This is a genomic window from Methylobacterium sp. WL9 (assembly GCF_008040035.1).
In the GTDB taxonomy this organism is placed as follows: domain Bacteria; phylum Pseudomonadota; class Alphaproteobacteria; order Rhizobiales; family Beijerinckiaceae; genus Methylobacterium; species Methylobacterium thuringiense.
Genome location: NZ_VRVE01000008.1, coordinates 1 through 103,517, shown reverse-complemented (window position 1 = coordinate 103,517; position 103,517 = coordinate 1). Strand labels below are relative to the sequence as shown.

General features: G+C 67.5%; 103 protein-coding genes, 1 tRNA gene, 1 pseudogene and 1 riboswitch. Of the genes and pseudogenes, 58 read left to right on the top strand and 47 right to left on the bottom strand.

Annotation, left to right across the window (positions count from 1 at the left end; translation table 11 throughout):
• The 7 genes from FV217_RS23325 to gatB all read left to right on the top strand — a co-directional run.
• Nucleotides 1-175 (top strand): iron chelate uptake ABC transporter family permease subunit (locus FV217_RS23325; protein ID WP_147815114.1); only part of this gene is annotated, 175 nt, incomplete at its 5' end.
• Nucleotides 175-975: an ABC transporter ATP-binding protein gene (locus FV217_RS05605; protein ID WP_147815112.1), complete on the top strand. Its 801-nt coding sequence runs from the start codon at nt 175-177 to the stop codon at nt 973-975. The genes FV217_RS23325 and FV217_RS05605, both read left to right, overlap by 1 nt.
• Complete coding sequence (locus tag FV217_RS05600) at nt 972-1,946, top strand: hypothetical protein (protein WP_238230659.1); 975 nt, start codon at nt 972-974, stop codon at nt 1,944-1,946. Before FV217_RS05605 ends, FV217_RS05600 begins: the two co-directional genes overlap by 4 nt.
• A gap of 262 nt (nt 1,947-2,208) precedes the next feature.
• Nucleotides 2,209-2,709, top strand: a complete 501-nt coding sequence (locus tag FV217_RS05595) for a GNAT family N-acetyltransferase (protein ID WP_147815110.1) — start codon at nt 2,209-2,211, stop codon at nt 2,707-2,709.
• Nucleotides 2,710-2,788: 79 nt separating this feature from the next.
• Nucleotides 2,789-4,186, top strand: coding sequence for a GntP family permease (locus FV217_RS05590; protein WP_147815108.1), 1,398 nt, complete (start codon nt 2,789-2,791; stop codon nt 4,184-4,186).
• A gap of 63 nt (nt 4,187-4,249) precedes the next feature.
• Nucleotides 4,250-5,038: a class I SAM-dependent methyltransferase gene (locus FV217_RS05585; protein ID WP_147815154.1), complete on the top strand. Its 789-nt coding sequence runs from the start codon at nt 4,250-4,252 to the stop codon at nt 5,036-5,038.
• A gap of 73 nt (nt 5,039-5,111) precedes the next feature.
• On the top strand, nt 5,112-6,584 hold the full coding sequence (gene gatB, locus FV217_RS05580; RefSeq protein WP_147815106.1) for an Asp-tRNA(Asn)/Glu-tRNA(Gln) amidotransferase subunit GatB: 1,473 nt from the start codon (nt 5,112-5,114) through the stop codon (nt 6,582-6,584).
• A 522-nt stretch (nt 6,585-7,106) separates the two neighbouring features.
• On the opposite strand, the gene FV217_RS05575 is transcribed toward gatB, so the two are convergent.
• Nucleotides 7,107-7,595 (bottom strand): DUF3280 domain-containing protein, encoded by a 489-nt coding sequence (locus tag FV217_RS05575; protein WP_246682720.1) that lies wholly within the window; start codon nt 7,593-7,595, stop codon nt 7,107-7,109.
• Between the two features lie 193 nt (nt 7,596-7,788).
• Between FV217_RS05575 and FV217_RS05570 the strand changes: the two genes are divergently transcribed.
• On the top strand, nt 7,789-9,099 hold the full coding sequence (locus FV217_RS05570) for an NAD(P)/FAD-dependent oxidoreductase (RefSeq protein WP_147815150.1): 1,311 nt from the start codon (nt 7,789-7,791) through the stop codon (nt 9,097-9,099).
• Nucleotides 9,100-9,174: 75 nt separating this feature from the next.
• Nucleotides 9,175-9,816, top strand: a complete 642-nt coding sequence (locus tag FV217_RS05565) for a cyclic nucleotide-binding domain-containing protein (protein ID WP_147815104.1) — start codon at nt 9,175-9,177, stop codon at nt 9,814-9,816.
• A gap of 15 nt (nt 9,817-9,831) precedes the next feature.
• Here the strand turns inward: FV217_RS05565 and FV217_RS05560 are convergent, their stop codons facing one another.
• From FV217_RS05560 to FV217_RS05550, 3 genes are all read right to left on the bottom strand, one after another.
• On the bottom strand, nt 9,832-10,254 hold the full coding sequence (locus FV217_RS05560) for a cupin domain-containing protein (protein ID WP_147815103.1): 423 nt from the start codon (nt 10,252-10,254) through the stop codon (nt 9,832-9,834).
• Between the two features lie 55 nt (nt 10,255-10,309).
• On the bottom strand, nt 10,310-11,485 hold the full coding sequence (locus FV217_RS05555) for a complex I NDUFA9 subunit family protein (protein WP_238230654.1): 1,176 nt from the start codon (nt 11,483-11,485) through the stop codon (nt 10,310-10,312).
• Between the two features lie 165 nt (nt 11,486-11,650).
• Complete coding sequence (locus FV217_RS05550; protein ID WP_147815101.1) at nt 11,651-12,355, bottom strand: alpha/beta fold hydrolase; 705 nt, start codon at nt 12,353-12,355, stop codon at nt 11,651-11,653.
• 72 nt (nt 12,356-12,427) lie between these two features.
• Here FV217_RS05550 and FV217_RS05545 point away from each other — a divergent pair, with 72 nt between their 5' ends.
• From FV217_RS05545 to FV217_RS05535, 3 genes are all read left to right on the top strand, one after another.
• The gene (locus FV217_RS05545; RefSeq protein ID WP_147815146.1) at nt 12,428-13,720 is read left to right on the top strand and encodes an MFS transporter; all 1,293 of its coding nucleotides are present in this window, start codon (nt 12,428-12,430) and stop codon (nt 13,718-13,720) included.
• 106 nt (nt 13,721-13,826) lie between these two features.
• Complete coding sequence (locus FV217_RS05540) at nt 13,827-16,196, top strand: primosomal protein N' (protein WP_147815099.1); 2,370 nt, start codon at nt 13,827-13,829, stop codon at nt 16,194-16,196.
• A gap of 58 nt (nt 16,197-16,254) precedes the next feature.
• On the top strand, nt 16,255-16,614 hold the full coding sequence (locus tag FV217_RS05535) for an STAS/SEC14 domain-containing protein (protein WP_147815097.1): 360 nt from the start codon (nt 16,255-16,257) through the stop codon (nt 16,612-16,614).
• 45 nt (nt 16,615-16,659) lie between these two features.
• Here the strand turns inward: FV217_RS05535 and FV217_RS05530 are convergent, their stop codons facing one another.
• From FV217_RS05530 to lptF, 6 genes are all read right to left on the bottom strand, one after another.
• Nucleotides 16,660-17,061, bottom strand: coding sequence for a hypothetical protein (locus FV217_RS05530; RefSeq protein WP_147815095.1), 402 nt, complete (start codon nt 17,059-17,061; stop codon nt 16,660-16,662).
• A 434-nt stretch (nt 17,062-17,495) separates the two neighbouring features.
• Nucleotides 17,496-18,356 carry a 16S rRNA (adenine(1518)-N(6)/adenine(1519)-N(6))-dimethyltransferase RsmA gene (gene rsmA, locus FV217_RS05525; RefSeq protein ID WP_147815093.1) on the bottom strand — a complete coding sequence of 287 codons (861 nt, stop codon included), beginning with the start codon at nt 18,354-18,356 and terminating at the stop codon, nt 17,496-17,498.
• Nucleotides 18,353-19,369: a 4-hydroxythreonine-4-phosphate dehydrogenase PdxA gene (pdxA, locus tag FV217_RS05520; protein ID WP_147815091.1), complete on the bottom strand. Its 1,017-nt coding sequence runs from the start codon at nt 19,367-19,369 to the stop codon at nt 18,353-18,355. Before pdxA ends, rsmA begins: the two co-directional genes overlap by 4 nt.
• Before the next feature lie 27 nt (nt 19,370-19,396).
• A complete protein-coding gene (locus FV217_RS05515) occupies nt 19,397-21,991 on the bottom strand; it encodes an LPS-assembly protein LptD (RefSeq protein ID WP_147815089.1) in 2,595 nt (864 codons plus the stop codon).
• Between the two features lie 57 nt (nt 21,992-22,048).
• On the bottom strand, nt 22,049-23,137 hold the full coding sequence (gene lptG, locus FV217_RS05510; RefSeq protein ID WP_147815087.1) for an LPS export ABC transporter permease LptG: 1,089 nt from the start codon (nt 23,135-23,137) through the stop codon (nt 22,049-22,051).
• A gap of 7 nt (nt 23,138-23,144) precedes the next feature.
• On the bottom strand, nt 23,145-24,314 hold the full coding sequence (gene lptF, locus FV217_RS05505) for an LPS export ABC transporter permease LptF (RefSeq protein ID WP_147815085.1): 1,170 nt from the start codon (nt 24,312-24,314) through the stop codon (nt 23,145-23,147).
• A gap of 225 nt (nt 24,315-24,539) precedes the next feature.
• On the opposite strand from lptF, the gene FV217_RS05500 reads away from it, so the two are divergent.
• From FV217_RS05500 to FV217_RS05490, 3 genes are all read left to right on the top strand, one after another.
• Nucleotides 24,540-26,036, top strand: coding sequence for a leucyl aminopeptidase (locus FV217_RS05500; RefSeq protein ID WP_147815083.1), 1,497 nt, complete (start codon nt 24,540-24,542; stop codon nt 26,034-26,036).
• On the top strand, nt 26,033-26,734 hold the full coding sequence (locus FV217_RS05495; protein ID WP_238230646.1) for a hypothetical protein: 702 nt from the start codon (nt 26,033-26,035) through the stop codon (nt 26,732-26,734). The genes FV217_RS05500 and FV217_RS05495 overlap by 4 nt, the downstream gene beginning before the upstream one ends.
• A 74-nt stretch (nt 26,735-26,808) precedes the next feature.
• A complete protein-coding gene (locus FV217_RS05490; RefSeq protein WP_238230644.1) occupies nt 26,809-28,512 on the top strand; it encodes an AMP-binding protein in 1,704 nt (567 codons plus the stop codon).
• A gap of 105 nt (nt 28,513-28,617) precedes the next feature.
• Here FV217_RS05490 and FV217_RS05485 read toward each other — a convergent pair whose 3' ends face one another.
• The 7 genes from FV217_RS05485 to carB all read right to left on the bottom strand — a co-directional run bounded on the left by FV217_RS05485 (nt 28,618) and on the right by carB (nt 36,924).
• The gene (locus tag FV217_RS05485) at nt 28,618-28,896 is read right to left on the bottom strand and encodes a YARHG domain-containing protein (protein ID WP_147815081.1); all 279 of its coding nucleotides are present in this window, start codon (nt 28,894-28,896) and stop codon (nt 28,618-28,620) included.
• A 65-nt stretch (nt 28,897-28,961) separates the two neighbouring features.
• Entirely contained in the window at nt 28,962-29,852 is an 891-nt protein-coding gene (locus FV217_RS05480; RefSeq protein ID WP_147815079.1) for a LysR family transcriptional regulator, read from the bottom strand.
• Nucleotides 29,853-30,112: 260 nt separating this feature from the next.
• Nucleotides 30,113-31,090, bottom strand: coding sequence for a thioredoxin-disulfide reductase (gene trxB, locus FV217_RS05475; protein WP_147815077.1), 978 nt, complete (start codon nt 31,088-31,090; stop codon nt 30,113-30,115).
• A gap of 62 nt (nt 31,091-31,152) precedes the next feature.
• Nucleotides 31,153-32,178, bottom strand: coding sequence for a mitochondrial fission ELM1 family protein (locus FV217_RS05470; RefSeq protein ID WP_187272444.1), 1,026 nt, complete (start codon nt 32,176-32,178; stop codon nt 31,153-31,155).
• 139 nt (nt 32,179-32,317) lie between these two features.
• Complete coding sequence (locus FV217_RS05465) at nt 32,318-32,848, bottom strand: hypothetical protein (RefSeq protein ID WP_246682719.1); 531 nt, start codon at nt 32,846-32,848, stop codon at nt 32,318-32,320.
• Nucleotide 32,849: 1 nt separating this feature from the next.
• Entirely contained in the window at nt 32,850-33,326 is a 477-nt protein-coding gene (gene greA, locus FV217_RS05460) for a transcription elongation factor GreA (RefSeq protein ID WP_187272443.1), read from the bottom strand.
• A gap of 124 nt (nt 33,327-33,450) precedes the next feature.
• Nucleotides 33,451-36,924: a carbamoyl-phosphate synthase large subunit gene (carB, locus tag FV217_RS05455; RefSeq protein WP_147815072.1), complete on the bottom strand. Its 3,474-nt coding sequence runs from the start codon at nt 36,922-36,924 to the stop codon at nt 33,451-33,453.
• Nucleotides 36,925-37,231: 307 nt separating this feature from the next.
• Between carB and FV217_RS05450 the strand changes: the two genes are divergently transcribed.
• Nucleotides 37,232-37,675, top strand: a complete 444-nt coding sequence (locus tag FV217_RS05450; RefSeq protein WP_147815070.1) for a pseudoazurin — start codon at nt 37,232-37,234, stop codon at nt 37,673-37,675.
• Between the two features lie 64 nt (nt 37,676-37,739).
• On the opposite strand, the gene FV217_RS05445 is transcribed toward FV217_RS05450, so the two are convergent.
• Entirely contained in the window at nt 37,740-38,117 is a 378-nt protein-coding gene (locus FV217_RS05445; protein WP_147815068.1) for a hypothetical protein, read from the bottom strand.
• Between the two features lie 177 nt (nt 38,118-38,294).
• Nucleotides 38,295-39,524 (bottom strand): glutamine-hydrolyzing carbamoyl-phosphate synthase small subunit, encoded by a 1,230-nt coding sequence (gene carA / locus FV217_RS05440; protein WP_147815066.1) that lies wholly within the window; start codon nt 39,522-39,524, stop codon nt 38,295-38,297.
• Between the two features lie 188 nt (nt 39,525-39,712).
• Between carA and FV217_RS05435 the strand changes: the two genes are divergently transcribed.
• The 3 genes from FV217_RS05435 (at nt 39,713) to FV217_RS05425 (ending at nt 40,824) form a co-directional block, all read left to right on the top strand.
• The gene (locus FV217_RS05435) at nt 39,713-39,988 is read left to right on the top strand and encodes a BrnT family toxin (protein WP_147815064.1); all 276 of its coding nucleotides are present in this window, start codon (nt 39,713-39,715) and stop codon (nt 39,986-39,988) included.
• On the top strand, nt 39,975-40,289 hold the full coding sequence (locus FV217_RS05430) for a BrnA antitoxin family protein (protein ID WP_147815062.1): 315 nt from the start codon (nt 39,975-39,977) through the stop codon (nt 40,287-40,289). The genes FV217_RS05435 and FV217_RS05430 overlap by 14 nt, the downstream gene beginning before the upstream one ends.
• Before the next feature lie 70 nt (nt 40,290-40,359).
• The gene (locus FV217_RS05425; protein WP_147815060.1) at nt 40,360-40,824 is read left to right on the top strand and encodes a GatB/YqeY domain-containing protein; all 465 of its coding nucleotides are present in this window, start codon (nt 40,360-40,362) and stop codon (nt 40,822-40,824) included.
• Nucleotides 40,825-40,902: 78 nt separating this feature from the next.
• Here the strand turns inward: FV217_RS05425 and FV217_RS05420 are convergent, their stop codons facing one another.
• Together FV217_RS05420 and FV217_RS05415 are read right to left on the bottom strand one after the other, a co-directional pair.
• Entirely contained in the window at nt 40,903-41,151 is a 249-nt protein-coding gene (locus FV217_RS05420) for a pilus assembly protein PilZ (protein ID WP_147815058.1), read from the bottom strand.
• Between the two features lie 162 nt (nt 41,152-41,313).
• On the bottom strand, nt 41,314-42,297 hold the full coding sequence (locus FV217_RS05415; protein WP_147815056.1) for an SMP-30/gluconolactonase/LRE family protein: 984 nt from the start codon (nt 42,295-42,297) through the stop codon (nt 41,314-41,316).
• 124 nt (nt 42,298-42,421) lie between these two features.
• Between FV217_RS05415 and dnaG the strand changes: the two genes are divergently transcribed.
• Nucleotides 42,422-44,359: a DNA primase gene (gene dnaG / locus FV217_RS05410; RefSeq protein WP_147815136.1), complete on the top strand. Its 1,938-nt coding sequence runs from the start codon at nt 42,422-42,424 to the stop codon at nt 44,357-44,359.
• A 159-nt stretch (nt 44,360-44,518) separates the two neighbouring features.
• The gene (gene rpoD, locus FV217_RS05405) at nt 44,519-46,525 is read left to right on the top strand and encodes an RNA polymerase sigma factor RpoD (RefSeq protein ID WP_147815054.1); all 2,007 of its coding nucleotides are present in this window, start codon (nt 44,519-44,521) and stop codon (nt 46,523-46,525) included.
• Nucleotides 46,526-46,581: 56 nt separating this feature from the next.
• On the opposite strand, the gene FV217_RS05400 is transcribed toward rpoD, so the two are convergent.
• Nucleotides 46,582-47,862, bottom strand: coding sequence for an MFS transporter (locus tag FV217_RS05400; protein ID WP_246682718.1), 1,281 nt, complete (start codon nt 47,860-47,862; stop codon nt 46,582-46,584).
• On the bottom strand, nt 47,859-48,863 hold the full coding sequence (locus FV217_RS05395; protein ID WP_147815050.1) for a helix-turn-helix domain-containing protein: 1,005 nt from the start codon (nt 48,861-48,863) through the stop codon (nt 47,859-47,861). Before FV217_RS05395 ends, FV217_RS05400 begins: the two co-directional genes overlap by 4 nt.
• Before the next feature lie 209 nt (nt 48,864-49,072).
• Between FV217_RS05395 and FV217_RS05390 the strand changes: the two genes are divergently transcribed.
• Nucleotides 49,073-50,089: an AraC family transcriptional regulator gene (locus FV217_RS05390; protein ID WP_147815048.1), complete on the top strand. Its 1,017-nt coding sequence runs from the start codon at nt 49,073-49,075 to the stop codon at nt 50,087-50,089.
• 155 nt (nt 50,090-50,244) lie between these two features.
• On the opposite strand, the gene FV217_RS05385 is transcribed toward FV217_RS05390, so the two are convergent.
• Complete coding sequence (locus FV217_RS05385) at nt 50,245-50,571, bottom strand: hypothetical protein (RefSeq protein WP_246682717.1); 327 nt, start codon at nt 50,569-50,571, stop codon at nt 50,245-50,247.
• A 400-nt stretch (nt 50,572-50,971) separates the two neighbouring features.
• Between FV217_RS05385 and FV217_RS05380 the strand changes: the two genes are divergently transcribed.
• From FV217_RS05380 to FV217_RS05355, 5 genes are all read left to right on the top strand, one after another.
• A complete protein-coding gene (locus FV217_RS05380) occupies nt 50,972-52,318 on the top strand; it encodes an adenylate/guanylate cyclase domain-containing protein (protein ID WP_147815044.1) in 1,347 nt (448 codons plus the stop codon).
• Between the two features lie 469 nt (nt 52,319-52,787).
• Nucleotides 52,788-52,909: riboswitch (TPP riboswitch) on the top strand.
• Between the two features lie 68 nt (nt 52,910-52,977).
• Entirely contained in the window at nt 52,978-54,201 is a 1,224-nt protein-coding gene (gene thiO, locus FV217_RS05370; protein ID WP_147815042.1) for a glycine oxidase ThiO, read from the top strand.
• Entirely contained in the window at nt 54,198-54,407 is a 210-nt protein-coding gene (thiS, locus tag FV217_RS05365) for a sulfur carrier protein ThiS (RefSeq protein ID WP_147815040.1), read from the top strand. The genes thiO and thiS overlap by 4 nt, the downstream gene beginning before the upstream one ends.
• 23 nt (nt 54,408-54,430) lie before the next feature.
• Nucleotides 54,431-55,234 carry a thiazole synthase gene (locus FV217_RS05360; protein WP_147815038.1) on the top strand — a complete coding sequence of 268 codons (804 nt, stop codon included), beginning with the start codon at nt 54,431-54,433 and terminating at the stop codon, nt 55,232-55,234.
• Nucleotides 55,228-56,001, top strand: coding sequence for a thiamine phosphate synthase (locus tag FV217_RS05355; protein WP_147815134.1), 774 nt, complete (start codon nt 55,228-55,230; stop codon nt 55,999-56,001). The genes FV217_RS05360 and FV217_RS05355 overlap by 7 nt, the downstream gene beginning before the upstream one ends.
• Here the strand turns inward: FV217_RS05355 and FV217_RS05350 are convergent.
• Nucleotides 55,977-56,516: a heme-binding protein gene (locus tag FV217_RS05350; RefSeq protein WP_187272442.1), complete on the bottom strand. Its 540-nt coding sequence runs from the start codon at nt 56,514-56,516 to the stop codon at nt 55,977-55,979. The two genes, FV217_RS05355 and FV217_RS05350, sit on opposite strands and share 25 nt — an antisense overlap.
• A 180-nt stretch (nt 56,517-56,696) precedes the next feature.
• On the opposite strand from FV217_RS05350, the gene FV217_RS05345 reads away from it, so the two are divergent.
• From FV217_RS05345 to FV217_RS05335, 3 genes are all read left to right on the top strand, one after another.
• Nucleotides 56,697-57,503, top strand: a complete 807-nt coding sequence (locus FV217_RS05345) for an inositol monophosphatase family protein (RefSeq protein ID WP_147815034.1) — start codon at nt 56,697-56,699, stop codon at nt 57,501-57,503.
• A gap of 59 nt (nt 57,504-57,562) precedes the next feature.
• Nucleotides 57,563-57,799: a hypothetical protein gene (locus FV217_RS23320; protein WP_147815132.1), complete on the top strand. Its 237-nt coding sequence runs from the start codon at nt 57,563-57,565 to the stop codon at nt 57,797-57,799.
• A 71-nt stretch (nt 57,800-57,870) separates the two neighbouring features.
• Nucleotides 57,871-58,416, top strand: coding sequence for an adenine phosphoribosyltransferase (locus FV217_RS05335; protein ID WP_147815032.1), 546 nt, complete (start codon nt 57,871-57,873; stop codon nt 58,414-58,416).
• Nucleotides 58,417-58,475: 59 nt separating this feature from the next.
• Here the strand turns inward: FV217_RS05335 and purQ are convergent, their stop codons facing one another.
• The 5 genes from purQ to FV217_RS05310 form a co-directional block, all read right to left on the bottom strand.
• On the bottom strand, nt 58,476-59,156 hold the full coding sequence (gene purQ / locus FV217_RS05330; RefSeq protein WP_147815030.1) for a phosphoribosylformylglycinamidine synthase subunit PurQ: 681 nt from the start codon (nt 59,154-59,156) through the stop codon (nt 58,476-58,478).
• The gene (gene purS, locus FV217_RS05325) at nt 59,156-59,398 is read right to left on the bottom strand and encodes a phosphoribosylformylglycinamidine synthase subunit PurS (RefSeq protein ID WP_147815028.1); all 243 of its coding nucleotides are present in this window, start codon (nt 59,396-59,398) and stop codon (nt 59,156-59,158) included. Before purS ends, purQ begins: the two co-directional genes overlap by 1 nt.
• A gap of 135 nt (nt 59,399-59,533) precedes the next feature.
• A complete protein-coding gene (guaA, locus tag FV217_RS05320; RefSeq protein ID WP_147815026.1) occupies nt 59,534-61,105 on the bottom strand; it encodes a glutamine-hydrolyzing GMP synthase in 1,572 nt (523 codons plus the stop codon).
• A 103-nt stretch (nt 61,106-61,208) separates the two neighbouring features.
• Complete coding sequence (pncB, locus tag FV217_RS05315; protein WP_147815024.1) at nt 61,209-62,501, bottom strand: nicotinate phosphoribosyltransferase; 1,293 nt, start codon at nt 62,499-62,501, stop codon at nt 61,209-61,211.
• A 145-nt stretch (nt 62,502-62,646) separates the two neighbouring features.
• Complete coding sequence (locus FV217_RS05310) at nt 62,647-63,150, bottom strand: pyridoxamine 5'-phosphate oxidase family protein (protein ID WP_147815022.1); 504 nt, start codon at nt 63,148-63,150, stop codon at nt 62,647-62,649.
• 120 nt (nt 63,151-63,270) lie between these two features.
• On the opposite strand from FV217_RS05310, the gene FV217_RS23315 reads away from it, so the two are divergent.
• From FV217_RS23315 to mobA, 3 genes are all read left to right on the top strand, one after another.
• The gene (locus tag FV217_RS23315) at nt 63,271-63,549 is read left to right on the top strand and encodes a hypothetical protein (RefSeq protein WP_147815130.1); all 279 of its coding nucleotides are present in this window, start codon (nt 63,271-63,273) and stop codon (nt 63,547-63,549) included.
• Between the two features lie 103 nt (nt 63,550-63,652).
• Nucleotides 63,653-64,786, top strand: a complete 1,134-nt coding sequence (locus FV217_RS05300; protein WP_147815020.1) for an Mrp/NBP35 family ATP-binding protein — start codon at nt 63,653-63,655, stop codon at nt 64,784-64,786.
• 10 nt (nt 64,787-64,796) lie between these two features.
• Complete coding sequence (gene mobA / locus FV217_RS05295) at nt 64,797-65,429, top strand: molybdenum cofactor guanylyltransferase MobA (RefSeq protein WP_147815018.1); 633 nt, start codon at nt 64,797-64,799, stop codon at nt 65,427-65,429.
• Between the two features lie 14 nt (nt 65,430-65,443).
• Here mobA and FV217_RS05290 read toward each other — a convergent pair whose 3' ends face one another.
• The 6 genes from FV217_RS05290 to gyrA form a co-directional block, all read right to left on the bottom strand.
• Complete coding sequence (locus tag FV217_RS05290) at nt 65,444-66,190, bottom strand: hypothetical protein (RefSeq protein ID WP_147815016.1); 747 nt, start codon at nt 66,188-66,190, stop codon at nt 65,444-65,446.
• A gap of 132 nt (nt 66,191-66,322) precedes the next feature.
• Nucleotides 66,323-66,784: a peptidylprolyl isomerase gene (locus FV217_RS05285; RefSeq protein ID WP_147815014.1), complete on the bottom strand. Its 462-nt coding sequence runs from the start codon at nt 66,782-66,784 to the stop codon at nt 66,323-66,325.
• Nucleotides 66,785-67,147: 363 nt separating this feature from the next.
• Nucleotides 67,148-67,633, bottom strand: a complete 486-nt coding sequence (locus FV217_RS05280; protein WP_238230633.1) for a hypothetical protein — start codon at nt 67,631-67,633, stop codon at nt 67,148-67,150.
• A 7-nt stretch (nt 67,634-67,640) separates the two neighbouring features.
• Nucleotides 67,641-68,183, bottom strand: a complete 543-nt coding sequence (locus tag FV217_RS05275; protein ID WP_147815012.1) for a peptidylprolyl isomerase — start codon at nt 68,181-68,183, stop codon at nt 67,641-67,643.
• Between the two features lie 15 nt (nt 68,184-68,198).
• On the bottom strand, nt 68,199-68,708 hold the full coding sequence (coaD, locus tag FV217_RS05270) for a pantetheine-phosphate adenylyltransferase (RefSeq protein ID WP_147815010.1): 510 nt from the start codon (nt 68,706-68,708) through the stop codon (nt 68,199-68,201).
• Between the two features lie 105 nt (nt 68,709-68,813).
• Nucleotides 68,814-71,579, bottom strand: coding sequence for a DNA gyrase subunit A (gene gyrA, locus FV217_RS05265; protein ID WP_147815008.1), 2,766 nt, complete (start codon nt 71,577-71,579; stop codon nt 68,814-68,816).
• A gap of 393 nt (nt 71,580-71,972) precedes the next feature.
• Here gyrA and ssb point away from each other — a divergent pair, with 393 nt between their 5' ends.
• From ssb to hemW, 4 genes are all read left to right on the top strand, one after another.
• Entirely contained in the window at nt 71,973-72,557 is a 585-nt protein-coding gene (ssb, locus tag FV217_RS05260; RefSeq protein WP_147815006.1) for a single-stranded DNA-binding protein, read from the top strand.
• A gap of 91 nt (nt 72,558-72,648) precedes the next feature.
• Nucleotides 72,649-73,362, top strand: coding sequence for a ribonuclease PH (gene rph / locus FV217_RS05255; protein ID WP_147815004.1), 714 nt, complete (start codon nt 72,649-72,651; stop codon nt 73,360-73,362).
• Nucleotides 73,359-73,994 carry an RdgB/HAM1 family non-canonical purine NTP pyrophosphatase gene (gene rdgB / locus FV217_RS05250; RefSeq protein ID WP_147815002.1) on the top strand — a complete coding sequence of 212 codons (636 nt, stop codon included), beginning with the start codon at nt 73,359-73,361 and terminating at the stop codon, nt 73,992-73,994. The genes rph and rdgB overlap by 4 nt, the downstream gene beginning before the upstream one ends.
• Nucleotides 73,995-74,029: 35 nt before the next feature.
• Nucleotides 74,030-75,208 (top strand): radical SAM family heme chaperone HemW, encoded by a 1,179-nt coding sequence (gene hemW, locus FV217_RS05245; RefSeq protein WP_147815000.1) that lies wholly within the window; start codon nt 74,030-74,032, stop codon nt 75,206-75,208.
• 6 nt (nt 75,209-75,214) lie between these two features.
• On the opposite strand, the gene FV217_RS05240 is transcribed toward hemW, so the two are convergent.
• Nucleotides 75,215-76,435, bottom strand: coding sequence for a penicillin-binding protein activator (locus FV217_RS05240; RefSeq protein ID WP_147814998.1), 1,221 nt, complete (start codon nt 76,433-76,435; stop codon nt 75,215-75,217).
• Nucleotides 76,436-76,567: 132 nt separating this feature from the next.
• Between FV217_RS05240 and rsmI the strand changes: the two genes are divergently transcribed.
• Both rsmI and FV217_RS05230 read left to right on the top strand, forming a co-directional pair.
• Nucleotides 76,568-77,554: a 16S rRNA (cytidine(1402)-2'-O)-methyltransferase gene (gene rsmI / locus FV217_RS05235; protein ID WP_147814996.1), complete on the top strand. Its 987-nt coding sequence runs from the start codon at nt 76,568-76,570 to the stop codon at nt 77,552-77,554.
• Nucleotides 77,541-77,918, top strand: coding sequence for a YraN family protein (locus tag FV217_RS05230; RefSeq protein ID WP_238230628.1), 378 nt, complete (start codon nt 77,541-77,543; stop codon nt 77,916-77,918). The genes rsmI and FV217_RS05230 overlap by 14 nt, the downstream gene beginning before the upstream one ends.
• A 116-nt stretch (nt 77,919-78,034) precedes the next feature.
• Here FV217_RS05230 and FV217_RS05225 read toward each other — a convergent pair whose 3' ends face one another.
• Nucleotides 78,035-78,427, bottom strand: coding sequence for a response regulator (locus tag FV217_RS05225; protein ID WP_147814992.1), 393 nt, complete (start codon nt 78,425-78,427; stop codon nt 78,035-78,037).
• A 323-nt stretch (nt 78,428-78,750) separates the two neighbouring features.
• Between FV217_RS05225 and FV217_RS05220 the strand changes: the two genes are divergently transcribed.
• The 3 genes from FV217_RS05220 to FV217_RS05210 are packed head-to-tail and all read left to right on the top strand — an operon-like array spanning nt 78,751 to nt 81,544.
• Nucleotides 78,751-79,635 (top strand): ABC transporter substrate-binding protein, encoded by an 885-nt coding sequence (locus tag FV217_RS05220; protein ID WP_238230682.1) that lies wholly within the window; start codon nt 78,751-78,753, stop codon nt 79,633-79,635.
• Nucleotides 79,632-80,816 carry an ABC transporter permease subunit gene (locus FV217_RS05215; RefSeq protein ID WP_147814988.1) on the top strand — a complete coding sequence of 395 codons (1,185 nt, stop codon included), beginning with the start codon at nt 79,632-79,634 and terminating at the stop codon, nt 80,814-80,816. Before FV217_RS05220 ends, FV217_RS05215 begins: the two co-directional genes overlap by 4 nt.
• The gene (locus tag FV217_RS05210; protein ID WP_147814986.1) at nt 80,813-81,544 is read left to right on the top strand and encodes an ABC transporter permease subunit; all 732 of its coding nucleotides are present in this window, start codon (nt 80,813-80,815) and stop codon (nt 81,542-81,544) included. Before FV217_RS05215 ends, FV217_RS05210 begins: the two co-directional genes overlap by 4 nt.
• A gap of 48 nt (nt 81,545-81,592) precedes the next feature.
• Here FV217_RS05210 and FV217_RS05205 read toward each other — a convergent pair whose 3' ends face one another.
• A complete protein-coding gene (locus FV217_RS05205) occupies nt 81,593-82,789 on the bottom strand; it encodes a L,D-transpeptidase (protein WP_238230626.1) in 1,197 nt (398 codons plus the stop codon).
• Between the two features lie 3 nt (nt 82,790-82,792).
• Nucleotides 82,793-83,569 (bottom strand): extensin family protein, encoded by a 777-nt coding sequence (locus FV217_RS05200; protein ID WP_246682716.1) that lies wholly within the window; start codon nt 83,567-83,569, stop codon nt 82,793-82,795.
• A gap of 524 nt (nt 83,570-84,093) precedes the next feature.
• Here FV217_RS05200 and FV217_RS05195 point away from each other — a divergent pair.
• Both FV217_RS05195 and FV217_RS05190 read left to right on the top strand, forming a co-directional pair.
• Complete coding sequence (locus FV217_RS05195) at nt 84,094-86,196, top strand: M3 family metallopeptidase (protein WP_147814984.1); 2,103 nt, start codon at nt 84,094-84,096, stop codon at nt 86,194-86,196.
• A 68-nt stretch (nt 86,197-86,264) separates the two neighbouring features.
• Nucleotides 86,265-87,068, top strand: coding sequence for a hypothetical protein (locus FV217_RS05190; RefSeq protein ID WP_147814982.1), 804 nt, complete (start codon nt 86,265-86,267; stop codon nt 87,066-87,068).
• A gap of 5 nt (nt 87,069-87,073) precedes the next feature.
• Here the strand turns inward: FV217_RS05190 and FV217_RS05185 are convergent, their stop codons facing one another.
• A complete protein-coding gene (locus FV217_RS05185) occupies nt 87,074-87,289 on the bottom strand; it encodes a hypothetical protein (RefSeq protein WP_187272441.1) in 216 nt (71 codons plus the stop codon).
• A 182-nt stretch (nt 87,290-87,471) separates the two neighbouring features.
• On the bottom strand, nt 87,472-88,488 hold the full coding sequence (locus FV217_RS05180; RefSeq protein ID WP_238230621.1) for an SMP-30/gluconolactonase/LRE family protein: 1,017 nt from the start codon (nt 88,486-88,488) through the stop codon (nt 87,472-87,474).
• Nucleotides 88,489-88,677: 189 nt separating this feature from the next.
• Between FV217_RS05180 and FV217_RS05175 the strand changes: the two genes are divergently transcribed.
• Complete coding sequence (locus FV217_RS05175) at nt 88,678-89,058, top strand: pilus assembly protein N-terminal domain-containing protein (RefSeq protein ID WP_238230680.1); 381 nt, start codon at nt 88,678-88,680, stop codon at nt 89,056-89,058.
• A 19-nt stretch (nt 89,059-89,077) separates the two neighbouring features.
• Here the strand turns inward: FV217_RS05175 and FV217_RS05170 are convergent, their stop codons facing one another.
• Both FV217_RS05170 and FV217_RS05165 read right to left on the bottom strand, forming a co-directional pair.
• Nucleotides 89,078-90,580 (bottom strand): phosphomannomutase/phosphoglucomutase, encoded by a 1,503-nt coding sequence (locus FV217_RS05170; protein WP_147814978.1) that lies wholly within the window; start codon nt 90,578-90,580, stop codon nt 89,078-89,080.
• A 168-nt stretch (nt 90,581-90,748) separates the two neighbouring features.
• A complete protein-coding gene (locus tag FV217_RS05165; RefSeq protein ID WP_147814976.1) occupies nt 90,749-90,997 on the bottom strand; it encodes a hypothetical protein in 249 nt (82 codons plus the stop codon).
• A gap of 372 nt (nt 90,998-91,369) precedes the next feature.
• On the opposite strand from FV217_RS05165, the gene FV217_RS05160 reads away from it, so the two are divergent.
• The 8 genes from FV217_RS05160 to FV217_RS05125 all read left to right on the top strand — a co-directional run bounded on the left by FV217_RS05160 (nt 91,370) and on the right by FV217_RS05125 (nt 96,290).
• Nucleotides 91,370-92,071 carry a 50S ribosomal protein L25/general stress protein Ctc gene (locus tag FV217_RS05160; RefSeq protein WP_147814974.1) on the top strand — a complete coding sequence of 234 codons (702 nt, stop codon included), beginning with the start codon at nt 91,370-91,372 and terminating at the stop codon, nt 92,069-92,071.
• 90 nt (nt 92,072-92,161) lie between these two features.
• Nucleotides 92,162-92,782, top strand: coding sequence for an aminoacyl-tRNA hydrolase (pth, locus tag FV217_RS05155; protein ID WP_147814972.1), 621 nt, complete (start codon nt 92,162-92,164; stop codon nt 92,780-92,782).
• Nucleotides 92,783-92,825: 43 nt separating this feature from the next.
• The gene (locus tag FV217_RS05150; protein WP_147814970.1) at nt 92,826-93,059 is read left to right on the top strand and encodes a hypothetical protein; all 234 of its coding nucleotides are present in this window, start codon (nt 92,826-92,828) and stop codon (nt 93,057-93,059) included.
• Nucleotides 93,049-93,498, top strand: coding sequence for a PIN domain-containing protein (locus FV217_RS05145; RefSeq protein ID WP_187272440.1), 450 nt, complete (start codon nt 93,049-93,051; stop codon nt 93,496-93,498). Before FV217_RS05150 ends, FV217_RS05145 begins: the two co-directional genes overlap by 11 nt.
• A gap of 4 nt (nt 93,499-93,502) precedes the next feature.
• A complete protein-coding gene (gene ychF / locus FV217_RS05140; protein WP_147814967.1) occupies nt 93,503-94,600 on the top strand; it encodes a redox-regulated ATPase YchF in 1,098 nt (365 codons plus the stop codon).
• Nucleotides 94,601-94,610: 10 nt separating this feature from the next.
• On the top strand, nt 94,611-95,600 hold the full coding sequence (locus FV217_RS05135) for a MaoC family dehydratase (protein WP_147814965.1): 990 nt from the start codon (nt 94,611-94,613) through the stop codon (nt 95,598-95,600).
• A 25-nt stretch (nt 95,601-95,625) separates the two neighbouring features.
• Nucleotides 95,626-96,006, top strand: coding sequence for a tautomerase family protein (locus FV217_RS05130; protein ID WP_147814963.1), 381 nt, complete (start codon nt 95,626-95,628; stop codon nt 96,004-96,006).
• Entirely contained in the window at nt 96,003-96,290 is a 288-nt protein-coding gene (locus tag FV217_RS05125) for an antitoxin MazE family protein (RefSeq protein WP_306424620.1), read from the top strand. Before FV217_RS05130 ends, FV217_RS05125 begins: the two co-directional genes overlap by 4 nt.
• A gap of 297 nt (nt 96,291-96,587) precedes the next feature.
• Here FV217_RS05125 and FV217_RS05120 read toward each other — a convergent pair.
• A tRNA-Arg gene (locus tag FV217_RS05120) sits at nt 96,588-96,664 on the bottom strand.
• 308 nt (nt 96,665-96,972) lie between these two features.
• Here FV217_RS05120 and mnmA point away from each other — a divergent pair.
• The 4 genes from mnmA (at nt 96,973) to FV217_RS05100 (ending at nt 101,381) form a co-directional block, all read left to right on the top strand.
• Nucleotides 96,973-98,142 (top strand): tRNA 2-thiouridine(34) synthase MnmA, encoded by a 1,170-nt coding sequence (gene mnmA, locus FV217_RS05115; RefSeq protein WP_147815116.1) that lies wholly within the window; start codon nt 96,973-96,975, stop codon nt 98,140-98,142.
• A gap of 31 nt (nt 98,143-98,173) precedes the next feature.
• Nucleotides 98,174-98,839, top strand: a complete 666-nt coding sequence (locus tag FV217_RS05110) for a class I SAM-dependent methyltransferase (RefSeq protein WP_147814961.1) — start codon at nt 98,174-98,176, stop codon at nt 98,837-98,839.
• Between the two features lie 11 nt (nt 98,840-98,850).
• Nucleotides 98,851-99,651 carry a TVP38/TMEM64 family protein gene (locus tag FV217_RS05105; protein WP_147814959.1) on the top strand — a complete coding sequence of 267 codons (801 nt, stop codon included), beginning with the start codon at nt 98,851-98,853 and terminating at the stop codon, nt 99,649-99,651.
• Between the two features lie 290 nt (nt 99,652-99,941).
• Nucleotides 99,942-101,381 (top strand): HAMP domain-containing sensor histidine kinase, encoded by a 1,440-nt coding sequence (locus tag FV217_RS05100; RefSeq protein ID WP_246682721.1) that lies wholly within the window; start codon nt 99,942-99,944, stop codon nt 101,379-101,381.
• Nucleotides 101,382-101,481: 100 nt separating this feature from the next.
• Here the strand turns inward: FV217_RS05100 and bioB are convergent, their stop codons facing one another.
• Nucleotides 101,482-102,489, bottom strand: coding sequence for a biotin synthase BioB (gene bioB / locus FV217_RS05095; protein ID WP_147814955.1), 1,008 nt, complete (start codon nt 102,487-102,489; stop codon nt 101,482-101,484).
• Between the two features lie 429 nt (nt 102,490-102,918).
• Between bioB and FV217_RS05090 the strand changes: the two genes are divergently transcribed.
• Complete coding sequence (locus FV217_RS05090; protein ID WP_147814953.1) at nt 102,919-103,215, top strand: hypothetical protein; 297 nt, start codon at nt 102,919-102,921, stop codon at nt 103,213-103,215.
• Nucleotides 103,216-103,222: 7 nt separating this feature from the next.
• On the opposite strand, the pseudogene FV217_RS22725 reads toward FV217_RS05090, so the two are convergent.
• Nucleotides 103,223-103,517 (bottom strand): annotated as a pseudogene (locus FV217_RS22725) (hypothetical protein); the annotation flags it as partial.

Genomic DNA, 103,517 nt, shown 5'->3' with positions numbered 1-103,517 from the left:
GCCCTCGGCGAGCCTGTGGCCGAGCGGGCTCGCTGGCGCGGCGCTGGTGCTTGCCGCCGATATCGCCGTGCGCCTGCTGCCGACGCGGCCCGAACTGAAGCTCGGCGTTGTCACGGCACTGGTCGGCGCGCCGTTCCTGATCGGCCTCCTCTTCCATCATCGGGGGAGGGGCTGATGCGCCTCGGCGTGCAGGGGGGCGTGGTCCGCATCGGCGCGCGCACGATTCTCGACAACGTGACGTTGAGCGTCGGCGCGGGCGAGTTCGTCGGCCTCGTCGGTCCGAACGGGGCCGGTAAGACGACGCTGCTGCGCCTGCTCGCCGGCCTGATTGTGCCCAGTGCCGGCCGGGTCGTCCTCGACGGGCGTCCGCTCGGCACCGTCAGCCGTGACGAGCGCGCTCGCCGGGTCGCAGCCTTCTTCCACGGGGCCGGCATCGGCTGGCCGATGCGGGTGCGCGAGATCGTGGCGCTCGGCCGCCTGCCGCATCGCCGCGCTTTCGCCGGCGAGGATGCCGCTGATCAGGCTGCGATCGCGCGAGCGATGGCGCTGACGCAGATCGGCCACCTCGCCGACCGGGTCGAGCCGACGCTCTCGTCCGGCGAGCGCATGCGGGTGCTGCTCGCTCGTGCGCTCGCGGTCGAGGCGGAGATGCTGCTCGCCGACGAGCCGATCACCGCCCTCGACCCGGCTCACCAGCTCGACGCGATGGCGATGCTACGAACGGTCAGCCATGCCGGAGCTGGGGTGATCGCCGTGTTGCACGACCTGACCCTCGCCGCGCGGTTCTGCGACCGGCTCGTCGTCATGAGCGAAGGCCGTATCGTCGCCGACGCTCCGCCCGCCGCAGCGCTCGACGACGGTCTGCTGCATCGCGTGTTCGGCGTCGCCGCCCAGCGCGGAACCCATGCCGACGGTGGCGCATACATCCTACCCTGGGCCCGCTCGCAACAATCAACGGGAGAGACACGCCCATGACGATCGCCACCGCCAAGGAGATGGACGAGGTTCGCGCCGTCGAGGCGTTGCTAAGGCAGAGCCTTGCCGATCCCGACACCGCCTGGAGCGTCGGCAGCTTCGGCGCCATCGCCGAGTTCATGCGCGACCCGGACGAGCAGACGACCGAACTCGCTGATGGCCGGCTTGGCGCCTATACCTCCCGCGGCGCGGTGGCCTTCACACCGATACCGGGCCTGCGTCCGGTCGCCTACGAGACCGCGATCAACTCGGGCTGGAACCACGCCATCGCCCTCTGCCTGCCGGAGGCGGCGTGCGCCATGACGCGCCGCACGGTGGTCACGGAACTCGGCCCCGACAAGGACGCGGCGCGCGACGAGGACCGCGACGCGATCCTGTTCGATCTCGGCCTCGGCCTGCTCGCGGTCGACGCCTGCGTGCGCTCGGCCGACCCGGAGGTGATTGCCTGCCTGCGCGCCGGCACCGGCAAGCCGGTCTTCGACCACGCTAACCCGATCGGCCCGCGCCTCGTCGAATTCAGTCCCAACCGCGTCTTCGTCGGCCGTGCCGGCCGCGTCGAGGTATTTCAGCCGATCCCGCCCGCCGACGGCAAGAGTCCGGAGGGGCCGCATACCCACGTGATGCCGAAGCTGCTCAAGGGCGGCCGAACCCACGCCGCCACCACGCCGATCCCGGAAGGCTTCGTGCCCTTCGCCGCGATCCACCCGGCCCATCCCTACAAGGACGCGCTGGGCCAGCGCATCCCGTTCCTGCAGGAACGCGTCGACGCGTTCCAGGCCCTGCTCGACCGCTGGGGCGACCCGGAACTCGTCGCCGTGAAGCGCCGTGTCACCGAGGGGGGCGACCCGGACGCGATCGGTCCAGGCCGCCATATCCAGGCCGCCCGGCGCGTGGCCGAGAACCAGGCGCGCTATCGACGCGGCGAGGTGATGGAGATCGCAGCGGACGAAGAGGAGCCGGATGCGGGTTGAGAGACGGTTCCGAGTACGACGGCCCTGCCATCCCCCACGCCCCTCATGCTGAGGCGCTCGCGGAGCGAGCCTTCGAAGCACGGCTGACGGTCCTGCAGGCCCGTGCGACGTCGTCGGAAGTTCAGGCGGCGACCGGGACAGGCGGCCGCCGTGTTTCGAGGCCTGCTGCGCGTACACCTCAGCATGAGGATCGTGGTTTATGCCAGGTCCGTTGGATCCGAGATCGATGGTCATTGAAGGCAAAAATGGAGGCTCGGGTGCCATGACAGAGACCGGTTCCATCACCATCCGCCCGGCCAAGTCCTCCGATCGCGATGCCATTCCCGCCATACTCCATCCGATCGTCCGCGCCGGCGACACCTACGCGCTGCCGAGCACCTGGAGCGGCGAGGCGATCCTCGCCTACTGGATGGCACCGGCCCATCGCGTCCTGGTGGCGGAGATGGACGGCCATGCGCTCGGCACCTGCTACATCCGCCCGAACCAGCTCGGCGGGGGCGGCCATGTCGCCAATGCCGGCTACGCGACGCATCGGGATGCCGCCGGCCGGGGCATCGCCCGTGCGTTGGCGGAACGCTCGTTCGCCGTGGCGCGGGAGGCCGGCTTCACGGCGATGCAGTTCAACTTCGTGGTGGCGAGCAACACCCGCGCCGTCGTCCTGTGGCGCTCCCTCGACTTCGCCGAGGTCGGCCGGCTGCCGGAGGCGTTCCGTCATCCGAGCCTTGGACTCGTCGATGCCCTGGTGATGCACCGCAGGCTGTGAGCAGCAGACGTTTCGATAGGCTTGACTTCCGCGGGGCCGCGCGATGACAGCACAGGCGGAATAGCCAGCAGGGGTGCCGATGAGCTTCGTGGTCTGCCTCGCGGCTTTGTTCTTCCTGATGGCCGTCGCCTATCGCGGGTTTTCCGTCATCCTGTTCGCGCCGGTCGCGGCGATGGGCGCGGTGCTGGTCACGGACCCGTCGGCGGTGCCGACGATCTTCACCGGCCTGTTCATGGAGAAGATGGTCGGCTTCCTGAAGCTGTATTTCCCGCTGTTCCTGCTGGGCGCGGTCTTCGGAAAGCTGATCGAGATTTCCGGCTTCGCCCGCTCCATCGTCGGCGCGGTGACGGGCATGCTCGGGCAGGGCAGGGCGGTCGCGGCCATCGTGATCGTCGGCGCGATCCTGACCTATGGCGGCGTCTCGCTCTTCGTGGCGGTGTTCGCGGTCTATCCCTTCGCGGCCGAGCTGTTTCGCCGGAGCGACATCCCGAAGCGCCTGATCCCCGGCACCATCGCGCTCGGCGCCTTCACCTTCACGATGGACACGCTGCCGGGCACGCCGCAGATCCAGAACATCATCCCAACGAGCTTCTTCAAGACGGATTCGTACGCCGCGCCCTGGCTCGGGATCATCGGATCGATTTTCGTTTTCGCCCTCGGGGTGAGCTGGCTCGAGTTTCGCCGACGCCGGGCAGCGGCGGCTGGCGAAGGCTATGGCTCCGACCATGCCGAGGAGCCGGCGGCGAGCGCGGACACAGTCACCATCCACCCTGCGGTGGCGCTGCTGCCGCTGCTGATCGTCGGGGTCGGCAACAAGCTGCTGCTCGGATGGATCACCGCCGCCTACGGCGCCGAGGCCTCGGCCGCGCTCAATCCGGAGATGGCGACGCATCCGGTCACGGTGCAGGTGAAGACGGTGGCGGCGATCTGGGCCGTCGAAGGCGCGCTGATCCTCGGCATCCTGGCCACCGTGCTCCTCGGCTTCCGCAATCTCTCCGATCGCTTCGCGGCCGGTTCGAAAGCGGCGGTGGCCGGCTCGCTGCTCGCCGGCATGAACACGGCGACCGAGTACGGTTTCGGAGCGGTCATCGCCGCCCTGCCGGGCTTCAAGGTGATCTCGGACGCGCTCTCCGCGATCCCGAACCCGCTCGTCAACGAGGCCGTGACCGTCAACGTCCTCGCCGCTGTCACCGGTTCGGCATCCGGTGGTCTCTCGATCGCGCTGGGGGCGCTCGGCGACAGGTTCGTGCAGGCGGCGCAGGCCTCGGGGATCCCGCTGGAGGTAATGCACCGTGTCGCCTCCATGGCGAGCGGCGGCATGGACACACTGCCGCATAACGGCGCGGTGATCACCCTGCTCGCCGTGACCGGCCTGACCCACCGGCAATCCTACGGCGACATCTTCGCCATCACCGTCATCAAGACGTTGGCGGTGTTCTTCGTGATCGGGGTGTACTACGCGACAGGCCTCGTGTGAGGACGGGCCGGCGGCTCCTGAAGGGGCCGGACCCATCGCGAAGAACAAGGGTTGCCGCGCAGCGTGACGACGAAACGGCGCTTCCTGACCAACGAACCGAGCCATCGCAACGCCTACGACCTCTTCGAAGGACGCTGGGCGAGCGACTTGAGCGAGATCGATCCGAGCCTTCCGGCGACGGGTTTCCCCGGCTTCCGGCACGATTCCCGGCTGCGGCAGGCCGCCGAGCATCTCGGCCGGGACGGGCGGCTCGATGGCTACGACGTGCTCGAACTCGGCCCCCTGGAAGGTGCACACACCTATCAGTTGGAGGCGCTCGGGGCTCGCAGCATCACGGCGGTCGAATCGAACTCGGATGCGTTTCTCAAGTCGCTGATCGTGAAGAACATGGCGGGCTTGAACCGCTCGACCTTCCTCCTCGGCGACGTCAGCCGCTACCTCGATACGCCCGGCCCCCGCTACGACCTGATCGTCTGCTGCGGCATCCTCTACCACATGCTCGATCCGGTGGAGCTGATACGGCTGGCCGCCGCCCGCTCCGACCGGCTGTTCATCTGGACGCATTACTTTCTCGATCAGCCGAGACTGCCCGCCATGACGGTTCGCACCGTCACGCATGACGGCCTGACGGTGCGGCTGCACGAGCTGACCTATCGGCATCGCGCGCTCGGGAAATTCCTCGGCGGCAACCAGCCGAAAACGCGCTGGATGGAGCTGCCCGAAATTCTCGCGGCGCTGGCCCATTTCGGGCTCAGCGAGACCACGGTGATCCTCGACGACCCGAACGGGCCGAACGGTCCCGCCGTCACCCTCGCTGCGAGCCGCCCGGGCGCGGCGCCGCCTTCGGCTTGACCGCTCCGGCGCGGGCTCCCTACACACAGGGAGAGGGTCGGGCCCCGTCCCGGCAACAACGACGACGGACACGATGAACGCGCCGGTAAACCCGAAGAAACTCATCAAGGGCGGCCTGCACGACTGGGAGGTCGTGATCGGCATGGAGATCCATGCCCAGGTCACCAGCCGCTCGAAGCTCTTCTCCGGCGCCTCGACGGAATTCGGCGGCGAGCCCAACGACCACGTCTCGCTGGTCGACGCGGCCATGCCCGGCATGCTGCCGGTCATCAACGAGGAATGCGTCGCACAGGCCGTACGCACCGGCCTCGGCCTCAAGGCCAAAATCAACAACCGCTCGGTCTTCGACCGGAAGAACTATTTTTATCCGGATCTGCCGCAGGGCTACCAGATCTCGCAGTTCAAGGATCCGATCGTCGGCGAGGGCGAGGTGCTGGTGGACCTCGCCGACGGCTCGACGATCACGGTCGGCGTCGAGCGGCTGCACCTGGAGCAGGATGCCGGCAAGTCGCTGCACGACCAGAACCCGACCCAGAGCTTCGTTGACCTCAACCGCTCTGGCGTCGCCCTGATGGAGATCGTCTCGCGTCCCGATCTGCGCTCGTCGGAGGAGGCCCGCGCCTACGTGACCAAGCTGCGGACCATCCTGCGCTATCTCGGCACCTGCGACGGCGACATGGAGAAAGGCTCGCTCCGCGCCGACGTGAACGTCTCGGTGCGCAAGCCCGGCGACCCGCTCGGCACGCGCTGCGAGATCAAGAACGTCAACTCAATCCGTTTCATCGGCCAAGCCATCGAAGTCGAGGCCCGCCGCCAGATCGCGATCATCGAGGACGGCGGCACCATCGACCAGGAGACCCGCCTCTACGATCCGGGCAAGGGCGAGACCCGCTCGATGCGCTCGAAGGAAGAGGCACACGACTACCGCTATTTCCCCGATCCCGACCTGCTGCCGCTCGAATTCGACCAGGCCTATGTCGACGCCCTGGCCGAGGGCTTGCCGGAACTGCCGGACGCGAAGAAGGCGCGCTTCATCGCCGATTTCGGCCTGAGCGCCTACGATGCCGGCGTGCTCGTGGCCGAGCGCTCCTCGGCCGATTACTTCGAGGCCGTGGCCCGCGCTCGCGACGGCAAAGCGGCTGCCAATTGGGTGATCAACGAGCTGTTCGGCCGCCTCAACAAGGAAGGTCTCGGTATCGAGCAGACGCCGGTCTCTGCCGAGCAGCTTGGGCAGATCGTGGACCTGATCGGCGAAGGCGTGATCTCCGGCAAGATCGCCAAGGACCTGTTCGAGGTGATCTGGACCGAGGGCGGCAACCCGCGCGAGGTCGTCGAAGCTCGCGGCATGAAGCAGGTGACGGATACCGGCGCCATCGAGGCGGCGGTCGACGACATCATCGCCAAGAACCCCGACAAGGTTCAGCAGGCCAAGGAAAAGCCGACCCTGCTCGGCTGGTTCGTCGGCCAGACCATGAAGGCCACCGGCGGCAAAGCCAACCCGGCCTCGGTGAACGCGCTGCTGAAGGCGAAGCTGGGGATCGAGTAGGCGAGCGCACAGCAAAATACGCCCGCGCAGCCAAGCTGCCGGGACGTCAGACTTAACAAGCTTCGAAATACCCGCCGCGGACGAACCGCGGCGGAAACGGCTTGAGTTGGGGCTGATGCGTGTTCGAAGTCGTACCTGATTCAGGTCGCTTCTGCGCCCCTGGAGCCGCCTCCGTCCGGTGATCCGTCGTAACGAGCCGCTCGATCTCAGGCCGAACCGGTCCCGAGATTTTCTAGGCGGCGTTCCGCTGGGGTGGAGTCATGCCCGTCTCCTTCAGCCAGATCTCGCAACGACGACGACCATCATACCGTCGTCACTCCGAGATCTTGTGCCTCGATTGCGAAGCACCTGACGAGACTGCGGCTGTAACCGAAGTCCGTCAAGCCGAAAACGCACCCAAGCTTTTGCCTATTCGGATGAAACACTGCTTTCAAAAGCCACCTGCGTTTACCGACAGAGACTTACCGCGCTGCAGCGTCGGTGAAAAACATCATGAGCCACGAAGCGAGGCCGATGAGGGCATCAGCGTTCGAGGAGCTGGTTCTTCACGAGATATTTGATCCCACGGTCGAAGGACTCGTCGGTGTCGCCGCGCAGATCGACGCTGTAGGCCTTCTCCGGTCCGCCCGCCTTCAGGGGCTTGTAGTAGACGTTCATGTTCAGGATCAGGCTGGAGACCTTCTGCACTTCACCGACGAAGATCCCCTCGGCCCCGAGCGTCTTGCCGAAAGTGTCGGCACAGCCGCCGCAGGCCCGCAGATCCGCGGTCTTGGCGACGTCCTGCTTGACTGGGTCGGTGGAGACGAGGGTATAGCGCCCCGGATCCTTCAGGAGGGTCCGGAATTCTTCCGTGGTCCTCTGCAGCCGTACTTTGTCGTCCTCGGTGGGCGGCGTCGGCGCGCCCCTGGCGAACTGGAAATCGAAGACTGCGACCTTCTCGGGCTCGGCCTGCGCAGCTGTGGAGAGCGGCAGCATCGCTGCGATCACGGCGATGCGTTTCATCGGCGTCATGAGGATCCTCCATGCTTTTCGATGACGGACGTCTACGGTCCGTTCACGGGGCCAACGCGAGAGCCTCCCGTTCGATCATCCGAGACTCGTGAGATTGGCTCAAGGCCGGGAATGAGCGGTGCAGCGCGGCATTCCCGGTGACGAAACCGCCCGGATCTGCCAGCAGGCAGCCATGAACGCCGCTCGCGCCGCCATGGTCACGCCCGCCCACGCCCATTTCGCGTCGACCATTCCGCCGCGCTTCGCGCCGTTGCCGAGCGTCCCCGATGTCATCGTGATCGGCGCGGGCGCCGCCGGCATCGCGGCCGCACGATCCCTGGTCGAGGCCGGGTCGTCCGTCGCCGTCCTAGAGGCGCGCGACCGCGTCGGAGGTCGCGCCGTGACCACAAGCCTGCGCGGCCATCCGATCGATCTCGGCGCGCATTGGCTGCATGCCGGCCCGGTCAATCCGCTGGTCGCCCTCGGCCATGCGCGCGGCGAGCCACTTCGTAAGGCGGCGCAGGACAGTCATCTCATGGTCGGCAGGCGCCGGGCGCGGCCGGCCGAGAAGGCCGCCTTCTCCCGCGCCTTCGACATCGCCGACCGCGCGATGACGCTCGGCGCGTCGCGGTCGAACGAGGACCGGCCGGTCGGCTCGCTCGTTCCGGTGGGGCTCGGGCCTTGGCGGGACCGGATCGCGCTGGTCCACGCCCTCGTCTCCGGGCGCCCCCTCGACGAGGTCTCGCTGCACGATTGGCCGAGCCTCGAATACGGCGACAACTTTTTCGTGGGTGGCGGCTACGGCGCCTACCTCGCGCGGCTGGCTCAGGGATTGCCGATCGCGCTCGGCACGCCTGTCGGCCGCATCGACCGGTCGGGCACCGGCGTGAGCGTCGAGACCGAGGCCGGGGCGGTGCTGCGCGCCAAGGCCGTCGTCGTCACCCTTCCGATCATGGTGCTGCAGGAAAGCGTGCGCTTCACGCCGGCCCTCCCAGCCGAGATCCGCGCGTCGATCGACGGCTTCCGGTCCGGCACCTACGAACACGCCGTGCTGCACTGGCCCTCGATGCCGTTCCGGGGCCGCGACCGGCTCGCCAGCATCGTCGGCGGGCGGCATAAGCCACCGGGCTTGCTCACCCGGATCGACGGGACGCCGTTCCACTACTTCGAGATGGATGCCGGCACGGCGGAGGTGCTCGACGCCAAGGCGGAGTCCGCAGACGCCGCACGGCGCTTCGTGCGCACGGTCTTCGCCGAACATTTCGGCCACCGTGCGCTGCGAGACCTGCGCATACCGGCCGTCACCGAATGGCGGCACGATCCCTGGTCGCGCGGCTCCTGGGCCGTGGTGCCACCGGGCCACGCCGAGGCGCGAAACACGCTCAAGGCTTCGGTCGACGACAGGCTGTGGTTCGCGGGCGAGGCGCTGTCGCGCGAGCAATGGGGCACCGTCGGGGGCGCCTATGCCGAGGGCCTTCGTGCGGCCGGCGAGATCGTCGAACGGCTTGGGCTCAGTCGTGGTTGAGCCGCGCCGTATTGCCTCACCAGTGTCGCATGTCGGATCTAACCGGCCGGTCGGAATCGTGGCACGGGAGGGCGCATGAACTGGGTCGAGGCGATCGGCTATGCTGGCACCGTGCTCACCGTCGCCGCCTCGGCGATGAGCACGATGATCCCGTTGCGCATCGTGGCGCTCGTCGCGAGCTGTTTCGTGATCACCTACGGCGTGCTGATCGGCAGCATGCCGGTGGTGCTCACCGAGGCGATCCAGATCCCGTTCAACGCCTGGCGGCTCTACCAGATGGTCCGCCTCGTGCGCGACGTGGAGACGGCGGCCTCCGGCGATCTCTCCCTCGATTGGCTCAAGCCCTTCGGCACCACGCGTCGCTTCAAGGCGGGCGAGACGATTTTCCGCAAGGACGACGCGGCCGACGAGATGTTCACCATCGAGAGCGGCCGCTTCCACATCCCGGAACACGGTATCGAGCTCGGGGCCGGCAACGTGGTCGGCGAACTCGGCATGCTCTCGCCCGGCAACAGGCGCACCGGCTCGCTCGTCTGCGTCGAGGCCGGCCGTGCACTCTGCCTGCCGTATTCCGAGGTTAAGCAGCTCTACTATCAGAACCCGGAATTCGGGTTCTATTTCCTGAAGCTGACCAGCGAGCGGCTGTTCCAGCGCGCCGAAAACCCGCCTGCGGACTCGGCGGTGAAACCGCTGCCGGTCACGGCCGGTGTGCTTTGACGGCGCGGGTGCCGCTCAATCCGTCTGCCGCATGAAGCTGTCGGGCGTGCCGGTGCCGTCTGCGACGAAGCGGATGTCGCGCGGTGCCCGCCGGGGCGTGTCGACGGAGAGGAACACCATCGGCTCCTCGAGAATCTTCGGCACCGAGTGCACGACGCCGCGCTTGAACACCACGAGCTTGCCCGGCCCGACTTCCACCGGCTCATCGTCGCCGAACTTCATCAGGCAGCGGCCGGAAAGCGAGTAGAGATACTCGTCGCAGGTGGCGTGAGTGTGCGGCGGCGTCGGCTTGTAGACGCGGAAGACCCGGGCGCTGGCGGCCGCGTCGTCGGTGAAGCGGTGGTCGGCGACCATGGTGTCCGAGGTTTCGGGCAGCCGGCTGGCATATTCCGCCACGTCGAAGACGGCGTGGTCCACGCTCGACGCTTCACCCGACATCGTTTCGCTCCGCAAAAACTCGGTTTCCGATCGAACGCGCGACGGCAGCGCGCGTTCAGCGGCGCGTGCCCCAGCGCTTGCCCATGCCGCTCGCCGGCGCGGAACCCTGCCCGATGGCGGGACCGCTGGCCGTGCGCGGATGATGCGCCGAACCCTTTCCGGCGGGCTGCGGTGCGATCGAGTCCGGGATCGCCGCCTCGCTCTCGCTGCCGCGGCCGACGGCGAACTGGCCGGCCTTGCGGAAGCGCCAGAGATAGCCGGGCACCACGGCCTCGACTGCAGTCGGCACGATGCCGAACGCCGCGATGCTGCGGCCCTCGGCCTCGGCGGCATCCGAGACCACGTTGTCCGTCGCCAGCAGGATGACCTGGTCGCGGGTCAACTTGAGGAAATCGGGCATCAGGCCGAACGTCGCCGTGTTGACCAGCTCGAGCACCCGCGCCTGCAGGCGCGCCACCGGCCAGGGCATGTCGGCGACGATACGACGGCGCATGATCACTTCGAGCATATAATGGACGAAGTGCTCCAGGGTGCCGACCTCGGGGCCGCCGAGTTCGTAGACCCGGCCGCCCGCGACCTTGCCGTCGACCGCCTGGGCGATCGCCTCGGCGACATCGCCGACGAAGACCGGCTGGAACTTGGTCTGGCCGCCGGCGAGCGGCAGCACCGGCAGCATCGTGGCGAGCGTCGCGAAGCGGTTGAAGAAGCTGTCGCCGGGGCCGAAGAGCAGCGAGGGCCGGAAGATCACCGCGTCGGGCCGTGCCTTCAGCACCTCGGCCTCGCCGAGCGCCTTCGAGGCGGCATAGAGTGACTCGGAGGCCGGGTCGGCCCCGAGCGCGGACATGTGGACGACCCTGGCGCCGACCTCGGCTGCGGCGCGTGCGATCTCGCCCGCGCCCTCGGTCTGCAAATTCGAAAAGCTCTGGCTGCCGCTTTCCTGCAGGATGCCGACGAGGTTGATCACCACGTCCGCGTTCTCGACCGCCCGGCGGATCGAGGCCGGATAGCGAAGGTTCGCCTGCACGGCAACGATCTGGCCGACCCAGCCCAGCGGCTGCAGGAAGAGCGCGAGATCCGGCCGGCGCACCGCGACGCGGATGCGGTAGCCGCGCTTGGCGAGCGCCCGCACCACGTGGCGCCCGACGAAGCCGGAACCGCCGAACACGGTCACGAGCTGATCTTGCGGGCGGGTCGGAGGATCGATGCTCATCGCCGAACGAACCTGTCTCATGAAAGCGCGCTCCGCCGAGTTGGATAAAGGTTCGGCATGAGAGCGCGCGACAGAACAAAGACCTGTAGCCATGCCCGATGCAAGACGATCGGGTACGGCTTCGGCCGGCGTGACGTGACCCGAGGGCCATCATCCCGGCAGGTCGCTTCTTAGAACAGTTTCGGTTCAGCGGGGAGCGGGTTCCGCACGCGAAATCGCAGCCGGATCGCCGAAGCGCCCTTCGCGGACGAAGTGCAGCGCCTCGCGGATGACCCGGCGGTTCCACATCATCATCGGGTGCGTGGTGTGGAGAGTGATGTGGCCGCTCATGCCGGGCACGCGCGTTCGCGCCACCGTGACGCGCCCGTCATTCGGGCCCGGCAGCAGGAACAGGGACTCCAGCGGATAGAGGCTGCGGTCCGCGGCGATGATTCCGAGGGGATAATCGACCGTGCCGAGCAGCCGCGCCAAGCCCTCGCTGCGCCGCGTGACGAGTTGGGCGCCGGACGGTCCGAAGAAGCGGCGATAGGGGCGCAGGCGATGCAGGGCGTCGGCAACCTCGCTGCCGCCGTTCGGCGGCGCCAGCATCACCACGCGGCCGAGATTGCGCGGCCGATGCCGGGTGATCAGAGCGCGCGCCACAAGGCCGCCCATCGAGTGCGTCACCACGTGCAGCCGCGAGATCCGCGTCGTGAAAGTCTCGATTTCGGGGGACAGCATCCCGGCGATGACGCCGAGTGAGGCCTGCCGCGCCGGATAGTCGAGGTTGAGCGTGGCATAGCCCGCCGCGCGAAACGCCTGCTCGATCCGGCCCATCGACGCGGCGCGCCGTACCGTACCGTGCAGCAGGACGACGCCTTCCGGCGCAATCGTTTCGGATTCGGCGATCATTCACCCCTCGTTTCGGGGCAGGATACCGCGATGGCGCGCATCCGCCCATCGTTGCAGGCGAATGGACACGCGATGACGAAGGCCGAGGGGTTCGAGAAGGGCAGGGGCCTCGCCGGCTTCCTGATGCTCTTCGCGGCGCTCTACGGTGCCTACGGCGCGCTCTCGCCCTTCCTCCCGGCGTTCCTTTCCGAGCGCGGGCTCGCCCCGCAGGAGATCGCGGGTTTCTTGGCTGCCGCTACGGTCACGCGGCTGATCACCGGGCCGCTCGCCGGACGGCTCGCCGACCGGAGCGGCCGCACGCGGGGCCTGCTTGCGCTCGCCCTCGGCTGCGCCGCCGTCTGCAATCTCGCCCTGCTCGCCGGCCATGGATTTTGGCCGCTGATCGCCATCGGACTTGCCCAGGCCGTTGCCACCGCGCCCGTCGCACCACTCGCCGACGTGCTGGCGCTTGCGGCGGCACGCGGGGGCAGGGCGTTCGAATACGGCTGGGTCCGCGCCGCCGGCTCCGCCGCCTTCATCGCGGCCACGATTCTCGCGGGATTTTTGGTCGAGGCGTGGGGTAACGGGGCGGGATTGTGGGCCTGCGGTGCGGCTTTCGGGATCGCGGCATTCGCTGCAACGCGGGTCGGCGCACCATCCCACCCACACGCTCGTCCTGAAGCGTTGCAGACGAGCGGAAGCGTTGAAGGAGGGCTTCAGGGATCGCAGCGGCACCAGGAGCCCTCCGAGACTTGGCTGCGTTTCTCGGCTCAGGACACTTGCGCGGACGGGATTTTACAGGTGGACCCCGGGCCGCGCGGCTTCCTGGCGCTGGCGGCAACTCCCCGTTTCCGGCGCGTCGTAATCGTTGCCGCCCTGGTGATCGGTGCGCATGCCATGCACGACGCCTTCGGCGTCATCGTCTGGCGCGAAGCGGGAATATCCCCAGCGACGGCAGGCCTGCTCTGGTCGGAATCGGTCGCCGCCGAGATTCTGGTGTTTCTCTGGGCCGGGCCGCGGCTGCTCGCCCGGTTCGGTCCGCCTGGGACGCTTGCGCTTGCCGCGCTTGCGGGGGGCCTGCGCTGGGCCGTCCAGGGCACGACGTCATGGCTGCCGGCACTCGTCGGAATCCAGTGCCTGCATGGCCTGACCTTCGCGGCCCTTCACCTCGCCAGCCTCGCCCTGATCGAGGAGAGCGTGCCCGAACGGCTGCGTGCGACGGCGCTCACCGTCTATGGCACCTTCGGTCTCGGACTTGCCTCCGCGTTGTTGACACTCATCGCGGGCCAACTCTTCGTCACGGTCGGCATCCGGGCTTTCTGGGTGATGAGCGCGCTCAGCCTCGCCGCCGTGCCTCTGGCCTTATCGCTGCGCGTGAAGAATTGACGGCGCCGCACTGGCGGGGGAGAGCGGTGCCGGCTCTGGATCGACGGAGGTCCGGTACAAATATAGAACGATCTTGCGAGCCTGTGGTCCCGCAGCCCCCGATCCCATGCCCCAGACCGCCGACGTTCTGATCCCCTTGGCGCTCGACACCGCCTACAGCTACGCGGTGCCGGCCGGCCTCGTGCTGGCCGAAGGCGACGTCGTGCAGATTCCCCTCGGGCCGCGCGAGATCGCTGGCGTGGTCTGGGGTGTCGAGGAGCGGGCGTCGGGCGGCAGCAACCTGCGGCCGGTCACCGGCTTGATCGAGGCTCCGCCGCTGTCCGAACCGCTCCGGCGGCTCGTCGATTGGCTTGCGCGCTACACGCTGGCACCGAAGGGCTCGGCGCTCGCCATGGCGTTGCGCCTGCCCGACGAATCCGCCCGCACCGAGACCATGCGGGTCGGCGTCCGCTCCTCCGGCAAGCCGCCAGCCCGGCCGACGGCCGCGCGCGCGAAGGCGCTCGCCGTGGCCGCAGATGGGGTGGTCCGCGGCAAGAGCACGCTCGCGAAGGAAGCCGGAGTCTCGCTGAGCGTCGTCGACGGGCTGATCGACGACGGGGCGCTCGAAGCCGTGGCGCTGGTGCCGGAGCCGGTGGCGTTGCCGCCCGATCCGGATTTCTTGAGCACGGCGCATTTGTCGGAGGCGCAGGCCGAGGCGGCAAAGCAGTTGAACGCCGCGTTCGACGCTGGTCCCCCCTCTCCCCGCACGCAGGGAGAGAGCCGCGACGACATCGTTGTCGGCGCGCTAAGCCCGAAGGGCGAAGGTGAGGGGTCTTCCTCGGAGAAAACTCTTCCGGTCGCGCCTCCTCACCATCGCTCCGCTCGCCTCGCCCTCGACAAGGAGGGCTCGGCCCTCTCCCCGCGTGCGGGGAGAGGGGATGCTCACGATGCGTCGCGCACCATCCTCCTCGAAGGCGTCACCGGCTCCGGCAAGACGGAAGTCTATTTCGAGGCCGTCGCCGAATGCGTGCGCCGCGGCCGGCAGGCGCTGGTGCTGATGCCGGAGATCGCGCTGACGGCGCAGTTCCTCGATCGCTTTGCCGCGCGGTTCGGCGTGCGGCCAGCGACCTGGCATTCGGGCATCGGCGGCCGGCGCCGGGAGCGGTTGCGGGCCGGCGTTGCTGCGGGCGACGTTTCGGTGGTGGTCGGCGCGCGCTCGGCGCTGTTCCTGCCGTTCCGGCAGCTCGGCCTCATCGTCGTCGATGAGGAGCATGAGAGCGCCTACAAGCAGGAGGACGGCGTCCACTATCACGCCCGCGACATGGCGGTGGTGCGGGGCAAGCTCGAAGGCTGCCCCGTGGTGCTGGCCTCGGCGACCCCCTCGATCGAGACCCGGGTGAACGCCCAGCGCGGGCGCTACGGCCGCATCGTGCTGCCCGAGCGCTTCGGCGGCCGGCGGCTGCCCGACATCACCGCCATCGACATGCGCCTCGACAAGCCGGAACGGGGGCGCTTCCTCGCGCCGCCGATGGTGGCGGCGGTGAAGAAAGCCGTGGCCGACGGCGAGCAGGCGCTGCTGTTCCTCAACCGTCGCGGCTACGCGCCACTGACGCTCTGCAGCGCCTGCGGACATCGCTACCAGTGCCGCAACTGCTCGACCTGGCTCGTGGAGCACCGCTTCCGCAAGGCGCTGGTCTGTCACCATTGCGGCTACACCGAGCGCAAGCCCGAGGCCTGCGTCGAATGCGGCGCCTTCGACCACCTGACCCCCTGCGGCCCCGGCGTGGAGCGCATCGCCGAGGAGGCGGCTGAACTGTTTCCTGACAAGCGCATCATCGTGCTGTCGAGCGACTTTCCGGGCGGCACCGAGCGGTTGAGGCAGGAGCTGGAGGCGGTCGCTGCCGGCGAATGCGACATCGTCATCGGCACGCAGCTCGTCGCCAAGGGCCACAACTTCCCGCACCTGACGCTGGTCGGCGTGCTCGATGCCGATATCGGCCTGACTTCGGGCGATCCGCGCGCGGCCGAGCGAACGTTTCAGCTCCTGCAGCAGGTGACGGGTCGGGCCGGGCGCGGCGAGCGGCCGGGCCGGGCGCTGGTCCAGACCTTCCAGCCCGACCATCCGGTCATCGCGGCCCTGCTCTCGGGTGACGCCGAACGCTTCTACGAGGAGGAAATCGCGCAACGTGAGAATGCCGGGCTGCCGCCGTTCGGCCGGCTCGCTGCGCTGATCGTGTCCGCTGCCGAGCGCGAGGTCGCAGAGGCGCACGGGCAGGCCATGGCGCGGGTGGCCGACCCGCCGGCCGGGATCATGGTGCTCGGTCCGGCCGAGGCGCCGTTGGCCCTGATCCGCGGGCGCTACCGATTCCGGCTGCTCGTAAAAACCGATCGGGCCATCGACATCCAGAGCTATCTGCGCGATTGGCTTGGGCGGAGCCCGAAGCCCCGCGGCAACGTCAAGGTTGCAATCGACGTGGATCCGCAGAGCTTCCTGTAGCGGATGGCAGCGTTTCTGCGTGCAGAGGCCGCCTCACATCGCAAGGAGCGCTAAGACCGTGCTGACCTACGAAAGAAAGCCCAAATCCGACTACGGCGAGATCGTCGTCGACGGGAAGATCAGTGACGAGGAGATGAACTCCGCCATCGAGAAGATGAAGGCCGACCTGGAAAAGGGCGGCAAGCTCAAGCTTCTCGAAGACATCCGCGCCTTCGAAGGCATGGAGCCGGCGGCATTCTTCAAGGATCCGCGCTTCGGCATCTCGATGATGAAGGGCGTCAGCCATGTCGCGCTCGTCACCGACGCGCAGTGGTTGAAGGTGGTGGCCGAGACCTTCAGCTTCGTCTCGCCGACGCAGATCAAGGTCTTCGATCGCGCCAGGATCGACGAGGCGCGCACCTGGCTCTCGGCGTCCTGATCCATCACTTCGACGAGCCGGGTCCCGGCTCGTCAACCCGAAGGATCAATCGGCCAGCGCGGTGCGCGTGGTCTGGCGGCGCGCCGTCCAGCGGCCGGAGCAGAGCGAGGACACCTTCCAGGTGCCGGAGCCGCTCTGGATCTGCAACCGGCCCGAGGCTGAGCCGTTCGCCGCGCTCGTTGCGACGTTGAGGCCGACGGCGCCGTCCCGGCCGACACGCCCGGTCACCGTGGTGCTGCCGCTCGCGGCCCGCGCCATCGGGCGAACCTGCCCGTCCTGCACGGAGAGCGAGTAGCTGTAGCGCGCATCGCAGAGCGCGCCGCTTTCCGTCACCAGCTCCACCGACCAGTTGCCGTCGTAATTCGCCCCGTCGCGTGCTCCCGCCGGGATGGCCATGTGCGAGGTCAGGCCGGCAGCGAGGGCGAACGTGAGGGCGAGCTTCGACATGCGTCATCCATCCGAGAGGTCGGGGGACCCGAAGCAGCGGCCTGCTTCGAACCGGGGAGTATTGAGATGGGCCGAGTATGCGCAGTGAAGCGGCGAGAATGTGACCTGAAGAAGCTCTACCATAGGATCGCGGTCAATAACGGCCAAGTTTCATCCGCTCGTCTTCACAGCCAAAAACGTTTTCCCTAAGCTCCTGTCTCTGTTCTGAATTGCGTTTAAAAATTCGAATCATTCGTATTTGAACGATCTAAGTTTTCAATCCCGCCAAATACTCCAAAATTTACAAACGCTCGGGCGTCACGTTCGAGCGCGCCTTCTCGGACCCACTCGGCCATCGGCAAAAAAAACCCGCGCCAACCGAGGTTGGGCGGGTGAGACAAGGTCTCGCGTTCCTCGGAGGAGGACGCATGATGTGAACGGCTCGGCTCGCGATATTAATCCGGGCTTCGGCTTGCCAGCGCGCGGGCGAGGGCCACGAAGCCCTCGACGGAGATTTCCTCCGCACGCGCCGTCTCCGGCAGACCCGTCGACGCGAGGAGCCGGCCCGAGTCGGGCGTGGCGGCCTTCAGGCTCTGGCGCAGCATCTTGCGGCGCTGGCCGAAGGCGGCGCGGGTGATCGTTTCCAGCGACTTGATCGAACAGGACAGGGGCTCGGGCCGCGGCACGATCGAGACCACGCTCGACGTCACCTTCGGCGGCGGCACGAAGGCCGAGGCCGCAACGTCGAACAGGATCTCGGCCTCGGCGCGCCAGCCGCAGAGCACGCCGAGGCGCCCGTAATTGGCACGGTCGCCGGTGTCGGCGACGATGCGTTCGGCGACCTCCCGCTGGAACATTAGCACGGCGCGGTCCCACCAGGGCGGCCATACCGCGTCCGTGAGCCAGCCGGTGAGGAGCGTCGTGCCGACGTTGTAGGGCAGGTTCGCGACGATCCGCGCCGGTCCGTCCCCGATCCACGGACGCGGGTCGAAGCCGACGGCATCGGCGTCGATCACCTCCAACCGCCCCGGATAATGGGCGGCGATCTCGGCGAGCGCCGGCAGGGCGCGCGGATCGCGCTCGATCGCGACGACCTTCCCGGCGCCCTCCGCCAGCAACGCCCGGGTCAGGCCGCCGGGGCCGGGCCCGACCTCGACAACGGTGACGCCGTCGAGCGGTCCGGCGGCCCGCGCGATGCGGCCGGTCAGGTTGAGGTCGAACAGGAAGTTCTGGCCGAGCGATTTCTTGGGCTCGAGCCCGTGTCGCTTCACAACCTCGCGAAGCGGCGGAAGGCCGTCCGATGCAAGCTCGCTCATGACCGGTTCGCCAGGCGGTGGGCGAGGCGGAGCGCCGCGATCAAGCTGTCGGGCCGGGCGATGCCCTGGCCGGCGATGTCGAACGCGGTGCCGTGGTCCGGCGAGGTCCGGATGAAGGGCAGGCCGAGGGTAACGTTGACGCCGTCGTCGAAGGCGATCGTCTTGATCGGGATCAGGGCTTGATCGTGGGTCGGCGTCAGCGCGACGTCGTAGGTGGCTCGCGCGCGCTCGTGGAACAGCGTGTCGGCCGGCAACGGCCCGCGGATATCGATGCCCTCGGAGCGCAGCCTCGCGACCGCGGGAGCGAGCACGTCGCGATCCTCGCTGCCCATGGTGCCGGCCTCACCCGCATGCGGGTTCAGGCCGGCCAGGACGAGGCGCGGATTCGCGAGGCCGAAGCGCTCCCTCAGGCCGGCGGCGACGATCCGCGCGGTGCGCTCGACGAGATCCTGGGTGAGCAGGTCCGGCACGCGGCGCAAAGCCACGTGGATCGTGATCGGCACCACGGCGAGGCTCTCGCTCCAGAGCATCATCACCGGAAGCGGCGCCACGCCTCCGGGGCCGGCGGCCAGCGCCGCCAGGAATTCGGTGTGGCCGGGATGGGCGAAGCCGACCTGCGTCAGGACGAACTTGGCGATCGGGTTGGTGACGACGGCCGAGGCGCGGCCGGACCGCACCAGATCGACCGCCGCCGTGATCGATTCGATGATCGCGCCCGCATTGGCCGGGCTTGGCGCGCCGGGCGTCGCGGCGACCCGTGCGCCGCTCGGCAGCGGCCAGACCGGCAAGGCTTTCGGAAAGACCTCGACGGCCGATTCCGGTTCGACCTCGGCGACCGGCACGAACAGTCCGAGCCGGTTCGCCGTGGCCTCCAGGAATTCCGGGTCGCCGATCATCAGGAAGGGCGGCACGCCCCGCGCGATGCGCGCGCGCCATGCGGCGAGGGCGATTTCGGGGCCGATCCCGGCCGGATCGCCGAGGGTGAGCGCCAGCGGTGTGTCGTCGGTCATGATCCGGCGACGCCTACAGCAATCCTCGGCTCAACGCACGGAGGCGATGCCGTCCGACGTGGTCGAGGTGCTGACGTTCTGGCGCAGGTCCGCTTCGCCGAGGGTCTTCAGCTCGATGCGCAGAAGCACGGTCTGGTTGCGCTCGCGTACGCCGATGGCCGTGGCGATGGGTGAGTTGATGTAGTTCAGCGAGACCGTGGTGCATTCGTCCTGATAGCCGCCGCCGAGGGTCATGCCGGTCAGGTAGAAGCGGCCGGGGTTCTCGTAGACCGGCACCGCGCCGACGGGGTTGGCGATGTAGGAGGTCAAGGCGTCGGAGAAGAGGTCGCGGTTGTCGAGATAGCGGGTCATGTCGAACAGCGCGGATCCCGACACGAACCAGTTCGGCGTGATGTGATAGGTCGCCGATGCGGTCAGGCCCTCGCGGCGATGGCTGAAGCCGAGTGCCGGCTGAGCCGTGTAGTAGGAATAGAAGACCGAGGTATCGAGCGGCAGGAACGGTGCGAAGCGGGCCGTGACGCCGGCCTCGAAGCGGTTCAGGCCGAGGTCGCCCTGGCCGAGCCGGGTGCGGGCGATGAAGCTGATGTTCTGGTTCGGCGAGAGCTGGGCGCGGCCGACGAAGTCGGAGCGCTGGTTCTCGAGACCCGAATCGAGGCCGACATTGGCGATGTCGCCGCGGCGGAACGAGTTCACGCCTGCGATCTGTACGGATTCACCGGCCATCAGGTTGGCGTACCAGCCCGACGGCGTGACCACGGAATACTGACCGCCGAGGTTGGCACGCACGCCGCCCTCGACCCTGTCGTAGCCCGAGAACTTGTCCCATTCGAACAGCGAGGTGTCGTCGAAGACGAGGCTCTGCGCATCCTCGTTCGGCAGGCGCCCGATCCGCGTCTCGCTCGGCCGCGCGATCACCTGGACGATCGGCTCGATCGTGTGGACGCCGAGCGCTCCGAATTCGGAGATGAAGGGATAGCGCCAGTCGATGCCGATCGCCGGCATCACCCGTCCGGCGACCTCGTCGTTGATCGACGTGATGTTGCTGGCCAGCGCGTTCTGGTAGCCGGACAGGCTCGGGCTGTTGAAGAACGTGTCGGCGCGCAGATACGCGAACGGCGTCCACACCATGCCGTTGTCGTCGATGAAGGTGCGGCGCCAGGAGGCCTGCGCGGACAGGCGCGTGTTCGTGCCGCCGAGCCCGCGGATCAGGCAGGTGTCGCGCGTGAAGGTCGTGCAGGTCTCGTAGAGCGGGTAGCTCAGCCCGTTGACGCTCGGCGACAGCAGGTAGGCGCCGGTGCGCGGGATGCCCTGGAAGTCGGTGGTCTCTCTGGTCAGGCTGGTGACGTTCGCCTCGAAGCGCACTTCGCCGCCGAGGGCGCCGGGACCGTCGATGCGCTTGTCGTAGTCGATGACGGGCGCGACGATCGGCTGCTCTTTCTGCCAGTCGAAGCTCGACAGGGACTTGAAGTAGTAGCCCCGCGCCTCGAACCACGAGCGGTCCCCCTGACCGATCAGGTAGGCCGTCGAGACCGCCTCGCGGAAGAAGTCCGTGGAGACGCTCTGGTTGCGGATTCGGTAATTGTCGAGGAACCACTTGTCGGTCACGCCGACGAGGTCCCAGCCCGTGCGCCAGCGGTCGTTGATGTAGAAGCGGCCCTTCGACTCGATGGAGCCGCGGAAGTCACGGTCGGCCGCACCGAGCGGGCCGGGCAGGAAGGCGCTCGGCGTCGACTGGAAGATGCCCGACAGCCGGACGTTGAAGGTGCCGTTGTCGAGGCGCTGGCGATACTCGCCCTGGCCGAGCACGCCCTGCCGGCTGACGAAGGTCGGCGTCAGCGTGAGGTCGTAGCTCGGGTCGAGGTTGATGAAGAACGGCGTGCCGACGCCGGTGCCGAGCGCCGTCGAGGTGATGAAGCGCGGCGTCAGGAAGCCGGTCTTGCGCTTCACGGTCGGGTCGGCGGACTCGAAATACGGCAGGTAGGCCACCGGGATGCCGCCGAGCTCGAGCGTCGAGTCCTCGTAGTAGATCGTGTGCGTCTCGCTGTTCTGGATGATCTTGGCGGCTTTGATCTGCCAGAGCGGCGGCTTCTCCGGGTGGTCCTTACAGGGCTCGCAAGCCGTGTAGGTCGCGTAGTCGAAGCTCGTCTGCTCACCGCTGATCCGCTCGGCGCGCGGCGCCGCGATCCGGGTCCGGATGGGCTGGCCCTTCTGCTCGATCGTGGTCTGGATGCGCAGGCTGTCGATGAAGCCGCTCTTGAAGTCGTCCGTGAGCTCCATGCGCTCGCCGGTGACGACCGAGCCGGTGTCGTCGGTCAGGCGAACGTTGCCCTCGGCGAAGACCCGGCTGGTGCCGCGGTCGTAGCGCACGCGGTCGGCCTGGAGCGTGCGGACACCATAGTGCAGCTCCGCGTTGCCGCGGGCGACGACGGTGTTCTTGTCGTTGTCGTAAATGAGCTCGTCCGCCTCCACGAGGAGACGTTCGTTGCCCTTGGGCTTCGCTGCCGAAGAGAGCTTCGACTCGATTCCACTCTGGGCGCGCGCCTGCGGCGCCCCGGCGGTGATCCCGACCGAGAGCAGAAGCAGGGCCAGGCCGGCCTGGACCGTGATGTCGGTGACCTTACGCAACGGGTCTCCAAAACCTTTTCCCGGGTCGCCTCATCGCCTCTTTCCGGAGGACGGGTCTTAGCCGTCTTCCTGGTAGAGAAGCGTGAGCGTACCGAGCAAACTCCCTACCACGGCCGGGAACCACGCCGCCACTGGCGCGGCGATCAAACCCGAGGCTCCCAACCCCTCCATCACCTGTCGCACGACGTACAGGAGGAAGCCCGCGGCCACCCCGCCGAGGACGAGTTTTCCAACCCCACCAAAGCGGAAGAACCTTAAGGAAACCGTTGCCGCAACTAGCACCATGGCCAGAAACAGGAGCGGCCGGGCGGTCAGCACATCGTATTGCAGACGGTACCGCGTGGCGTCCAAACCAGCCCGTTCGGTGCGTGCGATGGTTTCCTGCAGTTGCCAGAAGGGCACAGATTCCGGGGGGGTGAAGCGCTGCCGGACCTGCCCCGGGTCGAGATTCGAGGCGATCAGGTAGGTGTCGAAGCTCTCGGGCGGCTCGTCCTTCACGTGAATCCGGGTGTCCTGCAGCTCCCAGTAGCCATCGTGCAGAATCGCTCGCGCCGCGACGATCTGGGATTGGAAGTCGCCGGAATGGCTGAAGGTGAAGACGGTGACGCCGGCCAGCGTCGTCGTGCCCTCGATCGCCGTCTCGGCCCGGATGATGGCCTCGCCGTCCAGCCCGCGCTGGCGCAGCCAGAGGTCCTTGCCCGATCCCGCCTTGGTCGACTTGGCGAAGATCTTCGCCTCGATCTCGGTGGAGCGCTGCTTCATCATCGCTGAGAGCGGATTGTAGATCCCGATCGAGACGGCACCGATGCCGAGTGCCACGAACAGGCCCGGCTGCAGGAACTGCCAGGCGGAGATCCCGGCGGCGCGCGCCACCACGAGTTCGAGCTTGCGCGAGAGCTGCAGCAGCGAGGCCATCGAGCCGAACAGGATGGCGAAGGGCAGCACGCCCTCGGCCACCGCCGGAGTGCGGTAGAGCGAGAGCTGCGCCATCAGCCCGGGGGAGGCGCCCTCGGTATCGCCGGCGCGTCGCAGCAGCTCGACGAAGTCGAGAGTGTAGACCAGCGCGAACACGGTGACGAACACACCGAGGATCGTGCGCAGGAAGCGCATCGCGAAGTAGCGTCCGAGGGTCGGTCCGATCAGCACGGTCGCATCAGCCCGTCCCGAGGCGCTGCCGGCGCAGGAGACCGGCGAGCCGGGCCTTCACGAACCGGCCGAGGCCTGCATTGAAGCCCCGCACCTGCGCACCGTAGAAGATCAGCAGGCTGGACAGGCCGATGGCGATCAGCGGCACGGCGTAGATCGCCACCACGGCCCCCTGGCTGCGCACCGCCGCGCTCGACGCCGCGAAGCCCGCGATCCGCAGCGCGACGACGCCGACCACCGCACCGGCCACGGCAAGCCCACGGCCCTGACGCGTGGTGCGCGGATCACCGAGTGCGGCGAAGGCGATGAAGGCGAGCGCCATCGGGTAGAGCCAGGCCGATAGCCGGTCGTGCAGCTCGGCCCGGAAGCGGCCCTTCTGGAGCTTGAAATAGCCCTCGTTGCGGTCGGGGAAGAGCAGCTGCGTCGTTGAGCGCTCGCGCGGCTTGTAGATCGTGTCGCTGTCCGGCGGCGTGAAGGCGGCGAGGTCGACCGCATAGCGCTCGAAGGTCACGATCGAGGAATCGCGCGAATCCTTCTGCTGGCGGTGGACGCTGCCCTTCTCCAGGGTGAGGTAGGTCGCGCCATCGTAGTCCGTCACCACGCCCTTCTCGGCGAGATACACCACCGTCTTTCCGGCTTCGCGCTTGTCCTGGATGAACAGGCCGTTGAGCGAGCCGTCCCGCCCACGCTCGCGGAAATGGAAGGTGATGCCGCTGTCAAGCTGGGTGAACTGGCCCTCCTTGACGACGTTGGCGACGAAATCGCCGCGCACGCGGGTGAGCACGTCGCGCAATTCCTGGAAGGAGGACGGCATCACCTGGATGGTGAGGAAGGCCACCATCAGGCTGATCGCCAGCGCCAGGGTGAAGAACGGCTTGAGGATGCGGCGCGGCGCCATGCCGGCGGCCGACATCACGATGAGCTCGGAATCGCCGTTCAGCTTGTTCAGGGCGTAGATCACGGCGATGAACAGGGCTACCGGGGCGATCACCGTGATCAGCGTCGGCAGCGACAATCCGGTGATGAACAGGAAGACGAGGAGCGTCTGGCCTTTGGCCGTGACGAGGTCGAGCTCGCGCAACGCCTGCGTCACCCAGATCGTGCCGGTCAGCCCGATCAGGCAGGCGAGGAACGCCCCCAGCGCGATCCTGAATATGTAACGCTCGATCTGCGTCATCGCCCGTCGCGCCCAGCCGCTCCCGTCATGGGTATCCCGCGTGCCGAGCCGACCCGGAACCCTCGGCTCAGACACCCCGAGTTGGGCCGTTTCACGGCGCCTGTCCATCGCGTTGCGTTCTGCGCCTCAGAGGGTACACAGGGCCGTGGGCGCCGCCCCGAGATCGGGCGCAGGACGTCGCGGTCGTATGACGCCGCGGTTGCAAGAGGGTTGGAAAGCTTCAGCATGGCGGATGGTATCGGAATCGACTTTCAGCCGCTGTCCTCGACGGGCACCGGCGATCTCGTCGTGTTCGTCGGGGACGACCTCGCGCTCTCGTCGGCCGCATCCGAGGCCATCGGCAAGGCGGGCGCTGACCTCGTGGCGCGGGCCGCCGCCAGCGAACGCTTCAAGGGCAAATCGCAGAGCGCCCTGACGCTACCGGCGCCCGCGGGCGTCGAGGCCGACCGCCTCGTCGTCATCGGGCTCGGCTCCGAGAAGGACCGCGCCAAGATCGACTACGTCACGCTCGGCGGCTTCACCGCCGGCAAGGTTTCAGGCCGCACCGCCCGCGTCGCCATCGACTGGCCGGGCAGCGAGGCCTCGGCCCAGGACATCGCCGACTTCACCCTCGGCGCACGCCTGCGCAGCTACAGCTTCGACCGCTACAAGACTAAGAAGAAGCCCGAGGCAGAGGACGACCGCACCACGCAGCTCACCGTGCTCAGCGCCGATCCGGCCGCCGCCGAGAAAGCCGCCGAGGGCGCGCGTTCGGTCGCCGAGGGCGTGATCCTCGCCCGCAACCTCATCAACGAGCCGCCGAACGTCCTCTTCCCGGAGGAGTACGCCCGCCGGGCCTCCGAGCTGACCAAGCTCGGCGTCGAGGTCGAGATCCTCGACGTGGCGAAGATGCGCGAGCTCGGCATGGGCGCGCTGCTGGCCGTGGCGCAAGGTTCGGGCCGCGAGCCGCGCATCGCCGTGATGCGCTGGAACGGCGCCGACGATAAGTCGGAGCCGCCGCTGGCGCTGGTCGGCAAGGGCGTGGTGTTCGATTCCGGCGGCGTGTCGATCAAGTCGGCCGGCGGCATGGAGGACATGAAGGGCGACATGGGCGGCTCGGCCGCCGTCGTCGGCACCATGCACGCGCTCGCCTCGCGCGGCGCCAAGGCCAACGTCATCGGCGCCATCGGCATCGTCGAGAACATGCCCGACGGCAATTCCTACCGCCCTTCCGACATCGTCACCTCGATGTCGGGCCAGACCATCGAGATCATCAACACCGACGCCGAAGGCCGCCTCGTGCTGGCCGACGTGATCTATCACGTGAACCAGGCCTACAAGCCGAAGGCGATCATTGACCTCGCCACGCTCACCGGCGCGATCATCGTGGCGCTCGGCCAGGAGATCGCCGGGCTGTTCTCGAACGACGACGACCTCGCCACCGCAATCACGGCAGCCGGCGAGACAGCCGGCGAGAAGGTGTGGCGGATGCCGCTGATCCCGGCCTTCGATAAGGCGATCGACTCGAAGTTCGCCGACATGAAGAACACCGGCGGACGCCATGGCGGCGCAGCCACCGCGGCGGCCTTCATCAAGCGCTATGTCGGCGAGACGCCGTGGGCGCATCTCGACATCGCCGGCGTCGGCATGAGTTCGACCGCCAGCGAGATCAACCGCAGCTGGGGTGCCGGCTGGGGCGTGCGTTTGCTCGACCGGCTCGTGCGCGACAAATACGAGGCGTGAGCACCTCGGCGATCCTCGTCGCGGCGGCGCCCCTCGCCGCCGCACTCGCCGCGCTGATCGCCGCCTTCATCACCGGATTCGATCAGAGCACCCATGTTCCGGCCGAGGTCGGGACCCGCTTCTACGGGTTCTTCCTCGACCACTACCCGCTCTTCGCCTTCGCCATCGTCTACGCGCTGGTGCGGGTGGTCGCCGTTGCGATCGCACCGGGTCCGTCGGCAACCCTGCGCCGTGCCGTCGGCGCCCTGGTCGGCCTCGGCCTCGTGCTGGCCTTGAGCCTGCACCCGACCTTCGGCGGGCTTGTCCTGCGCGGCGGCTTCATGACCGGAGGCATGGCCTTCCTGAATCAGGTGCCGATGACGGCGGCCTACGGGCTCGGCGCGGCGGTTGCAGCCTCCGCGCTCGGGTCCGCCATGGGTCTCGGCGTGGTCATCGCCGGGCAGCCCGCGCGCGAACGGTCATCCCGGATGCGCCGTTTCGGGCGAAGCCTCGGTAGCCTGTTTTTTCGGTTTCTCGCGCTCTGGTACGCGCTCGCCGTGCTCGGCTTCGCGCGCACCATCGGGCTCGGCCCCTGGCCGCGCCGACCGCTCGACACTGCCGACACGGTGCTCGTCGCGGCCTGCCTCGTCGTCGCCTTCCTGCCCCATGTGCTGATCTCCGCCCTGCGAGCGGACCGGTCCGCAACGGCCGCGGGTTGATCGGCCCCGGTCGATCCCGCTAAGCCAAGTAGCCGTACGAGCCGCAGCAGAAGGCTCGACGCAGGGAGAACACCATGGCCGATCCAGTGGCCGGCGATCGCAGCGGTGCGCGCCCATGGCTGGCCGCCTATCCGCCCGGCGTACCAGCCGAGATCGACGTCGACCGCCTCGGCACCCTCGTCGATCTGATCGAGCACGGCATCGTCGCCTATGCGGACCGTCCGGCCCTAATCAGCTTCGGCAAGAGCGTCAGCTATCGCGAACTCGGTGCGGCCTCGGACTGCGTCTCCGCCTGGCTCGGCGCGCAGGGCATGGCGAAGGGCGACCGCGTGGCGCTGATGATGCCGAACGTCGCCGCCTATCCGGCGGCCCTCCTCGGCGTGCTCACGGCAGGATGCACGGCCGTCAACGTCAACCCGCTCTACACGCCGCGCGAACTGATCGGGCAACTCGAGGATTCTGGCGCGCGTATCCTGTTCGTGCTCGAGAATTTCGCCCACACCGTCGCCGAGGCACTGCCGAAACTGCCGAAGCTGGAGCGGGTGGTACTGGTCGGGCCGGGCGATTGCCTCGGCCTCAAGGGCAAGGTCATCGACATCGCCTCGCGCTACATCAAGCGCGCCGTGCCGCCCTTCCAGCTTCCGCCGCAGATCGTGATGCGCTTCGACACCGTCCTGCGCGCCGGCCGCAAGCTGCCGCGCCACCGGGTGCCGGTGGAGCCCGGCGATCTCGCTTTCCTGCAATATACGGGTGGCACGACGGGGATCGCCAAGGCGGCGATGCTGACCCATCGCAACATCGTCGCCAACGTCGCGCAGTGCCGGACTTGGTTTGAGATCTCGGGCGAGGACGGGCAGGAGCGCGTGATGGTCACTGCACTGCCACTTTACCATATCTTCGCGCTGACGGCCTGTTTCTTCTTCTTCCTCGACATCGGCGGGTGCTGTCTGCTGATCGCGAACCCGCGCGACGTCGATGGCTTCGTGAAGACGCTTGCCTCCAGCCGGTTCACCCATCTCTCAGGGGTGAACACGCTCTACAACCTGCTCGTGAACCACCCGAAACTGAACACGGTCGATTTTTCGACGGGCGGCGGCTACCACATCGCTGGCGGCATGGCGGTGCAGGCGGCCGTCGCCGCCAAGTGGAAGGCCGCGACCGGGCGCGTCCTGATCGAGGGCTACGGCCTTTCGGAGACCTCGCCCGTCGCCACGATCAATCGGGTCGACCTCGACGAATGGTCGGGGACGATCGGCTACCCTGTCTCATCCACCGACATCACGATCCGGAACGTCGACGGCGCGGACGTGCCTTATGGCGAGCCCGGCGAACTCTGCGTGCGCGGGCCGCAAGTGATGGCGGGCTACTGGAACCGGCCCGAGGAAACCCAGGCCGCCATGACTGAGGACGGCTTCTTCCGCACCGGCGACATCGCGACGATGGCCGAGAGCGGAGCGATCCGCATCGTCGACCGGATGAAAGACATGATCCTCGTCTCGGGCTTCAACGTCTATCCGAACGAGGTCGAGGACGTGCTCGCCAAGCACCCGTCGGTGCTCGAATGCGCGGTGGTCGGCGGACGCTGCGATGACGGCGAGGTCGTCGTGGCCCATGTGGTGACGAGAGGTGAGGGCATCGCGCCGGAAGCGCTGAAGGCCCATGCCCGCTCGGAACTCACCGGCTACAAGGTGCCCCGCCGCATCGTGTTCCACGAGAGCCTGCCGAAGACGAACGTCGGCAAGGTGCTACGGCGGGCACTGCGGGATCTGGATTCCTGAGGGGCCGCGGCGGTAGTCTGCCCGTCGAAGCGCCCCCTTTCCGGGACGCCTGGAGCGCATTGGGAGGGTGAGCCGGGGAAGGGGCCCGTCGGCAGGTCGCAGGGCTTATTGCGGACAGCCGTTCGACCGTTCGTAGCTCTTCAATTCCGCTACCGTCTGACGTTGGCGAGCCGAGAGTGGCACGTCCTCCACGGCGTCGTAGGAACAGCCGGCATTGCCGAAGGCGCGGATGCCGCGGGGCGTGCGGAAGCAGTAGCCAGACTGCTTGTAGATCAGATTGCGCTGGTACCAGGCTTCCTCGCAGCCATCCGCCCGAGCCGAAGCGGCCGCCAAGCCCGACATCAGAACCGCGGACCCAACGGCAAGCACGAACGAGAATCGCATCGAAGGTCTCCCAAAAGCGCGATCAAACGATCACGCGGAGGCCGGCCTGTCGATGATCCGGCGTCTCAATATGCCCAGCGCTGCGCCTTGGTGACGAGGAAATCGCGAAATGCTTGGACGCGGGCGACGGAGCGCATCTCCTCGGCATAGACGAGATAGCTTTCCATGCTCGGCATCTCGCTCTCGCGTAGGATCTGGACCAGGCTCTGGTTCCCGTCGATGGCGTAGTCCGGCAGGATGCCGATGCCGGCACCCGCTCGCATGGCCTCGTGCAGAGCCGCGACGTTGTTGACGGTGAAGCTGATCGGCCGCCGCTCGCGGCCGTCGCGCCCGATGCTCGCGAGGTAGTGCGTCGCGAGCAGGTAGGACGGTTCGTTGCCGCCGAACGAGATCAGCCGGTGCTCATCGAGGTCGTCGAGGGATTTCGGCTCGCCGAAGCGCTTGATGTAATCCTCGCTGGCGAAGGCGTGGTAATGCACCGTGAACAGGCGGCGCTGGATCAGGTCCGGTTGGGCGGGCCGCCGCATCCGGATCGCGATATCGGCCTCGCGCATGGCGAGATCGAGCTCCTCGTTGGTCAGGATCAGCTCGATGCGGACTTCCGGATAGAGGTCGAGAAATTCCGAGACCCGCTGGGCCAGCCACGAGGTGCCGAGCCCGACCGTCGTGGTGACGCGGAGATCGCCCGATGGACGTTCGCTGGTCTCGACGAGGCGGGCCTGGGTGTTTTCCAGGCGCAGCTTCATGTCGCGCGCGGCGCGGAACAGCAGGTCGCCCTGCTCGGTGAGGATCAGGCCGCGGGCGTGGCGATGGAACAGCGGAGCTTTCAGCTCCCGCTCCAGCGCACTGATCTGGCGGCTCACCGCCGACTGGCTCAGACCGATGTCGTCGCCGGCCCGCGTGAAGCTCCCGGCCTCCGCGACGTTGAGGAATATCCGGATCTTGTCCCAGTCCACGGCCGTGCCTCCCGTACGCATACCGGGGTGTGCCCACCCGGCTCGTTGGCCGGGCGAATTTTCACCCCAGGCGTCTTCCGCCTAGCCCTCGATCCCTCGCGACCGGAGCACAACCGAATGGATCGATCGCACCGTCGCCAGACGGAATCCCGCGCTACCGGTTTCTACCGACATCGCACAGGTTAAGCTGACAGGCTTGCGAATTGGTTGCGAAAGGCCGCGTGTCAACATCTTAACAATCGATGACCTGCAACCAGGGATTATTCGGCTGCGGCCTGGGTTGGATTCTCCCCGACTTCGAGGGCCGCGAGATACTTTTCGGCCTCCAGCGCGGCCATGCAGCCCATGCCCGCCGCGGTGACCGCCTGACGATAGACGTCGTCCGTCACGTCGCCCGCCGCGAAGACGCCGGGGATCTCGGTCGCGGTCGATCCGGACTTCACGTTGAGGTAGCCGCCGTGGCGCATCGGCAGCTGTCCCTCGAAAATCCTGGTCGCCGGCTGATGGCCGATGGCGACGAAGATGCCCTCGGTGACATGCTCGCGGATCGCACCCGTGCGGGCGTCCTTCAGGCGCAGATGCGTGACGGAGGGCGCAGGCTCGGTCTTGCCGCAGATCTCTTCGACGGCGTGATGCCAGATCACCTCGACGTTCGGATGCTTGAACAGGCGCTCCTGCAGGATGCGCTCGGCCCGGAACTCGCCGCGGCGGTGCACGACGGTGACCTTGCTTGCGACGTTGGCGAGATACAGCGCCTCCTCGACTGCGGTGTTGCCGCCGCCGACCACCGTGACCTCCTTGCCCCGGAAGAAGAAGCCGTCGCAGGTCGCGCAAGCGGAGACGCCGAAGCCCTGGAACTTCGCCTCCGACGGGATGCCGAGCCATTTCGCCTGGGCGCCGGTTGAGATGATTAGCGCGTCGCAGGAATAGGTCTCGCCGGAATCGGCCACCAGGCGGAACGGCCGCGTCTTCAGGTCGACCTCGGTGATGTATTCCGAGACGACCTTGGTTCCGACATGCTCGGCCTGGAGGCGCATCTGCTCCATCAGCCAGGGGCCCTGGATCACGTCGGCGAAGCCCGGATAGTTTTCGACATCCGTCGTGATCATGAGCTGCCCGCCGGGCTGGAAGCCCGAGATCAGCAGCGGCTCGACCAGCGCGCGCGCCGCATAGATCGCAGCCGTGTAGCCGGCCGGACCTGAGCCGATGATCACGAGCTTCGCGTGCGTATGGGCCATCTCATCCGTCTCCTTGTCCGCTCGCCCGGGCCTTCAGGCCGGTCAGACGCGGGGTGTCGTCTCTAGTTCGGGTTCGGCGCGGCCGCGATTCGCTTGCCGTGTTCGACGAAAGCCCTGGCCATCGCCTGAGCGATCTCGGGCGTCGCGTCGATGGGCGCGTATTGCAGGCCCTCCAGGCGGCCGACGAAGGGCTTGAGCGCGCCCGCCATGGCGAGCCCGGCGAACATCCGTCTGTGCCTGATGTAGGTCTTCGGCAGGTCGAACAGAAGAAGTGGGACGCCGGTGCTCGCCGCCTCGCCGACCATGTTCGCGGAATCCGACGTGACGACGACCTGATCGGCGATGGCCAGCATGCCGACATAGGGGTTGTCGCCGCCGCCGTCCCAGAAGAAGCCGCCCTTGTCGGCGACCAGCCTCTCGAGGGCTTTGCGGAGCGCTTCCGGTGTACGCCGCGAGACGGTGAGCATGAGCGAGGAGCCGCCATCGGCGATGGTGGCGAGATGGCCTACCAGCCGCTTCATGTCGGCGGGGCGATAGCTCAGGTGCCGGCTGTCGCCGCCGATCAGGACCGCGATCCGGGGCCACGGCAGGACCGAGAGGCGCGGATCGGGGGACGCTCGGGCCGCCTGTAGCCGGGCCTGCGAGACCTGATGCGGGGCGGTCAGGGTGGTGAAGACGTTCGGTCCGCGCAGGTCGTCGTAATCCGGCACCCAGATGAAGTCCGCCGAATCGTGGCCGGTTCGAGGGTCCTTGAGGAAGGCCGTGAAACTGCGGTTGCGCGAGGCCTGCCGCAGGGCGCGCAGGTAGGGCACGGCGCGGCGGCCGGATGAGATCACGATCTCCGGCAGCGGCCCGGCCAGCGCGCCGCCCTGCCGACCCGGCGCATCGCGCGGATCGATTGGTCCCCAGGGGGCGGTCCAGCCGAACGGCCGGGAGGTGATGCGCCTGAGCTCGTAGGGCAGGCTCAGGCATTCGGCGATGCCGATGCACTGGTTCTCGTCGCCGGCCTTGCCGTCCGTGACGATCCAGGTCGGCACGCGCGACAGATCGGGCAACGGGGGCTCACCGTCGGCTTCGGCAGTCCACAGGCTCACCGGATACGCCCTCGAACCCTTTGGCCGGTCATGCGAAATCCGGTCGATTGCTCCGCAATGCGGATTTCGGCTTCGCTCATGCGCCGCGCGGGCCGCACGATGCGGTTTCCGAAAGTAGCATCCGAGGACCGTATCACTCGACCGGCAGCATGCGTACGAGCCACTGGGCGTATTGCTCGGCGATGGCGGCGATGCGGCGGCGCTCGGAGGCCGGATCGTACCAGGCCCCGCCGGAGCTCGACGGCAGCACGGACAATTGCGGATGCCGGGCCAGGACCTGACCGTCCGCGCCGACGAGCAGCGCCTCGCCGTCGAGATAATCGTTCGATCCGCCGCCGCCGAGGCCGCCACGGCCGCCGTCCCCCTGGCCGCCCGCATACGCGTTCAGCGATAGGCTGCGCACGACGACCACGAGGCTCGGGCCGCGGCCGCCGATGCGGTCGGCGAAGGTCTGCCTGAGCGAGGCCGTCAGGTCCGCACGCAGCGCCTCCGCCTGCGCTCCGCCGCCGAGGGCCAGCATCGGCCGGACGTCGACCCGCACGGATGCGATCCGGCCGAAGCCCGGCACGGCCTGCAAGACGGCCGCCTGAGCGAACGTCAGGCAGAGGATCGCCACCCCGGCGATCCGGCCGGCCATCCGCATCACGGCAGAGCCCCGTCCCATTTCAGGCGCCGTACTTGACCGCAACGACTTCGTAGGATTTTCCGCCGCTCGGTGTGGTGACCTCGACGGTATCCCCCGCGCCTTTGCCGATCAGCGCGCGCGCGATGGGCGACGTGATCGAGACGCGGCCGGCATGGACGTCCGCCTCCGGCTCGCCGACGATCTGGTAGGTCTTCTCTTCCTCGGTGTCGTCGTCGATGAGCTTCACCGTGGCGCCGAACTTGATCTTGTCGCCCGACAGCTTCGAGACGTCGATGATCTCCGCGCGGGCGATCATGCTCTCCAGTTCGAGCACGCGGCCCTCGTTGTGCGACTGCGCCTCCTTGGCAGCATGATACTCGGCGTTCTCAGAGAGATCGCCATGCGCTCGCGCCTCGGAGATCGCCGCGACGATGCGCGGGCGCTCCACCTGCTGGCGATGCTTCAGCTCCTCTTCCATGGCCGCGAAGCCACGCACCGTGATCGGAACCTTGTCTATCGCCATCGTTTCACGCCGCAATTGAAGAGGCCCGGCCGGGAGCGGCTGCTCCCTCCGGGCCAAACACAGAAAACGTCCGGACCGCCCATGCGGCCGGATTTCAATGGACCTGATGCCAACACGGCTAAGCCGCGAAGTAATCCTGCAAGGCGCGGACCTGGAGATCGCCCTCAAGGTAGGCTTTAATTCCCTCGGCCGCCGCCATCGCTCCGGCGAGAGTGGTGTAGTACGGCACTTTATGCAAGAGGGCCGTGCGGCGGAGCGAGCGGGAGTCCGAGAGGGCTCCCGCACCCTCCGTGGTGTTGAAGACGAGCTGAATGTCGCCGTTCTTGATGGCGTCGACGATGTGCGGCCGGCCCTCCAGAACCTTGTTGGTCCGCTCGGCCGGGATGCCGTTCTCGAAGAGGTAGCGCTGTGTGCCGCCCGTGGCGATCACGCCGAAGCCGAGTTCGTGCAGCGCCCGCACCGTCCCCAGGATCCGCGCCTTGTCGTCGTCGCGCACCGAGACGAAGACGTTGCCCGAGCGCGGCACGGTGGTGCCGGAGCCGAGCTGGCTCTTGGCGAAGGCGACGCCGAAGCCGGCATCGAGCCCGATGACTTCGCCGGTCGAGCGCATCTCGGGGCCGAGCAGCACGTCGACGCCGGGGAAGCGTGCGAACGGGAACACCGCTTCCTTGACCGCGATGTGATCGAGCTTCTTCTTCTTGAGGCCGAAGGAGGACAGGCGTTCGCCGGCCATGATCCGGGCCGCGATCTTGGCGATCGGCTCGCCGATGACCTTGGCGACGAAGGGCACCGTGCGCGAGGCCCGCGGGTTCACCTCGAGCACGTAGATCGCGCCGTCCTTGATCGCGTATTGAACGTTCATCAGGCCGCCGACCTTGAGGGCCAGTGCCATCGCCTTGGTCTGGCGCTCCAACTCGGCCAGGATCTCAGGCGAGAGTGAGCGTGGCGGCAACGAGCAGGCGGAATCGCCCGAGTGGATGCCGGCCTCCTCGATGTGCTCCATGATGCCGGCAACGTAGACGTCCTCGCCGTCGCAGACCGCGTCGACGTCGACCTCGACCGCGTCGGAGAGGTAGCGGTCGAACAGCAGCGGGTTGCGGCCGAGCACCGTGTTGATCTGGCCGGTCTTGTCGTTCGGGTAGCGCTGCTTGATGTCGGACGGGATCAGGCTCGGCAGGGTGCCGAGGAGGTAGTCGGCGAACTGCGCCTCGTCGCGGATGATCGCCATGGCGCGGCCGCCCAGCACGTAGCTCGGACGCACCACGAAGGGCAGGCCGAGTTCGGAGGCGATCAGCCGGCTCTGCTCGACCGAATAGGCGATGCCGTTCTTCGGCTGCTTCATGCCGAGCTTGTCGAGCAACCGCTTGAACTGGTCGCGGTCCTCGGCGAGGTCGATGGCGTCGGGCGACGTGCCGAGGATCGGCACGCCGGCGGCCTCCAGGGCGCGGGCGAGCTTCAGCGGCGTCTGGCCGCCAAACTGGACGATGACGCCGTGCAGCGTCCCGGCCTGCCGCTCGGTCTCGATGATCTCGAGTACGTCCTCTTCGGTCAGCGGCTCGAAATAGAGCCGGTCCGAGGTGTCGTAGTCGGTCGAGACCGTCTCCGGGTTGCAGTTAACCATGATGGTCTCGTAGCCGGCCTCCGACAGCGCGTAGCAGGCGTGGCAGCAGCAATAGTCGAACTCGATGCCCTGGCCGATCCGGTTCGGACCGCCGCCGAGGATGATGATCTTCTTGGCGTCGGTCGGCCGGGCCTCGTCGACGACGGTGCCGGCGAAGGGGGCGACGTAGGTCGAGTACATGTAGGCGGTCGGCGCCTTGAACTCGGCGGCGCAGGTATCGATGCGCTTGAAGACCGGGCGGACGCCGAGCGCACGGCGCTTGGCGCGCACGTCACCCTCTTCCGCGTTCGTGAGCACGGCGAGCCGCGCATCCGAGAAGCCAGCGGCCTTGAGCTGTCGGAACGCCGCCGGGGTCGTCGGCAGGCCGTGGGCCTTCACGCGGTATTCGAGATCGAGGATCGCCTGCAGCTGCTCGAGGAACCACGGGTCGATCTTGCAGGACGCGTGGACCTCCTCGTGGCTGACGCCGAGGCGGAGCGCCTGCGCGACCTTCAGCAGGCGGTCCGGCGTCGGCGTGCCGATCGCGGCCTTGATCGCGTTGTGGTCGTCGCCCTTGCCGAGACCCTCGATCTCGATCTCGTCGAGGCCGGTCAGGCCGGTCTCCAGCGAGCGCAGCGCCTTCTGCAGTGATTCCGCGAAGCAGCGGCCGATAGCCATGGCCTCGCCGACCGACTTCATGGCGGTGGTCAGCGTCGGTTCGGCGCCCGGGAATTTCTCGAAGGCGAAGCGCGGGATCTTGGTGACGACGTAGTCGATCGTCGGCTCGAACGAGGCCGGGGTGGCGCCGCCGGTGATGTCGTTGGCGATCTCGTCGAGGGTGTAGCCGACGGCGAGCTTGGCCGCGACCTTGGCGATCGGGAAGCCGGTGGCCTTGGACGCCAACGCCGACGAGCGCGAGACGCGCGGGTTCATCTCGATGACGATCATCCGGCCGGTGGCCGGGTCGATGGCGAACTGCACGTTCGAGCCGCCGGTCTCGACGCCGATCTCGCGCAGCACCGCGAGCGATGCGTCGCGCATCACCTGATACTCCTTGTCGGTGAGCGTCAGGGCCGGGGCAACGGTGATGGAATCGCCGGTGTGGACGCCCATCGGATCGATGTTCTCGATGGAGCAGATGATGATGCAGTTGTCCGCTTTGTCCCGGACGACCTCCATCTCGTACTCCTTCCAGCCGAGCACGCTCTCCTCGATCAGCACCTCGTTGGTCGGCGAGGCGTCGACACCGCGCTCGACGATGTCGAGGAACTCTTCGCGGTTGTAGGCGATGCCGCCGCCGGTGCCGCCCATGGTGAAGGACGGCCGGATGATCGCCGGCAGGCCGATCTCGGCCAGCGCGATCAGGCCCTGGCCGAGCGCGTGCTCGATGTAGCGCCGGCGCCGGTCGCTCTCGCCGCCGTTCCACTGCCGCTCGAATTCCGACAGGGCCGTCGTGCGGGCGGGGCCTTCGCCGTTCGCGGCCTCGATGCGGGCCACCTCGGCGAGGTAGCGGTCGCGGTCGGCCTTCTTGGCGGCCGAGGCGTTGGCGAGCGCGGATCTCGGGGTCTCCAGCCCGATCTTGGCCATGGCCTCGCGAAACAGGTTGCGGTCCTCGGCCTTGTCGATGGCTTCCGCCGTGGCGCCGATCATTTGCACGCCGAACTTTTCGAGCACGCCCATCTTCTTGAGCGAGAGCGCACAGTTCAGCGCCGTCTGCCCGCCCATGGTCGGGAGCAGGGCGTCGGGGCGCTCCTTCTCGATGATCTTGGCAACGATCTCCGGGGTGATCGGTTCGACATAGGTGGCGTCGGCCATGTCCGGGTCGGTCATGATCGTCGCCGGGTTCGAATTCACCAGCACGATCCGGTAGCCCTCCTCGCGGAGCGCCTTGCAGGCCTGGGTACCGGAATAGTCGAACTCGCAGGCCTGCCCGATGATGATGGGGCCCGCACCGATGATGAGGATCGAGGAGATGTCGGTGCGTTTCGGCATCGGGCGCCTTGGGTCGCAATCTGGGCTGCAGCCGCGTGCATCCGCCCTCGCGCGCCGCCGACGAGTCGGCGAGGTGCGAGGCGGGATGGCGCAGGGATGATCGTCAGGCCCCGCGTTTACACGCAGCCGCAAGGGTTTGGAAGGGTGGCGGACGGCCCGGTCAGGCGCCTGCCGCATGGCTGGTGCTCAGAGTATAATTATTCGATTTATTAAGTAATGAGACCGATTTGATCGAGTCATCGAAAGCAAATAGATGAAAGTTCGGCGATGGACGCCGGATCATTTCAGAATTATTATGAGGAAAAGGATGACGCCCTTCAGAACGTTTCTCGCAGCGTCGCTGATCGCTGCGACCTGTGCATCGGCCCAGGCGGCCGAGGTCACGATCAAGATGCTGAACAATGGCCCGGCCGGGATGATGGTCTTCGACCCGCCTTTCGTGAAGATTGCGCCCGGCGACTCGGTGAAGTTCGTGGCGACCGACAAGGGCCACAACGTCGAGACCATCAAGAACATGGCGCCGGAGGGTACCGCTCCCGTGAAGGGCGCGCTCGGCAAGGACGAGACCGTCACCTTCGAGAAGGAAGGCGTCTACGGCTTCAAGTGCTCGCCGCACTACATCATGGGCATGGTGGCGCTGGTCGCCGTCGGCGCGAACCTCGAGAATCTCGAGAAGGCCAAGGGCCTCGACCAGAACAAGATGGCCAAGCAGCGCTTCGAGCCGCTCTGGGCCAAGGCGGAAGCGAAGTAACGCGCGTCCGGACAGCAAAAAGCCGGGCCGATTCCTCGGCCCGGCCATCGTGCGATCGACGAATTCAGAATGCGGCGTGGAGCGCGGCCATGGCCCTGTCGATCGAGAGGTAGAACACGCCGAAGGCGACCAGCGCCGCAGCAGCGAATTCGTGCGTCTGGTTCGGCAGGGTCTGGAAGCGGCGCATCATCTCGCGGCCGAAATAGACCGATAGCCACGCGAGCGTCAGCACGGCGGGCATCACGAACAGATAGGAGAGCGTGCTCTCGACCCGCGCCGTGCCGGCCGCAGGCTCGATCAGGGCGCGGATGTTGCGCACCCAAGGCGCATGCACCGCCGCATAGAGCGCGGTGAGCCATGCCAAGCCGACACCGACGCCGAGATGCAGGGTGAACTGGCGATGCAGGCGCGAAAAGTCGTCGCGCGCGTCGTCGAACGTCATCCGGGAATCCCCATCGATCCGAAGCCTGCCGGTCGGCGATTCTGCGACGTGTCGCGTCCGGCTCGTGATGGGCTCTGGGTGCCGGGGAAGCTGGGGTTTTTTGTGACGGGACGGTGCCGAGACCGTGCTTTCGGCGGGTCTCGCCGGCTACGAAAGACCCGTGTGACCGATCCGTCACTATCCCTTCTGGACAGTCTCCGGCCTGTTCTCACGCATCAGGCTCACGAAGCGCTCGAACAGGTAATGGCTGTCGCGTGGGCCGGGCGAGGCCTCGGGGTGGTGTTGCACCGAGAAGGCGGGACGGTCGGTGAGCGAGAGGCCGCAATTCGAACCGTCGAAGAGCGAGACATGGGTCTCGACGGCCGTATCCGGCAGGCTTTTCGGATCGACCGCGAAGCCGTGGTTCATCGAGACGATCTCGACCTTGCCGGTGGTGTGGTCCTTCACCGGATGGTTCGCGCCGTGATGGCCCTGGCCCATCTTCACGGTGCGGCCGCCGAGCGCCAGGCCCATCAACTGGTGGCCGAGACAGATGCCGAAGGTCGGCACCCGCTGCGCCAGCAACTCCCGGATCACCGGCACCGCGTAAGCACCGGTCGCGGCCGGATCACCGGGGCCGTTCGAGAGAAACACGCCGTCGGGCTTCAGCGCGATGATGTCCTCTGCGCTCGTCGTGGCGGGCACCACGGTGACGTCGCAGCCGGCCTGGGCCAGCAGGCGCAGGATGTTGCGCTTCACGCCGTAATCGATCGCGACGACCCGATAGGAATCTCCGCCGGCGGCGCGGGTGCCGTAGCCGCCCTTCACCGTCCATGTGGTCTCACCCCAGGTCGAGCGCTCGCGGCTCGTCACCGGCGGCACGAGGTCGAGGCCTTCCATCGGAGCGAGCGCGGCGGCCCGCGCCTTCAAGGCGTCGCGGTCGAAGTTGCCGGAGGGGTCGTTGGCGATCACCGCGTTCGGCATGCCGTGGTCGCGGATCAGCGCGGTGAGGGCGCGGGTATCGATGCCGGTGATCCCGGTGATGCCGCGTGCCTTCAGCCAAGCGTCGAGATGCGACGAGGAGCGCCAGCTCGACGGCCGCGTGACGGCTGCGGCGATGACCGCGCCGCGCACGCCGGAGGCCGGGGCCGCCTCCAGGCTTTCCAGGTCCTCGTCGTTGGTGCCGACATTGCCGATATGCGGGAAGGTGAAGGTCACGATCTGGCCGGCATAGGACGGGTCGGTCAGGATCTCCTGATAGCCGGTCATCGACGTGTTGAAGCAGACCTCGCCGTCGGCGACGCCCTCACGTCCGATCCCGAATCCTTCCAGCACGGTGCCGTCGGCGAGCACGAGCAGGGCGGTGGCGAGGGGCTCGCTCCAGGGCTCGGGTGCGGGGCGCGCGGGAGCGGCGGCGTCGTGCAGCATCGATCGGATCCGGATGGCTGTCGGCCGCATTCCGGCGCCCACGGGGCGGATTCATGCGGCGAGCGATTGCGCTGCACATAACGATCCGGGCGCATGCGGGCAACGTGGTGGGACGAGGGGGTGGTGCACACTGCATTGCGTAGCTACGATTTGCTTGCTCCGAGAGCCACGAGATCGTATCGATCCGCATGTTGATCGTCTGGGACGAGCCGAAGCGCCTCGCGAACCTCGCCAAGCACGGGCTGGATCTCGCGGAGTTCGAGGACGGGTTCGACCTCGACGGCTGCACCGTTCACGAAACACGCCCGAGGCGCACGGGGCCCAGCCGCTTCAAACTGATCGGTCTCTTCGAAGGCCGCATTGTCACGGCGGCGATCGTCTCGCCGCTCGGTTCGGAGGCCCTGTCGATCGTCAGTTTCCGCCGCGCCAACCCCTCGGAGGTCCGTCTGCATGAACGCTCCTAAGCACGCGCCCGGCTACGTTCCGAACCCAGCCTACACGCAAGAGGACTGGGACGAAGTGTCGGAGAATCCCGAATGGACCGAGGACGACTTCAAGGCCGCGCGCCCGTTCGCCGAAGTCTTCCCCGAACTCGCGGAAAAACTGCGAAAGTCGCGCGGTGCCCAGAAGGCGCCGACCAAGCAGCTCGTATCCTTGCGCATCGACCGGGACGTGCTGGAGCGCTTCAAGGCGAGTGGGCCGGGCTGGCAGTCGCGGATGAACGAAGCGCTGCGGCTAGCCGCGCCAAACCTGCCCACGGCCTGAAACGCTGGCGGCTGCTTCGCGAAGCGTATAGGCACCGCCGTTTCGCCCAACGAGCCGACAGGAACCGACCATGCTGCGCGAGCGCCTCACCGCCGAGATGAAAGCGGCCATGAAGGCCGGCGAGAAGCAGAAGCTCTCGACCGTCCGGATGATCCAGGCCGCGCTGAAGGACAAGGACATCGAGGCGCGCGTGTCGGGCAACGGCACCGGCCAGATCGACGAGGCCGAGATCCTTTCGCTTCTGCAGAAGATGATCAAGCAGCGCACGGAAGCTGCGAGCGTCTACGAGCAGGGCGGCCGGCCCGAACTCGCCGAGGGCGAACGCGCCGAGGTCGCGATCATCGCGACGTTCCTGCCGCAGCAGATGGACGAGGCCGAGACCCGCGCCGCCATCGCGGCCGCCGTGGCCGAGACCGCCGCCGCCGGCCCGAAGGACATGGGCAAGGTCATCGCCGTGCTGAAGGGCAAGTATGCCGGCCAGATGGATTTCTCGAAGGCCAGCGGACTGGTGAAGGAGGCGCTTGCCGGGAAGTGACGGTCCCTGAGCGGCTGCTGCCGGTCCCCGCCCGTGGTCGCGGCGGTGGTTCCTATCGGTGTCCGGCTGCGGACGGGCCTACTCGAACAACACCCCGAGCCGGCGCCCCTCGCGGCGCACGACGATGCAGGTGCGTGGACGCCGGTGCGGGCCGGTCGTCAGGGTGAGTCGATCCGGGATCGGCTCCGGCGTGGAGACCTCGATCATGGCGCCGCCTTCGGATTCGTCCCAGACGAGGCAGTCGAGTTCGGACGACAGTCCGTGGAACTGCAGCGATCCGAAGCGGAAGGCGTTCTTGCGAGTCTCCAACCGGCGATTGTCGGTCATGGCGGGCGTCCGAGAGAAGGCCGGTACGGTTGCAGTCTCAGCTTAACAAAACGTGCGGCGGGTACACCGCAATCCTGCGAGACGGTCGTCGCGTACAGATCCGCCAACGTTTTTCGGGGCCCGGCTGAGGCAAAGCCGAGGCTCGGCCGTCCGGAGGTCGCATCAACTGAAGCCTGCGCCACGAACCTTCAGGTTCACGGCAAGGACGCTGGGGCCTGCGCACAGAAACAACCGCCGGCCGTCGGGGCCGCCGAAGGCGATGTTGGCGCACGGGCCGGGCGTCGGGATCGTGCCGAGCGGCGTGCCGTCTGGCCGCCAGACCCGCGCGCCGCTGCCGGTTCCTGCGAACACCCGGCCCTGCGCGTCGATCCTGAGCCCGTCCGGCACGCCGTCGACGACCGTCGAAAACACCCGCTCGCGGGTCAGACGGCCACCATCGCCGACGTCGAAGGCGCGGATCTCGCTCCTGCCGCCGGGGTTCTGGCTCCCACTCGACTCGCCGACGTAGAGCACCCGCCCGTCCGGCGAGAAGGCGAGGCCGTTCGGTTGCACGAATCCGTCGGCGACCGCATCGAGGCGGCCGCCTGGATCGAGCCGGAACACGAAGCGGGCCCGCTGCTCGGAGGAGCGCGTGATGCCTTCCTCCGGATTGTCGATGCCGTAGGTCGGATCGGTGAACCAGACCGCCCCGTCGCGGGCGACCACCACGTCGTTCGGCGAGTTCAACGGCTGGCCTTCGAAACTCTCAGCCAGCACGGTGAGGCGCCCGTCAGGCTCCTCGCGCACGACGCGACGGTTGCGGTGTTCACAGGTGATCAGCCGGCCTTCACCGTCGAGCGCGTTGCCGTTGGCATTGGCGGAGGGCTCGCGGAAGGTCCGGGTGCCGCTTTCCGTGACCAGCAGCATCCGATTGCTGCGCACGTCGCTGACGACGAGGCCGCCGAGCCGCTTCACCCAGACCGGCCCCTCGCACCAGCGCCCGCCCTCGTAGAGCGTCTCGACCCGCGCGCCCGGCGCCAGCACCTCCGCGAGCCCGTCGCTCGCGGCCGGGGCTTCCGCGCGCAAGGGCCGGGGCAGCAGCGTAAGCAGGCCTGCGCCGAGCAGTGCACGCCTGTGGAGAGATTGTGGATGGATCGGGTCGGCCATGGCCCGGCCAGCGCCTTCGGAACGGCTTCGCTCCGGTCCTGCGAGACGGTTGAGACTCGGGCCGGGTCGATGCGGTATCATGCCTGGTCCCGACACTCCCGAAAAGATCCGCGACCGGACTCCGTTGCGATACCCGCCTCACATCCTCGAAGAGATCCGCCAGCGGCTGCCCGCGTCGGACATCGTCGGCCGGCGGGTACGGCTGAAGAAAGCCGGCCGCGAATGGCGCGGGCTCTCGCCGTTCAACGCGGAGAAGACGCCGTCCTTCTACGTGAACGACCAGAAGCAGTTCTACCACTGCTTCTCCTCCGGCAAGCACGGCGACGTCTTCAAGTTCCTGATGGAGACGGAGGGGCTCAGCTTCCCCGAGGCCGTGGAACGGCTGGCCAGCGAAGCCGGCGTCGTCCTGCCGAAACCCTCGCCCGAGACCGAGCGGGCGGAAGAGCAGCGCAAGGGCGCGCTCGAGGTGATGGAACTCGCCGCCGTCTATTTCGAGGAGCAGCTGAAGAGCCAACGGGGCGGCCAGGCGCGCGACTATCTCGACCGGCGGGCGCTGGGGGAGGGGGTACGCCGGCAGTTCCGCCTCGGTTACGCGACGAGCGAGCGCTACGCGCTTCGCGACCATCTCGCCGGCAAGGGTGTCGAGAAGGAGCTCATGCTCGAACTCGGCCTGCTCGCCACGAGCGAGAGCGTGGCCGTGCCGTTCGACAAGTTCCGCGACCGCGTGATCTTCCCGATCACCGACATCCGCGGCCGCGTCGTCGCCTTCGGCGGGCGCGCCATGCAGGCGGACGCCAAGGCCAAGTACCTGAACTCGCCGGAGACGCCGCTCTTCCACAAGGGGCGGATGCTCTACAACCTGAACGCCGCGCGGAAGGCCGCGCATGACCGCGGCACCATCATCGCAGTCGAGGGCTATGTCGACGTCATCGCGATGACGCTCGCGGGTCATGCCGAGACGGTCGCGCCGCTCGGCACGGCGCTCACCGAGGACCAGCTTGCGCTGCTCTGGCGCCATGGCGACGAGCCGATCCTCTGCTTCGACGGCGACAAGGCCGGCCAGAAGGCGGCGTTCCGGGCGCTCGACGTGGCGTTGCCGATGCTGGAGCCGGGCAAGTCGCTGCGCTTCGCCATGCTGCCCCAGGGGCAGGACCCGGACGACCTGCTGCGCTCGGGTGGCGCTTCCGCGATCGATGCCGTGCTGGAGGGCGCGCGCCCGTTGGTCGAGATGCTGTGGGCGCGCGAGAGCGAGGCCGGCCCGCTCGACACCCCGGAGCGCCGGGCCGGCATGGCCCGGACCCTGCGCGAGGCCGTCTCGGGAATCCGCGACGAGACCGTGCGCCGGTTCTACCGGGACGACATCGAGGACCGCCTGCGTGGGCTCTCCGGCGGCGGGGCAGGGGGCCGCGGCGAGCGCGGAAACTACCGACAGGGCGGATCCTCGAACCGGCAGGGCGGCGAGACGTTCCGCCGGCGTCCGCGCCCCGGCGACCCGCCGCCGTCGCCGCGCATCGACTTCAAGTTCAGCCCGCTGTTGTCGAGCGCCACGCCCCCGCCGCGGGGCAGCGCCTTCCGCGAACGCGAGGCGATGATCGTGTCGAGCCTCCTCGTTCACCCCGAACTCCTGGGCATCGAGGAAGAGGCGCTCTCGGAACTGGAGCTGGACAACCCGGACGCACAGCTCCTGCGCGGAGTCCTGCTCGACCGTGCCGCCGACGACACGACGTCGGATTCCGAGATCATGGCCTCCCGTCTGGACCGGGCCGGATTGACCGACGCGGCGGCGCGTCTGGCGGCTCTGGTGAGGCCCGGAGACCGCTGGGCGCTCGATCCGCATGTGGATCCTGCACGGCTCGAAACGACTCTCCGGCAGGCTGTGATCTTGCACCGCAAGGCCGGAACGCTAAATAGCGAACTTCGCCAAGCTGAACGTGCCCTTGTCGACGATGAAACCGAGGCCAATTTTGCTTGGCTCTGCGACGTCAAAGAACGTCTGGCGGTGATCGCAGGGGCCGATGCCGAGGCGGAGGATCCGGAAACGGATGAAAGTTCGACACTGTGACGCGCGGAACATCGCTGCGCATGGTTAACGGTCGGTCAAGCAGCGATGCGTAGACCGACTGAAATCTGCCGGTGACGATCGGCATCCGTATTGCGGCCAGTACCGGGGAAACGCGTCCGATCGCGTCCGGTGCGGCTGCCACGAAAACATAGGCTGAGCATGGCAACGAAGGCAACCGAGCGGGACGAGACCGACGTCGCTCAGGAGCAACAGACGGACGGCCCTCTCCTCGATCTGACCGATGCCGCCGTCAAGCGTATGGTCAAGCTCGCGAAGAAGCGCGGCTATGTCACGCACGATGAGATCAACGAAGTCCTGCCCGACGGGCAGGTCGACGGCGATCAGATCGAGGACGTGCTGGCGCAGCTCGACGACATGGGCATCCGTGTCATCGAGAGCGAGGAGACCGAGGAGACCACGGCCGAGAAGAAGCCGAACGGCGAGGCGGCCGAGGACGAGGAAGCCTCCGAGGGCGGCGAGGTCGCGGAAGTCGCGCCGACGGCACGTGCCGTGACCGTGGCGGCCACCACCACCAAGGAGCCGACCGACCGCACGGACGATCCCGTGCGCATGTACCTGCGCGAGATGGGCTCGGTGGAGCTTCTCTCCCGCGAGGGCGAGATCGCGATCGCCAAGCGCATCGAGGCCGGCCGCGAGGCCATGATCGCGGGCCTCTGCGAGAGCCCGCTGACCTTCCAGGCCATCATCATCTGGCGCGACGAGCTCGTCGACGGCAAGGTCCTGCTGCGCGACATCATCGACCTCGAAGCCACCTATGCCGGCCCGGATGCCAAGACCGCGCCGCAGGTCGCAGCCGAGGGCGCGGAGGAGACCGAGGAGGCCGAGCCCGAAGGGCCGCAGCCGCCCGAGGGCGACGACGAGGACGATCTCGAAAACAACGTCTCGCTCGCCGCGATGGAATTGGAGATCAAGCCGCGCGTCCTCGAGATCTTCGATGCGATCGCCGGCAATTACCGCAAGCTGCGCAAGCTCCAGAACGAGTCGAACGAGCGCCAGGTCTCCGGCGAGAACTCGACGCCGGCCCAGGAGAAGAAGCAGTCCGAACTGAAGGACGTCGTGGTCACCGACGTGAAGTCGCTCTCGCTCAATGCCAATCGCATCGAGGCGCTGGTCGAGCAGCTCTACGACATCAATAAGCGCCTGATCTCGCACGAGGGCCGCCTGATGCGCGCCGCCGAGAATCACGGCGTCGCCCGCGACGAGTTCCTGCGCCATTACCAGGGCTGGGAGCTCGATCCGAACTGGATGGAGCGTGTCGGCGCGCTCGGCGGCAAGGGCTGGAAGAACTTCGTCGAGAAGGGCGGCCGGCAGGTCGCGGATCTACGCGAGCAGATCCTGACGCTCGCCTCCGAGACGGGCCTGCAGATCGGCGAGTACCGCAAGATCGTCAACATGGTCCAGAAGGGCGAACGCGAAGCCCGTCAGGCCAAGAAGGAGATGATCGAGGCGAACCTCCGCCTCGTGATCTCGATCGCCAAGAAGTACACCAACCGCGGCCTGCAGTTCCTGGACCTGATCCAGGAGGGCAACATCGGCCTGATGAAGGCGGTGGACAAGTTCGAGTACCGCCGCGGCTACAAGTTCTCCACCTACGCCACGTGGTGGATCCGTCAGGCGATCACCCGCTCGATCGCCGACCAGGCGCGGACCATCCGCATCCCGGTCCACATGATCGAGACGATCAACAAGATCGTGCGGACCTCGCGCCAGATGCTGCACGAGATCGGCCGCGAGCCGACCCCGGAGGAGCTGGCCGAGAAGCTGGCCATGCCGCTGGAGAAAGTCCGAAAGGTCTTGAAGATCGCCAAGGAGCCGATCTCCCTCGAAACGCCCATCGGCGACGAGGAGGACAGCCACCTCGGCGACTTCATCGAGGACAAGAACGTCGTCCTGCCGATCGATGCGGCGATCCAGTCGAACCTTCGCGAGACGACGACGCGGGTCTTGGCCTCTTTGACGCCGCGCGAAGAGCGCGTGCTGCGCATGCGCTTCGGCATCGGCATGAACACCGACCACACTCTCGAAGAGGTCGGCCAGCAGTTCTCGGTGACACGCGAGCGCATCCGTCAGATCGAGGCGAAGGCTTTGCGCAAGCTCAAGCATCCAAGCCGGTCGCGGAAGCTGCGGAGCTTCCTCGACAACTGAGCCGGATGGCCGATCCGACCAAAACCCTCCTTGCCCGGCAAGGAGGGTTTTTTCGTTCAGGGGCGGCGCGCCGGCAGCGTCCAGGCGCGCGTGGCCGCGACGGCGGCCCCGGTGCCGAGGACGGCCGTGACCGAAAACACCGCGAGCAGCGCGTGGCCGACCCCGGCCAGTCCGAAGACGGCATCGTTCAGCATGCCGACGATGAGCGGTCCCGTGCCGGTGGCCACGAGGGTCACGGTGGCAAGGAAGAACGCACTCACCCCGCCCCGCAGGGAACGCGGCGTCAGGAGCTGGATGCCGCCGAGGCCCGGTGGGCTGGCGAAGCCGAACACGGCGACGAGGGCTGCGAATCCCGAGAGCGAGCTAACGAGGCCCGGCGAAAGGCTCATCACCACGGTCGCGGGCACCGTCAGGACCAGGGCCAGGGCGAGCAGCCGCGAGGCGGCCGCGGCATCGCCGGCACGGCGCATGCGGTCGAGGAGGGCGCCGCCCGTCAGATGCCCGCACGGGGCCGCCAGGAGGGCGATCAGCCCCAGGGCCATGCCGCTCTCGGCCGGGGTGAAGCCGAAGGCGCGTACGTAGAAGGTCGGCGCCCAGGCGGCCAGCGTCTGGATCATCAGCACCGAGGCCGTCGCCGCGGCGGCATGGGGCAGGTAGGCCCGCCAGCGCCGCCGGATCCAACCGAGGGATTTCATCCGGGGCACCGGCGCGGACAAGGCGGGCACCTCGCGGATGCGCAGCAGCATCGCCGCGAGGACGAGGTTCGGCAGGACGGCGAGGACGAACAGCGTCTGCCACGGTGCCAGCCGGCCGAGGACCGGCAGATCGGCGGACCCACGCGCCGTCAGCCATCCGAGCAATGCGCCCCCCGCCAGCAGCGCGACGCTGCGGCCGAGGCTGGAGCCCGTGGTGAGCAGCGAGACACCACGGCCGAGCCGGTTCCGGCCGAGCCGGATCGCCATCAGCGAGAGGGCGGCCGGCAGGATGCAGGCCTGACCGAGGCCGAGGACGAACCGGCTCGCCAGCAGAGCCGGAAACCCGGTCGCGAGTCCGAAGGCGAGGAGCGACACGTTCCACAGCAGGATGCCGGCGAGCAGCAGGCGGCGGCGATGGCCGCGGTCGACGAGCAGGCCGAGGAGCGGTGAGACGAGGGCGAAGGGCAGGGCGTAGGCCGAGCCCTGCAGTAGCCCGAGCTGCGTATCGCTCAGGGACAGGGCTGCCTTCACCGGCGTCGCCACCAATGTCAGCAGGAAGCGGTCGCTGGAGGCCGCGAGCTGGGTGGCGGCCAGGAGGGCGACCAGAGGCCAGCCTCCCCGGTCCGATGAAGACCAGCTCAATACAGCTTGCTCACCCAGTCAACCATCAGGGCCTTGGCGCCGACGCCCGGATCTTCCGGGCTGGTGGTGCGCCCACCGCCCGTCTCGGCGCGATAACGGCCCGGCGGCAGGCCGTAGGCCGTGCGGAAGGCGCGGCTGCAATGGCTCTCGCTGGAGAAGCCGAAATCGTAGGCCAGCGTCGAGACGCTTCGGCTCTCGGTGGAATGGCGCAGGGCCGCCCGCATCTGCTCGAGCCGCTTGTTCAGGATGTACTGGGCGACGCCGCCGGCCGGCGCGAACAGCCGATAGAGCACGCTGCGGGAGACCGCGATGCCCGAGGCGATCGTGGCCGCGTCGAGCCGAGAATCGCCCAGGCGGGCGTCGATGAAGGCTTGCGCGCGCTCCAACCGCATCGCCGTCAGCCGCGCCGGCGGAACCGCCGCGCCGGGCGCATCGGTACCGATCGCGATCGCCAGAAACTCGGCGACGGCCCGCGAGACATGCACGGCGGAATGCGCCGGAACCGTATCGCGGCGGCGTGCCAGCGATCGGAGCAGATCGCCGAGAAGTCCCGTATTGGCCCGCGGCAGGATGGTGCCGTGGAACTTCCCGGCATGCGGCGCGACCGTTTCGACGACGTCGCGCGGCAGCGCGACCGTCAGGAAATGCGCGCCCTCGGCCAGGGTCCGCTGCGGCCGGGTCATGTCGAACAGGATGATGTCACCCTGTGCCAACGCCAACTCGCTGCCGATCGGCCCGCCCTGGAAGGTTCCGTCGCAGAGGAGTTGGAGCGTGAAGTGGTCGAAGTCGTCCCGCCGCACCCGAGCGGGGTTCCGGCTATGCGCGACACCGGCCAGACGGCGCTCGAACAGCAGCAATTGCTCGAAGCGGTGACCGTCGACCCGCGCATGGAACGGAGCACCGGTCGCCGCGACGTCGGAGCCGGCCGCGTAGAGGTCGCGATAGGCCTCGAAGCCCGTCGTTTCGGTCTCGGACGCGAATGTGAAGGAGGGGGTGGCCACGCGTGAGATCCTGACGGCCTGCCGGTCTTGTCCGCAAGTGCGGAAGAGCGCTTAGTCCCTTATATTGAAAGGGTGTTTCAGCCGCGTGGCGCCGTCAACGCCGTTTTGCGGGCACCGGACGATCCGTCTTGACTGTGCAAAAAATCGAGACGAATTGACCGTGACGATCGCCACCGCGGCGACGGCCCGCATCCGGAAGAACAGCGTTGATGACGGCGACCATCGTCAGGCATTCCATCCGGCTCTCGGACGGCGACGCCGCCTATCGCAGGGCCGCCTGGCAGGAGGCCATGGGGACGTCGGGAGAGATCCAGATGACGCCCGAGGAGGCCGAGCGTTTCACGAGCGAAAGCCTGTGGCGGCGCCTGGGGCCGGTGATGGTCGGGCGCATCACGGCGAGCGATTTCCGTCTCGTTCGGACGAAGGCGGCGGCCGAGCGCGTCGGTCTCGACCATGTCTTCATCAACGTCATGGAAGCGGGCCGTGGCTACGGCACCTGCGGACGGCGAAGGATGGATTTCGGGATCGGGTCGCTCATGATCACGAAGCTGTCGAGCCCGGCCGACTACACACTGGAGGGCGTCACCTTCAACGCGATCGTGCTTCCCCGCACGCTGCTCGAAACGGCGCTGGGGCCGGTCGATCCTTTCGACGGGCGGGTGTTCAAGCCGGACTCGCCCGAGGCTCTGATCGTTGGCGCGCATACGCGTGCGCTGATCGACCTGCCCGAATCGCTGGCGCCGGCCAAGGCGGCGATGGCCGGCCGCAGTTGCCTGCAACTCCTCGCGACCTGTCTCAACCGAGCGCCGCCCCTGCAGCCGGCCGGCGCCGACGAGAACGTCGAGACAGCGAAGGACATCCGGCGCTATGTCGAAGAACATCTCTCCGATCCGGATCTCGGACCCGACATGATCTGCCGGGCCTTCGCCCTGTCGCGCTCCCGGCTGTATCGCCTCATGAGCGCGACGGGCGACGTCGCCGCCACCATCCGCCGGCTGCGTCTCGCGCGGGCGCACCGCGAGATCGCCTCGCGGCGCATGGTCGACGTGCCGGTCGTGCAGATCGCGGCGCGCTTCGGCTTCCGGCAGGAGCGCAGTTTTCGGCGGGCCTTCCAGGACGCGTTCGGCTATTCGCCTGCCGCCCTGCGCGACAAGGCGCGCGCTGGCGTCCGCGTCGTGCTCCCCGCATCCGGGGCCGTCATCGAGGACTGGTTCAAGGAGCTTTGAAGCCCCTGAGGGTCCGATGCCGCCCCCACGGCATCGGACCCTCAGGGGCAGGCAACCCTAGCGCTGTGCGTCGAGACCGGCCGATCGGCGCGTCCGGCGGACGGCCGCCGTCGCGCGGCCGAAAGGCGATGAGCCGGGCTCATCGCCTTTCGGTATTACTCGGCGACCGCGCGCGTGGTGCCGGCCTTGCGGTTCCAGAATAGGCTGACCTTGCTGATGTTGCAGAGGTTCACGTTGTGGAATTCCGCGGCGTCGCCATCGTTGTAGACGACCCGGATGTCCCACTTGCAGCCGCCGCCGCCCTGGAAGCTGATGTCGGCGCTCTCGCCGTCGTCGATCGCTTCCTTGCCCATCACGTCCTTGCCCCACTCGGAGCTGCTGACCGGCCCGACATAGACTTCGTCGATCTGGTAGCCGGTGCGGTTGACGAGCGTGAAGTCCTGCTGGGCCTGGGCCATGGCGAGGCTCGGAGCGAAAATCACGGCTAGAGCGGTGAGACGAAGTACGGAATTCGGCATTAGGAATAGTCCCGGGAGTTCGAAGGCGAAGGACCCTCGGGCAAACCCGATCTGTTGAACCTCGCAAAAGCTCGTTAGGGCGGCGGCCCCGGGGTTGCATTGTCCCAGCGTCCCAAAGTCTTGATCCGGCATCTCAGTCCACAGGCTTGAAGGCCGCGGTAGAGCCCTGGCGGCACCTTGGGAGTCCGGCACGACGCGTCCATGAAAATTGGCTGTCGGCGGCCGGACGATTTCGGGCTATGTCGAGGCACGCGATCAGGCAGCCGGCAGGTCTACCCGAGGTTGTCACCCGCTTGCGTTCGCATCGCGACACGATCCATCCTGCAAACCTTGCTTTGCCCTGCGCCGCACCCACCTTGGCCATATGCTCGACGAGGACGCCACGCAGCAGCCACCGAAAGCGCTCGCTCCCACCGCCTTCGCCGACGGCTCCGAGGCGCAGGACGTTCCGTTCGGCGCGATCCAGCAGAGCGTGGGCATCCGCGACTGGCTGCTGGGCGAGGGCGCGCGGCTGCAAAATGCCAGCGACCTGCTGTCGGGATTGGCGCAACGCCTGATCGATGTCGGCGTGCCCGTCGACCGTGCCTCCACCGCGATCGACACCCTGCATTCGGAATATTCGGGCGTCGGCCGGGTCTGGTCCCGCGAGGCGGGCACCACGGTGCGGCTGTTTCCGCACGGCGAGGCTTCGGACGCGGCCTATCGCGAGAGCCCGTTCCACGCCGTCCACCAGAGCGGCGAGTGGCTGATCCTCGATCTGGCCGAGACCGATGACGGATTGTTCTCGATCATCCCGGAGCTGAAGGCCGAGGGCTACACGGCCTACGTCGTCGTGCCGGTGTTCTTTACCAACGGCACCCATAACGGCCTCACCCTCGCAACCCGGGCGAAGGACGGATTCGCCGACGAGGACATCGCGATCCTGCGCTTCATCATGCCGGCGCTGGCCGCGGTGATGGAGATGCGGATCGTCAACAAGCAACTCGACCAGGTGCTTCGGATCTATGTCGGCGACGAGCCACACCGGGCGATTCTCTCGGGCGACATTCGGCGCGGACAGGTGAAGCGCATCCGCTCGGCGATCCTGTTCGCCGACATGCGCGACTACACCCGCCTCTCGGCCGACCTGACACCCGAGGAAGCGGTCGAGCTCCTCAACCATTTCTTCGATTGCCTCGTGCCGGCGATCGAGCGCGAGGGCGGCGAGGTCCTGAAATATCTCGGCGACGGCCTGCTCGCGATCTTCCGCGAACCCGGCGACGACCTCGGCGGCGCGGCCAAGGGCGCGCTGACGGCGGCGCAGGGTGCGCTCGAGGCGCTGGCCGAGGCCAACGCCCTCGACCGCTTCGGCGGCAAGCCGGTGGCGGCGGGCATCGCGCTCCACCACGGCGAGGCCGCTTACGGCAATGTCGGGTCGGGCACCCGGCTCGACTTCACCGTGATCGGCCGCGACGTGAACCTCGCCAGCCGCCTCTCGCGGTTGAACCGGACGCTGGGCGAGCCACTTCTGATGTCGAAGCCGTTCGTCGATTTCCTCTGGGGCGACCCGGAATCCCTTGGCGAGCACGGCCTCGACGGATTTTCGGAGCCGATGGAGGTCTACCGGCCGGGCCGGAAGAGGCCGGCCAAGGCCTCGCTCGGCCAGGGCGCCGATCGCGGCTCACCGCCGGGCATGGTGATCGCGGCGGCGCTGGCGCAGGACGCGGATTGATTCTCTTCGGAGCGTCAGTCTGCACACAGTACGACAGGGTCGCATCTGGTGCGGATGATGATGTGGTTCGGCTACCCGAACGAGGGGTCCGCAGTGTGGATTAAAGCGTAACCGCGCCCGTCAGCCAAAAGCTGTATTGGGAGGCGCTACATTCGGTGAGAGCGAACACGCCTATAAAGGCTGCTTGTTCTGACCTCTTCGACATTGAATGCTACGTCGTGGGTCAGTCTGCTGCCCACCCTGGTCTGATCCGCGCTGTCGGCTCGCTACCCCCGTAGCGTGATCCGCGCGCCGGCCACGCTGAAATTCCGCAACCGCGACAGGAACGACATCCCGAGCAGGCCCGTGCCGAGACGGCCGCCCGGGATCGCCACGGCCTCCACGTAGATCTCGCCGGAACCGCACGGATTTTAAGAAGCGCGACGATCGGCGCGGGGATTGACCTCTCCTGCATCCCGGCCCACATCAGCAGCATTCCAGGGAGATCCCCGACAAGGGGCTGAGACACCGCTAGTCGCCTCACGGCAGCGCGGAAATCCTTCGAACCTGATCCGGCTCATACCGGCGTAGGGATTGGACCGCGGGTGTCTTTTTCGACAGATGCCCCAGCTTCACCGAAGCGCGCGGCACCATTCCTTGCGGGCAACCGTGGAGGCCTCGTGTCGGCTGTCCTGACATCCCCGATCGGTCTTCGACGCGATTCCGGCCTGCGTCCGCGCCCGGCCGCGCTGCCGGAGCACGCCGATGTCGTCGTGGTCGGCGGCGGGTTGATCGGCCTGTCGATCGCCTGGCGGCTCGCGGGCACCGGCCGCTCCGTCACGGTGATCGAGCGCGACACCGTCGGCGCCGGGGCGAGCCTCGCCGCCACCGGCATGCTGGCGCCGGCCGCCGAGCACGAGCCCGGCTCCGACCTGCTCCTGCCGCTGGCGCTCGACAGCCTCCGCCGCTGGCCCGCGTTTCGCGATGCGTTGCAGCAGGCGTCGGGCGTCGGCATCGATTACCGGGAGGAGGGCACCCTGGTGCTCGCCATCGGCCGCGACGAGGTCGAACGGCTCCGCTTCCGCCACGATCTCCAGCGCCGCTCGGGCGTCGCCGCCGAATGGCTCTCCGGCCCGCAGGTCCGCACCCGCGAACCGCTGCTGCGGCCGAACGTGACCGCTGGGATCTTCTGCCCGCGCGATGCCCAGGTCGATCCGCGGCTCGTCATGCAGGCGCTGGTGCGGGCCTGCGACGCGGCCGGGGTCGGCATCGTCGAGGGTCTCGCCGTCGATCACGTCGCCTATCGCGGCGAACGCACGTCAGGCATCGTGACGAGCCAAGGCAGCATCGCAGCCGACACCGTGATCCTCGCTACCGGTGCCTGGAGCGGGCAGGGCGGTCTGCTGCCGAATGGGCTCATTCTGCCGGTGCGGCCGATCAAGGGACAGTCCCTCGCGCTGAAGACGACGAAGCGCACCGGCACCCTGGCGCACATGGTCTGGACAGAGCAGATTCACATGGCCCCGAAAGGAGATGGCTCCCTCATCGTCGGCGCCACGGTGGAGGATTGCGGCTTTCGCGACGGCGTCACCGCGGGCGGACTCTTCGCCCTGTTGGAGGGTGCGCGCCAGGTTCTGCCGGGTGTCGAGGAGATGGAGGTCGAGGCTGTCTGGAGCGGATTCCGCCCAACCTCCGACGACGACGCCCCCATCGTCGATGCCCTGCCGAACGGCCTCGTCATCGCCACCGGCCACCACCGCAACGGCTATCTCCTGGCCCCGGCGACCGCCGACGCAGTGGTCGATTTGGTGGAGACAGGGACGCTGCCGGATGTCTGCCGCGGCTTCGGCCTCGCGCGGTTCGTGCAGGCGGAAGACGAGCGCCGCCAGAGGGCCGGCGCATGAAGTTGATCGTCAACGGCGAGCCGCGCGAGCACGAGGCCGGGAACGTCGCGGCCTTGTTCGCGATCGAGGCCGAGGAACGGGCTCTGCCGGCGGAAGGCATCGCCATCGCCCTCAACGGCCGGGTCGTGCGCAGGACGGATTGGGCCGAAACCCCGCTGAGCGAGGGCGACCGCATCGAGATCGTCCGCGCCATGCAGGGTGGCTGAACGCAGGAAAGAAGGGTTCTTCCATGGCCCATCACGATACGAATCTCGCAGCGCAAGCCGGCGACGATCTCCTCGAGATCGCGGGCCAGAAACTCGCCTCGCGGCTGTTCATCGGCACGGCCGGCTACCCGAGCCAAGGCATCATGGCGGATTCCGTGCGCGCTTCCGGCGCCGAGGTCGTCACCGCCTCGATCCGCCGCGTCTCGCTGCAGGGCCACGGCTCGGACACCTTCCAGAAGCTCAAGGGCAAGCGCTTCCTGCCCAACACGGCGGGTTGCGAGACCGCCCGCGACGCGATCATGACCGCTGAGCTCGCCCGCGAAGCCCTCGACACGACCTGGATCAAGGTCGAGGTCATCGGCAACCGCGAGACGCTCTATCCCGACGTCGTCGAGCTGATGGAGGCCTGCCGCCACCTCGTGGACGACGGCTTCACGGTGCTGCCCTATTGCAACGACGATCCGGTGATCTGCGAGCGGCTTGCCGACATGGGCTGCGCCGCCGTGATGCCGATGGGCTCGCTGATCGGCTCCGGCATGGGCGTGGCGAACCCGGCCAATCTCGAACTGATCTGCCGCCGCTCCCCGGTGCCGGTCATCGTCGATGCCGGCATCGGCACGGCGTCCGACGCGGTGATTGCCATGGAGCTCGGTGCGGCGGCCTGCCTGATCAACACGGCGGTCGCCAAGGCGGACGATCCGGTGCGGATGGCAGCCGCCATGCGTCACGCCGTCGAGGCAGGACGGCTGGCCCATCTCGCCGGACGCATCCCGCGCCGGGGCCGCGCCGAGCCTTCGAGCCCGCAGCTCGGCCTCGTCGGATCTTGATCCCATCGCCGCTGCTTGTCGTCACCGACCGCCACGGGTCGGCGCGGCCGCTCGTCGAGACGGTCCGGGCGGTGCTCGACGGGGGCGCGCGCTGGATCTGGTTTCGCGACAAGGACCTGGAGCCGGCGACACGGCGTGATCTGGCGTTAGAACTGCTCGCCCTCGTGCGCACCGCCGGCGGCCGGCTGACGATCGGCGGCGACGCGGTTTTGGCTGCCGAGATCGATGCGGATGGGGTTCAACTCGGCGCTGCGTACTTGGAGCTCGTACCGAAATCCGCCGACGCGTTCGGCGATCGAGCAGTAGACCTCGAGCCGTCATTGCGAGGCGAAGTCGAAGCAATCCAGGGCCAACGCACTGGCGTCGGCGTGTCGGCCCTGGATTGCTTCGCTACGCTCGCAATGACGGATGAGGCTCCTCGGCGGAAAGGCAGGGGGCGAGAAGCGTTCGTCGTCGGCGTTTCCGCTCACAGCCTCGGCGACGTTCGCCGCGCTAGAGAGGCCGGCGCCGACTACGCCACGCTGAGCCCGATCTTCACGACCGCGAGCAAGCCGGGCTACGGCCCGGCACTCGGGCTCGACGGGTTGCACGAAGCCGCCGCCATCGGCCTGCCCGTGGTCGCGCTCGGCGGCATCGCACCCGAGCATGCGGTGGCCTGCCGCGAAGCGGGCGCCGCCGGTATTGCGGTGATGGGTGGGATCATGCGCGCGGCCGATCCGGCTGCCGCAACGCGGCGCTACCTTCAGGCCCTGCACCCGCTCACTTGAGGGCGTCGATCCCCGCCTGACACACGACCGACGTCCTGGTCGCTCGTCCCGCCGGAGCAGCCGACCGCGCCGATCAGCTTGCCGTCGACGATTAGCGGAATGCCGCCGGGCGAGGCGGCAAGCTCGGGATCGAGCGTGCCGTAGATCGGCGGCCCCTTGGCGTAGGCCTCGAAGAACACCCGCGTCTCGCGCCGCCAGCGCGCCGCCGTCCGGGCCTTGCGCTGGGAGACGCCGACCGAGGCGAGTTGCGCGCCATCCATCCGGGCGAAATGGACGAGGTCGCCATGCGTGTAAACGACGGCGATGCTCATCGGCCAGCCGCGCTTCTCCGCCTCGGCCTGCGTGGCCGACACGATCGCACGGGCCTGTTCAAGGCCGACCGGCGCGCCGTAGGGGACGCCGAACGGGATCTTTTCGGGAAGATTGGGTGCGGCGGGCGCCGGCTGGTGGGCGCAGACGGACCCCGTGCCGATCGCGAGGACGAGTGTCGCCACGGCGAAGTCGATCGGACGCATGGTGTTTCCTCGGGCCAAGACCTTCCGGTCTCTTGCACGGGATGCATGTATGACGCGGGCAATGCGCGGCGAGCGCAGAAAATCGCCCGGCCCTATGGCGCTGCGGCGCGACGCGTATAGAACCCCTTCAAATCCCGATCCTTTCCAGCGCGCCGGCATCGGGCCGGACACGGACGCCGCATGATCAACTCACCCCTGATGACCGTCATGGTCGACGCCGTGCGCAAGGCCGCCCGCGGCCTCAAGCGCGATTTCGGCGAGGTCGAGAACCTGCAGGTCTCGCGCAAGGGCCCCGGCAACTTCGTCTCGGCCGCAGACCGCAAGGCCGAGGAAATTCTGCGCGACGCGTTGATGAAGGCGCGGCCCGGCTATGGCCTGGTGCTCGAAGAGGACGGCGTGATCGAGGGCTCCGACAAGAGTCACACCTGGCATGTCGACCCGCTCGACGGCACCACCAACTTCCTGCACGGCATCCCGCATTTCGCGATCTCGGTCGGGCTCGAGCGCGACGGAATGGTCGTCGCGGGCGTGATCTACGATCCGATCAAGGACGAGCTGTTCATGGCCGAGCGCGGCAAGGGCGCTTACCTGAACAACCGCCGCCTGCGCGTCTCGGGCCGCTCCGAGCTGGCCGACGCCCTCGTCGCCTACGGCTCGCCCTATCTCGGCCGCGGCGACCCGCACCGCCTGCTGAAGGAGGTCGCCGCCGTGATGGCGATCACCGGCGGCGCGCGCCGGTTCGGCTCGGCGGCGCTCGATCTCGCCTACGTCGCCTGCGGACGCAGCGACTTCTACTGGGAGCGCGACATCAACTCCTGGGACATCGCGGCCGGCATCATCCTGGTGCGCGAGGCCGGCGGCTTCGCCACCAACGCCGACGGCGGCGCCGAGCCCCTGGCCGCCAAGACGGCGGCGAAGTCGGTCGCAGCCGGCAACGAGGTACTGCATCGCGAGCTGATCGCGATCCTGCGCAAGGCGAACGCGTAGCCTCGACCGAATTGAGCGGCGCGGATCGTGTCGACGGATCAGTGATCACCGGAGCCATCATGTCCAGCCGCGTCACTCGAAGCGCTGTCCTCGTCCTCCTCGTCGCGTTGCCGTTCGGCGCGGCTGGCCCGGCATCCGCACAAAGTCCGGCGCAATCCTATCTCTTCGGCGAGAAGCGCTTTCGGAACGCCTGCAGGCCACCCCTGAAATACGCGGCCGGCGCTTGCGTTCGCCGCTGCCCTGCCGGCTACGAGAGCATGGGCGGTTACTGTCGCTTCCGATCGATGAGACGTTAACGCCGGTCTGGCGCCGGTCATCCCGTTTGCCTTAAACGGCACTGAACATTCCAGACGAAGAGCCGATCCGCATGGACGCCCGCAAGCACAGCGCACTCAAGGACTCGATCCGTTCGATTCCGGATTACCCGAAGCCGGGCATCGTCTTTCGCGATATCACCACCCTGCTCAGCGACCCGCGCTCGTTCCGGCGGGCGGTCGATTCCCTCGTCCATCCCTATGCCGGCGGGCGGATCGATCAGGTCGCGGGGATCGAGGCGCGCGGCTTCATCCTCGGCGGCGCGGTGGCGCACCAGCTCTCGTCGGGCTTCGTGCCGATCCGCAAGAAGGGCAAGCTGCCCCACACCAAGGTCTCGCTCGCCTACGCGCTGGAATACGGCACCGACGAGATCGAGATCCACGTCGACGCGATCAAGCCGGGCGACAAGGTGCTGCTGGTCGACGACCTCATCGCCACCGGCGGCACCGCCACGGCGGCGGTGAACCTGCTGCGCCAGCTCGGGGCGGAGGTCGTCGCAGCCTGCTTCGTGATCGACCTGCCGGAAATCGGCGGGGCGCAGAAGCTGCGCGACCTCGGCGTCCCGGTGCGGACCCTCATGGAGTTCGAAGGGCACTGAGCGGCGAGGGCTCTGCCCTCGCGCTCCTGCCGGAGGGCTGAGCCCTCTGGACACCCTGGTTAGGCGGCGAGACTCTCGAACAGGCCGCGTCCGTCCGTTCCGCCGATCAGGTCTTCGACGAAGTTTTCGGGGTGGGGCATCATCCCGAGCACGTTGAGTTTTTCCGAGTAGATGCCGGCGATGGCGTTCAGCGAGCCGTTGCGGTTCGCGTCCACCGTCAGTTCGCCGGCGGCATCGCTGTAGCGGAAAGCGATGCGGCCCTCGCCCTCGAGCCGGGCGACCGTCTCGGGATCGGCGAAGTAGTTGCCCTCGCCATGGGCGACGCAGACGTCGATGACCTGACCCTTGGTGTAGGCCCCCGTGAAGCGCGTGTCGGCCCGCTCCACCCGCAGCATCTGCCGGTGGCAGATGAAGCGGCGGTCGACGTTGCGCATCAGCACGCCCGGCAGCAGGCCCGATTCGCACAGGATCTGGAAGCCGTTGCAGATGCCGAGCACGAGGCCGCCGCGGGCCGCATGCGCTCGAACCGCATCCATCGCGGCCGCACGCCCGGCGATGGCGCCGCAGCGCAGGTAATCGCCGTAGGAGAAGCCGCCCGGCAGCACAGCGAGGTCCGTTCCGGCCGGCAGCTCGGTGTCCGCGTGCCAGACCTTCGTCACTTCGGCGCCGGCTAGGGTGAGCGCGCGGGTGACGTCGGCATCGCGATTGGAGCCGGGGAAGACGATGACGGCCGCACGCATCAGGCGATCTCGATCGAGTAGTTCTCGACCACCGTGTTCGCCAGAAGCTTCTCGCAAGCAGTCTTGAGCGTGTTTTCGGCCTGGACCGGGTCGTCGCCCTTGATCTCGACGTCGAACACCTTGCCCTGGCGGACACTTCCGACGTCCTGAATACCGAGGGACTTCAGGGCGGCCTCGATGGCCTTACCCTGAGGGTCCAAAACTCCGGTCTTCAGGGTGACGACGATACGAGCCTTGGTCATGTGAGCTCTTGAACTTCGAGGACGACGTTGCCTTCTCCATACCGGTTCGGCTGCGTGCCGGATAGGGCGGAGACGAAGGGCGCCACAGGGTGATCGGTTTGTGGGCTGCCTCGTTTCAGCCCCGCCGGTGACGGCCTACTCCCACTCGATCGTCCCAGGCGGCTTCGAGGTGATATCGTAGGTCACCCGGTTGATGCCCTTCACCTCGTTGATGATCCGTGTCGCGACGCGGCCGAGGAAGGCCATCTCGAAGGGGTGGAAGTCGGCGGTCATGCCGTCGATCGAGGTGACGGCGCGGAGCGCGCAGACGTGGTCGTAGGTGCGGCCGTCGCCCATCACGCCCACCGTCTTCACCGGCAGGATCACGGCAAACGCCTGCCAGATCGTGTCGTAGAGGCCGGCTTGACGGATCTCGTCGAGATAGATCGCGTCGGCCTTGCGCAGCGCCTCGAGTTTCTCGCGGGTGATCATGCCGGGGCAGCGGATCGCGAGGCCGGGGCCGGGGAAAGGGTGGCGGCCGACGAAGCTCTCGGGCAGGCCGAGCTCCTTGCCGAGGAGCCGAACCTCGTCCTTGAACAGCTCGCGCAGGGGCTCGACGAGCTTCATGTTCATGCGCTCGGGCAGGCCGCCGACATTGTGGTGGCTCTTGATCGTCACCGAGGGGCCACCGGAGAACGACACGCTTTCGATCACGTCTGGGTAGAGCGTGCCCTGGGCGAGAAAGCCGGCGCCACCGAGCTTCTTCGCCTCCGCGTCGAATACGTCGATGAACAGACGGCCGATCGTCTTGCGCTTGACCTCCGGGTCGTCGACGCCTTCGAGCGCGTCGATGAACATGTCCTGCGCCTGCACGTGCACGAGCGGGATGTTGTAGTGGTCGCGAAACAGTCGGACGACCTCCTCGCCCTCGCCCTGCCGCAGCAGGCCGTGGTCGACGAAGACGCAGGTCAGCTGCTCGCCGATCGCCTCGTGGATCAGCACTGCCGCCACGGAGGAATCGACGCCGCCGGAGAGCCCGCAAATCACTTTCTCGGAGCCGACCTGCTCGCGGATTTTCTGGATCGCCTCCTCGCGGTAGGCACCCATGGTCCAGTCGCCCGAGCAGCCCGCGATGTCGCGCACGAAGTTGCGGATCAGCAGGGCGCCGTGCGGGGTGTGGTGCACCTCGGGGTGGAACTGTACAGCGTAGTACTTTCGCGACTCGTCCGCCACGGCGGCGAAGGGCGCGTTGCGCGACATCGCGATGGTGGCAAAACCCTCGGGCAGCTTGGTGACGCGGTCACCGTGGCTCATCCAGACCGGGTACTTTTCGCCGACATGCCAGACGCCCTCGAATAGGGGCGAGTCGGACAGAATCTCGACTTCGGCTCGGCCGAACTCGGCATGGTGTCCGGCCTCGACCTCGCCGCCGAGCTGGGCTGCCATGGTCTGCTGGCCGTAGCAGATGCCGAGCACCGGGATGCCGGCCTCGAAGATCTTTTGCGGGGCGCGCGGCGACAACTCACTGGTGACCGATTCCGGACCGCCGGAGAGGATCACGCCCTTCGGCCGGTGCTCGTCGAAGGCCGCGTCGGCCTTCGTGAACGGCACGATCTCGCAATAGACGCCCTCCTCGCGCACGCGGCGCGCGATGAGCTGCGTCACCTGCGAGCCGAAATCGACGATCAGGATCTTGTCGTGATGGGAGGTGTCGAGCAGGGACGTCATGGGGCCTCGGGCGTGTCGCCGACCGGGTTAGACGAGCGCTCCGGGCGGTGCAACGCGAGGGGCCGCACGGGCTCCATGCAGGGTCGATGGGCCGGGGATAGCGTCAGACCACGACCGGCTGCACCATCTGCTCGCCGACCCCAAACACCCGCTTGTAGCGTTCAACCTCCGCCGCCGGCCCCTGGGCCTTCGATGGGTTGTCCGAGATCTTCACGGTCGGGCGGCCATCCGTCTCGATCACCTTGCAGACGATCGAAACCGGATCGAGCCGTCCGTCCGGCACGAAGCCGCGAAAATCGTTGGTGAGCAGGGTGCCCCAGCCGTAGCCGATCCGCACGCGCCCGTGGAAATGCGCGTGGATCGTCTCGATCGCGTCGACATCGAGCCCGTCCGAAAAGATCGCGAGTTTTTCGCGCGGGTCGGCGCCGCGGGAGCGCCAGAAGCGGATCGCTTCCTCGCCGCCTTCGATCGGATCCTTCGAGTCGATGCGGATGCCGGTCCAGTCCGTCAGCCAGTCCGGCGCGCCTGCGAGAAAGCCGGTGGTGCCGTAGGTGTCCGGCAGGGCGACGAGCAGGTTGCTCTCATAGTCCTGCTGCCAGTCGGCGAGGACGTCGTAGGGGGCCTGCGCCAGGGCCGCGTCGTCATCCGCCAATGCGGCATAGACCATCGGCAATTCGTGCGCGTTCGTGCCAACGGCCTCGACCTCGCGGCGCAATGCGATCAGGCAGTTGGAGGTGCCGAGGAAGCGGGAGCCCAAGCCCTCCGCCATCGCCTGCACGCACCAGTCCTGCCAGAGGAAGCCGTGGCGGCGGCGGGTGCCGAAATCGGCGATCGAGAGATCGGCCAACCGGTGCAGGCGCTCGATCTTCTCCCAGACCCGCGTCATCGCGCGGGCATACACCACCTGCAGGTCGAGCTTGCCGAGATCGCGCAGCACTGCCCGCGAGCGCAGCTCGTTGAGGATTGCCAGCGCCGGCACCTCCCACATAGTGGTCTCGATCCAGGGGCCGTGGAAGGTCAGCTCGTACTGGCCGTCGCGCGCCGCGAGTTCGTAGTCGGGCAGCTGGAAGCCCTCGAGCCAGTCCAGGAACTCGGCCGAGAACATCCGGCGCTTCCCGTAGAAGGCGTTGCCGCGAAGCCACGTCGATTCGCCCCGCGACAGCCGGAGCGTGCGCGCATGGTCAAGCTGCTCGCGCAACTCGCCCGCGTCGATCTCGTCGGCGATGCGGATTCGGGTCGTTCGGTTGTGGATGCCGAAGGTGACGGCGACGTCGCGATGGCGGCGAAAGATCGTCTGCGCCATCAACAGTTTGTAGAAATCGGTGTCGAGCAGCGACCGGACGATCGGATCGATGCGGAAGTTGTGATCGTGGGCGCGGGTGGCGAGGTCGAGCATCGCGTTTGGTCGGCACCCCTGTCCGGCGCCGAAACCCGGCAGCCACCACGAGAGGCTTTCCGTCGATCAAGGCCGAAGTCAACGCGATGGGGCGGCACTCCCCTCGAAGCGCCGCCCCATCGTATTGCCGCCGTCTATGCCACGCTCAGGCCAGATCGACCTTCTTCGTCTCCGTCTTCGGGCTCTCGCCGGTCAGCGTGGCCTTCACGAAGCCGTAGAGGTGGACCATCGTGCTGTTGGGGCTGTCCCAGTACTCGCCCTGCTCGGGATGGACGCGGATCAGCGCCACTTCCGGGTCGTCCTTGCCGTTCGGGAACCAAGTCTTCAGGCTGGCATTCCACTTCGAGTCGATCACCGATTGGTCGGTGACGATCTCGGCCTTGCCGGCGACCGAGACGTAATGCTGCTTCGAGGGATCGGAGAAGCTGAGGTTGATCTGGTTGTCGCGGCTGATCTCGGCGGTCTTCGGCGAGTGCAGCTTGGTGAAGAACCACAAGTCGCCGTTCTCGTCGGCATCGTTGTTCCACATCGGCCGGCTGTTGAGCGTGCCGTCGGGATCGGCGGTCGTCATCATCGCGATCTTAACGTCCTTGATCAGTTCGAAGAGCTTTTTCGCGCCTTCGTGGTCGCGGTGATTGCCCTGATGCATGGGTCTGAACTCTCCAACTCCGTGCCCGGACGTGACCGCCATCGGCGACGGCCATCCGGAATGCGCCTCGACAACGGGCGTGCGGCGGGTTGGTTCAGGTGCAAACGCGCGTGGTTGGCGCTGCAGCCAGCGCATGTCGCCGCGGTTTTGGTCGGAGCGCTGCTGGCCTTGCCGGCTTCAGCCGAAGTCCGGTTTGGCCCTGGTGTGCAGATCGGCGGCCATGATTTTTCGAACCGTCGCTATCGTAGCGTGCACATCGAGCGCGTGAGGCGCCTTCCGGGTCCGTCGGGCTGCCGCCATGTCCGGAACGGAGTCTATCGCCGCGGCGACGGCTCGATAGTGCGTGGGCCGATGGAGCAGTGCAATCTCATCGCGATTCCGCCGTCACAGCGTCGGTGACGCAAGCTCCGGTTCGGGCTGGCGTTTCGGGCGCACGGGGTTACATGGGCGGTACATCCAGAAGACCGATGAGAGCGGGCCAGTCGCCTGCGAGGAGTATGCCTTGGCGATCACCCGTGACGACGTGATCAATGCGCTGTCGACCGTGAAGATCGATCGCGGCGGCACGACGCTGCCCGGTTCCGGCCGGCTCTCGCAGGTCGTCGTCGATGCGACGAACCGCGTGATGTTCTCGATCCTGATCGATCCGAGCGAGGCCGAGCGCTTCGAGACCGTGCGTCGCGAGGCCGAGGGATGCGTGCTTGCTATGCCCGGCGTCTCCGGCGTCTTCGCCAGCCTCACCTCGGAGCGTGGCCCGAACGCGCCGCCGCCCCAGGCTCCGCAGCAATCCGGCCCCGGCCCGGGCACGCCTCTGCCTCCGCCGCGCACAGGCGCGGCGTTGCCGGGCGTCAAGCACATCGTCGCCGTCGCCTCCGGCAAGGGCGGCGTCGGCAAGTCCACGACGGCCTGCAACCTCGCTCTGGCGCTCCACGCCCAGGGCCTGCGGGTCGGTATGCTCGATGCCGACATCTACGGCCCGTCGATGCCGAAACTGCTGGGCATCTCCGGCAAGCCCCGGGTGATCGAGGGCAAGACCCTGGAGCCCATGCAGGGCTACGGCCTCAAGGTCATGTCGATCGGTTTCCTGATCGAGGCGGAATCCGCGATGATCTGGCGCGGGCCGATGGTGCAGTCGGCCATCACGCAGATGCTGCGCGACGTAGCCTGGGGCGAGCTCGACATCCTCATCGTCGATATGCCGCCCGGCACCGGCGACGCCCAACTCACCATGGCCCAGGCGACGCCGCTGGCCGGCGCCGTCATCGTCTCGACGCCGCAGGATCTGGCGCTGATCGATGCGCGGCGCGGCGTGACCATGTTCAAGAAGGTCTCGGTGCCGATTCTCGGCATCGTCGAGAATATGGCGACTTTCATCTGCCCGAATTGCGGCCACGCCTCCGACATCTTCGGGCATGGCGGGGCGCGGGCGGAGGCGGCGCGGCTTGATGTGCCGTTCCTCGGCGAAGTGCCGCTGACCATGGCGATCCGCGAAACCTCGGACGCCGGCCGGCCGGTCGTCGCCACGGACCCGGACGGTCCGCAGGCCAAGATCTATCGCGACATCGCTCAAACGCTCTGGGCGAACCTGAGTGGAGCGCCGGCCGGCCGTACGGCGCCGCGCATCGTCATCGAGTAGCGCGCCCGCCATGACGCCGCCGACCCTCGGCGTGATCCTGGCCGGCGGCCTCGCCCGTCGGATGGGGGGAGGAGACAAGCCGCTCCTTCGGCTCGGCGGCCGCACCCTACTCGACCGCGTGGTGGAGCGGCTGGGGCCGCAATGCGCCGCCGGGCTGGTGCTGAGCGCCAACGGCGATCCGGCTCGCTTTCGCGAATTCGCAGGCCCGGTCCTGCCCGACAGCGTCGGCGGCCATCCCGGACCGCTTGCGGGCATTTTGGCGGGGCTCGACTTCGCCGCCGGGCATCGTCCGGGAGTGAGCCACGTCGTCAGCGTGGCGAGCGACACGCCGTTCCTGCCGCCGGATCTCGTCGCGCGGCTGCATCGAGCGTTGAACGACAGCTGCCCGATCGCCGTCGCCGCTTCGGGCGGGCGCGATCACTATGCCGTCGCGCTCTGGCCCGTCTCGTTGCGCGGCGACCTATGCGCTGCGCTTGGCGAACGGGATGAGCGCCGCCTCGGTGCCTTCATTGCGCGCCACGGCAGCGCGATCTCCGAATGGCCCGTCGAGCCGGTCGATCCGTTCCTCAACGTCAACGCGCCCGCCGACCTTGCGGCCGCCGAGGCGATTCTAAAGGATACAGCTGCGGCATCGCGGCTCTGACGCTGCGATCCCGCTCAGCCGGCGGCTGCGCGGCCGAGGCGGGGCCGCGAAATCCGTGAGGCGCCGCGCCGGGCATCGGGCTGCACCCCTCCCGTCCGGGCGGCGATCCAGAGGACGTGACGGCGGCCGCTGCCTCCGTTGGCGCGCACGCGTACCTCCTCGACCGCGAAGCCCGAGCGCTCGAGGCGGGACTTGAACATCCGGTCCGGCCCTTGCGACCAGACGCCGAGGATGCCGCCGGGGCGGAGCGCGGCGCGGGCCTGGCCGATCCCGTCGACGCCGTAGAGACGATCGTTCTCGCGGCGCATCAGGCCCTCGGGGCCGTTATCGACATCAAGGAGGATCGCGTCGTACTGCGCCGGTTTCAGCCGAATCTGGCGGCCGACATCGTCCACGCGCAGGTCGACTCGAGGATCGTCGAGGATGCCGGCGAAGATATGGGAGAGGGGACCGCGCGCCCAGGCGGCGACGGCGGGCACCAGTTCGGCGACGACGATCGCGGCATCCGGGCCGAGGTCGTCGAGGGCGGCACGCAACGTGAAGCCCATGCCCAGGCCGCCGATCAGCATGCGGACGCGAGGCCGGCCGCGCAGGCGTTCGCAGACGAGGTTCGCCAGCGCCTTCTCCGAGGCGCTGAGGCGGTTGTTCATGAGTTCGATGGTGCCGACGACGATGGAAAACTCGTCGCCGCGCCGCATCAGACGCAGCGTGCTGTCCTCACCGGGCACGGTGCCGGTATCGAGATGAACCCAGGGGATCATGGAAAAAACTCGCTGCGGCGCGTGAAACCATAGGAAGGCGGATCACCGAGCCGATGGCGCATGATCGAGAACGCTGCGTTCAACCGTGCCGGCGGCGGCGAGAGACCTCGCCGCCGCGAAAACTCAGATAGCTCAAGCGGTTGCTACGGTCACCTTGACCATCTTGTCCGGCGAGCGCGGCGGCTCGCCCTTGTTCAGGCTGTCGACCACGTCCATCCCTTCGACGACCTTGCCCCAGACGGTGTATTGCTTGTCGAGGAAGCGGGCGTTGTCGAAGCAGATGAAGAACTGAGAATTCGCCGAGTGCGGGAAGTTGGTCCGCGCCATCGAGCAGGTGCCGCGCACGTGCGGCTCGGCGTTGAACTCGGCGTTCAGGTCGGGAAGCTCGGAGCCGCCCGAGCCGGTGCCGGTCGGGTCGCCGGTCTGGGCCATGAAGCCGTCGATGACCCGGTGGAACGGCACGCCGTCATAGAAGCCCTGGCCGACCAGCGTCTTGATGCGCTCGACATGGTTCGGCGCGAGGTCGGCGCGCAGTGCGATCACGACGCGGCCCTTCGTCGTCTCCAGGACGATGGTCTCGTTGGTTTCAGCCATGCTTTCGGATCCTTACGGTTTCGGTCTTCGGTCGATGAGATGCAGGACGATCATATGCCCGGCGAGTCGGCCCGCCATAGCATGGGAGATTCGCACGGGCGTGCAGGTTCGAAGGGACGCCATGGTTGCCGCGACGAGGTTCGCTCGCGCAGTCGGTATCGGAACGCTGGCAACGAAGGGGGTGTCGAAGAATGCCGCCGATCATGCCAGCGTCGTTTAGGATGAGCTGGACGATGATCTCAACCCCATCACGTCTTTCGCCATCGTATGGCGCATGACGGCAGGCACTCGTGGCGCTGCAAAGCTCGCCAGGACTCTACCCATGACGTTGCTGCACCATAGGGATCGCGCCCGTCGCACCGCTCAGACACCCCGGCCCTTGGGGCCTTCGTAGACGAAGCGCAGCGCCAGCGGCCGCCCGGCAATGGCGCCGCCAAGAGCCGGCGTGATCCGGGCCGGCGTGCAGCGGCGGACAGCAGAGAGGCTCGCTTCGATCAGAAGCGCCTTGCCGCGCGCGTCGGCGGGCGTCTGCGAGAAGGTGATCCGCGGGCTTCCGATCACCGAGCCGTCCCGGCGCAGGCTGAAGCGCACGGTGATCTCCGTGCGTTCGAATTTGGCCAGCCCCTCCGGCGCCTGCCAGCAGGCGGCAAGCGCCGGAAACAGGTCGCGCAGGGTATCGATCGGTTTGCCGCCGACAGGCTTTTCGCCCCCGGCCATGCCCTGCAGCGGAACCTGGACGGTACCGCGCAGGGTATCGGGCAGGCTGAGGGGCGGCTGGAGCGGGCCGTAGCCAAGTGCCGACGCCGGCAGCGCCGCGACCATCACCGAGATGGCAGCGAGCCGGCGCATCGCCCGCTCAGTTCGCGAGCTTCAGCGAGACGATCTTGTCGGGGTTCGTCACGGCGCCGCCCTGTGCACCGGGATCCGCCTTCTTGATCTTGTCGACGACATCCATGCCGCTCGTGACGACGCCGACGACGGTGTACTGGCCGTTGAGGAACGGCGAATCACCGAGGCAGATGAAGAACTGCGAGTTCGCGGAATTCGGATCGCCCGAGCGGGCCATGCCGAGGGTGCCGCGCTTGAACGGCGCGGAAGAGAACTCGGCCGGGATGTTCGGCAAGCTCGATCCGCCGGTGCCGTTGCCTTTGGGGTCACCGGTCTGCGCCATGAAGCCGTCCATGACGCGATGGAACTTCAGGCCGTCGTAAAAGCCCTTGCCGATCAAAGTCTTCATTTGCTTGACGTGCTTCGGTGCAATCTCGGGACGTAGCTCGATCGTGACGCGACCATCCTTGGTCTCGAGGTAGACGGTGTTGGAATCCGCTGCCCGCGCGGGCGCGGACAGCCCGAGCGCGGCGGTCAGCGCGAGCGTGAGGACGGCAAGCCGGCGGTTCATAATGGTGTGATCTCCTCAGGTCGTCTTGGATTCTGCGAAGCGTGCGGCGAGGCGCTCGGCGACGAGCCGCGGCACGAAGGGCGACACGTCCCCGCCCATGGCCGCGATCTGGCGCACCAGGGTCGCCGTGATCGGCCGGACGCCGGTCGAGGCCGGAAGGAACACGGTCTGCACCTCCGGCGCCATGGTGGCGTTCATGCCGGCGAGCTGCATCTCGTAGTCGAGGTCGGTGCCGTCGCGCAGGCCGCGGATGAACACGCTGGCCCCATGCCGCCGAGCCACCGAGACCGCCAGATCGTCGAAGGTGACGATCTCGACCCCGCAGCCCTCCGCCTCGGCCAGCGGCGCACAGGTCTGTTTGAGAAGTTCGGCCCGCTCTTCGGCCGAAAACATCGGAGCTTTGCCCGGATGCACGCCGATCGCCAGCACGAGACGCTGGGCCAGGCGGCTCGCCTGACGCACCACGTCGAGATGGCCATTCGTCACCGGATCGAACGAGCCGGCATAAAGCGCTGTGCGGGTCATCGCGCTGGGAGGTAGAGCATTTTGGGGGGGAACGAAACCGGGTGTCGACCTTGCGCTGGCGTCATTCCGGGGCGCGCCGAAGGCGCGAACCTGGAATGACGGAGCTCAGGCCTGCTCGCCGCCGCCCTCATCCTCGATCTCGACCTCCATGCCGTCCTCACCCTCGATGTGCTCGACGGAGACGACCCGTTCGGCCTTGTCGGTGTTGAAGACCGTCACGCCCTGCGAGGCGCGGCCGACGATGCGGATGTCGTCCACCGGCACGCGGATGAGCTGGCCGGCATTGGTGACGAGCATGATCTGGTCGCTCGGCTCCACCGGGAACGAGGCGATCAGGCTGCCGTTGCGGGCGTTGACCCGCATCGCGGTGATGCCCTTACCGCCACGGCCCGAGGTCCGGTACTCGAAGGACGAGGTGCGCTTGCCGTAGCCGCGCTCCGACAGGGTGAGGACGAACTGCTCGCGAGCTCCCATTTCCTCGTAGCGCTCTAGGGAGATCGCGGCTTCCGCCACGCCCTCGTCGGCCTCTGCTTCGGCGCCCGTCTCGCCGGCCTCTTCGCCCGGCTCGCCGATCACGGCGCGGCGCATCTTGAGATAGCCCGAGCGCTCCTCCGGCGAGGCATCGAAGGCGTTGAGGATCGCCATCGAAATGACCTTGTCGTCCTTGGCCAGATTGACGCCGCGCACGCCGGTGGAGTCGCGTCCCTTGAAGACGCGCACGTCCTCGACGGGGAAGCGGATGCACTGGCCGTTGGCAGTCGTCAGCAGCACGTTCTGGTCGGCGCGGCAGATCTCGACATGGACGATGTGGTCGCCCTCATCGAGCTTCATGGCGATCTTGCCGTTGCGGTTCACCACCACGAAGTCGGACAGCTTGTTGCGCCGGACGTTGCCGCTGGCGGTCGCGAACATCACGTCGAGCGTCTCCCAGGAGGCCTCGTCCTCCGGTAGCGGCATGATCGTGGTGATGCGCTCACCCTCGTTCTGCAGCTGCAGGATGTTGACGAGGGCCTTGCCCTTGGCGTTCGGCGCGGCCACCGGCAGGCGCCAGACCTTCTCCTTGTAGGCCTGCCCCTGGTCGGAGAAGAACAGCACCGGCGTGTGGGTGTTGGCCACGAACAGCCGGGTGACGAAATCCTCGTCGCGGGTCGACATACCGGTGCGGCCTTTGCCGCCGCGGCGCTGAGCCCGATAGGTCGAGAGCGGCACGCGCTTGACGTAGCCGGCATGGGACACGGTGACGACCATGTCCTCGCGCTGGATCAGGTCCTCGTCGTCGACGTTCGAATCGTAGTCGAGGATGACGGTCTTGCGCGGCGTGGCGAAGGCCTCTTTGACCTCCGCAAGCTCGGTCTTGACGATGGCCTGAATCCGGGCGCGCGAGCGCAGGATGTCGAGGTAGTCGGCGATCTCTTCGGCCAGCTTCTTCAACTCGTCGCCGATCTCGTCGCGGCCGAGAGCCGTGAGGCGCTGCAGGCGCAGATCGAGGATGGCGCGGGCCTGGACCTCGGAGAGCCGGTAGCTGCCGTCTTCCTTCACGCGATGGCGCGGGTCGTCGACCAGCGCGATCAGCGGGGCGATGTCGAAGGCCGGCCAGTCGCGGCCCATCAGGGCTTCGCGCGCCGTGTTCGGATCCGGCGAGGTCCGGATCAGGCGGATAACCTCGTCGATGTTGGCGACGGCGATGGCGAGGCCGCACAGGACGTGGGCGCGCTCGCGGGCCTTGTTGAGAAGGAACTTCGTCCGCCTGGAGACGACCTCTTCGCGAAAATCGATGAAGGCGGTGAGGAGGTCCTTCAGGTTCATCAGCTCGGGGCGGCCGCCGTTCAGCGCGACCATGTTGGCGCCGAAGGAGCTCTGCAGCGGCGTGAACCGATAGAGCTGGTTCAGCACCACCTCGGCCATCGCGTCGCGCTTGATCTCGACCACGATGCGCATGCCGTCGCGGTCGGATTCGTCGCGCAGATCGGAGATGCCCTCGATCCGCTTCTCCTTCACCAGCTCCGCGATCTTCTCGATCAGCGTCGCCTTGTTCACCTGATACGGGATCTCGGTGAAGATCAGAGCCTCGCGCTCCTTGCGCAGCTCCTCGACCTGCGACTTCGCCCGCATGATGATTGAGCCGCGACCGGTGGCGTAGGCCTGCCGCGTGCCGGCCCGGCCGAGGATCGAGCCGCCGGTGGGGAAATCGGGTCCGGGCACGATCTCGGTCAACGCCTCGATCGTCATGCCCGGATCGTCCATCAGGGCGAAGCAGGCGTCGATCAGTTCGCCGAGATTGTGCGGCGGAATGTTGGTCGCCATGCCGACGGCGATGCCGCCGGCGCCGTTGACGAGCAGGTTCGGGAAGCGCGCCGGAAGGACCGTCGGCTCTTCGCGGGTGTCGTCGTAGTTCGACTGGAAGTTGACGGTGTTCTTGTCGATGTCGGCGAGCAGCGACATCGCAGGCTTGGCCAGCCGCGATTCGGTGTAGCGCATCGCCGCCGGCGGATCGCCGTCGACCGAGCCGAAATTGCCCTGCCCGTCGATGAGCATCAGGCGCATCGAGAACTCTTGGGCCATGCGGACCAAGGCGTCGTAGATCGATTGGTCGCCGTGCGGATGGTACTGACCGATCACGTCGCCGACGATGCGGGCCGATTTCACGTAGCGCCGCTCGGGCAGGAAGCCGCTCTCGTAGGCCGAGTAGAGGATGCGCCGATGCACCGGCTTGAGCCCGTCGCGCGCATCCGGCAGCGCCCGGCTCACGATCACGCTCATCGCGTAATCCAGGTAGGAGCGGCGCATCTCGTCGGTGATCGAGACCGGCTTGATGTCGTTGGCCGGCGGCGTCGGAGGATCGCCCGCGCCGGACTTGTCGTTGTCTGCCAAGCTCTTGTGTCCGTCTATCGAGGTGTCGGCTTCCGAAGCGGCGGGGCAGGGGGCCCGGCCATTCGATCCTGCACCTTCGGAAGGTGCTCGCGGCGTTTAGAGAAGACCGTGTGATTTCAAGTGGTTAATTAGTCATTTCGCAGGACCGGCGCAACCCGCTCGCCCCCCGATCCGACAGGGATCGACAGCTAACAGGATCGCCCCGCGAAGACCATTGTCGCCGGTGGATAGATCAGGCGGTTCGCTTGCGACGGAGATCGAACAAATATAGAACAAACATCGGCTGTGGTTGACGGGTACAAACGCCGCGACCGGGTTGCCGCGGCTCGCTTCGCCCGCCATGAGTTCGGCCGGGCGAACGGCCCTCGTGAGATCGGACGGTAGGAGAGAGGCATGGCGGGCAGCGTCAACAAGGTGATCCTGGTGGGCAATCTCGGGCGCGATCCCGAAACGCGCCGGCTGGCCTCGGGCGATCCGGTGGTGAACCTCCGGCTCGCGACCTCGGAATCCTGGAAGGACAAGGCGAGCGGCGAGCGCAAGGAGAAGACCGAGTGGCACTCGGTCGTGATCTACAACGAGAACCTCGCCCGCGTCGCCGAGCAGTACCTGCGCAAGGGCTCGAAGGTGTACATCGAGGGTCAGCTCCAGACCCGCAAATGGACCGACCAGTCAGGCGTCGAGAAGTACACCACCGAGGTGGTGCTGCAGCGTTTCCGCGGTGAGATAACCCTGCTCGACGGCCGTGCCGGCGGCGGCGGCGACTTCGCCGGCAGCGATGACGATGGCGGCGGCCAGATCAGCCGCGGCGGCGATTACGGCGGCGGCGGTGGTGGCCGTTCCGGCGGGGGCGGCGATTACGGCGGAGGCCGTTCTTCCGGTGGCGGCGGCGACCGCAAGCCGGCCGGCGGTGGTGGCAGCGGCAGCAGCTCGGGCGGCGGCCGCCCGAGCTACGATCTCGACGACGACATCCCGTTCTAGGCCGGTCTGGTAGCCATCCTCCGTCGCGGGTTGCCGCCCGCGGCGGGGGAGCCTAAGAGCCCGGCCTCATCACACGGCATGGGAGACGAGGATGCGGCCTTCGAAGCGCGCTCCGGACGCGATGCGCAAGGTCACGCTCGAGCGGGCCGTCGCCCGCTATGCGGAAGGCTCCTGTCTCGTCACCTTCGGCGAGACCAAGGTGCTCTGCACGGCCTCCCTCGAAGAGCGCGGTCCGCCCTGGCTGCGCGGCTCCGGCAAAGGCTGGATCACGGCCGAATATTCCATGCTGCCGCGCGCCACGCACGAGCGCACCCGCCGCGAGGTGAATTCCGGCAAGCCTTCCGGCCGTACGCAGGAAATCCAGCGCCTGATCGGCCGTAGCTTGCGCGCCGTGACGAACCTCCCCGCGATCGGCGAGAAGCAGATTTCGATCGATTGCGACGTGCTGCAGGCCGATGGCGGCACCCGCACAGCCGCCATCACCGGCGCCTGGGTCGCCCTGCACGAGTGCTTTTCGTGGATGCGCGCCCGTTCGATCATCTCGGTAGACCCCCTGCGCGATCACGTCGCCGCCGTCTCCTGCGGCATCTACAAGGGCACCCCGGTGCTCGACCTCGAATACGTGGAGGACTCGGCCGCCGACACCGATGCGAACTTCGTGATGACCGGCAAGGGCGGCATCGTCGAGGTGCAGGGCACCGCGGAGCAGGAGCCGTTTTCCGAAGAGCAGTTCCTGGAACTGCTCCGTCTCGCCCGCGGCGGCATCTCGGAGCTCGTCGCCCTACAGAAGCAGACCATCGCGTGAGCACGCCGCGCCTCCTAGCGGGCCGCGTCGTCATCGCGACCCACAATGCCGGCAAGCTCGTGGAGATGCGCGAGCTGCTCGCGCCCTTCGGTATTGCGGCGGTCTCGGCCGGCGAGCTGAACCTGCCCGAGCCCGACGAGCCCGGCACGATGTTCGCGGAGAACGCGGCCATCAAGGCGCATGCGGCGGCTCAAGCCTCGGGCCTGCCGGCCTTCGCCGACGATTCCGGCCTCTGCGTCGAAGCGCTCGACGGCGCTCCGGGGATCTTTTCGGCCCGCTGGGCCGGCCCGGACAAGAATTTTTCGGGCGCCATGGCCCGGATCGCAGAGGAAGTCGCCCGGCGCGGCACGCCCTCGACCCGCGCGCATTTCGTCTCGGCGCTCGTGCTGGCCTGGCCCGACGGCCACACCGAACTGTTCGAGGGTCGCGTCCACGGCAACCTCGTCCCGCCGCGCGGAACCCTCGGCTTCGGCTACGATCCGCTGTTCCTGCCCGACGGGTTCGATCGCACCTTCGGCGAGATGTCCTCGCAGGAGAAGCACGGGGTGGATTGGCAGAGTGGGGCCGCGCTCTCGCACCGCGCCCGCGCCTTCGTGCTGCTCGCCGCCGCCTGCCTGCGCCGTCCGGCCTGATTGCGTCCGGTCGGCTGCGCGCGCATCTGAGACCCATGTCCCATTCCGAAGTGCCGGACCACCCGACCCGCGACGCGGGCTTCGGCATCTACCTGCACTGGCCGTTCTGCGCCTCGAAGTGCCCGTATTGCGATTTCAACAGCCATGTCCGCTACGCGCCCGTGGACGAGGTGCGCTTCCTCGCTGCCTTCAAGGCCGAGATCGCCCATACCGCGGCCCGGACGCCCGGCCGCACGGTCTCCAGCATTTTTCTGGGTGGGGGCACGCCGTCGCTGATGAAACCGGAGACCGTGGCCGGCCTGCTCGATGCTGTCGCCGCCGCGTGGGGCACGACGCCCGATGTCGAGATCACGCTGGAGGCCAATCCCACCAGTGTCGAGGCGGGCCGCTTCCGGGGTTATCGCGCAGCGGGCGTCAACCGCGTCTCGCTCGGGGTGCAGGCGCTGAACGATCCGGACCTGAAGGCGCTGGGCCGCCTGCACAGCGTCGCCGAGGCGCTCGCCGCAGTCGAAACGGCCGCCGCCCATTTCGAGCGGTACTCCTTCGACCTGATCTACGCCCGCCCGCGCCAGACGCCGGGGGCCTGGCGTGCCGAGCTGACCGAGGCGATCGCCCATGCGGCTGAGCACCTCTCGCTCTATCAGCTCACCATCGAGCCCGGCACGCCGTTCTTCGGCCTCGCTAAGGCCGGGAGGCTGGTGCCGCCGGACGACGACGCATCGCGCGCCCTCTACGACGTAACGCAGGAGGTCTGCGACCGGGCCGGCCTCTCGGCCTACGAGATCTCGAACCATGCGCGCCCCGGTGCGCAGTCGCGCCACAACCTGCTCTACTGGCGCTACGGCGAGTATGCCGGCATCGGCCCCGGCGCCCATGGACGCCTCGTCCTGCCCAAGGGCCGCACCGGCACGGTGACGGAGAAGGCGCCCGAAGCTTGGCTAGCCCGCGTCGAGCGTGACGGCCACGGCATCGTCGAGACCGAGGCGCTCACGCCCGACGCGCAGGGTGACGAGTATCTGATGATGGGCCTGCGGCTAGCCGAGGGTATAGACCCGGACCGCTACGCGATACTCAAGGGGAGGGCGCTCCATCCCGGCCGCATCGAGATGCTGCTTGGCGACGGGTTGATTGCGCGGACCGGGACGGGTCGCATTGCCGCGACGGCGCGGGGGGCGCCTGTGCTCAACGCGTTGGTGGCCGAATTGGCCGGTTGATCGTCTTCAGATCCCCGACGGACCTAGCGATTTCGGCGCCGGGCTCACGACTGCCGCAGCATTACCGCGGATCTCATAGACCGCCAGTGCCCGCTCGCTCGTCCCCTCCGGCTTGAACCGGAACGTCCCGTCGATTCCCGCAAAGCCCGAGGGCACCGTCAGCGTCGTGTCGGTGAAGCGTTGCGTACCGTATTGCTTGGTGAGCGCTGCGGTCAGCGAGACTGCGTCGTAGCCGAGCGACGCCACCCGTGGAGGGGTCGCGCCGAAGCGGGCCTGATAGCGCTGCGCGAAAGAGGCGAAGCCGGCAGTGTCGGGGGCGGCGAACATACCGCCCTGGAAGGCCGGCAGCGCCAGCACGCGCGGGTCGTTCCAGAGCGCCGTGCCGACCGGCCGAACGCGTGCGGGCGAGAAGCCGGTTTTGGTCAGGGCGGCGCCCATGGTGACGAGCCCGTCGACCGCGCCCGGCAGGAATAGCGCGTCGGCCTGCGCGCCCGGTCCGGCGATAACGCCTTTCAGCCGTTCGACGGCGGCGCCGGGATCGGCGGGGGCGTAGCGCTCCACGCCGACGAGGCGGGCGCCCTTGCGCGCAACGGCTTCACGGAACTGCGCCTCCACCGCGTTGCCGTAGGTCGTCTCGGGAATCAGCGCGGCGAAGGAGCGGCGGCCGCCGGCAGTGGCCTCGTCAACGACGCGGTCGACTTCGGATTGCGGCAGGAAGCTGATGAGGTAGACGCCGCGCGCCGCCACCGCCGCATCCGTCGAGAAGGCGATGACGGGTTTGCCGGCATTGCGCACCGGCGCGCCGACGGCGGCGACGTTCGCCGCGAAGAGCGGGCCGAGCACGAGTTCCGCGCCCTCGGCCAAGGCCGCCTGGGCCGCCTCGCGCGCGCCCTCGGGCGTGCCGCGATCGTCCTTCACGACGATGCTGAGATCGGGTTTTTGAAAGTCCTCGAAGGCGAGTTCGGCTGCGTTGCGCAAAGCCGCGCCGACGGTCGCGCCCTGGCCCGTCAGCGGCACGATCAGCGCGACCTTCACGCTGCCCGAGCCGATTTGGTTCGCACGCGGCGTCGCCGGATCGGCTGGAGGCGCTTCGGCTTGCGGAGCGATGGCCTCGGGGCGCGAGCGCGGCGCGTCCGTCCCGCCGACACAGGCGCTCAGCGCCAAGGCCAGCAGCCCAACAGCGGCACCATAGGCGTTTCCGAAAAACCTTGGGCGGTCACAGCTCATCGAACAGCCTCCAGAATTCCCTCCCGCGCGGTTTGGATCGCGGCACGATGTCGGTGCGCCTGCGAAAAGTAAATGCGAGGCGGGCGTTCGCAGCGGTCTGCAAGGCTGCGCGACCGTGGCATTGTCGTTCCCATGACACAGCGAATCGACAAGCGTGGGCAGAAGCCCGGCACGCGCACGCCTCCGCCGGACGGAAGCCCCGAGGCCTCTCACATAAAGACGCCGGGGACCTTTACGGCCTTCGGCCTCGCCGCCGAGGCGGAGCCGCTGCCGGCCGGCCTCTACATCGTCGCGACGCCGATCGGGAATCTTCGCGACGTCACCTTCCGCGCGCTGGCGACGCTGGCCGCGGCGGATGCGGTACTGGCCGAGGATACCCGCGTCACCCGCACGCTGATGATGCATTACGGGATCACGACGCCGCTCGTGGCCTACCACGAGCATTCGAACGAGGCCGTACGGGAGCGGATGATCCTGCGGATGCAAGGCGGCGAGACCCTGGCGCTGGTCTCCGATGCAGGCACGCCGCTCGTCTCCGACCCGGGCTACAAGCTCGTCGGCGCGGCGATCGCCGCCGGGATCGCCGTCACCCCGATCCCCGGACCTTCGGCGGTCATGACGGCGATCGTGGCGGCTGGCCTGCCCACCGACCGCTTCTTCTTCGAGGGTTTTTTGCCGCAGAAGTCGGGCGCACGGCGCAATCGGCTCGAAGCGCTCGGCGCGATCCCGGGCACCCTCGTGCTGTTCGAGTCGCCCCACCGCCTGCCGGAGATGCTGGCGGATGCCGCCGCGATCCTCGGCGGCAGCCGGCCGGCCGCGGTCGCACGCGAACTCACCAAGTTCTACGAGACGATCCGGCGCGGAAGCCTCGGCTCGCTCGCAGAGACCTTTGCGGAGGAGGGCGCGCCGAAGGGCGAGGTCGTAGTGGTGATCGGCACGGCGGTCGAGGAGGTCGCGGAAGGCGCCGATGAAGATCTCGACGCGCGGATCGTGGTGGCGCTGACACGCCACTCGATCAAGGATGCGGCGGCCCTTGTCGCAGACGAGACCGGCCAGCAGAAGCGCGTCGTCTATGCCCGCGCCCTGGCCCTCGCCCGCCGCAGCGATGACGGCGCCTGAGACCCGCCGCCGCGCTACCTACATTCGCGGTCTCGACGGCGAGACCCTGGCGCTCGTCGCGTTGCTGCTGAAAGGCTACCGTCCGCTCGCACGACGCTACAGCGCGGCCGGCGGTGAGATCGACCTGATCGTCAGGCGCGGGCGGACCATCGTGTTCGTCGAGGTCAAGTCGCGGGCGACGCTCGCCGATGCGCAGGGGGCGATCGATGCCCGGAAGCGCGCCCGGTTCTCCCGAGCGGTCAGGGTCTGGCTGTCGCGCAATCCACTGCCGCCTGATGCAACGCTGCGGGCGGACGCGGTGTTCGTCGCGCGCCGGGCCTGGCCGGTGCACCTGATCGACGCTTTCGCGATCGAGGGTGGGTGAGAGTCCCCGCACGGTCATTCGGGGTTTAGCCGTAGGCGGGCCTCCGAAATCCACGAACGAACGCCGCGTATCGAGTGGGTTCCGCTGGGCGATTCCGGAACGACGAAGCGCGAACTCTACGACGCCTTCGCGGCGCTGATCGCAGAGATCAGTGTGCGCTTGAGATCGGCTTGGCTGAAGGGCTTCTGCACCACGGGGCGATCCCGGAACGGCTCACGGATGCCGGCGCCGCCATAGCCTGTCGAGAACACCAGCGGCAGACCACGCTGAACGATCGCCTCGGCCACCGGATAGATCGGCTCGCCGGCGACATTCACGTCGAGGATCGCGACGACGAAGGTCTCTTTCTGCGCCATTTCGAGAGCGGTCGCGAGACGCGCGGCGGGGCCGACGATCTCACAGCCGAAATCGAACAGCATGTCCTCGAGCAGCATCGAGATGGCGGCCTCGTCCTCGACGACCAACACCCGTGCGCCTTTGAGGACGTCCTCGTTGGGTTCCGCGCTCACGCCGAATGGTCTTCCCTTCGATTCGTCCCGAAGTTCGGAACGGTGCCGCGCCTGACGCGGTCTTGAATCGGATTTTGGTGCGAGATGTGCCGGGAACGAGGCACTTAAGGATGCTCGCGACGACGAATATCGTGCAAGAGCGATCGGAGCCGTCGCCTGTTCTGCCGGGCGTGTCAAGCTCGGGATGGCCCAGGAATGAGAACGTTCGGCACCTGATGTTACGAGGCGATACATTCGTAGCGAACCAGTCACCATCGGAATGGCTCAGGCTGCCCGATCCCCGTGCAAGCCCCACACGCCGTCGCCTGTTGGCAGCACTCGTCGTGTTCGCGGCTGCTGGCACAAGGCCGTTGGAGGCCGGTGCGCCGCGTCCCATCGTCGTGGCATCGAAGAGCGACACCGAAGGCGCGTTGACCGGTAGCCTGATCGCTCTCGTTCTCGAAGGACTAGGGCTCACCGTCGAACGCAAGCTTGGACTGGGGCCGACGCTGATCGTGCGTTCGGCGCTGCTCTCCGGCGAGATCGACCTCTATCCCGAATACACCGGCAACGGCGCCTTCTTCTCAGGCACCGAGACCGATCCGGTTTGGAAGACGGGGCAAGGCGGCTACGCGCGGATTCAGCAGCTCGATGCGGAACGTGGCCTCGTCTGGCTGAAGCCCGCGCCGGCCAACAACACCTGGCTCATCGCCGTGCGCGGCAGCGTCGCCCGCGCCAACGGCCTCGTCTCCATGGCGGATTTCGCCGGCGCGGTGCGCAACGGCCTGATCACCCTCGCGGCCTCGACGGAATTCGTCGAGAGTCCAGCCGCCTTGCCCTCTTTCGAAGCAGCCTATGGATTCACCATGCCGACGAGCCGGATCATCAGCCTACCCGGCGGCGATACGGCGGTGACGGCGCGGGCGGCAGCAGAGGGCATCAGCGGGGTCAATGCCGGCATGGTCTACGGTACCGATGGCGCACTCGCTGCCCTCGACCTGACCGTGATGAGCGATCCGAAGGCTGCACAGATCGTCTACGAAGTCGCGCCGGTGATCCGGGCCGACACGTTGGCGCGGCATCCTGAGATTCGCGACGTGTTGGAACGCGTCTTCATGCGCCTCGACGCCGGCACCTTACGCCGCCTCAATGCGCGGATCACCGTAGAGGGCGAGACTGCCGAGGTCGTGGCGCGAGGGTACCTTGCCGAGATCGGCGCTCCGCGATGAGCGTTTCGGCGGGCAGGATGAATGGGCCGGGCAGACGCATTCTGCGGCATGTCTGGCCTGTGGCTGCCATCGGCTGCGCCGTTGTCGGCATTGCGAGCGCGCTTCCTCTGTTCCACATCGCCGCGAACCGACTGGTGGTCGGTACGCCGGTCTCGGCTGCGGCGGCGTTCGGTGTGCCCGGCCTATCGGTATGCGGAAGCTGCCTGCTCGGTAGTGCCTTCCTCGGATTCGGCCGATCACGTCCTTCCGCTCTGGCTGCGCTTGCGGCATTCTCTACCGCTCTGGTGCTGTTTGCCGCGGGACTCGGCACCGCTGCGTCCGACCTCGTTGCCGGTCAGCCGCCCGCCGCCCGCGCGCGGCTCGCCACGGGCGCCTGGCTCGGCCTGATGGTGCTCTGCGGAAGCGTCGCCGTGTCGATTGGCAGGACACACATTCGTGGCGTCGGATGGCTGACGCTCATAAGCTTGCTGGCGGTCTTTTCCGTGCTCTATCGCTCGGGAGGCTTCGACGGGCTTTCGCTCGCGGTGGAGTATCGGGCGCGGGCTGAGAGCGTTCACGCGGCTCTGTGGCAGCACGTCGTGCTGTCCTTCGCGGCGGTCGCCCTGGCGACGGTGAGTTGCGTGTCACTCTACGCATGGCGACCCGGACGCGGCGCGATCGAGATCGTCATTAACGGCCTGCAGGTCGTGCCGGCGGTGGCTTTGCTCGGGGGGCTCGTATCGCTCACGTCCGGCCTGCTCTCGGTGATTCCGTCATTGCGCGCGGCCGGTCTTTCGGCGCTCGGACCGGGACCGGCGATCTTGGCCGTCGCGGTTTATCTGCTGTTGCCGTTTTGGCGCGGGCTACAGGGAGCCTTGCGTGCATCCGACCCTTCGATCCTTGCGGCCGCGAGAGCGATGGGCCTGACGCGCCGCCAGAGTCTGCTCCGCATACGCCTGCCTCTCGGCACCCCGATTCTCATTGGCGCGCTGCGGGTGGCGAGTGTGCAGAGTATCGGGCTGGCGACGCTCGGCGCCCTCGTCGGCGCGGGCGGGCTCGGTGGGATCGTCTTCGAGGGGATGGCGCAGTTCGCCCCGGACTTGATCCTGCTCGGCGCAGTCCCCGTGATTGGGCTGTCGCTGCTGGTCGAGCGAGGCCTGAGCCTTCTGGAAGGCCGCGCACGGCAGCGGTGGCACGGATGAACCTGCTCCATCGCCTACGTCCCGCCGTGTGGCCCCTCGTCGTCGGCCTGGCGCTCGTCGTCCTCAGCCATCCCGTTTCTGCGGAGACGATTGCCGGTCTCCTTGGCGGGTCAGCGCGGCGGCCCTTGAGTTCCGCGCGCCTGATCGAACTCGGCAGCCACCATCTCGCTTTGGCCGGAACCGGCCTCGCTCTGGTCGGCAGCCTCGGCGTCGGGCTCGGCATCCTTGCGACGCGCCGGAGTGCTAGTGGCCTGCGGAGCGGCATCGATACGACCGCTGCAATCATGCAGGCGGTGCCGCCTGTCGTCGTCGTCGCGCTGGCGCTGCCGGTTCTGGGCTTCGGCGCCCCGCCGACACTGCTCGCCCTCGTTGCCTACGGCATCATGCCGACCCTGCGCGGCACGGTCGGGGCGATCGAGGCGGTCTCGTCCGAGGCGCAGGAGGCCGGCATAGCCATTGGCCTGACACCGCGGCAGATACTCACCAAAATCGAGCTTCCGCTCGCCGGGGCCGGCATACTCGATGCACTGCGTGTCGCTTTGGTGCTGTCGATCGCCACCGCCGCCGTCGGCGCACTGGCCGGAGCCTCGACGCTCGGCACACCGATCGTCGCAGGTCTCCAGAACCAGAACCTCGTGCCGATGCTTCAGGGTGCAGGCGCGACCGCAGCGCTCGCTTTCGTCGGCGACGCGCTGATGCTCGCGATCGCGGGGCTGCTGAGGCGATAGCCGTTTTACCAGCAGCCTTCGATGGTGACGGGTCGAAGGCTGCTGGTGTTATTTGTCGAGAAAATCCACTTTCGCGTTCTTCTCGACATGGCTCGCCAGATCGCGCGCATCCCAGTTCGTGAGGCGGATGCAGCCGTGCGATTCCGTCTTCCCGACCTTTTCCGGCTCCGGTGTGCCGTGGATTCCGTAAGACGGGATCGACAGATCGATCCAGACGGCGCCGACGGGGTTGTTCGGCCCTGGCGCGATCTTGAAACTCCGGCGCGTCTTCACGCCTTTGAAGGCGTATTTCGGATTGTAGGTGTACCAGGGATCGAAGGCGGCGCGGGTCACCTTGAAACTTCCGGTCGGCGCCGGCTTCTCCTCGCTGCCGATCGAAGCGGGATAGCTGCGCAGGAGCGTGCCGTCCTCACCGAACGCCTGGACGCGGTGCGCCTCCTTGTCGACCTCGATCCGTACGACCTTCGGGACTCGTGGCAGATCCTTCGGCTTGCCCCGCTCCAGCGGGACAACTCCCGCAACGGTGATCACCGTTCCAGCCGTATCGAGCGGTTTGCCGGGATTGAGCGCCGAAAGCAGGTCGCGCTGCATATGAAAGCGCTCGGCCAGCATCTCGCGCGTGTTGGTGTAGTCCATCGCCTTCAATCGACCCTGCTCTTCAAATTTTGCCGGGATTTTCGCGAACGGACCTTTCACGTCCTCATCGGTGATCGTGTAATTCACTGCGACCGGATCACCTCCGGTCGATTGCAGCTTCTCGAACAACGAGCGGTCGAGCTTACCGGTCGCGGGAAGCCCTTGAGCCGCGGCATAGGCCGAAAGCGCGCCGCTGAGGTTGTCGCCATTTCGCCCATCGATCGCACCCGGCGAGAAGCGCGCACGATCGAGCAGTATCTGGACCTTGATCAGGAGTGGATCGGGCCGGAGATCCTTGGAGGTCGAAGCCTTGGCAGGCTTCCGCGGGGTCTCGGCCTCTGCCTGCGGTTCGACGAACGCTACCGCATTGATCGCATCGAGGGTGATCGGTACCGGCGACGGCGGAGTTGTTTTCGCATCTGTTGCGAAGGCCGGCCCTGAAGCCCAGCCCAGTGCCAGCAACATGAGGCCGCATCGCGTTCGATTTTCGTGCATCGTCGTCAATACCTTGCGGGTCGTAACCGGTCCCTGCCACGCTATAAAACGCTGGCAAGCCTTGCCGTTCCGCCAGGGACATCGCGTTGACGACCGCAGGTGCGCCGCACCCATTGCCTACTGGCAGATACGAAAGCCGACCTTCCGCTCGCGCTCGTCGAGATGCAGGTGGTTGCCGTGTGCGTCGTCGGTGCCGGGTCCAAGCACCGTCGTGAAGACATCGCAGGCTTTGGCGCGCACTGCCGCGAGAAACGCCGCCTCCTTCGAGCCCTCGGGCAGCTTGCCGACAGCGATCGGAGCGCGCTTGGCGAAGCTGAAGCCCATCACGTCGACGGCGTTGGCGAAGGCGTGCTCGCTGAGCTGGGCTTCTGCGCCGTGATTTTGGCCGCGGCAGACATAGCTCCCTCCAAGACTGAAGCCCTTGAAGGTGTCGCCGAGTTCTTTCTCGGCGGCTTGCTGCACCTCTGCCGTCCAGCGCATCAGCCCTTCGGCCAGCCGGCACACCATGGTTTCGGGGGGACCGATGGTGATACCGTTACCGAGCGCCGTCACGTTCAACGGGTTCGCGACGCTGCACTGCCCGTTCATGATCGACGTCATCTTTGCGTATTTGACACCGAGGGCGTCGAGGCTACGCAGACACTCGCTATCGTCGCTGGGCGCGATCGTGAGTTTTAGCGCTGCGTCACCGGAAAGTTCGGTCGGGCGCGCAGGCGGAAGCGGCGTCTCTTCCAGTATCTCGGGATGGGCAGAGAACTCGGACGGCCGTGTCGGCGGCAACGGTGCGTCGGGGATCGCCGACGGACCCGCCGACAGCTCGGGCGGACGAGTCGGCGGCAGCGGTGCCTCCAAATCTCCAACGCAACGGGGCATCTCCGGAGAGGTCGGCTGCATCGGCGGCAGCTCCGGAGGCAATGGAGCCGTTGCGGGCTGGCTCGCCGCCGACCCGCCCGCGGGCGACGGCGCGACCGGTACTCCCGTGGATAATTCCGCCGGACGCTCCGGCGGAAGCGGAACAGATGCGTCGAGCGCGCTGCGTGGTAGCTCGGGCTTCAAGTCCTCGGGCCGCGCCGGCGGCTCGGGTGATGGGACCGGAACGGTTGGGCGGCATGTCGGAAGAGTTGGCGCGTCGTCCGCATGCGCCGGCATAGCGGCCAGGAGACCGAGCACCAGCAGGGCCGATAGGGATCCACGAAAACGAAGAGAGGGCGGCAGCATCCGTACTGTCCGGTGATCGCTACCGCGCGGGTTCCGCGACCGCTGGGCGCGATGATCGGGCCATTTCCTCCGCGCGCCTATGACAGGAACATCACGCCTGCCGGCATTCGCCTCGGCGCCAGCCGCTACCTGCGCTTTGCGCAGCCTGCATGCGCCGCCTATGGTCCACGTCATCCGAAATGCCGAAGACGAGGACGTCGATGACTATCGAAACCCCGCACGCGCCCGCCCTGAAAGCGGCTCATGGCGCCGCGGGCGCCAATCCGTTCGACGAAGCAGTCTGGTCGACGCCCCATGGCCTGCCCCCGTTCGAACGGATCGTGCCGACGCATTTCGGGCCGGCTTTCACCAAGGCACTCGCCGAACATCGGCACGAGATCGCAGCGATCGCGGGCGACGGCCGGTTGCCGACCTTCGAGAACACAGTCGCCGCAATGGAGCGCGCGGGTCAGAATCTCGATCGCGTCGCTTCGACCTTTTTCAATTTGACGGGCAGCAACACAAATCCGGATCTCCAGGCGATCGAGCGCGAGATTGGGCCGAAACTCGCCCGTCATGGCAGTGCGATCTACCTCGATTCCGCTCTCTGGGCCCGGATCTCACAGGTCGATGCCGACGCCGAAAACCTCGGAACGGAGGAGCGGCGCGTACTCGACCGCTACCGCACCCGCTTCCGTCGCGCCGGTGCAGACCTCGGTCAGGAAGCCAAGGAACGGGTCGCGGAGATTGCCAGTCGCATGGCGGAACTCGGCACCCGATTCAGCCAGAACCTGCTGGCTGACGAAAGCAGCTTCACCATGCCTCTGGAGGGTGAGGACGACCTCGCCGGCCTGCCGCCGTTCCTACGGGAGGCTGCGGCCGAAGCCGCGGAAGAGCGCGGTGGCAAGCACGGGCATGTCATCACCCTGTCTCGCTCGTTGATCGAGCCATTCCTGGTATTCTCGACGCGCCGCGATCTGCGCGAGCGGGCCTACGAAGCCTGGACTCGACGGGGCGAGGGCGGCGGAGATACCGACAACCGCACGATCATCGCCGAGATCGTCGCGTTGAGGGCGGAACGGGCGCGGCTCCTCGGATACGACAGTTTCGCGCACTTCAAGCTCGATGACACGATGGCCGGCTCGCCCGAGGCCGCAATGGACCTGTTGCGTGAGGTCTGGGCACCGGCCCGGCAACGCGCCGGGAAGGAGCGGGACCAGCTACAGGCGCTGGTCCAGGCCGAGGGCGGCAACTTCGCTCTCCAGGCGCATGATTGGCGCCATTATGCCGAAAAGCTCAGACGCGCCGAGCATGATCTCGACGAGTCCGAGATCAAACCATACCTCTCGCTCGAAGGCGTGATCCAGGCCTCGTTCGACACGGCTTCCAGGCTTTTCGGCCTCCGGTTCGAGGAGGTCGGCGACGTGCCGCGCTATCATTCGGATGTACGGGCCTGGGCGGTCACCAATGCGGATGGTTCGCCGGTCGGGCTGTTTCTCGGCGATTACTTCGCTCGAAGCTCGAAGCGCAGCGGCGCATGGATGAGCGCCTTTCGCTCGCAGGAGCGGCTTGTCGGCGACATCAAGCCGATCATCGTCAACGTGATGAACTTCGCCAAGGCACCACGGGGCGAGCCGACGCTGCTCTCCTTCGACGATGCCCGCACGCTCTTTCACGAGTTCGGCCACGCCCTGCACGGGCTCCTGTCCGATGTGACCTATCCATTGCTCTCCGGCACCGCCGTCTCGGGTGATTTCGTCGAGTTGCCGTCTCAGCTTTACGAACACTGGCTCGAGCAGCCCGAGGTGCTGCGCCGTCACGCGCGCCACTACCGCACCGGTGAGCCGATGCCGGAGGAGTTGCTGAACCGCCTGCTCGCGGCCCGCACCTTCAACCAGGGCTTCGCCACGATAGAGTATGCGGCATCTGCCATCATCGACATGACGTTGCACCTGTCGTCAGCCGGCGAGAGCGGTCTCGACGTCATCGCCTTCGAAGCGAATGCGCTCAGGCGGATCGCCATGCCTGCCGAGATTTCCATGCGGCATCGCGCGCCGCACTTCGCGCACATCTTCTCCGGCGACGGCTACGCAGCGGGCTACTACAGCTACATCTGGTCGGAGGTGCTGGACGCCGACGCCTTCGATGCCTTTCGCGAGGCCGGCGACATCTTCGATCCGGAGACGGCTGCGAGGCTTCGCCGCTTCGTCTACGGCGCGGGCAATCTCCGCGACCCGCGGGAGGCGTACACGGCATTCCGCGGCCGCCTGCCGAGTACCGGACCGCTGCTCAAGAAGCGCGGCTTGGCGCAGGACGCGGCATAAACGCGGTAACCCTTCGGTAAACAAACGTCCTTAATCAAAGCTTCCTGAGACAATCGGGATGCTGGGCCATGACGGGATCGGTCGAGAGCGCGCAGGTCGAAAAAAAGGGCGTCGGCGCGACGACGTCCTCACCTGCGGATTTGCTGAGAAAGGCCGTCGACGGCAAGGCCGAGCAATCACCGGCGGCAGCCGCACCGACCGGTCGGTCGTGGCCGGGCGCCGATATGCGCCTTGTGGCGGCCATGACGGTATCCCTCGTCATCGGCACCGGCTTCGGCCTCCTCGCGGCTCCACGCGAGCATTCCGGGGAAACCCTGGCCAGGATCGAAGCAGGGCTGGACGCCGGCCGGACACAGGCCAGCCACTTGAATTCCGAGATCGAGCGCCTTTCGAAGACGCTCGCATCCTTGGGCGGATCGACCGCTGCCGCCCAAACCGAGATGAGATCGATCGGCCCGGGGCTGACCGACCGGATCGAACGTTTGGAACAGGGCCTCGATAAGAGATTCAACTCCCTGGCCGAAAAGGTCGCGCATTCGGAGCGGGCTCAGGATGCGCCGCTCGCGCCGTCCGCGTCAGCGGCCGACAAACGCAACGCAGCGCCGCCTGCAACGACCAATGTCGTTGCAGCTTCGGCAACGAAGGCCGAGCCGACGCAGACCGCCAGCATCACGGAAACGAAGCCGGATGCGTGGGCCTTACGCGACGTCTACGATGGCATCGCCATGTTGGAAGACCGCAAGCGCCGACTGCTTGAGGTAGCGCCAGGTGATTCGATACCGGGCCTCGGCCGTGTGGATTCGATCGAGCGTCGGGGAAGAACCTGGGTCGTGGTGACCAAGCAGGGCATCGTGACGCCTCAGACCTGGTAATCGGGTCAGGCGGCGGGAACGTTTCTCACGTCTGCGCGGCTCCCGCAGCCCGACGCAGTATTCGGCCGCATCGCTTCCGCGAGCGATCCAGCGGCAGCCAACCGCTCCCGACCGCGAGCCCTCGCGTCGGCTTTCGCCTGCGGAGTCGAGAAGAGCACGGATGCGAGCAGCGCCGACCCGGCGAAGTCGTTGTCGAGGGTCTTGATATCGAACAGCGGCATCATCGCCTCCCGACCCAGGGGTCGAGCCAGTCCGGCCGTCGGGCAAAAAGCTCGGCCGTACGGGTCCAACGGGCATTGCGGGGATAAGTTCCGCGAAGACTTCGTCGTTTACCGTAATTTCATTATTGCATCGCGAGACCAAATGCGGCGGTGCGAATGCGCACCTCGATACCCTGAACACTTCAAGGCACGCCTCGCCGGCTCGCCTCGAACACATTGCCGGGAAAGCCCGAGAAATCCGTCTCGACCATGAACAGATGACCGGCCATCGGATCGATCGTCGGGTCGCGATCCCTCAGGGCGGTCGTGATGTAGAGTGTCGAGAGGTTTGGACCTCCAAAAGCACATTTCGTCACCAGTGCGGTCGGCACTGGAACGATCCGCTCGATCTCGCCCTCCGGCGTAAACCGCGTGATGCGCGAGCCGCCGTAGTGACAGATCCAAAGATGCGCATCGGCGTCGAGTGTGAGCCCGTCCGGATGCCCCCACGACTTGTCGAAGGTAATTAGGGTTCGCGGCGTACCGATCCGGTCGCCGTCGAGATCGTGGACCCGGACAAAACCGCGGGCGGTGTCGATGCTGTAGACGCGCGAGCCATCCGGGCTCACGACCGGGCCGTTGGTGACGGCGGCCTTGCCGCCGAAGGTCGTCAGCGTCGCTCCGTCCCAGCGGTGGAAACTGCCGGTGTCGTCCTGCTCCGCATCGTCCATGCTGCCGAACCAGAGCGCCCCGTCGGGGCCGATATTGCCGCTGTTGAGGCGGTTGCCCTGGGGATGCGGATCGGGCTTCACGATTGGCCGGCGCCTGCCGTCGACAAGGTCGAGCAGCACGACACCGGATTTGAGTCCGGCCACCACCACGTCGGGATTGGGCGTCAGCAGCGCAAAGCCGATCTTTTCGTCGACCGCCACGCGCCGCGTTTCATTGGTGGCTGGCCAATGCCGCCAGATCGCCGGGTTCTCGATGTCGACCCAGATCAACGCATTCGCGCGCGCATCCCAGATCACCTCCTCCGCCAGCCTGCAGCCGCAGGCGACGGCGACGCGGGGCGTCAGCGGGTGGGGGATCGGGGACATCGATTGCCTCGGGCGCCGTTGGATTCGTAGGCCAACGCAGCCGGGGCTCCAGGTGTCCAGCCCGATGTTCCCCTTAGTGCTTCCTTCACCAATACCGGGAAATGATGTCGCGCCGGACGACACTGCGTCGTGCGGACGTACGGCCGTGCCAAGGCCAGCGAGAATTACCGCATCATGCGTAGCGCCAAGAGCCTATCCGATCGATCTGTGCGTGCAGGGCGCGTTCTCGCTGTCGGACTGCTCGCCGGCTTAGCATGGTGCCAGTGCGCCGGCGCGACGGAGGTCTCAGCAGTGCCCTCCGTGGTTCCGGTGATGGTCGACAATGCGAAGCTGATCCGCCTACCGGAGAAAACGCAGACGGTGGTGGTTGGTAATCCGCTGATCGCCGACGTATCGCTACAGAAGAACGGTGTGCTCATCCTCACCGGCAAGAGCTTCGGCACGACGAACCTCATCGCGCTCGATGCCGGCGGCACGATGATCGCGGAATCGCTGATCCGCGTCGAAGCCCCCCAGGCATCCACGATCACGGTACAGCGCGGGCTCGATCGCGAATCGTATTCCTGCACACCGAACTGCCAGCCGTCGGCGCAACTCGGCGATTCGACCAAATGGTTCTCCGAGGTGAGCGGCCAAGCCGACCAGCGCCGAGCTCTCGCGATCAGCGGAAGCGGCGGCACTCCCGGACGCTGAAGCCGAGCCGGTCGCCCGATCAGATCGTCTGGTTGTAGGCGCCGATACCCTCGTTCTCGCGCAGGATGCCGTCGACGGCCTTGAACATCTCGTGCAGCCGGGCCTCGGAAACCGGGCTCTCGATCACCACGACGAGCTCCGGCTTGTTGGAGGACGCTCGCACCAGCCCCCAGGTGCCGTCCTCGGTGGAAACGCGCACGCCGTTGACGGTCACGAGGTCGGTGATCCTGGCGCCGCCGACGGTCTCGCCGGCCTCCTTCATCTTCTGGAACCGCTCGGTGACCTTTTCGACGACGCCGTATTTGAGCTCGTCGTCGCAATGCGGCGACATGGTCGGCGAACCCCAGGTCTTCGGCAGAGCCCGGTAGAGGTCGGCCATCGACTTGTCGGGGTTGCGGTCGAGCATCTCGATTACGGCGATGGCGGTCAGCAGCCCGTCGTCGTAGCCGCGGCCGATCGGCTCGTTGAAGAAGAAGTGCCCGGATTTCTCGAAGCCTGCCAGAGCGCCGAGTTCGTTCACACGGCGCTTGATGTAGCTGTGGCCCGTCTTCCAGTAATCCGCCTTGACCGCCTGCTTCTGCAGCTCGGGATCGGTATTATAGAGGCCGGTCGACTTCACATCGACCACGAAGGTCGCGCCGGGGTGCAGCTTGGAGAGGTCGCGGGCGAGCATCACGCCGATCTTGTCGGCAAAGATCTCCTCGCCCTCGTTGTCGACCACGCCGCAGCGGTCGCCGTCACCGTCGAAGCCGAGGCCGACATCGGCGCCATGCTCCTTCACCGCGTGGGCGATGGCATGGAGCATCTCCATGTCCTCGGGGTTCGGGTTGTAGCGCGGGAAGGTGTAGTCCGGCGTCACGTCGAGGGGCACCACCTCGATGCCGAGCGCTTCGAGCAGCTTCGGCGCGAAGGCGCCGGCCGTACCGTTGCCGCAGGCTGCGACCACCTTGAGCTTCCGCGAGATCGGCTTGGCCCGGCTCTTCAGGTCGTTGAGGTAGGTGTCGAGGAAGCCCTCGACGAACTCGTAGGAGCCGCCGTCGCGGTACTGATAGGTCCCGCCGCAGACGATCTCCTTCAGCCGACCCATCTCGTCGGGGCCGAAGGTCATCGGCCGGTTGGCGCCCATCTTCACGCCGGTCCAGCCGTTGTCGTTGTGCGAGGCCGTCACCATCGCGACGCAGGGACAATCGAGGGCAAACTGGCCGAAATAGGCCATCGGCGAGAGCGCCAGCCCGACATCCTTCACCCGCAGCCCCGCCGCCTGCATGCCGGCGATCAGCGCGAGCTTGATCGAAGACGAGTAGGAACGGAAATCATGGCCCGTGACGATATCGGGACGCACGCCCATCTCATGCACCAGCGTGCCGATGCCGAGACCGAGCGCCTGAACGCCCATCAGGTTGATCTCTTTCGGGAAGAGCCAGCGCGCGTCGTATTCCCGGAAGCCGGTGGGCTTGACCAGCGGCAGCTGCTCGAACTCGAAGGTGTTGGGCGTGAGCGCGGCATGCGGCTTGGGGAACATCGCGGGCCTTTATCGAAGGGATCGGTTTCGACCGTCATCGCACTTAGAGTGCCGGTCCAGCAAGGGACGTCGCGTCGTCTCCGGTTGTACGCGGCCAGGCTCCGCACACGAAAAGACCGCCGGGATCGCCCGGCGGTCTCGATGAAACAACAGACTGATCCGCAGATCTTATTTCTTGCCGTCCTTCTTGTCCTCACCGGTCGACTTTGCAGCCGCCGCACCGCCCGAAGGCGCCGTCGTGGCGGTCGCGTCACCCTCGCGCTTCTCGTAGCCGGCGGCGTTCGGCGGCCCCTTCATCTTGCCGTCCTCGGCCTTCATCATCTTGCCCGACGCATTCGGCTGCGCGGCCTTGTCTTCGGCGAACGCAGCGCCGGTCAGGGCGAGGGATGTCAGTAGGGCGAGCGAAATGCGATTCATGAGCGTCCTCCTCTGGTTTGGGCAAAAAACGCAAGTGGAGGACATCTCGTTCCAAGTGAGAGCAGGAAAAATCGACACCGTGGGCTTCTCAAAAGCCTGTCTATTACTGCCTGGAAACATTTTTAATCCATCGTAACGCCGAATTATTTGAAGGCGAATGGCATCTATCCGTCTGGCGGATACGGCGAAACTGCATCGCAGCTGTTATGCATGCTCCTGCGCGCGGATTGCCATCGCCGGCCCTCGCCTGTATGAGCCTCCACGCGCCCCCCGACACCCTTGGAGGCAGGGGCGCACCGGGTTCGCTACCTGGCCGTCCATCGTGGGCGGCCTTTGTCGTTCCCGGATCACGCAATCGAAAAGGATCACGCCATGAGCGCAATCAAGCCGCTTGAGGCCGTGGCACGCGACCGGGTCGGCAAGGGGGCCGCCCGGGCCGTTCGTCGCCAGGGCCAGGTTCCCGCCGTCATCTACGGTGCCGGCAAGGACCCGGAAGCCATCGCCATCGACCTCATCCGCGCCCGCACGCTGATCTACGCCGGCGGCTTCAAGACCACCGTGTTCGAGATCAATGCCGGCGGCAAGAAGACCCGCGCGATCCCGCGCGACTTCCAGTTGGACCCTGTCAGCGGCGTGCCCCTGCATGTCGACTTCCTGCGCATCGTCGCCGGCCAGACCGTGACCGTGGAAGTGCCCGTGCACTTCGAGCACGAGGACGCGGCGCCCGGCATCAAGAAGATGGGCGGCACGCTCAATATCTCGAAGCACACCCTCGAGCTCGAAGTCGCGCCCGACCAGATCCCCGATGCCATCGTTATCGACCTGACCGGCCGCGAGATCGGCGACGCGATCCACGTCTCGGACATCAAGATCCCGGCCGGCACCTACACCGGCGAGGCCACCGATTCGATCGCCAACATCGTCCCGCCGACGGTGCTCGGCGCCGAGGTCGAGGCCGAAGAGGCTGCGATTGCCGAGGCTCAGTCCAACGAGGCTGCCGAGGAGAAGGCCGAGGAAGAGGCGGAAGCCGCCGACGCCGCGGACGACGAGAAGAAGTCCGACGACAAGGAGTGAGGGCTGGGCGCTCTGCGCCCTTCTCCACGACCTCCGACACCAGCCCCGGCTCAATCAGCCGGGGCCTTTTCGTTTCGAGACTGGCAGGCCATGCGGCTCATCGTCGGCTTGGGCAATCCGGGCGCCCGCTACGCGAAGAACCGGCACAACATCGGCTTCCTCGCGGTCGACGAGATCGCCCGCGTACACCGCGCGAGCCCGTTCCGGCGGCGCTTCCAGGGCGAGGCGGCGGAAGTCGTGCTCGGCACGGAACGCGCCATCCTGCTCAAGCCTCTTACCTTCATGAACGACTCCGGTCGTTCGGTCGGCGAGGCGCAGCGCTTCTACAAGGTCGCGCTGGAGGACGTGATCGTCCTCCATGACGAACTCGACCTCACCCCCGCCAAGCTCCGCGTGAAGAAGGGCGGCGGCAATGCCGGCCACAATGGGCTGCGCTCGATCACGGCCTGCTGCGGAAACGAGTATCGCCGCGTGCGCATCGGCATCGGCCATCCCGGCGACAAGGCACTGGTCCACGCCTTCGTGCTCAACGACTTCGCCAAGTCGGAAGAACCCTGGGTCGAGGACCTCTGCCGGGCGGTCGCCGACAACGCCGCAATCGTCGCCGCGGGCGAAAACGAGAGCTTTCAGAACAAGGTGCACCTCGCCATGGTCGGCCGCGGCTGGGCCGACGTGAAGCCGCCGGGCAGGCCTGCCAAGACCGGCGATTGACACGAAAACACGGGAACACGATATCGGTCGTCAGGAGGCGGCGATGAAGAACGTGACCGTGACGATGGATGCCGCGCTCCTGCAGCGTGCGCGCGTTGCGGCTGCGCGCGACGGCAAGAGTTTATCGCGGTTCGTGGCGGAAGCCGTGGAATCGCGGGTGGGCCGGCCGCTTACGCAACTCGAAGCGATCCAGCGTTTCTTGGCTGGGCCGTTGATGAATCTGACCGATGAGAACGGAAAGGCCCCGGCCCGCGATCAGATCTACGATGACGACTGATCTCGTTTTCGTCGATACCAATGTGCTGATCTACGCACGCGATGCTCGCAACAGCGACAAGATGTGCTGCGCTCAAGCTTGGGTCCTCGCCCTTGGTGCACGGAGTACAGCCCGCATCAACCTTCAGATCCTCAACGAGCTGACGCGCTGGATCCTTAAGAACGAGGCACGCCGGTCCACCGAGGAAGTTCAAGAGGAAATGGCGAGCCTCGCAGTCTGGGGCGACCGACCCCTGACACAGGACGAGGTGGAAATAGCTTGGGCGGTACGAGCGCGGCTGGGGTACCAGTGGTTCGACTGCCTGCTGCTGGCCGCCGCCGTCGTACACGGCTGCCGATATCTCCTTACTGAAGACATGGCTCACGAAGCGATCTTCGAGAGCGTCACCCTCATCAATCCGTTCCGGACTTCGCCGGACGAGCTGTTTTTACGGAACTGACCTCATGGGCTTCAAATGCGGCATCGTCGGCCTGCCGAACGTCGGAAAATCGACGCTCTTCAACGCGCTGACGCAGACGGCGGCGGCGCAGGCCGCCAACTATCCGTTCTGCACCATCGAGCCGAACGTGGGCGAGGTCGCGGTGCCGGACCCGCGCCTCGACGACCTCGCGCGAATCGCGTCTTCGAAAGAGATCATTCCGACGCGGCTGACCTTCGTCGACATCGCCGGCCTCGTGCGCGGCGCTTCGAAGGGGGAAGGGCTCGGCAACCAGTTCCTGGCCAACATCCGCGAGTGTGATGCGATCGCTCACGTGGTGCGCTGCTTCGACGACGGGGACGTCACCCATGTCGAGGGCAAGGTCGATCCGAACGCCGACATCGAGACCATCGAGACCGAGCTGATGCTGGCCGATCTCGACAGCCTTGAGAAGCGGATGTTCGCCCTGGAGAAGCGCGCCAAGCAGGCCGACAAGGAAGCCAAGGAGTCTCTGGACCTCGTCAACCGCGCCCTGCCGCTGCTGCGCGAGGGCAAGCCCGCACGTCTCGTCGAGCGCAAGGCGGAGGAGGAATTCCTGTTTCGCCAGTTGGGCTTGATGACGGCGAAGCCCGTGCTCTACGTCTGCAACGTCGATGAGGGCGATGCCGATAAGGGTAACGCCTACTCCGAGATCGTCTTAGCCCGTGCGAAGGCGGAAGGCGCGGTCGCGGTCGTGGTGTCCGCCAAGATCGAGAGCGAAATCGCGGTGATGCCCAAGGCCGACCAGGGGGATTTCCTGGAAGCCGTCGGACTCGTGGAGCCGGGCCTCAACCGGGTGATCCGCGCCGGTTACGATCTCCTTGGTCTGGTTACGTATTTTACCGTCGGGCCGAAGGAGGCGCGGGCCTGGACGATCACCAAGGGCACCCGCGCGCCGGGCGCCGCAGGCGTGATCCATACCGACTTCGAGAAGGGCTTCATCCGGGCCGAGACCATCGCCTTCAAGGACTACACCAGCCTCAACGGCGAGGCCGGCGCCCGCGATGCCGGCAAGCTCCGGCTGGAGGGCAAGGAATACGTCGTACAGGACGGCGACGTGCTGCATTTCCGGTTCGCCAACTGACGGGTCCGGCATGGGAATCGCGCTCGAGGATTTCGAGAAGGGCCAGGTGATCACGGGCGACCCGATCACCGTCACACGGGACGAACTCATTGGCTTCGCTCGCGAATTCGATCCGCAGCCCTTCCACCTCGACGAGGAGGCGGCGAAGGAGACCTTCGTCGGAACGCTGATCGGCTCGGGCTGGCAGACCGCCTGCTTCGGAATGCGGCTCCTCCACCGCGACGCCTTTCGCGGATGCACCTCGATGGGCTCGCCCGGGATCGACGAGCTTCGCTGGCTCCGGCCGGTCCTGCCGGGCGACACGCTGCGGGCGCGGATCGTCGTCGAGGACACCCGCGTTTCGGCCTCGAAACCCGACCGCGGCCTCGTCCGTTTCACGTTGGCCCTGAATAATCACGGCGATCACCGTGTCATGCGCCAGGGCTTCACCGTCATGTTCGCCAGGCGCGACACAGCGCCGTCGGCTCCGCGCAGCGTTGCGCCGGCCCCGGCATCCGAACCGTTCCCGGAAGGCGACGATGCGGTGCTGTTGCCGTTTCTCGGGGAGGCCGAGATCGGCGCGGTGCGCGACCTCGGCCGGCATCGATTCGAGCCGGACGCGATCATGGCCTTCGCCAAGGCCTACGACCCGCAGGATTTCCACACCGACCCCGAGGCGGCCGAAAAGACGCATTTCGGCGGCCTCTGCGCGTCGGGCTGGCACACCGCCGCGATCTGGATGAAGCGGCTGCACGCGACCTGGGCGCGCGACATCGCGCTGACGGCGAGGAGCGGGCCGGTGCCGCAGCTCGGGCCTTCGCCGGGGTTCAAGGACATGCGCTGGCTGCGCCCGGTCTATGCCGGCGACACCCTGCGCTACGCGACGAAGCTCGTCGGCGCGCGCGCCTCGTCCTCGCGGCCCGGCTGGGGCATCGCATCCCATCACAACACCGCCGTGAACCAGCGCGGCGAACCGGTCTTCGAGTTCACCGGCTCGGTGTTCTGGCAATGGTCGGCCTGAACCTTCATCCGCACGGAGACATCCCATGCCCCTCGCACGCATCGATCTGGTCGAAGGCAAGTCCGCCGAGTACCGCCGCACGGTCGGCGAGGTGGTCTACGAGGCCATCGTCTCGGCGCTCGGCGCCCCGAAGGACGACCGTTTTCAGATCATCACCGAGCACCCGGCCACCGACCTGATCTGCGACCCGACCTATCTCGGCATAGAGCGTACGCCCGACTGCATCGTGATCCAGCTCACGATGAATGCCGGCCGCACGACCGAGAAGAAGCAGGCCTTCTACAAGCAGGTCGCCGACGGCCTCCACGCGCGCCTGGGCCTCCGCCGCGAGGACGTGTTCATCAGCCTCGTCGAGGTGGTGAAGGAGAACTGGTCGTTCGGGAATGGTGAGGCGCAGTACGCTTGACGTTTCCCACGTCGCCCCGCTCGCCGACCGACATCTCGAATGCTATTCAGATTTCTAGGTATTCGGGAATCGTCATGGCATCCGCAGCCAAGTCCACAGCCGAGAGCACGCAAAGTCGCGATCGTCGGGAACGGCTTCGCGCACAGGGCCTGAGGCAGATCCAGCTCTGGGTGCCGGACACGCGTTCGCCCGCGTTCCAGGCCGAGGCGCACCGTCAGGCGCTGGCGGTTTCCGGCCTGAACGACGATCAGGCCTTCGTCGGCGTCGTTTCCAACTGGTCATGAGAGTGGAGCGCGGCGATCTCTAAATTGCGTCCGACGGAAAAGACTATGCCGGCAAACTCAAGCTCGTCGTCATTGTTCACAACGATACATTCGACGCAAAAAGTTCCATTAACACTTGCGCCTTCACGACCAGCGGCACCGACGCACCACTATTTTGTCTTCCAATCGAACTGATAGACGAAAACCAACTTGATGCCGTTTGAGGTTTCACACCGAGGACCGCACAGGCCATCGGGGGCCTTCGACGGCTTCAAGCCCAAGACAACCCGATCACAGCGCACCGGTTAGGATCGGGAGTGGCGACCCCGGTTGGGCTCGAACCAACGACCTGCCGCTTAGAAGGCGGCTGCTCTATCCAGCTGAGCTACGGAGTCTGGGTGGTGCCGGCTCCCAAAAGCCACGGGTCCCGCCGCCGGTCAACCTTTTGCGCCGACAGGGGCCTTTGCCTTCGGATCGGATGTGTCTCCCATCGAAACGGACGTGGCGTGCCCGGACGGGTGCGCCGGCAGTGCAGGCCCCATCGCGTCGACCGTCGACGAAGCGAGGCGGCATGGCTTTCGGCCGTCGGTGCGGCGTTCTTGCCGACGACGGGGTTATGCCTGCTCGGGACAATCGCTGGAAACCCGGCGTCCGGGTCGCTATACCCGGCCGCATCCGGCGCTCCCGGCCGAACGCTGTCGTGATGAATTCGCTCGATCTTCCAAAGCCCCCGCACGAGACGCGCGTCGTCGTCGCCATGTCCGGCGGCGTCGATTCCTCCGTCGTGGCCGGTCTGCTGAAGCGCGAAGGCTACGACGTGGTCGGAGTCACGTTGCAGCTCTACGACCACGGGGCTGCGATCCACCGCAAGGGCGCCTGCTGCGCCGGCCAGGACATCAATGATGCCCGCCGCGTCGCCGAGGCGCTCGGCATCCCGCATTACGTCCTCGACTACGAGGACCGGTTTCGCGAATCGGTGATCGACCGTTTCGCCGAGAGCTATCTCGCGGGCGAGACGCCGATTCCCTGCGTCGAGTGCAATCGCTCGGTGAAGTTCCGCGATCTGCTCGGCATGGCCCACGATCTCGGCGCCGAGGCGCTGGCGACCGGCCATTACGTGGCGAGCCGGCCGCTGCCCGAGGGCGGGCGCGGGCTCTACCGGGCGCTCGATCCGGCCCGGGACCAGAGTTATTTCCTCTACGCGACCACGCCCGCGCAGCTCGCCTTCGTGCGTTTTCCCCTCGGCGAGATGGGCAAGGACGAGACCCGCCGCATCGCCCGCGATCTCGGGCTTTCGGTGTCCGAGAAGGCCGACAGCCAGGACATCTGCTTCGTGCCGGAGGGCCGCTACGCCGACGTGATCGCGAAGCTGCGCCCGGACGCGACCCGGCCCGGCGAGATCGTCGACCTCGCGGGGCAGGCCCTCGGCCGTCACGAAGGCATCATCCACTACACCATCGGACAGCGCCGGGGCCTCGGCGTCGCGGCCGGCGCGCCGCTCTACGTCGTGCGGCTGGAGCCAGAGACGGCGCGCGTCGTCGTCGGGCCGCGCTCGGCGCTGGCGACGAGCCGTATCCGGCTCACGGACGTGAACTGGCTCGGCGAGCGGCCGTTGGCGGACGTCTCGGACCTCGAGGTTGCGGTGCGGGTGCGCTCGACGCGGGCGCCGCGCCCGGCCCACCTGAGCTGGAACGCCGAGGCCGGCTGCGCCGAAGTGGTGCTGGATACGCCCGAGGACGGCGTCTCGCCCGGTCAGGCCTGCGTGATCTATGCCGATTCCGGTGACCGCGCCCGCGTGCTCGGTGGCGGCACCATCCGGCGCGTGCAGACGTTGCCCGCCGGTAGCGCCGACGCCGCGGCACAAGCCGCGTAACCACCAAAAAATCCTGGAGACGATCGTCGACATGCTGAGCGAGCGAGTGCCCGAGGCGAATGCGGCCGGCCCGAGTACGGCCCTGATGCGGAAGGCCTATGCCCGCTGGGCACCGGTCTACGATGTCGTCTACGACAAGCTCACCGAGCCGGCGGCCCGCGCCGCCGTCGAGGCGGCCGCCGAGCACGGCCCGCGCGTGCTGGAGGCCGGCGTCGGCACCGGCCTGTCGCTCGGCTACTACCCGAAGGGCAGCTTCGTCTGCGGGGTCGACCTCTCCGAGGACATGCTGAAGCGCGCGCGCAACAAGGTGCGCCGCCGCGGCCTGACGCATGTGCGCGGCCTGCAGGTGATGGATGTCTGCCGCCTCGGCTACGCCGACAACACCTTCGATGCGGTGGTGGCGCAGTTCCTGATCACCCTGGTGCCGGACCCGGAGGCTGCGCTCTCCGAGTTCCTGCGCGTCGTGCGCCCCGGCGGCGGTATCGTGCTCGCCAACCATTTCGGCCAGACCGACGGGCCGCTCGCCCGCATGGAAGAAATCGTCGCGCCGCTCTGCACCAAGATCGGCTGGTCGTCGGACTTCAAGTCCACGCGCATCGAGGCCTGGGCGCGCAAGAACGGCGTCGCGTTCTCCGGCGTCGCGCCGACCTTCCCGGGCGGCTTCTTCAAAATCCTGCGGATGCGAAAAGCCGGCTAGCGGCTAGCGCGATGACCATTGCCGGCGAGACGTCCCCGGAGGCCGGGCCGCCGCGGCGCAGGGCGTGGCTGCGCTGGCTTCCGCTCGTCCTGCTCGTAGGCATCTCGATCGCCGTGCTCGTCTCGGGCGGGGCGCATCTGCTCGACATCGACCGGCTCATGGCCTCGCGCGCCTGGCTGCACGAGGCTGTCGCCGCCGACCGGCCCAGGGCGATCCTGGTGGCGGCGCTGGCCTATGTCTGCTGCGTGGTCGTCTCGGTCCCGGCGACCCTCGTCATGAGCATGATCTGCGGCTTCCTGTTCGGCACGGTCACCGGGGCCCTCGTGGCGATCGGCTCGGCGACGACCGGGGCCGCCATCGTCTTCACCATCGGACGCTACGCGGCGCGCGACCTGCTCCTGCGCCGCGCCGGCTCGCGCCTCGGGCGGCTCGCGGAGGGCTTTCGGCGCGATGCCTTCGGCTACGTCGCCTTCCTGCGGTTGCTACCGCTGTTTCCGTTCTGGATGACGAATCTCGGGCCCGCCATCTTCGGCGTCCGGCCGCGCACTTTCGTGCTCGCCACCCTGATCGGTCTGACGCCCGGCGCCTTCGTCTATGCGGCGACCGGTGCCGGACTCGAGGAGATCGTCGCCGCACACGAAGCGGCCAAGGCCGCCTGCCTCGCGCGCGGCGACCAGACCTGCGAGGCCGCGCTCGATCTACGCAGCCTCGTCACGCCCGGCATGATCGCCGGGCTCGTCGCCCTCGCGGCCTTCGCGCTGCTCTCCATCACCCTGCGCCGGTGGCTGGAGCGAAGAGGCTTGCGCACATAAGACTTGCGCACAATCGAGCGGCGTCTTACGCCGCTCGGTGCATATGCATGAAACTTTTGCGCTTTCCGGCCCGTATCGAGCCGATCACCGCTGAGATGCAGGGGCCGTCGTTGGCCTGATGCAACTTAAGGGATGTATATAGGCTAGCATTTGTTAATGTGTTTGCGTGCCGCCGGAACTCGGCGGTCGCGCTACGCAACCGACGGTTTGTTGAAGACCCGCAAGAGGTCGTCATGGGAGTGAGTATCGGTCGACAGTTCGGTGCGGGTCAGGCCATTCCTGCTCCGGCCATGTCGCGCGCGGCGCGGCAACCGCGCCGCAGGTCCCGGCTCGGCCTCTCGGCACGCCTCTTTCTCGTGACGGTCGCCTTCGTCGCCCTGGCCGAGATCATGATCTACGTGCCGGCGGTCGCCAGCTATCGCAAGAGCTGGCTGGCGGACCGGATGACGGCGGCCGCCGTGGCCGCCCTCGTGCTCGATGCGACGCCCGACCACCACGTCTCGGACGCCCTGGTGCAGCGCCTGCTCGCGGGCGTCGGAGCGCGCGAGATCGCCGTCGAGGGCAGCGGCGGCCGCCGTGTTCTCGCCCTGACGCCCTCACCGGATGCGGTTGCCGAATCGGTCGACCTGCGCGGCAGCGGCTGGTTCGAGGCCATCGTCGGATCGTGGAACACGCTGACGAGCCCCGAGCCCGCCGCGATCCGGGTGGTCGGAAGCGGTCGGGACAGTGCGGGCAAGATCGAGGTCGTCCTCGACGAGTTGCCGCTGCGGCAGGCGCTCGCCGCCTTCTCGCTGCGCCTGCTGATCTCGTCCCTCGTCATTGCCACCGCCGCCGCAGCCCTGGTTTTCTTCGTCCTGCAGTGCGTGTTCGTTCGGCCGATGCGGCGTCTCGCCCGCAACATCGCGGATTTCGCCGACAACCCCGAGAAGGCCGAACGCGTGATCGCGCCGTCCGGCCGGATAGACGAGATTGGCGAGGCCGAGGCCGCGCTGGCCCGCATGGAGGTCGTGCTGGCCGGCGAGTTGCGCCACAAGCGCCGTCTCGCTGGGCTCGGCCTGTCGGTCAGCAAGATCAGCCACGAGCTCCGCAACCTGCTGACCACCGCCCAACTCCTCGGTGATCGTCTGGAGAACGTCGCGGACCCGGTGGTGCAGCGCGTCGCGCCGCGCCTCGTCGCCACCCTCGATCGCGCGAACCGCTTCTGCGAGGCGACGCTCGCCTATGGCCGCGCCGCCGAGCGACATCCGCAGCGCGCGATGGTGCCGCTCGCGCGGATCCTCGACGAACTGCCGGATCTTGCCGCCCTCTCGCGCGATGCACGGGTCCGGATCTCGATCCGGTCTCAGCCCGGGCTCGGCGTCGATGCCGATGCCGAACAGCTCTCGCGTGCGCTGACGAACCTCGTCCGCAACGCCGTCCAGGCGCTCGATGCTGCCGGCGGCATGTCCCCGACGGTCACGGTCGAGGCCCGCCGCGAGGGGTGCCTGGGCACGGGCTTGGTGACGATCGCCGTGACAGACAACGGCCCCGGCTTGCCGGACCGGGCCAAAGCGCACCTGTTCTCGCCGTTCCAGGGGTCGATGCGCGCGGGCGGCACTGGGCTCGGCCTCGCCATCGCGGCCGAGCTCGCCGAACTCAACGGCGGCACCCTCCGTCTCGACCCGACCGACACCGGCGCGCGGTTCCTGCTGGAAATCCCCGATCGGCAGGCCCACGCCGAAGCCGCCTGAACTTGTTCGCGTAGTCCTTACGGCTGACGCCTACCGGGCTATCCGCCGCACGAGCGGCGGCGCCCAGTCGCGCTTGCCGACAGCCTGCGGCCCGTCGGACCTACTCCGCCGCCGCCAGCGACATCTCCGGCACGGTGACGCCGATGTCGCGCAACAGCGCGGCGTCCTCGTCGGCCTCGTTGTTGGCCGTGGTGAGCAGGCGCTCGCCGTAGAAGATCGAGTTGGCGCCGGCCAGGAAGCACAGGATCTGCGCCTCGCGGGTCAGGCCCTTGCGGCCGGCGCTGAGCCGGACCCGCGCCTTCGGCATCACGATGCGGGCGGTGGCGCACATCCGCACGAGGTCGAGGGGATCGACCGGCGGCCGGTCCTCCAGCGGCGTGCCCTCGACGGCGACCAGCGCGTTGATCGGCACGCTCTCGGGATGCGGCGCGTGGTTGGCCAGCAGCTGCAGCATCTCGACCCGGTCGCGCACCCGCTCGCCCATGCCGACGATGCCGCCGCAGCAGACGCCGATGCCGGCCTTGCGCACGTTCTCCAGCGTCTTGAGGCGATCCTCGTAGGTCCGCGTCGAGATGATGTCGCCGTAGAATTCCGGGCCGGTGTCGAGGTTGTGATTGTAGGACGTGAGGCCCGCCTCGGCGAGACGGCCGGCCTGCGACGCCGATAGCATGCCGAGGGTGACGCAGGCTTCCATGCCCATGGCCTTCACGCCGCGTACCATCGCCAGCACCGAGTCGAATTCCGGACCGTCCTTGGGCTGCCGCCAGGCTGCGCCCATGCAGAAGCGGTGGGCGCCCTGCGACTTGGCGGCGGCGGCCTCGCGCAGCACCGCGTCAACCGGCATCAGGCGCTCGCGGGGTAGGGCCGCGCCCTTGTGATGGGCCGATTGCGGGCAATAGGCACAATCCTCGGGACAGCCGCCGGTCTTGATCGAGAGCAGCGCGGCCCGCTGGATGTCGGCCGGATCGTTATGCGCCCGGTGGACCGTGCTGGCGCGATGGACGAGGTCGAGCAACGGCAGATCGTGGATCGCCTGAACCTCTGCGAGGCTCCAGTCGTGACGGATCGGGTTGTCGGCGAGGCGGGGGAGGGTCGTCGGCTGCGTCATGCGCCCATCAGGCGAATCCGCGCGCGAAAATCAAGACGGCGGAGTCGCACCCGGCCAAGGTTCGGTTGTCCACAGGGCATAACACGCTTACATCCGGCGTCCCCGGAGCCGATGCGCCTGTGACGGTATCGCGAGCTCGAACGGGCCTGCGTGGCTTTGGGGCTTGCAGTGACGGGGCGGCCGCGGACCAGTTCTCTGCGACGATCCTGTGAGGCTCAGTGGGCCGGGTCGCTGTCGGCGTGTCGGGAGCGCGGGGAACAGGAACCGCGACCTCGGCGCACGGCCCACACATCGGTGCAGAAGTGGCCTTGTGCCGAGACGAGACGCCGTGCCGGACGCCGTGTGAGCCTTCATTCACGCTTCCGCGCAATTCTGGGGACAGGCCGGGAACCCTCTGCCTCCAGTAGCGTCTCTTCGGGCCATTCGATCATGCGGCGCCTTCTGACGGGCGGTATCAAGGCGATCCTCGCCATCGCCGCACTCTCCACCGCGGCCCATTGGGCCATGCGCGTCCAGCGCGATCCGGCCGCACCCGCGTCCGTCGGCGCCATGGCCGCGATTCCCGACCCCGTGTCGACGGGCTCGATCACGCCGCGCAAGGTCGAGCGGCCGCAGGCGATGGCGCAGCCCGCCACGCAGGGCTTCGACCAGCAGCATCTCATGAAGCTGTTCTCCGGTGCTGCGCCCGAGAAGAAATCCCAGAAATCGGTCGTGGCGAAGCGCTGAGCCGCGCTCAACGCGCAGGCAGGCCGCCCCCGTCGAGGGGGGCCAGCTTCGGCGCATCCGCCAGCACGGTGGCTGCCACCTTCCGGCGTTTCGAAAACAGCGTCGCCAGCGGAGCGAGATCGGGCGCCGTCGCCCCGCCTGCGCCGTAGACGGAGCTGTCGAGGGCCGACATCGCCACCATGGCGGCGGGGTCGGTGCGCCAGACCTCCGCGAGTTCCGGCTCGGCCTGCAGCCCCCGGCCCAGCGCCGCGCGGAACGCCACCGCATCGCCGGAGGCTGCCGCCCGCCGCAGGGCGCTACGT

Excerpts from the sequence above, each read along its gene's own strand:
- FV217_RS05605 (WP_147815112.1), top strand. The coding sequence starts at position 175 with ATGCGCCTCGGCGTGCAGGGGGGCGTGGTCCGCATCGGCGCGCGCACG.
- FV217_RS05600 (WP_238230659.1), top strand. The coding sequence starts at position 972 with ATGACGATCGCCACCGCCAAGGAGATGGACGAGGTTCGCGCCGTCGAG.
- FV217_RS05595 (WP_147815110.1), top strand. The coding sequence starts at position 2,209 with ATGACAGAGACCGGTTCCATCACCATCCGCCCGGCCAAGTCCTCCGAT.
- FV217_RS05590 (WP_147815108.1), top strand. The coding sequence starts at position 2,789 with ATGAGCTTCGTGGTCTGCCTCGCGGCTTTGTTCTTCCTGATGGCCGTC.
- gatB (WP_147815106.1), top strand. The coding sequence starts at position 5,112 with ATGAACGCGCCGGTAAACCCGAAGAAACTCATCAAGGGCGGCCTGCAC.
- FV217_RS05575 (WP_246682720.1), bottom strand. The coding sequence starts at position 7,595 with ATGACGCCGATGAAACGCATCGCCGTGATCGCAGCGATGCTGCCGCTC.
- FV217_RS05570 (WP_147815150.1), top strand. The coding sequence starts at position 7,789 with ATGGTCACGCCCGCCCACGCCCATTTCGCGTCGACCATTCCGCCGCGC.
- FV217_RS05565 (WP_147815104.1), top strand. The coding sequence starts at position 9,175 with ATGAACTGGGTCGAGGCGATCGGCTATGCTGGCACCGTGCTCACCGTC.
- FV217_RS05560 (WP_147815103.1), bottom strand. The coding sequence starts at position 10,254 with ATGTCGGGTGAAGCGTCGAGCGTGGACCACGCCGTCTTCGACGTGGCG.
- FV217_RS05555 (WP_238230654.1), bottom strand. The coding sequence starts at position 11,485 with ATGAGACAGGTTCGTTCGGCGATGAGCATCGATCCTCCGACCCGCCCG.
- FV217_RS05550 (WP_147815101.1), bottom strand. The coding sequence starts at position 12,355 with ATGATCGCCGAATCCGAAACGATTGCGCCGGAAGGCGTCGTCCTGCTG.
- FV217_RS05545 (WP_147815146.1), top strand. The coding sequence starts at position 12,428 with ATGACGAAGGCCGAGGGGTTCGAGAAGGGCAGGGGCCTCGCCGGCTTC.
- FV217_RS05540 (WP_147815099.1), top strand. The coding sequence starts at position 13,827 with ATGCCCCAGACCGCCGACGTTCTGATCCCCTTGGCGCTCGACACCGCC.
- FV217_RS05530 (WP_147815095.1), bottom strand. The coding sequence starts at position 17,061 with ATGTCGAAGCTCGCCCTCACGTTCGCCCTCGCTGCCGGCCTGACCTCG.
- rsmA (WP_147815093.1), bottom strand. The coding sequence starts at position 18,356 with ATGAGCGAGCTTGCATCGGACGGCCTTCCGCCGCTTCGCGAGGTTGTG.
- lptF (WP_147815085.1), bottom strand. The coding sequence starts at position 24,314 with ATGACGCAGATCGAGCGTTACATATTCAGGATCGCGCTGGGGGCGTTC.
- FV217_RS05500 (WP_147815083.1), top strand. The coding sequence starts at position 24,540 with ATGGCGGATGGTATCGGAATCGACTTTCAGCCGCTGTCCTCGACGGGC.
- FV217_RS05490 (WP_238230644.1), top strand. The coding sequence starts at position 26,809 with ATGGCCGATCCAGTGGCCGGCGATCGCAGCGGTGCGCGCCCATGGCTG.
- FV217_RS05485 (WP_147815081.1), bottom strand. The coding sequence starts at position 28,896 with ATGCGATTCTCGTTCGTGCTTGCCGTTGGGTCCGCGGTTCTGATGTCG.
- trxB (WP_147815077.1), bottom strand. The coding sequence starts at position 31,090 with ATGGCCCATACGCACGCGAAGCTCGTGATCATCGGCTCAGGTCCGGCC.
- FV217_RS05465 (WP_246682719.1), bottom strand. The coding sequence starts at position 32,848 with ATGGGACGGGGCTCTGCCGTGATGCGGATGGCCGGCCGGATCGCCGGG.
- carB (WP_147815072.1), bottom strand. The coding sequence starts at position 36,924 with ATGCCGAAACGCACCGACATCTCCTCGATCCTCATCATCGGTGCGGGC.
- FV217_RS05450 (WP_147815070.1), top strand. The coding sequence starts at position 37,232 with ATGACGCCCTTCAGAACGTTTCTCGCAGCGTCGCTGATCGCTGCGACC.
- FV217_RS05445 (WP_147815068.1), bottom strand. The coding sequence starts at position 38,117 with ATGACGTTCGACGACGCGCGCGACGACTTTTCGCGCCTGCATCGCCAG.
- carA (WP_147815066.1), bottom strand. The coding sequence starts at position 39,524 with ATGCTGCACGACGCCGCCGCTCCCGCGCGCCCCGCACCCGAGCCCTGG.
- FV217_RS05435 (WP_147815064.1), top strand. The coding sequence starts at position 39,713 with ATGTTGATCGTCTGGGACGAGCCGAAGCGCCTCGCGAACCTCGCCAAG.
- FV217_RS05430 (WP_147815062.1), top strand. The coding sequence starts at position 39,975 with ATGAACGCTCCTAAGCACGCGCCCGGCTACGTTCCGAACCCAGCCTAC.
- FV217_RS05425 (WP_147815060.1), top strand. The coding sequence starts at position 40,360 with ATGCTGCGCGAGCGCCTCACCGCCGAGATGAAAGCGGCCATGAAGGCC.
- FV217_RS05420 (WP_147815058.1), bottom strand. The coding sequence starts at position 41,151 with ATGACCGACAATCGCCGGTTGGAGACTCGCAAGAACGCCTTCCGCTTC.
- FV217_RS05415 (WP_147815056.1), bottom strand. The coding sequence starts at position 42,297 with ATGGCCGACCCGATCCATCCACAATCTCTCCACAGGCGTGCACTGCTC.
- rpoD (WP_147815054.1), top strand. The coding sequence starts at position 44,519 with ATGGCAACGAAGGCAACCGAGCGGGACGAGACCGACGTCGCTCAGGAG.
- FV217_RS05390 (WP_147815048.1), top strand. The coding sequence starts at position 49,073 with ATGACGGCGACCATCGTCAGGCATTCCATCCGGCTCTCGGACGGCGAC.
- FV217_RS05380 (WP_147815044.1), top strand. The coding sequence starts at position 50,972 with ATGCTCGACGAGGACGCCACGCAGCAGCCACCGAAAGCGCTCGCTCCC.
- thiS (WP_147815040.1), top strand. The coding sequence starts at position 54,198 with ATGAAGTTGATCGTCAACGGCGAGCCGCGCGAGCACGAGGCCGGGAAC.
- FV217_RS05360 (WP_147815038.1), top strand. The coding sequence starts at position 54,431 with ATGGCCCATCACGATACGAATCTCGCAGCGCAAGCCGGCGACGATCTC.
- FV217_RS05350 (WP_187272442.1), bottom strand. The coding sequence starts at position 56,516 with ATGCGTCCGATCGACTTCGCCGTGGCGACACTCGTCCTCGCGATCGGC.
- FV217_RS05345 (WP_147815034.1), top strand. The coding sequence starts at position 56,697 with ATGATCAACTCACCCCTGATGACCGTCATGGTCGACGCCGTGCGCAAG.
- FV217_RS23320 (WP_147815132.1), top strand. The coding sequence starts at position 57,563 with ATGTCCAGCCGCGTCACTCGAAGCGCTGTCCTCGTCCTCCTCGTCGCG.
- FV217_RS05335 (WP_147815032.1), top strand. The coding sequence starts at position 57,871 with ATGGACGCCCGCAAGCACAGCGCACTCAAGGACTCGATCCGTTCGATT.
- purQ (WP_147815030.1), bottom strand. The coding sequence starts at position 59,156 with ATGCGTGCGGCCGTCATCGTCTTCCCCGGCTCCAATCGCGATGCCGAC.
- purS (WP_147815028.1), bottom strand. The coding sequence starts at position 59,398 with ATGACCAAGGCTCGTATCGTCGTCACCCTGAAGACCGGAGTTTTGGAC.
- guaA (WP_147815026.1), bottom strand. The coding sequence starts at position 61,105 with ATGACGTCCCTGCTCGACACCTCCCATCACGACAAGATCCTGATCGTC.
- pncB (WP_147815024.1), bottom strand. The coding sequence starts at position 62,501 with ATGCTCGACCTCGCCACCCGCGCCCACGATCACAACTTCCGCATCGAT.
- FV217_RS05310 (WP_147815022.1), bottom strand. The coding sequence starts at position 63,150 with ATGCATCAGGGCAATCACCGCGACCACGAAGGCGCGAAAAAGCTCTTC.
- mobA (WP_147815018.1), top strand. The coding sequence starts at position 64,797 with ATGACGCCGCCGACCCTCGGCGTGATCCTGGCCGGCGGCCTCGCCCGT.
- FV217_RS05290 (WP_147815016.1), bottom strand. The coding sequence starts at position 66,190 with ATGATCCCCTGGGTTCATCTCGATACCGGCACCGTGCCCGGTGAGGAC.
- FV217_RS05285 (WP_147815014.1), bottom strand. The coding sequence starts at position 66,784 with ATGGCTGAAACCAACGAGACCATCGTCCTGGAGACGACGAAGGGCCGC.
- FV217_RS05280 (WP_238230633.1), bottom strand. The coding sequence starts at position 67,633 with ATGCGCCGGCTCGCTGCCATCTCGGTGATGGTCGCGGCGCTGCCGGCG.
- FV217_RS05275 (WP_147815012.1), bottom strand. The coding sequence starts at position 68,183 with ATGAACCGCCGGCTTGCCGTCCTCACGCTCGCGCTGACCGCCGCGCTC.
- coaD (WP_147815010.1), bottom strand. The coding sequence starts at position 68,708 with ATGACCCGCACAGCGCTTTATGCCGGCTCGTTCGATCCGGTGACGAAT.
- ssb (WP_147815006.1), top strand. The coding sequence starts at position 71,973 with ATGGCGGGCAGCGTCAACAAGGTGATCCTGGTGGGCAATCTCGGGCGC.
- rph (WP_147815004.1), top strand. The coding sequence starts at position 72,649 with ATGCGGCCTTCGAAGCGCGCTCCGGACGCGATGCGCAAGGTCACGCTC.
- hemW (WP_147815000.1), top strand. The coding sequence starts at position 74,030 with ATGTCCCATTCCGAAGTGCCGGACCACCCGACCCGCGACGCGGGCTTC.
- FV217_RS05240 (WP_147814998.1), bottom strand. The coding sequence starts at position 76,435 with ATGAGCTGTGACCGCCCAAGGTTTTTCGGAAACGCCTATGGTGCCGCT.
- rsmI (WP_147814996.1), top strand. The coding sequence starts at position 76,568 with ATGACACAGCGAATCGACAAGCGTGGGCAGAAGCCCGGCACGCGCACG.
- FV217_RS05230 (WP_238230628.1), top strand. The coding sequence starts at position 77,541 with ATGACGGCGCCTGAGACCCGCCGCCGCGCTACCTACATTCGCGGTCTC.
- FV217_RS05215 (WP_147814988.1), top strand. The coding sequence starts at position 79,632 with ATGAGCGTTTCGGCGGGCAGGATGAATGGGCCGGGCAGACGCATTCTG.
- FV217_RS05210 (WP_147814986.1), top strand. The coding sequence starts at position 80,813 with ATGAACCTGCTCCATCGCCTACGTCCCGCCGTGTGGCCCCTCGTCGTC.
- FV217_RS05205 (WP_238230626.1), bottom strand. The coding sequence starts at position 82,789 with ATGGGTGCGGCGCACCTGCGGTCGTCAACGCGATGTCCCTGGCGGAAC.
- FV217_RS05200 (WP_246682716.1), bottom strand. The coding sequence starts at position 83,569 with ATGCAGCCGACCTCTCCGGAGATGCCCCGTTGCGTTGGAGATTTGGAG.
- FV217_RS05195 (WP_147814984.1), top strand. The coding sequence starts at position 84,094 with ATGACTATCGAAACCCCGCACGCGCCCGCCCTGAAAGCGGCTCATGGC.
- FV217_RS05190 (WP_147814982.1), top strand. The coding sequence starts at position 86,265 with ATGACGGGATCGGTCGAGAGCGCGCAGGTCGAAAAAAAGGGCGTCGGC.
- FV217_RS05185 (WP_187272441.1), bottom strand. The coding sequence starts at position 87,289 with ATGCCGCTGTTCGATATCAAGACCCTCGACAACGACTTCGCCGGGTCG.
- FV217_RS05175 (WP_238230680.1), top strand. The coding sequence starts at position 88,678 with ATGGTCGACAATGCGAAGCTGATCCGCCTACCGGAGAAAACGCAGACG.
- FV217_RS05170 (WP_147814978.1), bottom strand. The coding sequence starts at position 90,580 with ATGTTCCCCAAGCCGCATGCCGCGCTCACGCCCAACACCTTCGAGTTC.
- FV217_RS05165 (WP_147814976.1), bottom strand. The coding sequence starts at position 90,997 with ATGAATCGCATTTCGCTCGCCCTACTGACATCCCTCGCCCTGACCGGC.
- FV217_RS05160 (WP_147814974.1), top strand. The coding sequence starts at position 91,370 with ATGAGCGCAATCAAGCCGCTTGAGGCCGTGGCACGCGACCGGGTCGGC.
- pth (WP_147814972.1), top strand. The coding sequence starts at position 92,162 with ATGCGGCTCATCGTCGGCTTGGGCAATCCGGGCGCCCGCTACGCGAAG.
- FV217_RS05150 (WP_147814970.1), top strand. The coding sequence starts at position 92,826 with ATGAAGAACGTGACCGTGACGATGGATGCCGCGCTCCTGCAGCGTGCG.
- FV217_RS05145 (WP_187272440.1), top strand. The coding sequence starts at position 93,049 with ATGACGACTGATCTCGTTTTCGTCGATACCAATGTGCTGATCTACGCA.
- ychF (WP_147814967.1), top strand. The coding sequence starts at position 93,503 with ATGGGCTTCAAATGCGGCATCGTCGGCCTGCCGAACGTCGGAAAATCG.
- FV217_RS05135 (WP_147814965.1), top strand. The coding sequence starts at position 94,611 with ATGGGAATCGCGCTCGAGGATTTCGAGAAGGGCCAGGTGATCACGGGC.
- FV217_RS05130 (WP_147814963.1), top strand. The coding sequence starts at position 95,626 with ATGCCCCTCGCACGCATCGATCTGGTCGAAGGCAAGTCCGCCGAGTAC.
- mnmA (WP_147815116.1), top strand. The coding sequence starts at position 96,973 with ATGAATTCGCTCGATCTTCCAAAGCCCCCGCACGAGACGCGCGTCGTC.
- FV217_RS05110 (WP_147814961.1), top strand. The coding sequence starts at position 98,174 with ATGCTGAGCGAGCGAGTGCCCGAGGCGAATGCGGCCGGCCCGAGTACG.
- FV217_RS05105 (WP_147814959.1), top strand. The coding sequence starts at position 98,851 with ATGACCATTGCCGGCGAGACGTCCCCGGAGGCCGGGCCGCCGCGGCGC.
- FV217_RS05100 (WP_246682721.1), top strand. The coding sequence starts at position 99,942 with ATGTCGCGCGCGGCGCGGCAACCGCGCCGCAGGTCCCGGCTCGGCCTC.
- bioB (WP_147814955.1), bottom strand. The coding sequence starts at position 102,489 with ATGACGCAGCCGACGACCCTCCCCCGCCTCGCCGACAACCCGATCCGT.
- FV217_RS05090 (WP_147814953.1), top strand. The coding sequence starts at position 102,919 with ATGCGGCGCCTTCTGACGGGCGGTATCAAGGCGATCCTCGCCATCGCC.